This is a genomic window from Sphingobium sp. AntQ-1 (assembly GCF_028538045.1).
In the GTDB taxonomy this organism is placed as follows: domain Bacteria; phylum Pseudomonadota; class Alphaproteobacteria; order Sphingomonadales; family Sphingomonadaceae; genus Sphingobium; species Sphingobium cupriresistens.
In genome coordinates, this window is the sequence record NZ_CP117160.1 from 115,343 (window position 1) to 201,917 (window position 86,575).

Annotated in this window: 88 protein-coding genes and 3 pseudogenes; 44 read left to right on the top strand and 47 right to left on the bottom strand. The window is 61.8% G+C overall.

From position 1 onward, the window contains the following. Positions 1-176: 176 nt before the first annotated feature. From sphantq_RS22745 to sphantq_RS22765, 5 genes are all read right to left on the bottom strand, one after another. A complete protein-coding gene (locus sphantq_RS22745; RefSeq protein ID WP_272800589.1) occupies positions 177-1,139 on the bottom strand; it encodes a PDR/VanB family oxidoreductase in 963 nt (320 codons plus the stop codon). 4 nt (positions 1,140-1,143) lie between these two features. Continuing rightward, positions 1,144-1,686 (bottom strand): hypothetical protein, encoded by a 543-nt coding sequence (locus sphantq_RS22750; RefSeq protein ID WP_272800590.1) that lies wholly within the window; start codon positions 1,684-1,686, stop codon positions 1,144-1,146. A 3-nt stretch (positions 1,687-1,689) separates the two neighbouring features. After that, entirely contained in the window at positions 1,690-2,394 is a 705-nt protein-coding gene (locus tag sphantq_RS22755) for a hypothetical protein (protein ID WP_272800591.1), read from the bottom strand. 229 nt (positions 2,395-2,623) lie between these two features. Then, a complete protein-coding gene (locus tag sphantq_RS22760) occupies positions 2,624-3,616 on the bottom strand; it encodes a PhnD/SsuA/transferrin family substrate-binding protein (protein ID WP_272800592.1) in 993 nt (330 codons plus the stop codon). A 4-nt stretch (positions 3,617-3,620) separates the two neighbouring features. Then, positions 3,621-3,782, bottom strand: a complete 162-nt coding sequence (locus tag sphantq_RS22765) for a hypothetical protein (RefSeq protein WP_272800593.1) — start codon at positions 3,780-3,782, stop codon at positions 3,621-3,623. 527 nt (positions 3,783-4,309) lie between these two features. Between sphantq_RS22765 and nadC the strand changes: the two genes are divergently transcribed. Continuing rightward, the gene (gene nadC / locus sphantq_RS22770) at positions 4,310-5,176 is read left to right on the top strand and encodes a carboxylating nicotinate-nucleotide diphosphorylase (RefSeq protein WP_272800594.1); all 867 of its coding nucleotides are present in this window, start codon (positions 4,310-4,312) and stop codon (positions 5,174-5,176) included. Between the two features lie 84 nt (positions 5,177-5,260). Here the strand turns inward: nadC and sphantq_RS22775 are convergent. Further along, positions 5,261-6,624 (bottom strand): IS3 family transposase gene (locus sphantq_RS22775; protein WP_272800595.1). Its coding sequence is split into 2 segments (ribosomal slippage): positions 5,261-6,274 and positions 6,277-6,624, totalling 1,362 coding nucleotides; the frame shifts between segments, so codons are not numbered across the junction. 98 nt (positions 6,625-6,722) lie between these two features. Here sphantq_RS22775 and sphantq_RS22780 point away from each other — a divergent pair. The 6 genes from sphantq_RS22780 (at position 6,723) to istB (ending at position 11,258) form a co-directional block, all read left to right on the top strand. After that, positions 6,723-7,367, top strand: coding sequence for a hypothetical protein (locus sphantq_RS22780; protein ID WP_272800596.1), 645 nt, complete (start codon positions 6,723-6,725; stop codon positions 7,365-7,367). After that, positions 7,364-7,597, top strand: coding sequence for a helix-turn-helix domain-containing protein (locus sphantq_RS22785; protein WP_272800597.1), 234 nt, complete (start codon positions 7,364-7,366; stop codon positions 7,595-7,597). The genes sphantq_RS22780 and sphantq_RS22785 overlap by 4 nt, the downstream gene beginning before the upstream one ends. A gap of 327 nt (positions 7,598-7,924) precedes the next feature. Further along, positions 7,925-8,458: a helix-turn-helix domain-containing protein gene (locus sphantq_RS22790; RefSeq protein WP_272800598.1), complete on the top strand. Its 534-nt coding sequence runs from the start codon at positions 7,925-7,927 to the stop codon at positions 8,456-8,458. Beyond that, complete coding sequence (locus sphantq_RS24465; RefSeq protein ID WP_443021586.1) at positions 8,455-8,745, top strand: hypothetical protein; 291 nt, start codon at positions 8,455-8,457, stop codon at positions 8,743-8,745. Before sphantq_RS22790 ends, sphantq_RS24465 begins: the two co-directional genes overlap by 4 nt. 235 nt (positions 8,746-8,980) lie before the next feature. Next, complete coding sequence (gene istA / locus sphantq_RS22800) at positions 8,981-10,507, top strand: IS21 family transposase (RefSeq protein ID WP_272800599.1); 1,527 nt, start codon at positions 8,981-8,983, stop codon at positions 10,505-10,507. A gap of 10 nt (positions 10,508-10,517) precedes the next feature. After that, on the top strand, positions 10,518-11,258 hold the full coding sequence (gene istB, locus sphantq_RS22805) for an IS21-like element helper ATPase IstB (protein ID WP_272800600.1): 741 nt from the start codon (positions 10,518-10,520) through the stop codon (positions 11,256-11,258). A gap of 122 nt (positions 11,259-11,380) precedes the next feature. Here istB and sphantq_RS22810 read toward each other — a convergent pair. From sphantq_RS22810 to sphantq_RS22830, 4 genes and pseudogenes are all read right to left on the bottom strand, one after another. Then, a pseudogene (locus sphantq_RS22810) lies at positions 11,381-12,117 on the bottom strand (ISNCY family transposase); the annotation flags it as partial. A 268-nt stretch (positions 12,118-12,385) separates the two neighbouring features. Then, positions 12,386-13,804: an ISNCY family transposase gene (locus sphantq_RS22820; protein WP_272799142.1), complete on the bottom strand. Its 1,419-nt coding sequence runs from the start codon at positions 13,802-13,804 to the stop codon at positions 12,386-12,388. Positions 13,805-14,087: 283 nt separating this feature from the next. Then, positions 14,088-15,488 carry an ISNCY family transposase gene (locus sphantq_RS22825; protein ID WP_443021562.1) on the bottom strand — a complete coding sequence of 467 codons (1,401 nt, stop codon included), beginning with the start codon at positions 15,486-15,488 and terminating at the stop codon, positions 14,088-14,090. Between the two features lie 180 nt (positions 15,489-15,668). Next, positions 15,669-16,235, bottom strand: coding sequence for a hypothetical protein (locus sphantq_RS22830; protein WP_272800601.1), 567 nt, complete (start codon positions 16,233-16,235; stop codon positions 15,669-15,671). Positions 16,236-16,499: 264 nt separating this feature from the next. Between sphantq_RS22830 and sphantq_RS22835 the strand changes: the two genes are divergently transcribed. The 17 genes from sphantq_RS22835 to sphantq_RS22915 all read left to right on the top strand — a co-directional run bounded on the left by sphantq_RS22835 (position 16,500) and on the right by sphantq_RS22915 (position 32,547). After that, positions 16,500-17,258, top strand: coding sequence for an autoinducer binding domain-containing protein (locus sphantq_RS22835; protein WP_272800602.1), 759 nt, complete (start codon positions 16,500-16,502; stop codon positions 17,256-17,258). Between the two features lie 242 nt (positions 17,259-17,500). Then, complete coding sequence (locus sphantq_RS22840; protein ID WP_272800603.1) at positions 17,501-17,863, top strand: hypothetical protein; 363 nt, start codon at positions 17,501-17,503, stop codon at positions 17,861-17,863. Further along, positions 17,860-18,534: a lytic transglycosylase domain-containing protein gene (locus tag sphantq_RS22845; protein WP_272800604.1), complete on the top strand. Its 675-nt coding sequence runs from the start codon at positions 17,860-17,862 to the stop codon at positions 18,532-18,534. The genes sphantq_RS22840 and sphantq_RS22845 overlap by 4 nt, the downstream gene beginning before the upstream one ends. Next, entirely contained in the window at positions 18,531-18,872 is a 342-nt protein-coding gene (locus tag sphantq_RS22850) for a TrbC/VirB2 family protein (protein ID WP_272800605.1), read from the top strand. The genes sphantq_RS22845 and sphantq_RS22850 overlap by 4 nt, the downstream gene beginning before the upstream one ends. A 10-nt stretch (positions 18,873-18,882) precedes the next feature. Further along, positions 18,883-19,218, top strand: a complete 336-nt coding sequence (locus sphantq_RS22855) for a type IV secretion system protein VirB3 (protein ID WP_056769051.1) — start codon at positions 18,883-18,885, stop codon at positions 19,216-19,218. Continuing rightward, positions 19,211-21,628: a VirB4 family type IV secretion/conjugal transfer ATPase gene (locus sphantq_RS22860; RefSeq protein ID WP_272800606.1), complete on the top strand. Its 2,418-nt coding sequence runs from the start codon at positions 19,211-19,213 to the stop codon at positions 21,626-21,628. The genes sphantq_RS22855 and sphantq_RS22860 overlap by 8 nt, the downstream gene beginning before the upstream one ends. 4 nt (positions 21,629-21,632) lie before the next feature. Then, on the top strand, positions 21,633-22,343 hold the full coding sequence (locus tag sphantq_RS22865; RefSeq protein ID WP_183956184.1) for a type IV secretion system protein: 711 nt from the start codon (positions 21,633-21,635) through the stop codon (positions 22,341-22,343). Beyond that, positions 22,340-22,567 carry an EexN family lipoprotein gene (locus sphantq_RS22870; protein ID WP_150412001.1) on the top strand — a complete coding sequence of 76 codons (228 nt, stop codon included), beginning with the start codon at positions 22,340-22,342 and terminating at the stop codon, positions 22,565-22,567. Before sphantq_RS22865 ends, sphantq_RS22870 begins: the two co-directional genes overlap by 4 nt. 18 nt (positions 22,568-22,585) lie before the next feature. Beyond that, positions 22,586-23,530, top strand: coding sequence for a type IV secretion system protein (locus sphantq_RS22875; RefSeq protein ID WP_183956183.1), 945 nt, complete (start codon positions 22,586-22,588; stop codon positions 23,528-23,530). Positions 23,531-23,864: 334 nt separating this feature from the next. Then, positions 23,865-24,554 carry a virB8 family protein gene (locus sphantq_RS22880; protein WP_272800607.1) on the top strand — a complete coding sequence of 230 codons (690 nt, stop codon included), beginning with the start codon at positions 23,865-23,867 and terminating at the stop codon, positions 24,552-24,554. Further along, complete coding sequence (gene virB9 / locus sphantq_RS22885; protein ID WP_208634626.1) at positions 24,551-25,408, top strand: P-type conjugative transfer protein VirB9; 858 nt, start codon at positions 24,551-24,553, stop codon at positions 25,406-25,408. The genes sphantq_RS22880 and virB9 overlap by 4 nt, the downstream gene beginning before the upstream one ends. A 5-nt stretch (positions 25,409-25,413) precedes the next feature. After that, positions 25,414-26,631, top strand: coding sequence for a type IV secretion system protein VirB10 (gene virB10 / locus sphantq_RS22890; RefSeq protein ID WP_272800608.1), 1,218 nt, complete (start codon positions 25,414-25,416; stop codon positions 26,629-26,631). A 2-nt stretch (positions 26,632-26,633) separates the two neighbouring features. Beyond that, positions 26,634-27,638, top strand: a complete 1,005-nt coding sequence (virB11, locus tag sphantq_RS22895) for a P-type DNA transfer ATPase VirB11 (RefSeq protein WP_024020093.1) — start codon at positions 26,634-26,636, stop codon at positions 27,636-27,638. Positions 27,639-27,657: 19 nt separating this feature from the next. Then, positions 27,658-29,616: a type IV secretory system conjugative DNA transfer family protein gene (locus sphantq_RS22900; RefSeq protein ID WP_272800734.1), complete on the top strand. Its 1,959-nt coding sequence runs from the start codon at positions 27,658-27,660 to the stop codon at positions 29,614-29,616. Then, complete coding sequence (locus sphantq_RS22905; protein ID WP_272800609.1) at positions 29,603-30,559, top strand: LPD7 domain-containing protein; 957 nt, start codon at positions 29,603-29,605, stop codon at positions 30,557-30,559. Before sphantq_RS22900 ends, sphantq_RS22905 begins: the two co-directional genes overlap by 14 nt. Before the next feature lie 306 nt (positions 30,560-30,865). Next, complete coding sequence (locus sphantq_RS22910) at positions 30,866-31,648, top strand: type IV toxin-antitoxin system AbiEi family antitoxin domain-containing protein (protein ID WP_272800610.1); 783 nt, start codon at positions 30,866-30,868, stop codon at positions 31,646-31,648. After that, positions 31,648-32,547 carry a nucleotidyl transferase AbiEii/AbiGii toxin family protein gene (locus sphantq_RS22915; RefSeq protein WP_272800611.1) on the top strand — a complete coding sequence of 300 codons (900 nt, stop codon included), beginning with the start codon at positions 31,648-31,650 and terminating at the stop codon, positions 32,545-32,547. Before sphantq_RS22910 ends, sphantq_RS22915 begins: the two co-directional genes overlap by 1 nt. On the opposite strand, the gene sphantq_RS22920 is transcribed toward sphantq_RS22915, so the two are convergent. From sphantq_RS22920 to tnpA, 4 genes are all read right to left on the bottom strand, one after another. Next, positions 32,514-32,759 carry a hypothetical protein gene (locus sphantq_RS22920; protein ID WP_272799462.1) on the bottom strand — a complete coding sequence of 82 codons (246 nt, stop codon included), beginning with the start codon at positions 32,757-32,759 and terminating at the stop codon, positions 32,514-32,516. The two genes, sphantq_RS22915 and sphantq_RS22920, sit on opposite strands and share 34 nt — an antisense overlap. A 17-nt stretch (positions 32,760-32,776) precedes the next feature. Beyond that, positions 32,777-34,441: an IS66 family transposase gene (gene tnpC / locus sphantq_RS22925; RefSeq protein WP_272799463.1), complete on the bottom strand. Its 1,665-nt coding sequence runs from the start codon at positions 34,439-34,441 to the stop codon at positions 32,777-32,779. A gap of 71 nt (positions 34,442-34,512) precedes the next feature. After that, positions 34,513-34,854, bottom strand: a complete 342-nt coding sequence (gene tnpB, locus sphantq_RS22930) for an IS66 family insertion sequence element accessory protein TnpB (protein WP_031286377.1) — start codon at positions 34,852-34,854, stop codon at positions 34,513-34,515. Continuing rightward, positions 34,851-35,198 (bottom strand): IS66-like element accessory protein TnpA, encoded by a 348-nt coding sequence (tnpA, locus tag sphantq_RS22935; RefSeq protein ID WP_043151652.1) that lies wholly within the window; start codon positions 35,196-35,198, stop codon positions 34,851-34,853. The genes tnpB and tnpA overlap by 4 nt, the downstream gene beginning before the upstream one ends. Before the next feature lie 271 nt (positions 35,199-35,469). On the opposite strand from tnpA, the pseudogene sphantq_RS22940 reads away from it, so the two are divergent. Further along, positions 35,470-35,707: pseudogene (locus sphantq_RS22940) on the top strand (integrase); the annotation flags it as partial. A gap of 96 nt (positions 35,708-35,803) precedes the next feature. Here the strand turns inward: sphantq_RS22940 and sphantq_RS22945 are convergent. Further along, the gene (locus sphantq_RS22945) at positions 35,804-38,059 is read right to left on the bottom strand and encodes an AAA family ATPase (RefSeq protein ID WP_272800612.1); all 2,256 of its coding nucleotides are present in this window, start codon (positions 38,057-38,059) and stop codon (positions 35,804-35,806) included. A gap of 391 nt (positions 38,060-38,450) precedes the next feature. Here sphantq_RS22945 and sphantq_RS22950 point away from each other — a divergent pair. Beyond that, positions 38,451-39,563, top strand: a pseudogene (locus tag sphantq_RS22950) (restriction endonuclease); the annotation flags it as partial. A 196-nt stretch (positions 39,564-39,759) separates the two neighbouring features. Here sphantq_RS22950 and sphantq_RS22955 read toward each other — a convergent pair. The 5 genes from sphantq_RS22955 to sphantq_RS22975 form a co-directional block, all read right to left on the bottom strand. After that, complete coding sequence (locus sphantq_RS22955) at positions 39,760-40,512, bottom strand: cytochrome c oxidase assembly protein (protein WP_272800613.1); 753 nt, start codon at positions 40,510-40,512, stop codon at positions 39,760-39,762. Between the two features lie 33 nt (positions 40,513-40,545). After that, entirely contained in the window at positions 40,546-41,031 is a 486-nt protein-coding gene (locus sphantq_RS22960; RefSeq protein ID WP_069710261.1) for a DUF2243 domain-containing protein, read from the bottom strand. Between the two features lie 205 nt (positions 41,032-41,236). Then, positions 41,237-41,797 carry a DsrE family protein gene (locus sphantq_RS22965; protein ID WP_336314462.1) on the bottom strand — a complete coding sequence of 187 codons (561 nt, stop codon included), beginning with the start codon at positions 41,795-41,797 and terminating at the stop codon, positions 41,237-41,239. Between the two features lie 38 nt (positions 41,798-41,835). Next, positions 41,836-42,243 (bottom strand): ArsR/SmtB family transcription factor, encoded by a 408-nt coding sequence (locus sphantq_RS22970; RefSeq protein WP_272800614.1) that lies wholly within the window; start codon positions 42,241-42,243, stop codon positions 41,836-41,838. Beyond that, positions 42,240-42,902 carry a peroxiredoxin gene (locus sphantq_RS22975; protein WP_272800615.1) on the bottom strand — a complete coding sequence of 221 codons (663 nt, stop codon included), beginning with the start codon at positions 42,900-42,902 and terminating at the stop codon, positions 42,240-42,242. Before sphantq_RS22975 ends, sphantq_RS22970 begins: the two co-directional genes overlap by 4 nt. A 95-nt stretch (positions 42,903-42,997) precedes the next feature. Here sphantq_RS22975 and sphantq_RS22980 point away from each other — a divergent pair, with 95 nt between their 5' ends. The 13 genes from sphantq_RS22980 to sphantq_RS23040 all read left to right on the top strand — a co-directional run bounded on the left by sphantq_RS22980 (position 42,998) and on the right by sphantq_RS23040 (position 55,074). Further along, entirely contained in the window at positions 42,998-43,918 is a 921-nt protein-coding gene (locus sphantq_RS22980; RefSeq protein ID WP_272800616.1) for an MBL fold metallo-hydrolase, read from the top strand. Beyond that, positions 43,915-44,355 carry a YeeE/YedE family protein gene (locus sphantq_RS22985; protein WP_272800617.1) on the top strand — a complete coding sequence of 147 codons (441 nt, stop codon included), beginning with the start codon at positions 43,915-43,917 and terminating at the stop codon, positions 44,353-44,355. Before sphantq_RS22980 ends, sphantq_RS22985 begins: the two co-directional genes overlap by 4 nt. Then, entirely contained in the window at positions 44,352-44,792 is a 441-nt protein-coding gene (locus tag sphantq_RS22990) for a DUF6691 family protein (RefSeq protein WP_272800618.1), read from the top strand. Before sphantq_RS22985 ends, sphantq_RS22990 begins: the two co-directional genes overlap by 4 nt. Before the next feature lie 9 nt (positions 44,793-44,801). Beyond that, positions 44,802-46,475, top strand: coding sequence for a bifunctional protein tyrosine phosphatase family protein/NAD(P)/FAD-dependent oxidoreductase (locus sphantq_RS22995; protein ID WP_272800619.1), 1,674 nt, complete (start codon positions 44,802-44,804; stop codon positions 46,473-46,475). Next, positions 46,472-47,254, top strand: a complete 783-nt coding sequence (locus sphantq_RS23000) for a sulfite exporter TauE/SafE family protein (RefSeq protein ID WP_069710269.1) — start codon at positions 46,472-46,474, stop codon at positions 47,252-47,254. The genes sphantq_RS22995 and sphantq_RS23000 overlap by 4 nt, the downstream gene beginning before the upstream one ends. 1 nt (position 47,255) lies before the next feature. Further along, positions 47,256-48,068 carry a TlpA disulfide reductase family protein gene (locus tag sphantq_RS23005; protein WP_272800620.1) on the top strand — a complete coding sequence of 271 codons (813 nt, stop codon included), beginning with the start codon at positions 47,256-47,258 and terminating at the stop codon, positions 48,066-48,068. Next, positions 48,065-48,718: a DsbA family protein gene (locus sphantq_RS23010; RefSeq protein ID WP_272800621.1), complete on the top strand. Its 654-nt coding sequence runs from the start codon at positions 48,065-48,067 to the stop codon at positions 48,716-48,718. Before sphantq_RS23005 ends, sphantq_RS23010 begins: the two co-directional genes overlap by 4 nt. Positions 48,719-48,828: 110 nt before the next feature. Next, entirely contained in the window at positions 48,829-50,271 is a 1,443-nt protein-coding gene (locus tag sphantq_RS23015) for a bifunctional metallophosphatase/5'-nucleotidase (protein WP_272800622.1), read from the top strand. Between the two features lie 34 nt (positions 50,272-50,305). Then, positions 50,306-51,088 carry a substrate-binding domain-containing protein gene (locus sphantq_RS23020; protein WP_272800623.1) on the top strand — a complete coding sequence of 261 codons (783 nt, stop codon included), beginning with the start codon at positions 50,306-50,308 and terminating at the stop codon, positions 51,086-51,088. A 2-nt stretch (positions 51,089-51,090) separates the two neighbouring features. Then, positions 51,091-52,503, top strand: coding sequence for a cytochrome ubiquinol oxidase subunit I (locus sphantq_RS23025; RefSeq protein WP_272800624.1), 1,413 nt, complete (start codon positions 51,091-51,093; stop codon positions 52,501-52,503). Further along, on the top strand, positions 52,503-53,510 hold the full coding sequence (gene cydB, locus sphantq_RS23030; RefSeq protein ID WP_272800625.1) for a cytochrome d ubiquinol oxidase subunit II: 1,008 nt from the start codon (positions 52,503-52,505) through the stop codon (positions 53,508-53,510). Before sphantq_RS23025 ends, cydB begins: the two co-directional genes overlap by 1 nt. After that, positions 53,510-53,629, top strand: coding sequence for a DUF2474 family protein (locus sphantq_RS23035; RefSeq protein ID WP_272800626.1), 120 nt, complete (start codon positions 53,510-53,512; stop codon positions 53,627-53,629). Before cydB ends, sphantq_RS23035 begins: the two co-directional genes overlap by 1 nt. 77 nt (positions 53,630-53,706) lie before the next feature. Continuing rightward, positions 53,707-55,074, top strand: coding sequence for an MBL fold metallo-hydrolase (locus sphantq_RS23040; protein WP_272800627.1), 1,368 nt, complete (start codon positions 53,707-53,709; stop codon positions 55,072-55,074). 17 nt (positions 55,075-55,091) lie between these two features. Here sphantq_RS23040 and sphantq_RS23045 read toward each other — a convergent pair whose 3' ends face one another. From sphantq_RS23045 to sphantq_RS23075, 7 genes are all read right to left on the bottom strand, one after another. Next, a complete protein-coding gene (locus sphantq_RS23045) occupies positions 55,092-55,544 on the bottom strand; it encodes a DUF202 domain-containing protein (protein WP_272800628.1) in 453 nt (150 codons plus the stop codon). A 284-nt stretch (positions 55,545-55,828) separates the two neighbouring features. After that, positions 55,829-56,959, bottom strand: a complete 1,131-nt coding sequence (locus sphantq_RS23050; protein WP_272800629.1) for a relaxase/mobilization nuclease domain-containing protein — start codon at positions 56,957-56,959, stop codon at positions 55,829-55,831. Further along, entirely contained in the window at positions 56,952-57,488 is a 537-nt protein-coding gene (locus sphantq_RS23055) for a hypothetical protein (RefSeq protein WP_272800630.1), read from the bottom strand. Before sphantq_RS23055 ends, sphantq_RS23050 begins: the two co-directional genes overlap by 8 nt. A gap of 301 nt (positions 57,489-57,789) precedes the next feature. Then, entirely contained in the window at positions 57,790-58,725 is a 936-nt protein-coding gene (locus tag sphantq_RS23060; protein ID WP_272800736.1) for a ParB/RepB/Spo0J family partition protein, read from the bottom strand. After that, complete coding sequence (locus sphantq_RS23065) at positions 58,725-59,489, bottom strand: ParA family protein (protein ID WP_272800631.1); 765 nt, start codon at positions 59,487-59,489, stop codon at positions 58,725-58,727. The genes sphantq_RS23060 and sphantq_RS23065 overlap by 1 nt, the downstream gene beginning before the upstream one ends. A 13-nt stretch (positions 59,490-59,502) precedes the next feature. Continuing rightward, positions 59,503-59,682 (bottom strand): hypothetical protein, encoded by a 180-nt coding sequence (locus sphantq_RS23070; RefSeq protein WP_066532566.1) that lies wholly within the window; start codon positions 59,680-59,682, stop codon positions 59,503-59,505. Positions 59,683-60,008: 326 nt separating this feature from the next. Next, on the bottom strand, positions 60,009-60,404 hold the full coding sequence (locus tag sphantq_RS23075; RefSeq protein WP_272800632.1) for a DUF3768 domain-containing protein: 396 nt from the start codon (positions 60,402-60,404) through the stop codon (positions 60,009-60,011). A gap of 274 nt (positions 60,405-60,678) precedes the next feature. Here sphantq_RS23075 and sphantq_RS23080 point away from each other — a divergent pair, with 274 nt between their 5' ends. Then, a complete protein-coding gene (locus tag sphantq_RS23080) occupies positions 60,679-61,056 on the top strand; it encodes a hypothetical protein (RefSeq protein WP_272800633.1) in 378 nt (125 codons plus the stop codon). Between the two features lie 140 nt (positions 61,057-61,196). Here the strand turns inward: sphantq_RS23080 and sphantq_RS23085 are convergent, their stop codons facing one another. Both sphantq_RS23085 and sphantq_RS23090 read right to left on the bottom strand, forming a co-directional pair. Beyond that, positions 61,197-61,718: a hypothetical protein gene (locus sphantq_RS23085; RefSeq protein ID WP_272800634.1), complete on the bottom strand. Its 522-nt coding sequence runs from the start codon at positions 61,716-61,718 to the stop codon at positions 61,197-61,199. Between the two features lie 111 nt (positions 61,719-61,829). Beyond that, complete coding sequence (locus sphantq_RS23090) at positions 61,830-61,994, bottom strand: hypothetical protein (RefSeq protein ID WP_170271947.1); 165 nt, start codon at positions 61,992-61,994, stop codon at positions 61,830-61,832. 290 nt (positions 61,995-62,284) lie between these two features. Between sphantq_RS23090 and sphantq_RS23095 the strand changes: the two genes are divergently transcribed. From sphantq_RS23095 to sphantq_RS23105, 3 genes are all read left to right on the top strand, one after another. Next, positions 62,285-62,719, top strand: a complete 435-nt coding sequence (locus sphantq_RS23095; protein WP_272800635.1) for an antitoxin Xre-like helix-turn-helix domain-containing protein — start codon at positions 62,285-62,287, stop codon at positions 62,717-62,719. After that, a complete protein-coding gene (locus tag sphantq_RS23100) occupies positions 62,716-63,195 on the top strand; it encodes an RES family NAD+ phosphorylase (RefSeq protein WP_272800636.1) in 480 nt (159 codons plus the stop codon). The genes sphantq_RS23095 and sphantq_RS23100 overlap by 4 nt, the downstream gene beginning before the upstream one ends. Before the next feature lie 394 nt (positions 63,196-63,589). Further along, positions 63,590-64,018: a thermonuclease family protein gene (locus tag sphantq_RS23105; RefSeq protein WP_272800637.1), complete on the top strand. Its 429-nt coding sequence runs from the start codon at positions 63,590-63,592 to the stop codon at positions 64,016-64,018. 129 nt (positions 64,019-64,147) lie between these two features. On the opposite strand, the gene sphantq_RS23110 is transcribed toward sphantq_RS23105, so the two are convergent. From sphantq_RS23110 to sphantq_RS23195, 18 genes are all read right to left on the bottom strand, one after another. Further along, entirely contained in the window at positions 64,148-64,561 is a 414-nt protein-coding gene (locus tag sphantq_RS23110) for a single-stranded DNA-binding protein (RefSeq protein ID WP_056769078.1), read from the bottom strand. 481 nt (positions 64,562-65,042) lie between these two features. After that, positions 65,043-65,672 carry a hypothetical protein gene (locus sphantq_RS23115; protein ID WP_272800638.1) on the bottom strand — a complete coding sequence of 210 codons (630 nt, stop codon included), beginning with the start codon at positions 65,670-65,672 and terminating at the stop codon, positions 65,043-65,045. Positions 65,673-65,896: 224 nt separating this feature from the next. Further along, positions 65,897-66,844 carry a DUF2493 domain-containing protein gene (locus tag sphantq_RS23120; RefSeq protein ID WP_011950787.1) on the bottom strand — a complete coding sequence of 316 codons (948 nt, stop codon included), beginning with the start codon at positions 66,842-66,844 and terminating at the stop codon, positions 65,897-65,899. A 244-nt stretch (positions 66,845-67,088) separates the two neighbouring features. Further along, positions 67,089-67,535 (bottom strand): hypothetical protein, encoded by a 447-nt coding sequence (locus tag sphantq_RS23125; RefSeq protein ID WP_272800639.1) that lies wholly within the window; start codon positions 67,533-67,535, stop codon positions 67,089-67,091. 27 nt (positions 67,536-67,562) lie between these two features. After that, positions 67,563-67,961 carry a hypothetical protein gene (locus sphantq_RS23130; protein ID WP_272800640.1) on the bottom strand — a complete coding sequence of 133 codons (399 nt, stop codon included), beginning with the start codon at positions 67,959-67,961 and terminating at the stop codon, positions 67,563-67,565. Positions 67,962-68,283: 322 nt separating this feature from the next. Continuing rightward, a complete protein-coding gene (locus sphantq_RS23135) occupies positions 68,284-68,742 on the bottom strand; it encodes a hypothetical protein (RefSeq protein WP_272800641.1) in 459 nt (152 codons plus the stop codon). Next, on the bottom strand, positions 68,726-70,534 hold the full coding sequence (locus sphantq_RS23140; RefSeq protein WP_272800642.1) for an integrase: 1,809 nt from the start codon (positions 70,532-70,534) through the stop codon (positions 68,726-68,728). The genes sphantq_RS23135 and sphantq_RS23140 overlap by 17 nt, the downstream gene beginning before the upstream one ends. A gap of 4 nt (positions 70,535-70,538) precedes the next feature. After that, positions 70,539-72,221 (bottom strand): site-specific integrase, encoded by a 1,683-nt coding sequence (locus sphantq_RS23145; protein WP_272800643.1) that lies wholly within the window; start codon positions 72,219-72,221, stop codon positions 70,539-70,541. A 127-nt stretch (positions 72,222-72,348) separates the two neighbouring features. Further along, positions 72,349-73,491 carry a tyrosine-type recombinase/integrase gene (locus sphantq_RS23150; RefSeq protein WP_272800644.1) on the bottom strand — a complete coding sequence of 381 codons (1,143 nt, stop codon included), beginning with the start codon at positions 73,489-73,491 and terminating at the stop codon, positions 72,349-72,351. Between the two features lie 123 nt (positions 73,492-73,614). After that, entirely contained in the window at positions 73,615-73,812 is a 198-nt protein-coding gene (locus tag sphantq_RS23155) for a hypothetical protein (protein ID WP_272800645.1), read from the bottom strand. A 175-nt stretch (positions 73,813-73,987) separates the two neighbouring features. Beyond that, entirely contained in the window at positions 73,988-74,314 is a 327-nt protein-coding gene (locus sphantq_RS23160) for a hypothetical protein (protein WP_336314463.1), read from the bottom strand. Then, positions 74,307-74,918: a DUF6927 domain-containing protein gene (locus sphantq_RS23165; protein ID WP_272800646.1), complete on the bottom strand. Its 612-nt coding sequence runs from the start codon at positions 74,916-74,918 to the stop codon at positions 74,307-74,309. The genes sphantq_RS23160 and sphantq_RS23165 overlap by 8 nt, the downstream gene beginning before the upstream one ends. A 25-nt stretch (positions 74,919-74,943) precedes the next feature. Continuing rightward, complete coding sequence (locus tag sphantq_RS23170; RefSeq protein ID WP_272800647.1) at positions 74,944-75,579, bottom strand: hypothetical protein; 636 nt, start codon at positions 75,577-75,579, stop codon at positions 74,944-74,946. Positions 75,580-75,711: 132 nt separating this feature from the next. Continuing rightward, the gene (locus tag sphantq_RS23175) at positions 75,712-76,635 is read right to left on the bottom strand and encodes an ArdC family protein (RefSeq protein ID WP_208634660.1); all 924 of its coding nucleotides are present in this window, start codon (positions 76,633-76,635) and stop codon (positions 75,712-75,714) included. Positions 76,636-76,775: 140 nt separating this feature from the next. After that, positions 76,776-78,830 carry a ParB/RepB/Spo0J family partition protein gene (locus sphantq_RS23180; protein WP_088185001.1) on the bottom strand — a complete coding sequence of 685 codons (2,055 nt, stop codon included), beginning with the start codon at positions 78,828-78,830 and terminating at the stop codon, positions 76,776-76,778. Positions 78,831-78,953: 123 nt separating this feature from the next. Then, on the bottom strand, positions 78,954-83,171 hold the full coding sequence (locus sphantq_RS23185; protein ID WP_272800648.1) for a strawberry notch-like NTP hydrolase domain-containing protein: 4,218 nt from the start codon (positions 83,169-83,171) through the stop codon (positions 78,954-78,956). 69 nt (positions 83,172-83,240) lie between these two features. Further along, positions 83,241-84,140, bottom strand: a complete 900-nt coding sequence (locus tag sphantq_RS23190) for a DUF7146 domain-containing protein (RefSeq protein ID WP_272800649.1) — start codon at positions 84,138-84,140, stop codon at positions 83,241-83,243. An 81-nt stretch (positions 84,141-84,221) separates the two neighbouring features. Then, complete coding sequence (locus sphantq_RS23195) at positions 84,222-84,542, bottom strand: single-stranded DNA-binding protein (protein WP_021243468.1); 321 nt, start codon at positions 84,540-84,542, stop codon at positions 84,222-84,224. Positions 84,543-85,291: 749 nt separating this feature from the next. On the opposite strand from sphantq_RS23195, the gene sphantq_RS23200 reads away from it, so the two are divergent. Further along, the gene (locus sphantq_RS23200) at positions 85,292-86,386 is read left to right on the top strand and encodes a replication initiation protein (RefSeq protein WP_272800737.1); all 1,095 of its coding nucleotides are present in this window, start codon (positions 85,292-85,294) and stop codon (positions 86,384-86,386) included. Positions 86,387-86,575 lie beyond the last annotated feature (189 nt).

Below are 86,575 nucleotides of genomic sequence, written 5' to 3' on the forward strand. Positions count from 1 at the left end.
GCGCCAAGTCTGGAACACCTGTAAGTGAAGGCCAGACGAGCGGATACAAGGGGGGCGTCGTTTGATGATTGACGCGTTCCCGCCGATCGGCGAACCACCGACGCTGCTACGCAAGCTCGCGCCGCTTCGGACATAGGCCGGTCTATCGAATGTCCGGCCTGAACAACTAACCCTGCTTATAACTCGATAGTCAATGTCTCGGATAGAGCACGGGACACACATAATGCCACGCGCTTCCCGGATTTTTTATTATACTCGCTCAGGAAATGATCGCGATTGTCGGGCACGCCGTCCAGGACCTTGACGACGCAAGTACCACATGTGCCTTGTTCGCAGGAACTCGGGACCGGCACCCCGGCAGCCCGCAGAACTTCGAGCGCGGTCTTATCAGCCGGAACCGGCAGTTCCCGCCCGCTCGTTGCGAGGCGCAACAAAAATGGGCGGGACTCCCCTTGTTGGGCGAGTGCGTCGGCCGGAGGAGTGAAAAATTCCTTATGCAAGCGTTCCGCCGGCCAGGATTTCCTGGCTGCGACGTCGCTGACCATCGACATGAAGCCATCCGGCCCGCAAAAATATAAGCCCGCCTCAGCAGGCCTGTTGTCGAGCAATTCTTCTACGTCCGTGAGAGTAGTGGCGCGATCGCGGGTTAGATGCAGTGAGAAGCTTGCAGCGAAATTTCCCGATGTCATTTCATCGAGAAATACGGCTCGCTCCCTGCTTCGCACAAAATAATGCAGCTCGAATCCCCTGCCCGCCCTGCTCAACTCGGCGGCCATCGCGTAAATCGGGGTTATACCGATTCCGCCGGCAAGCAGCAAAATCGGAGCCTCGTCGCCATCGAGTTCAAAATGATTGCGGGGTGCGCTGATCTGCAATGTGTCCCCCAGATTGACTGCATCGCACATGGCGACCGAGCCTCCGCGCGACTTCGCGTCGCGCTGGACCGCTATCGTCAATCGGCTGACGTCTTCGGTGGAGCCGCATAAGGAATATTGCCGCGTCAGTCCGGCCGCGATTTCCACGTCTACATGCGCACCCGCGCTCCACTGCGAAAAATCCTGTTCGTCTTGGCGGCAAAAAGTGAACAGCATGGTGTCGATCGCAGCCTGGATCTTCCGCTCAACCACAACGGAGGTCATCGCGCTATTCACCTGCCGCACTCTCGGCCCAGCGTAGATCAGCCAGATCGACGGGCGGTAGAACTATGTCGCACGACTTGCAGCGCCTGCCGTCTTCATCGGCATTGAACGCCTCTATCGCAGTGGCATAAGCGCTCGACGGCAGTTCCGATCCTGTCCTCCAGACCTGCTGATGCACCGGTGAACCGCAGGAGTCGCAATACCACAAAAGGCCCTCGACACCCGCTTCACGAGCCTTGTAGCGATAATATAGCCCGGCCTCGCCGAGCATGATCCGGTGCGGCGTCCATGCCGGAACGTAGACGTGATCGCTTGGCCTCATATCGAACCAGTTGACGGATGAGTCACGGAAATTGACCTTTGCCGATCCCGACAACAGAACGATCACAGTGTCTTTTTCACAGACCAGATAATATGGCTGGTCCCGGTCCAGCAGACTGACATGAACCTGCGGGTCGATATTCTCCAGAAGTATCGGTACCTCTTCATGTGGACGAATTCTGCTACTCAAACTAGCAAGATCGTTAAAGGGTGCTCGTTCGATCACGGTTCAACCTTTCCTATCGGTAGCAAATGCGGCCTTCAGGAGTGCGGCAGCCTGCAAAGACGCGCGACTTTGCTCCAGATATCGCGGCCAGCCCCATTGTTCGAGCGGAAACGGGCCATTCAGATATCCGCACTCCTTACACTCGAAGTCGCCACTCTCATTATAGCCCAGGCCGAGCCGCGCGGTTTCGATAGGCGTCGCCAGCGGCTCGACTGCGCCGGTCTGCTCCACCAGCTCTTTTTCGGCGGCGGAAATTTCTGCCGTATAGCTATGCTTGTAGATAGGCTCCTGGCACTGTTCACAAACAACCGTCAGATACTCGGCCTGTGGTTCAGGCTTTTCCCACTGCCGTTGCGTCACTACCAAGAAGTTGAACTGGTTTTCGTCATTGTCGTCCTGAAGAGCGACATTGACGAAGTGGGTCCGTGCGCCGGCCATGATTTGCCCAGATTTTGCGTTGCCGCCCTGCGCGGCAAAGCACGTATACACTTCGTCGACGTCGTTATAATGCTGAAACATTCGCCACTGATGGCCCGGCCCGCCCACATTCACCACCGAGCAGGGAACGATGGCGCCCGGATGCAGATAGGGAAACATCGGGACCAGCGTGGCGTTAACCACTCGCCCAAATTCGAGCGCGTTAACGCGAAGCGGGGCGACGGCGGCATTTGCCTTTCCAAGTGAAATTGGCGTTGTATCTTCAGACATGGTCCATCTCCATCTCGACTATTTTATATAAACACAAACATCGCCGGAGCTGTCACCGGGCGAGTACGTCAATTTCAACTCTACCCCAGATAACCGGTCGCCTGCTCAAAAGCATTTGACGCCGATACGAGTTATCGAGCGATACGGAAAATCCGTTCCTACCGCCAATGACCCTTCGTTGAACAACATATAGTCGCCTGGCTGACATGTTGTCAACGATCGCCGTCCATCATATCCGAAACGCGCTGAACGTTTCGGGTGCGAAAAGCTCCTCAAGCTTGAGCTGGCGTGGGGAAAGACCTTGCTCGTGATGATAACGCGTGAATGTTTCGATGACGTTGCGATTGGCATCGACGCCATAGGGCCACCATTGTTGCCCCAATGTTGCAATGGTGTCCTCGACCGCCGCGATTTGCCACGGCAACATTGTCTTGAGCGAGGCGGATATCATCAGATCCTCATAGGCTTCACGCTGTGCCAAGCTAAACGCCTTGAACAGCGCCTGTGCGATCCAGCGGTTCTGTTCGTAGACCTCCCTGCGAATTGCAATGACGTGCATGATCGGGAAGATGCCCGTTTTCGAAAAATACGCCTTTTCCACCTCGACGAAATTCGGGAACAGCCGCCGCACCTTGTCAGGTTCGGAGTAAAAGGTTGAGGGTGCCCGGGCGGTGTAGAGGGCGTCAATCTCCCCATCAGCAAGCATCCGGGACAGTGTCTGCTCCGGCCCGATCGCTTCCAGGCGGAAGCGTTCAGGCAGGTCAAGCTTCAGCTTTTCCTCACGCCCAGGCTCCTCTTCACCGCCGGTGCGATAGACGACCGAGGCCGGATCGATGCCATATTCGTCCTGAAGAATGCCCCGTATCCACACTGGTGCGGTCATTTGATATTCCGGGACGCCGATGCGTTTGCCAACCAGATCGGCGGGCTCACGAATGCCGCTTTTTTCCGACACAAAGATGCAGGAGTGACGAAAGAAGCGCGACGGGAAGACCGGGATCGCGATGAATGGCGGGTTATCGCGACCGAGCGTTACGCAATAAGAAGAGAGCGACAGTTCTGCGACGTCGAACTCCTGGTTACGCAACATGCGAAAGAAAGTCTCTTCGACATCCATCGGCATGAAATTGAGGTCGATGCCATCCGGGCGTACCGTGCCATTAGCCAGGGCTTCGGTGCGGTCATACCGCCAACACGCGAGGGAAAGCTTCAGTCGGCTCATTATGTCATTGCTCCGTATAGATGTTCGGTTGATGGACCCAGCCGCTATCCAGCACGGGTCGATGAATGCCGAAGGTCGGATCGGCCAGATGATCCGCAATCGCGGCGCGCACGATGCGCGGTGCCGTAAGCGCATGATAAACGCCGCCAGCATCGAAAATCGACATATCAGCAGGCATTGGCAGGGCTCCGCGCGCTCATCGCGGCATAAGATGAAATCCAGATATTCACGGCGTACCGGCGAATATCTGCTCCCCCGCCCCGACCCAGAGGATATCGAGCCGCCATGAAGCGGCTCTCGCAGTGGCCGTAAACGCCATGCGCCATGCTCGCGGAATCTCGCCTTCCCAAAAAATCGGAGCCGAAAGGCAACATCGCCGCACTGACCCGCGTTCGCGCTGTCAGTAGGCCACGGCCTCTCGCTGACGGATCGACCGACAACGCGGCGGGGGACTTCGAACTGATGCTGCACCTCGTTAAAGACCATGTCCCGCAGCCCTGCGGAACGGCGACTTGAATTTGAATATGTATCGATATGGAAGTATTGTCAAGATGCCCTGAGCGGCGCAATCTGGCGGGAATTCGTGCGACCTTTAGGGGAAATGGGCTTGATCAAAATCATCGCCTCGGAGCCAGATTGCGGCTATCGGGCGAAGGATGTCGAGCAAGTCCAAGTAAAGAAAGTTGGAGCCTGATGATCAGTTGCGACCGTGCGGGGCTAGATGAGCGCGCCCTTGCATTATTTATCGAAAATGTGCTTGCCGAGGATCTTGGTACGCATGGCGATGTGACCAGCAGCGCCACCATCGACGGCGAAGCACGCCTGACCGCCGTGCTCGCGCCCCGGCATGATATCGTTGTTGCGGGACTGCCTTTAGCCGAGGCGTTTTTTAAGAAGCTCGACCAGGATGTTCGGATCGACTGCCTCGTGTCGGATGGAGCGCATGTTGCTGCGGGGCAGCCATTGTTGCGCCTTGACGGATTGGCTTTGCCTATGCTCGCGGCGGAACGCTCCGCGCTTAATACTCTCCAGCATCTAAGCGGCATCGCGACCATGACCCGCGAATATGTGGACAGGATCGCCGGCACGGGCTGTACGCTGCTCGATACGCGCAAGACCGTCCCCGGCTTGCGTGTCATCGAAAAATATGCGGCGCGCATGGGCGGTGCCCGCAATCATCGCATGCGGCTCGACGACGGCGTTTTGATCAAGGACAATCATATCGCCGTAACCGGCAGCATCGCTGCTTCCGTGACGCGGGCGAAATCAGCCATCAGCCATCTGCCGGTGCAAGTTGAAGTGGATCATCTTGATCAAATCGAGCCGGCGCTCGCCGCCGGGGCGGATAGCCTGTTATGCGACAACATGGCTCCGGCGATGCTGCGCAAGGCCGTGGCAATCGTGGCCGGGAGGGTTCCCATAGAGGCTTCCGGAGGCGTTCGGCTGGACACTATTCGCGAAATCGCGGAAACCGGGGTCACCTATGTGTCGGTGGGGCGGATCACCCAGAGCGCCCCAGCTGCCGATATTGGATTAGACTACCATCATCCAACGGCCTGACTTGCAGCATTGTCCGTCGTCAGAACATTTGGCACAGATCGCGGCGTAGATTAGCGGAGTGCGGGCCTCGTCTGGGGTTTGATGTTAGGCGGCGGTCTTGCGGTGCTGCAAGCGCCGATATTCGATGGTCTGTCGCTTGATCCTTTCGCGCTGTTTGATGATGGTCGGCGCCCTGCCGAAGTAGGCATCGGCGGGTGTCACGTTGGCCAGGCTCTCGTGGTAGCGCTGGTGGTTGTAGTGCTCGACGAAGGTCTCGATCTGGGCCTCAAGGTCGCCGGGCAGGAAGTAGTTTTCCAGCAGGATGCGGTTCTTCAAGGTCTGGTGCCAGCGCTCGATCTTGCCTTGGGTCTGCGGATGGCACGGGGCGCCGCGTACATGGCTCATCTTGTTGGCCTCGATGTATTCGGCCAGCTCGCCGGCGATGTAACTGGGGCCGTTGTCGCTGAGCAGCCGGGGCTTGTGCAGCACCGTGGCGCTGCCGCAGCCGGAAGCCGCCAGGGCGAGGTCCAGCGTGTCGGTGACGTCCTCAGCGCGCATGTTGGTGCACAGCTTCCAGGCGATGATGTAGCGCGAGAAGTCGTCGAGCACGGTCGACAGATACATCCAGCCCCAGCCGATGATCTTGAAGTAGGTGAAGTCGGTCTGCCACATCTCGTTCGGTCGGGTAGTCCTGGTGTGGAACGCATCGGCAGCCTTGATTACGACGAAGGCCGGGCTGGTGATCAGATCATGAGCTTTGAGCAGGCGGTAAACCGTGGCTTCCGATACGAAGTAGCGCTTTTCATCTGTGAAGCGCACGGCCAGTTCGCGGGGGCTGAGGTCGGTCGCCTCCAGCGCCATCTCGACGATCTGCTCCTGGATGTCCTCGCCGATGCGGTTCCACACGCGGCTCGGCGCCGATGGCCGATCCTCCAGCGCTTCCGGCCCGCCCTCGAGGTAGCGATCATACCAGCGGTAGAACGTCCGGCGAGGGATGCCGAGCTGGTCCAGCGTGCGCTTGGCGGGCAGGTGCGCCTGCTCGACGATCCTGATGATCTCGAGCTTCTCGGATGCGGGATACCTCATTCTTCGTCGCCCCCATCCGCGGTCATGCTTTTTTTGAGCAACCGGTTTTCCAGCGTCAGGTCGGCCACGCATTCCTTCAGGGCACGGGCTTCGCGGCGCAGGTCCTGCACTTCACCGGTGGTCGCGGCACGGGCGGTGTCGCCCGCCAGGCGGCGCTTGCCCGCTTCCATGAACTCCTTCGACCAGGTGTAATACAGGCTTTGGGCAATGCCCTCCTTGCGGCACAGTTCAGCGATGCTGTCGTCGCCGCGCAGACCTTCGAGCACGATGCGGATCTTGTCCTCGGCCGAGAAGTGGCGCCGCGTCTGCCGCCGGATGTCCTTCACCACCTGCTCCGCAGGGGCCTTCGCCGACGATTTTGAATAGGAGGATTTGGGCTTCATCTGCGTTCCTTCGTCACTACGACGAAGCCCAAATCCTCCTTAAATCACAACCTCAAATCTGTGCCATTGGCGCTGACGGCGGACAGGCTGACACTTGGTTGCCGCGGGTGATCCTTGCCGTCTGTCTGGCGCTCGGGAGCATTGCTTTTTGGAGTGGTCTGTCGCGCGGGCAGCCAGTTCTCGGTTCTCTTACAATAGCTCTCCTGGGCGGGACGTTTGTTGCGCGCGTCATCAACTGGCTTGTGGGCCGCTTCCTGATCGGGCCGATGCGGAAGGTCTGCTATACAAGCGTAGCCCATCGGTTGCGGTCCCGGGCCATATTTCATTCTGTCATGGATTGGCATGGCTGGGTTCAAGATACTCCCGGGATCGCGGCACTGGTGCAACGCGACCAATTGTTTTTGTGCGATCATTCCACCGGCTATGACGAACTGCTTTTGTCGAGCTGGCAGATCGCTGCGGCGAAGGTCGAGCGCGAGATTGTCCAGCGCAGGATTCCTCTATCGAGGGGACGCCTAAGACCGGCCACAGAGCGCGGGCGCTTCCGGAGCGGGCTTTTTGGTAGCCGAAGCCGGTCTGCGTCGCGGGTCGAAGAGAACGCCTTCCTCGAAATTCTTTATTTCAGGCAGCACGACAAGCCGGTGCGCTCCACCCGCATCCCGTTTGGTGCGGCGCACGAGCAAGCGGAGGGTTGGATGGCTGCGCTCGAGCTGTCCAAGCGCTATGTCGGAAGCGTTCAATGACCGCGACCGCGATGGGTTTCCATGAGACAAGGGAGGCGGAGGTCCTTGCGCGACATGTGCGTGAGCGCCGCAAGGGCCTTGGCATGACCCAGGAGCAGCTTGGGCACCTTACTGGTCTCGACCCTACTTATATTTGCGGCATCGAAGCGGCCGAGGCCAATCCAACCCTAATGGTCATCTGTCGTCTGGGCAGAATTCTCGGCCTTCCGGCATCGGATTTGCTCAGATGAGCGGGCCGGGCAGGGACGCGGGAAAGTGGTCGCGGTGGCTGGTGTCGGTCGACCCTTATTGCCCAACGAGTGATTGGGACAGCCCTACGCAGCCGCCGATAAAAGAGGCGCCTGGCGTGGTCAGGATCCTTGTGATCGTTGGCGGGTCGGCTCTGCTGTGGTGGACGCTGTTCAGACTGGCATTTGCGCTGGCCGCTTTGTTCTCGACGGGTAACGGCACAGGATTGGCCGAAGCCGACGGCCGGGCAGGGAACGTCTTGCGCTCAGACCAGGCTTTGCCGGCCGTTTCGACGGCCGCTTCCGTGGTCGCGTGGATGGGAGGCTAGCGTGATAACCTCCGCTCGAGGTCTCGGTCATTTGCTTGACGCAGAGGCCACGGTCTCTTTCGCGACCGTTGCCGACCTTTTGCGGCTGGCCACGCGCTGCCGCTCGAGAAAATTGATCGTGGATTGGTGCGAAGCGCTGGCCGACGAACTGGATTGGTTCGAAGAGAATGCACCCACGCAAAACATCTGCGCAAGGATGAGCCTTCAGCACAATCTCAACCTGCGTCGGCCCGCAGCAAGTCTTCTCCAAAAGCTCGCAAGTGCGCCTGATTGTCTGCACAGGCGAGAAGATTTAGTCGACGCTATCGATACGACGCCTGGGGCTCTCAAGGTGTACGTGTGGGAGATACGTAATAGCTTCGAGGCAGCGGGGCTCGACGATCCACTTGAGACAGTTTGGGGCGAGGGGTATATTCTCACCGCCGTGGGGGCCGCCTCTGTAAAGCGCGCATCGCGAAGAATTCTTAAGGCGGACCAAGCCAACAGCGTCGGTAATTCTTCCAAGACAGCCTTGTTGCAGGCGGTTGAGACATGATGCCGGCTACCCGCGAGCGGCCGACTGACTGCGGTCGTATCCAGGATAAACAGCGCCTTGTTGTAGTGCAGCGTCAGCGCCGCGGTCACCGTCCGCTGCTCGCGCCAGACCATCTCGGCGCGAAGATCGTCGTGCAGGGCGAGGGGACGGTGCAGGTCGCGCGGATCGAACGGCGGCTTGGCGAAGCGCTCGTTGTGGCGTGCCATATGCCCCGGCAGGAACGCGTTGGCCTCGGCGATCGTCGAGATTTCCTCGAGCCGCATCGCCTTGACCAGGCGGTCCTGTAACGTCCCATTCGCCCGCTCGGCCCGGCCCTTTGCGGATTCCGGGGTGATCGCGCGCACCATTCCGATTTGATGGCGCGCAGCAATCCGACATGATCGCGCGCAGGGTTCCGAGCATTACCCGCGCAGCATTCCGAGATGATCGCGCGCAGTTTGGGATGACGTGAGGCCTGATCGTTGGGACCAGTTCCCTGGCTGAGCAGCCAGGAGGATTGGAATGCCGACGAGGAGGGTTGTGATGCGCCACGTGCGCGAGATCTTGAGACTGAGCCTGGATGCGAGGCTCTCGACGCGTTCGGCCGCCGAGCTCGTGGGCACCAGCGCGACGACGGTGCGCGATACGGTGAAGCGGTTCCGGCAGTCAGGGCTTTCCTGGCCATTGCCGGCCGAGATCAGCGATACGGATCTGGAGGAGCGCCTCTATGGTGTGTGCGGGATCAAGCCGGGGCGGCGCAGGCTGGCCGAGCCGGATTGGTCGGTGGTGGCCCGCGAGCTGAAGCGCAAGCACGTGACGCTGCAGGTGCTCTGGGAGGAGTACAACGCGCAAGCTCCGGACGGGTATCGCTACAGCCGCTTTTGCGATCTGTTTCGCCGCTGGGAAGGACGCTTGCCGCTGGTGATGCGCCAGAGCCATGCTGGCGGCGAGCGGCTGTTTCTCGACTATGCCGGCGACACGGTGCCCGTCGTGATCAACCGGCGGACTGGCGAGGTGCGCGGCGCCCACATCTTCGTCGCCGTGATGGGCGGCTCCAGTTTGTCGTTCGCGCTGGCGACGTGGACCGAGCAGTTTTCCGACTGGGTCGAGGGCAACAATGCCGCTCTCGCTTTCTTCGGCGGCGTGCCGCAGCTGCTCGTACCTGACAATGCGAAAGTGGCGGTGATCAAGGCCTGCCACTTTGATCCTCAGATCAACCGCAGCTACACCGATATGGCGCGTCATTACGGCACGGCAGTGCTGCCGGCGCGGCCGCGCAAGCCGCGCGACAAGGCCAAGGTCGAAGCCTGCGTCGGGATCGTCGAGCGCTGGCTGCTGGGCAGGTTGCGCAACCAGATCTTCTACAGCCTTGCTGAGGTCAACGCCGCGATCGCCGAGTGCATGGCCGATCTCAACGACCGGCGAGTGCTGCGCCAGTTTGCCAAAACGCGTCGCCAGCTGTTCGAGGAGGTCGATGCTCCAAACCTGAAGCCGCTGCCGGCAGAGCCTTGGGTGCATGCTGAATGGCGCCGCTGCCGCGTCGGGCTCGATTATCATATCGCGATCGAGCGGCATCACTACTCGGTGCCGCATCGTTTCGCCCGCCGCGAGGTCGAAGCCCGGCTTACCGCTCGCACGGTGGAGATCTTCCTGAGAGGCGAGCGCATCGCTGTGCACATGCGCGGCAGCGGCAACGGCCGGCACACCACTATCCCCGAGCACATGCCCTCCAGCCATCGCCGCTATGGCGAGTGGACGCCGGCAAAGATCCGCAAGGAGGCGGAGCGGATCGGACCGATGCTCTCCCTGCTGGTCGAGAAGGTCATCGAGGCGCGGCCCCACCCTGAGCAGGGCTACCGCTCGTGCCTTGGCATCATCGGGCTCGAAAAGCGCTTCGGCACCCAGCGCCTCGAGGCAGCGGCGCTACGTGCCCTGGAGATCCAGGCGCGCAACTACCCCTCGATCAAGTCGATCCTCGAGAAGGGCCTTGATCAGGTGCCTGTCCCTCAATCCCCCGAGCAAGAGCCGATCATCCACTCCAACATCCGTGGCTCGAGCTATTACAACTGAAGGAGCATCAATGCTGAAGCACCCCACACTCGACCTGCTAGGCCAGCTCGGCCTGGACGGCATGGCAAAGGCCTTTGCCGACCTGGCAGCCAACGACGAGACCACCAGCCTCAGCCACGCCGAATGGCTGGCATTGCTCCTCGACCACGAGGCGACCTACCGAAACGATCGGCGACTGGCCTTGCGCCTGCGACACGCCAAACTGCGCCACCGTGCCGTCCCTGAGGACATCGATCATCGGGCTCCTCGTGGTCTTGACCGCCGGCTGCTCGACATGCTGCTCAAAGGTGACTGGATCGCCCGTCACGAAAACTGCGCCATCATCGGGCCAACCGGCATCGGCAAAAGCTGGCTCGCGTGCGCGATCGGTCACAAGGCTTGCCGCGACAATCGCTCGGTCCTCTACACCCGCCTGCCGCGGCTCATCGATGAGCTGACGGTAGCCAAAGGCGATGGACGTATTACCGCTCGGATGAAGAGCCTCGCCAGGGTCGAACTGCTCATCCTGGACGACTGGGGCCTGCAGCCGCTCGATGGCAACGCCCGGCACCATCTGCTCGAGATCCTGGAAGATCGCTACGGTCAACGCTCCACGCTCGTCACCAGTCAGCTCCCGGTGGCCCGCTGGCATCAGACGATCAACGATCCGACCTATGCCGACGCGATCCTCGACCGCCTCGTCCACAACGCTCACCGCCTCGAGCTCGAAGGCGAATCCATGCGCCGGCCCGCAACGCCAACTGCAGCTTGACCACATCACCGACATAGGTGACATCGACAGCCAACGATCAGCCGCTTCAACTGCGCGCGATCAGATCGGAACGCTGCGCGGCATCAGATTGGAATGCCTGCGCGCGATCGTCGGAATCTGCAGCCCTTGGCCTGCGGCGAGTGGGCGCAGATGATCTCGATGTTGAGCGCCTCGAGCGCGCGGCCGAAGTGCGTCATGCCATCGCCCTTGGCCGAGGCGGTGTTGTTGCGGAACACCGAGTGCTTGTCCGAGTAGAACGCGACCGGCTTACCATGCTGCTCGATGTACGCGCGCGTCGCCTCCATGTAGGCGAAGGTGTTCTCGCTCTCGACCATCCTCAGATGCATGAGCTCGCTGGTCGCATCGTCGATGAAGACGAGAAGTGTGCACTGCGGGCCGCAGTCCTCAAACCACCAGTGCTTCGAGCCATCGATCTGGATCAGCTCACCGCGACAATCCCGCCGGTAGCGAGGCTGATACGGCCGCGGCCGACGCGCGTCGCGATCCTTCCATAAACCAGCCTGGATCATCAGCTGGCGAAGCATCTCGCACGCGACTGTGACGCCATGGCGCTCGATCAGGTACTCACGCGCCAGGGTCGGACCGAAATCATGATAGCGATCGCGATGATCCGCTCGCGCAAGGCGTTGCTGTGCCGCCAGTTGCTTGGCCGGCCACGCTTGCGCGATACAACACCCGAGGCGCCTTCGGATCGCAATCGCTCCAGCAAGCGAAATACCTGGCGCCGCTTCAATCCGAGCAGCGCGGCGGCGTCCTCGACCCGAAGCTCGCCGCGCTCAATGCGCATCAACGTATCAAACCGCGATAGCTCGCCGTGGCTCATCGCCACCATCGTCATACTCTGGTCCTCCCGTGGGAAGACCATGAACACCGCCCAAGCTCAAGTGAGACATCTCTACTTTGCGCGACTGTGACATTTGAACGTTGCTGCTACAAAATTTGTTCCTGCCATGTAGAGAAGTCACAATCTCTGCCATTTAGAAATGTCACAGGGTAGGGACAGCAGGGGCTGCGTGGAGCCATCGAAACAGCGCAGCGCAGCCCCTGCTGATGCGCTGACATTTAAGTGGTGCGCTGTGGACCCGCTGCGTCAGCAGTGGGCCCGGTCATATCCTCTGCAGGAAGCTGAGCGTGCCGCGTTCGCGCAACGCCTCATCACTGAGCCTGGGACCACGCTTGAGCTTTGAGCCACCCAGTTTGCGGCGGTCGATCTTTGGTGGCGGGTCTGGCTCGGGAAACAGATGCATTGGTTGGTCACGGCGGGCAGGGGCATCGTTGTTGCGTTTACGATGATGCGGCATGATCGCCTGCATCTGCTTCGCCAACATCAGCGCCGCGTCCAGATGTTTGTTCCCGACAATGGCTGGCTGATTGACCTGCCGCATCTTGTCGAACTGGCGATAGGGCAGGACATGGCCTTCATGCTCGATCTCCAGTCGACCGTCGGGATACTCGCACACCGTCACCCGCTGACGCGCCAGCTTTTTGCTGGCATCGTTCGGCTCCAGGATGAACATCGCCTTGTTGTAGTGCAGCATCAGCGCCGCCGTCACCGTTCGCTGTTCTTGCCAGACCATGATCGAACGCAGATCATCATGCAGTGCGAGCGGCCGGTGCAGATCGCGGGCATCGAAAGCGGGCCGGGCGAACCGCGCATTGTGCCTAGTCATATAGCTGTCGAGGAAGGCGTTCGCCTCTTCGATCGATGAGATGCCCTCCAGGCGCATCGCCTTAACCAGTCGGTCCTGTAATGTGGCGTTGGCCCGTTCGACCCGGCCCTTGGCCTGCGGTGAGTTGGCGCAGATGATCTCAATGTTCAGCGCATCCAGCGCCCGGCCAAAATGCGTCATGCCGTCGCCCCGCGCCGCGCTGGCCTTGGCGTTACGGAAAACACTATGCTTGTCGGAATAGAAGGCCACCGGCTTGCCATGCCGTTCGATATACGCGCGGGTCGCCTCCATATAGGCGAAGGTGCTCTCGCTCTCGACCATCCCGAGGTGCATCAACTCGCTGGTCGCGTCGTCAATATAGACGAGAAGCGTGCATTGCGGGCCGCGGTCTTCAAACCACCAATGCTTCGAGCCGTCGATCTGGATCAGTTCACCCCGGCAATCCCGCCGATAACGTGGCTGATAAGGGCGAGGGCGACGAGCATCGCGATCTTTCCACAAACCAGCCTGAATCATCAACTGACGCAGTGTCTCGCAAGCGACCGTAATGCCATGGCGCTCAATCAGATACTTTCGCGCCAAAGTCGGGCCAAAGTCATGATAATGCTCACGAACGAGTCCAACAATCTGCTCGCGACGGGCTTCGCTGTGCCTCCGATTACTCGGCTGGCCACGCTTACACGAGATCAGGCCTTCGGGGCCTTGCGCATCTAGTCGAGCCAGTAGACGGCTAATCTGCCGTCGGGACACCCTAAGAAGTGCTGCCGCATCCTGAACCCGCAGTTCGCGTCGCCGCACTCGAAGCAGCGTATCGTATCGTGAAAGCTCGCCATGGCTCATCGCAACCACCGTCATAAGCGCATCCTCCGATCCAGAGGATGACCATGCCACCGAGATCCGCGAACGCCCATCAAGATGGGACATCTCTATCTAGCGGAGTGGGACATTTCTATTTAGCGCTTACACACTGTGTTCTCGCTAAATAGAGAAGTCACTATCTGTGCCATATAGAAATGTCCCACCTGTGAGTACAGCAGGGGCTGCGTGGAGCCATCGACACAGCGCAGCGCAGCCCCTGCTGATGCGCTGACCTGGGGGTAGTAGACCCATGGACCCACTGCGTTAGCAGTGGGCACGGTCATGTCCTCTGTACGAAGGCGAGCGTGCCGCGTTCGCGCAACGCCTCATCACTGAGCCGGGGACCACGCTTGAGCTTCGAGCCACCCAGTGTGCGCCGATCGATCTTTGGTGGCGGGTCTGGTTCGGGGAAAATATGCATAGGCTGGTCACGGCGGGCAGGGGCGTCGTTGTTGCGCTTGCGGTGATGCGGCATCATCGCCTGCATTTGTCTGGCCAGCAGCAAGGCTGCGTCCAGATGCTTGTTCTCTACAATCGCAGGTTGATTGACCTGCCGCATCTTGTCGAACTGGCGATAAGGCAGCACATGGCCCTCATGCTCGATCTCCAGTCGGCCGTCGGGATATTCGCAGACCGTGACCCGCTTGCGCGCCAGTTTTTGGCTGACATCGTTCGGCTCCAGAATGAACATCGCTTTGTTGTAATGCAGCGTCAGTGCCGCCGTCACCGTCCGCTGCTCACGCCAGACCATGATCGAACGCAGATCGTCATGCAGGGCGAGGGGGCGGTGCAGATCGCGAGCATCGAAGGCGGGGCGGGCGAACCGCTCGTTGTGCCGGGCCATATAGCTGTCGAGAAAGGCGTTGGCGTCCTCGATCGATGAAATGCCTTCCAGGCGCATCGCTTTGACCAGGCGATCCTGCAAGGTGGCGTTGGCCCGTTCGACCCGGCCCTTGGCCTGCGGCGAGTTGGCGCAGATGATCTCGATGTTCAACGCATCCAGCGCCCGCCCGAAATGGGTCATGCCATCGCCATTGGCTGTGGGCCTCGGATTGCGGAAGACAGTGTGTTTGTCGGAATAGAAGGCCACAGGCTTGCCGTGCTGTTCGATATACTCGCGCGTCGCTTCCATATAGGCGAAGGTGCTCTCGCTCTCGACCATCTTGAGATGCATCAGCTCGCTGGTCGCGTCATCGATATAGACGAGCAGGGTGCATTGCGGCCCGCGATCCTCAAACCACCAATGCTTCGAGCCGTCGATCTGGATCAGTTCACCCCGACAGTCCCGCCGATAACGCGGTTGATACGGGCGAGGGCGACGGGCATCGCGATCTTTCCAGAGCCCCGCTTTTATCATGAATTGGCGTAGCGTCTCGGAGGCTAGGTGGATATCGTGCCGCTCCGCCAGATACTCGCGGGCCAGGGTTGGCCCGAAATCATGATAATGCTCGCGCACGATCGCGACGACGCGCTCGCGGAAATTGTCATCATACCGTCGGTTGCTTGGCCGGCCACGCTTACACGAGACCAATCCTTCGGGACCAGCTGCATGTAATCGTGACAGCAGCCGAAATATCTGCCTTCGGCAAAGGCCCAATAGCGCTGACGCATCCTCAACACGCAGTTCGCCGCGCTCGACCCGCAGCAGCGTATCGTAACGGGAAAGCTCGCCGTGGCTCATGCCAATCACCATCATAAGCGCCAACTCCTGAATCAGGAGATGACCATGCCACCGATGAGCCGCGTGGTGACGTCGAGAGTGACATCTCTAACTAGCGGAGGGGTGACATTTCTATCTAGCGCTTACACACTGTAAGTCCGATAATATTAGTTATGTTAAATTTAGCCAATTTCGGGGCGATCAGAACGCGAGTTCTGCCTGTCTCGAAACGGCCCTCGGCTGCTCTTGTCTGCCGCCGATCAAGCCGCGCGCGCTACCAGCCAAGATATAGACGGCCTGGCGTTGCGCACCGCGATTATGATGATCGACACAATAGCCCTGATAGTGCCGCTTGAGCAAGCCAGCGCGCACAAGCTCCGACACCGCCCGGCTCACATTCGTCTTGCCCGAAGCCCGTACCTGCTCACGGATGGCGTCTTCGACCATAGCCGTGGCCTGACCCCCATCGATCGGCAACGCGCCGGACATTGCCAGCTCGCTGCGTATCCGCTCTTCCAGGGCCACGCGCCGAGGGTCGCGCTGCCCCATCGGCGTCAGTGCGTCACAAAGCCAGTCACGCAAAGGGACGAGGCCGCCGCCCTTGGCTACCAGCGGCCCGGCGCTGCCGTCGGAACGGGAAACTTGGGCAATCAGGTTGAGCACCATAAAGGCGTATCGCGGCCGAGACGACGACCGCGCAAGCATCTCCAACAAGGACGGCATATCCAGTTGCGGGCGGCCGTCGCCGATGATCGGAGCATGCAACATAACAGGTCTGAATCAAGCACATATAGGGGGTTAAGTGAATCCCCCTTCGCCGCCGATTTCATCATTTTGTCGGCTGTGACACTTTGCCTGGAGGTAAAGTGTCACGCGCGCCCTTTCATCATGACACTGGGCAACGCCCTATAGGGACGACACGTGCATTTGCTGCGGGGAGCTGCCTGCTGGAGGCAGCCGGTCTTGTTTTTCAATGGCTTCGCCGAACGGTGACTGGACGAAACCACAATCGAAATGCGACTCGTTCGCACTATGAGCAGTCTCGAAGATGCTGGCCGCTTAGGCGATATCACCGCGTTCGAAGCCGAATGCCGGCGGACGACGACGCTCGATCAGCTCAAGTCCTTGCTCGATGCGATCGTGCGCCAGTTCGGATTCCGCTGGTTCGCATTGGTGCACAATGTCGATTTGAAGCGGACCACCCGCAAAGCCCTGCTGATAACCACCTATCCGGTGCGCTGGATCGAGGAAATCATGGAGTCACGTCTCTATCTCGAGGATCCGGTTCACGCCGCCTCCGTCAAAACCGTCTCCGGTCTCGCCTGGGATCAGATCGGCGATTATATCTCGCCCAATGCTCGCCAGCTTTCGATCCTTGAACGGGGTCGCGCACATGGACTGGGATCTGGGTTCACCATGCCGATCAGAATGCGCGACGAGCCCGACGCGATGTTCACCGTGGCGCGTCAAGGCGACGCGAATATTTCAAACCCGGACCTTCTCTCCGCCCGATTGATTGGCACGGTTGCGTTCGACCAGGCTCGAACCCTTCTCGGTCCCGATGAACTGGCAAACGTACCGATAGCGCTCAGCCCGCGCCAGATCGACTGCATTGATCTGGTGGCACAGGGCAAGAGCGACTGGGAGATCGGACAGATTCTGGGTCTGAGCCGCGACACTGTCCATGAATATGTCGAATGTGCGCGCCGGCGGTATGGCGTGCGTCGCCGGACCCAGCTCGTGCTTCGCGCTGTCCGAGACGGACATCTCAACATCGACGCGCTCGTCTAGCAGCGTCGCCCCACACAATAGCGAATAGGCGCTTCAGGTCTATCCGACTTGAGGCTCGAGGGATGGCTAGCGATCGACGCTGGCCCTGCATTCCTGCCGTCTTGCACGACCTTGCACGTCCGCTCCCCCCTTGTGGGGGGATTGCCCGAAATTGCCGCACCGGGTTCAAAAGAGAGGTGATTTTCAACGGAGAGTGGTCGACGCATTTTTAATGCAGCGGCGCTGAAAAGCGGAGAAATCAGATGCAGCGCTTGCGCCTTGCCCTTGTCGTTCCGATCGTGGCGATGTCCGCCCAGGCGGCTCCTGCGTCTGCCAACGATCTGGGCTGCCAGGTTTTGCTTTGCCTCTCGAACCCGGGCGGTGCGACCCAGTACCCCGCCTGCGTGCCGCCTATGGTGAAGCTCTGGGAGCGTCTGGCATTGGGGGGTTCATTCCCGGGCTGTTCCGGTGGCGGCGTTGCGAAGACCAAGGTCTATGATCGCGATTCTGCTTCGCGACGCCGGGTCGTGATGTCGTTCACCGACGGGCGGCAGCAATCCTATTCGCTTGCGAATACTGAAAGCTTGCCAGTGTTTCCCAGCGAACCCGGGACCCCACCACAGTGATCCTCGAGCTCGCAACCGTAGTCGGACTGGCGCAGCAATGCGCACCATCGGTTGCGGTCGAAACGCTTGTGTCGGTCGTCCACACCGAGAGTCATTTCAATCCCTACGCCATCGGCGTGAATGCGAAGGGGGTGCCCGCACCCAATCCCAGCGATCGGGCGTCGGCTGTCGCAGCCGCGCGATCGCTCATTGCCCGCGGATACAACATCGATCTGGGTCTGGGGCAAATCAACAGCGCAAATCTGAGATGGCTTGGCCTGTCGGTCGAGGACGCCTTCGATCCCTGCCGCAATCTCGCCGCAGCCGCGCGCGTCCTGGCTTCGAACTATCTGAGCGTCGCACGCTCCAGCCCTTCTACAGAGGTGGCCATCGCGACCGCCATGTCGATGTACAACACGGGCAGTCGTTCGCGCGGGTTCGGAAACGGCTATGTCGGCCGTGTCTACGCGTCGTCGAATGTCGTGGTGCCAGCGATCAGGCGTGGAGCGGCCCCAGAACCCGCCGCATCGCCAGCGCGAATAGCGCCTGAACCCCAATTTACACAGACGCCAGCGGGCGTCCGCTCGCCGCGCGTCCAAAACAGGTGGGACACCACTGCGGGGGCGCAGACGGCATCGTTGATGGTCTTTGGGGGAGCATCCAACAGTTCACCGAAAGGACAAGCCGAATGACTGCCTTAGCGACCGAATCCAAGATATGGCTGACGCCGCGTCGGCGCTCCTTCGCGCAGTATCTGGCACTGTTTGTCGCGGTCGTAGCAGTGTCACTGCTGCTCACCGATCCGGCCCATGCCCAAGCGGCCGACGGCGTCACCTCGATGGCCGAGAACATCAAAACCTGGCTGACCGGCACTTTTGCGAAAACCATCGCGGTGATCGCGGTCGTTATCGTGGGTTTCATGTTCTTCACCGGACGGGCGAGCCTGGGCCTCCTGGTCACCGTCATCGTCGGCATCTTCATCGTGTTCAGCGCGCAATGGATCGTCGATACCATCACTGGCGGCGCGTGAGTGCGCTGGGATGGACGACGAAAAGCTTAGGGAAGAAACGCTCTTCCTGGCCGTGACCCGGCCGACGATGTGGTTGGGCGTTCCGATCGAAGCATCGCTGCCGATCGCGCTGGCGGCGTGCCTGACGCTCATCATCACCGGGAACCCGCTTTACGCCTTCGCCCTAGCCGGGGCCTTTCTGGCCATAGCCAGGCTGATCGTGCGGCACGATGCGAACGCTTTCCGCCTCCTGTGGCTCTGGACAATGACAAAAGCACGCTGCCGCAATCGGGGATGGTGGGGCGGAAGCTCCTACTCGCCCCTGCCGATCGATGGGGCGAAACGCCGGGGCTTTGCACATGGCTAGCCGGGCCAGTTCGTTGGGCGGCGCTGCCGCCCGGACGCCGTGGCGGATCCTCAAGAACGAGGCCGACCCCGCGCGCTATCTCCCCTATGCGCGTCATATCAACGACAGCGTCATTGCGCTCGACGGGCGCGACCTCATGATGATGTTCAAGCTCGACGGCCTCGCATTCGAGACGGCCGACCCAATCCATCTCAACGACTGGCACGAAAAGCTCAACGGCACGCTGCGGAATATCGCCGACGACCGCCTCGCGATCTGGACCCATATCGTCCGCCGGCCGATCACGGACTATCCCGAAGGCGAGTTTCGCTCAGCCTTTGCGGCCGATCTCGATGCAAAATACCGCGCGCGGGTGACCGCCAAGCGCATGTTCGTCAACGAACTCTACCTGACGCTCATCATGCGTCCATCGGTCGGATCGGCTGATCGTACCGGCGTGCTGCTTCGACGCCTGGCATCGGCGCGCAAAGAGGGGACCGAAGTCGACGAAGACGAGCTTGCGCGCTTTGAGGACAAGGCGCGTGACATTGAGAAGCTCCTCGCACGCTGCCGACCCCAACGCCTCCACTTGTACGAGCATAATGGCCTGATTTTCTCGCAGCCGCTTGAGGTGCTCGAATTGGTGATGATGGGCCGTGCTGGCAGGGTGCCCCTGGTCCGCGGTCATCTCGGCTCCGCCATCTATGGGGAACGCGTGATCTTCGGCCGTGAGACGGTCGAGGTACGGGCGCATGATACGAGCCGGTTCGTCGGCCTGTTCGGCATCCGCGAATATCCGGCCATGACCAGGCCAGGTCAGATGAACGCGCTCCTCAGCCAAGATTTCGCGTTCGTCGTGACGCAGTCCTTTGCGTTCATGGGCAAGGCTCGGGCCTCCGAGCGCTTGCGCCGTCGCCAGAACCAGATGGCCTCGACGGAGGATGCCGCTGCAAGCCAGGCGCTCGAACTGGCCGACGCGGCCGACGATCTGCAGAGCAATCGGTTCGTCCTGGGCGAGCATCATTTCTCGCTCGCGGTTTTCGGTGAAAATCAAAAGCGCCTGGCCGAAAATCTCTCGACCGCACGGGCCGCCCTTGCCGACGCGGGTCTGGTAGCCGCTCGGGAGGGGCCGGCGCTGGAGGCCGCCTTCTGGTCGCAGCTTCCTGGCAACTTCGCATGGCGTGCGCGGCCAGCGGCGATCACGTCACGCAATTTTGCCGCGCTTTCCCCGTTCCACACTTTCCCTGCCGGCAAGCCCGATGGCAATCACTGGGGCGCCGCGATCGCGTTGATGAAGACCGCGGCCCAGTCTCCCTTCTTTTTCAACTTCCATGTGAACGATCTTGGCCACACGCTGATCATCGGCCCGTCGGGCGGTGGCAAGACAGTCGTCCAGAACTTCCTGATGGCGCAGCTGGAAAAAACCGGCGCGCAGCAGATCTTCATCGACAAGGACCGAGGGGCCGAGATCTATGTGCGTTCGTCCGGTGGCACCTATCTGGCGCTGCGCAACGGCGTGCCGACCGGGTTCGCGCCACTCCGCGCGCTTGAGCAGACCCCGGGCAACATCGTCTTTCTCGGCCGGCTGATCCGTCATCTGGTGACCCCCTCGGGCACCCAGCTCGGAGTCACGCAAGAGCGGATGATCGACGAGGGCATCCTCTCGATCGGACGCCTTCCCCCGGAGGAGCGGTCCATCCTCGCGCTCCGTCAATTGCTCGGACAGCGCGATCCGGAAGGGATTGGCGCGCGGCTTGAGAAATGGTCGCGCGGCGGCGCACTTGGCTGGGTGTTCGACAATGACCGGGACGAGTTGACCCTCGAGGCCCGGTTCATCGGTTTCGACATGACGGATTTCCTCGACAATCCCGAGATCCGCACGCCGCTGATGATGTATATGTTCCACCGAATTGATGCACTGCTCGATGGCCGTCGCCTCGTGATCGACATCGACGAGTTCTGGAAGGCGCTGGGCGATGATGCCTTCCGCGCCTTCGCGCAGGACGGCCTGAAGACCTACCGGAAGCAGAATGCCTTTCTGGTGTTCGGGACGCAAAGCCCGGCTGACGCTCTGCGATCGGACATCTCGCATAGCATCATGGAGCAGGTCGCCACCAAGATCCTCTTGCCCAACCCTCACGGCCGCGAGGTCGATTATATCGATGGACTTGGCCTCACGCGTGCCGAGTTCAAGCTCATCAGAAACGATCTGATCCCCGAAAGTCGGCGATTTCTCGTCAAGCAGGGTCACGATTCCATCGTGGTGGAACTTGATCTCGGCGGCCTGTCCGACGAACTGGCCGTCCTCTCGGGCACCACCGAAACCGTCGGAATCCTCGATCAGGTTCGCCGCGAACATGGCGACGATCCCAGTCACTGGCTGCCCGTCTTTCACGAGCGCCGCCGTGCCACCACCAGAAGGAAAGGATAAGGTCATGAAAGCATTCCGAGCGCTCGCGATTGTTAGCGGATTGGCGATTTCCGTGCCGGCGTTCGCGCAGGGCATCCCGGTCTATGATTCCAGCACGTTTCTGCAGACCCTCTCGACGGTGAAGAACACCCTATCGATGATCGAACAGGGGAAGCAGCAAATTTCCCAAGCCACCGACATGTTCAACAGCGTCAACAAGCTGACGAACGTCAATCAGATTGCCTCTTCCCTGAACACCGACGCCGTTCGCCACCTCTTGCCGAGCGAGGCACGGGACATTCAGCGCCTCATGTCCTCTAACACGACGGGGCTCGGCAGCCTTGGCACGGCCGCAGACCGGATCCGCAGCAGCAACCGTGTCGAGCTTCCCGAGCTTCGCCCGGACGCCACCGCTTTCGAGCGCTCGAACCGCGATGCCATTTCTCGCAATGGCGACATGGCGGCGCGCGACGCGGCCATTGCCGAGGCAGCATATGGCGTCACCGCCCAGAGAACGACTGGTCTCGAGGAACTGCGTTCGTCGCTGGACACCGCGTCGGACGCGAAGGACGTGATGGATATCCAAGCCCGTGTCGGGGTGGAAAATGCCCATATCCAGAACGACGCGGTGCAACTCCAGGCTCTTACAATGAGGCAGCAGGCGGAGCAGCGCATTCGATCACAGCAGGAGAGCGAGCAAATCTTAGCAAGTAAGCTCGGGAGCCTCCATCAATGAAGGCAACCATCTTCAAGACAATCGCGCTTTTGGTCCCGGCGTTTCTGGTGGCGTGCCAACCCCCCGCCCGCGGAAAGGATTATCTCAAAGCTCACCCGCAAGAGCTCGCGGAAGTCCTGAAGGCGTGCGCCGATGGTACGCATCGCGACGCACAGGAATGCTCGAACGCAGAGAGTGTGAAGACGCTCGATCAAAAGCTGCGCTCGCTGTCGCCGGCCCATTGATCGTGATGGAAAGATGAGATGGCCGACGGACTCTTCACCACGCTTTACACGAACATCGACGGCAAACTCGACATGTTCCTCAACGAGCGCCTGAACAATGTCATCGAGGTTGTGCGCGGTCCACTCGCGCTTGGTTTGGTCATCTACATCGCGCTGTTCGGCTACATGGTGATGCGCGGCATCGTCAGCGAGCCATGGGGCGAGCTTGTCTACCGAATGGTGAAACTGTGTTTGCTCTACATTGCGGCAACGACGGTCGCCTACACGGAGTGGGTAACAAACCCCCTGTTCCACGGCATGCCTGATGCGATTTCGCAGGCGTTGGCGGGGCATACCGTCACGAGCGTCGGCAACGTGTTCGACGACTATTTCAGCCAGTGTGACGTTATCATCGCGAGGATCGAGACCGAGGCGGCAACGTACAGCGATATCAACCCCTATAAGCTCGTTTTGTACGTCCTGAGCCTCGGGCTGAAAGCGTTGGCCGGACTGTCTGCGGCGATCGGTTTCTCCATCACCGTTTTCGCGAAGGTCGCTCTCGCGATTATTATCGCGCTCGGACCCATCTTCATAGCCCTTTCACTCTTCGAGACCACGCGGAGGCTGTTTCACGGGTGGCTCGGGCAGGCCTTCAACTTCATTGTGTTGATGGCGGTGATCATAGCCATCACGGCCCTAATCACTGACCTTGGTGCGACCGCGATTACCGCATCCGAAGGTGTCGGAGACGCCGCCCTGGGTGCGGTGCTGTTCGCCGTTTATATTTTCTTGGGAACGATTTTCTTCTTTCAGGCCCCCTCCATCGCAACCGGCATTGCCGGGGGCGCATCGGCCGGCATCGGTGCCTTCGCCGGCTCTGCGTGGGGGGCCATGGCGGCACCGTTTCAGCAACGCCGCGTCGCGCGCAACAGTCGCAATCTCGAACGTGCCGCCCAGCGCGGCGGTTCGGTGAGCCGCGCATGAGGAAGGAAGACCCTTTGACCAGACCAACCACGATAGTCCGCGCGCTCCGGCGATCAGCCGTCGTCATCGCACTGATCCCGTCACTCGCCCAAGGGGCATCGGGGCCAAAGAAACTACCCGTCTGCAACGGCAAACATCTGCGCGAGGTGAACATCTACGGGAGCGTGCTGCCGGGTTCGCCGCTCCCGGCAATCGTCGCACCCCCTGCCCCGCCACCCGTGCCGCAGATCAAACAGCCAGTTGATGCCGGCACTCCGCCCCCGCCTGTTCCCGCCCCGCTTCCCGAGAAGACGTCCGCGCGCGCTACCCCCGGCACCTTTGGGAGTTGCTGATCATGCGGAACCAGACCGAAGGCGTGCCGGCAAAAGACGCCGAACTCTATTTCGGGCATGCCCGATCCTGGGATCAGGATCGTCAGCGCAAATCGTTACGATCCGAACGCATCGCCTGGGCCGTGGCCGGCCTGGGGCTGCTTGCCGCGACCGCGGAGGGCTTCGCACTCGCGGGCCTGGCCCCGCTGAAGACGGTCATGCCGTACATTATTCGCGTCAATCAGACGACGGGCGCGGTCGATGTGCAGACCACCCTCACCCAGAAGCCGATGCGCTATGACGAAGCGGTTACGAAATTCTTCCTCGCGCAATATGTCCGGACGCGGGAAAGCTGGTTGCCGGCGGCGGCCGAGGAGAATTTCCGGGCGGTCACCATCTTGTCCGAACCAGGCGAGCAGCAGCGCTGGGGCCGATTTTTCAGCTCGAACAACGCCGCGAGCCCACAGGTCGTCTGGGCCAAGGGTGCGGTCGTCCAAGCCCGCGTGCGCAATATCGCCTTCATCAACGATCGTGTTGCCAACGTCCGCTTCACGCGGACGGTGCAGACCGACACCGACACTCAGAGCAGCGACTGGATCGCGACCGTCACCTTCCGGTACACGAATGCGCCGATGGCGGAGGGCGACCGCTATCGCAACCCATTGGGGTTCCAGGTCGAGAATTACCGCGCGGACCCCGAGGTGGTGCGATGAACCGTCTTCTCTCCATAGCGAGTCTTCTCGCCGTTATAGCGACACCCGCCCTGGCGGAGGACACCCCGCGCGGTGGGCCGGCGGATCCGCGCGTGAAGTTCGTCGAATATCAAGAGACCCAGGTCTACCGCATCGTTGGCACATTTCGGACGGCGACCCAGGTGGTGCTCGGGGCCGATGAGACGATCGAACATGTTGCGCTCGGCGACACCGTCTCATGGGAAGTGGCGGTTGCCGGTCATATCCTGTTCCTGAAACCCCGCGAGCGGGCGGGACCGACCAACCTCATCGTCACGACCAATCGCGGGGGTGAGTTGCGCAACTACGCCTTCGAACTGACCGCGCGCCGCGGACCGATCGGCAGCGGGAGCCGTGACACATTCTTCCAGGTTCGGTTTCGCTACCCGCGCGATGAAGCCGATCGCGCAGCTCGCATGCGCGCCACGCAGGAGGCGCAGCGCGTCGCGGCGCTGCAGGCGAGTGCCGTTCGGGGCGCCCTTGACCACGGCGTCATCGATGGACCGCGCAATTTGAACTACAAGGTCCAGGGTGCGAGCGACCTTCAGCCGTCGGAAATCTCCGACAATGGCCAGTTCACGGTCCTGCGTTTCCCCGGCAACCATGAAATCCCGGCGATCTATCTCGTGCGACCGGACGGCTCGGAATCCTTGGTCCCCTTCGACGTCCGAGATGAGTTTGTGGTCGTCCACGCCGTGGCGGCTCAACTGCGCCTGCGCCGGAACCGGGAGGTGCTGTGCATCTATAACCTCGCGCCAACACCTTACGGCGTCGATCACGGCACCAACACCGCATCGCCGCATGTCGAGCGCACCATACAAGATCCGAAGGAGTGAGTGCGATGGACGAGATTGCGGCCGAGGCCCCTCGCCGCCCGCAGGGCGATCCAACACCCGAACGCGACGAAATCATCCGCGAACGCGGTATCGATCCGATCGGTGGGATGACGCCGGCAAAGCGGAATACCGCCCTGATTTTCGCCGGGACGGCGATGGTGCTCGGCATTTTGTGGGTGAACTCGGGACCGAGCAAGACCGGCTCGAGTTTGATGGGAAAGCCCGAGGCAATGGCCAAACGACCCGATCTCGCGGCGCGCGAAACGGTCGCATATGATGCTGTCGCAGCGAAACCCAAGCCGCTCGGCGCCGTGGGCGCTGACCCCAACGCGCCTGTTCTCAATCCTCCGCCGACCGTTGGCCCCGATGGACAGATCGTACCGGCGATACAGCCCGGAGCGCAGCCAGCGGCGGCACCGCAGAACACGCGCCAGAACCTGGCCGATCAGGCGCGTCGTTCAACTTTGATCGCCTATGGCGGCCGCGACGCGCTCCAAGCTCCAGCGGGTTCTAACGGGGCCGGCTCCGACACCGGCAATGCGGGCATAGCTGGCGACGGCTCGACCGATCCGGCCGCCCGTAGCGCGCCCAATGCGCTCGATGCGCTTCGTCAGAGTTCCGCCGTTGGCGAGGCACGCGCCTCGATGCTGCCCAATCGCAACTATCTCGTCACCGCCGGCACGCTGATTCCCTGCATTCTGCAGACCGCCATGAATTCGGCGCAGCCGGGTTACACGTCGTGCCTGATCCCGCGCGACGTCTATTCGGAGAATGGCCGCGTCGTGCTGATGGAGAAGGGTACCAAAGTCCTCGGCGAATATCATGGCGGCATCCAGCAAGGGCAGAACCGCCTGTTCGTGTTGTGGACGCGCGCCGTCACGCCGCAGGGCGTGCGCATCGACCTGGCTTCGCCGGGGTCGGACGCGCTTGGACGCGCGGGCATCGCTGGGTCCGTGGATACCTTCTTCTGGGCGCGGTTCGGCAGCGCGCTGCTGCTCTCGCTTGTCGATGACGCCGCCTATATCGCCGGGCAATCCGTTTCAGGTGGCAGCAACAATTTCAATAACACGACGCGGACCCCGAGCGAGGGGGCGAGCATCGCACTCCAGAACAGCATCAACATCCGTCCGGTCCTGAAGAAGAACCAGGGCGAGGAGGTCGGCATCTTCGTCGCCAAGGACTTCAACTTCGCCGACGTCTACAATCTCGAGTTGCGGCGCTGAGGATGAGCGATACCGCTGTCCTGCGCCATTATCTCGCGCCGATCCTGCCGCTGCTGGAGCCGGTCGAAGTGACGGAGCTTGTCATCAACAAGCCCGGCGAAGTCGGCATTGAGGACCATCTGGGCTGGCATTGGCACAATGTCGCCGAACTCGATAGCGAATGGCTCGCAACCCTCGCCGTCGCAGCGGCAAGCTTCACCCGGCAGGACGTCAACGCCGAGACCCCGATCTGCTCGACCATCTTGCCAGGGGGCGAGCGCTGTCAGATCGTCATTCCTTCGGTGACGCCAACGGGCGCGCCGTCCTTCACCGTCCGCAAGCCTTCGCGCGTAACCCTCGCGATTGACCAGCTCGCAGATTCGGGGCTGTTCACAAGCACCCGCGCCGCCGCGCAAGGCCTTGGCGAAGTCGATGCGCAGCTGATTGCGCAGCGCGATGTCGGCGATTGGCCGGCTTTCTTTCGAACGGCCGTTGCCGCCCGCAAGAATATCCTGGTGAGCGGCGCGACCGGCTCGGGCAAGACCACCTTCGCGAAGGCGCTGATCCAGTTGATCCCTCCGGATGAGCGGCTGCTCACGATCGAGGATACGCGCGAGCTTGTCGTCGAGCATCGCAATGTCGTGCACATGGTCTATTCGAGCGAGCGGCAGGGTTTGGCGAAGGTTGGCCCCAAGCAGCTGCTCGAAAGCGCGCTGCGCATGCGGCCCGATCGCATCCTCCTGCAGGAGCTGCGCGACGGCACCGCCTTCTTTTATCTGCGCAACGTGAATTCGGGTCATCCCGGATCGATCACGACCGTCCATGCCGGCTCGGCGATGGGCGCGTTCGAGCAGCTGACGTTGCTGGTCAAGGAATCCGAAGGCGGGCGCGATCTGGCCCGCGACGATATCCGTGGGCTCTTGCACATGCTCGTCGACGTCGTCGTCCAGACCCGCAAGCGCGCCGGAAAATTCGAAGTCGAGGAGGTGTATTTTGATCCGGCTGTCGGACGCACGACCGCTCACTAGGGTCGCCATCGTCGCGGGGATGCTCGCGGCAACCTTTTTGGCGTGCGCCCTGTGCGCGGTGCTGATCGCGCTGGTCGGCCTGAACCAGATCGGCCCGCGCATGCAGGTCTTGGCGATACCCGGATGGCTTTGGTACTATCGCGGCGACCCACTGCTACATCTATGGCTGGAGCGCGGTGCGTTGGCCAGCGGCGCGGTCGCTTTCGTCATCCTGCTCATCATCCTGAAGCGAGGGCGCACGCTCCATGGCGAGGCGCGGTTCGCGCGTGAAAGCGAAATCCGCCGCGAACATCTGCGCAGCAACGCCGGGATCATCGTCGGGCAGAAGGGCGGCCGCTATCTCGTTTTCGGCGGCACCGAACATGTCCTGCTCGAAGCACCCACGCGCGCCGGCAAGGGCGTCGGCGTGGTGATCCCCAATCTCCTGAGTTGGCCAGACTCCGTGGTGGTGCTCGACGTGAAGCGCGAGAATTGGGACATCACCGCTGGTTTTCGCGCACGGCATGGCCAGGCGGTCTATCTGTTCGACCCGCTCGATCCCGAAGGGCGAAGCGCCCGTTACAATCCCTTGAGCTTCATCGACCGGCTCGACGACACCGATGTGATCAATGAACTCCAGAAAATCGGCGGCATGCTGTTTCCGGCACCGGAAAAGGCCGATCCGTTCTGGGCCGAAGCCGCGCGGGCGGCCTTTGTCGGTGTCGGCGCGCTCGTCGCGGCCAACCCCGCCCTCCCCTTCACGATCGGCGAAATCTATCGGCGACTGACGACGGGCGACCCCAAGGTCGAACTGCCCAAGGTCGTCGAGGAGGCGCAGCGGCGCGGCCAGCGGCTGAGCCAGGCCTGTGTCTCGGCGCTGAGCGACTTCACCTCTGCGTCGGACAACACCTTTTCCGGCATCAAGCAGACCATCACGTCTAAGCTCAATCTGTGGCTCAACCCCTATGTCGATGCCGCGACGTCGGAGACCGATTTCGATCTGCGTCAGGTCCGGCGCGAGCGGATATCGATCTATCTTGGGGTCTCGCCCGACAATATCGACCGCATTGCTCCGGTGTATAATCTCTTCCTGCAGCAGCTGATCGATCTCAATACGCGGGAACTACCTGAGAATGGCGGACGCGTGCCGGTACTCATCCTGCTCGACGAATTCGCCCGCCTCGGCAAGGCGCCGGTTATCGCGTCAGCGTTTTCCTACGTGGCAGGTTACGGGCTTCGCCTGTTGCCGGTCATCCAGAGCCGATCGCAGCCCCGCGGTATCTATGGCGTTGACGTCACCGACGAGATCATCGCCAATTGCGGACTGGAGATCGTGTTCACGCCCAAGGAGTTGAAGGTCGCCAACGAACTCTCCGAGCGGCTTGGCTATTTCACGATGAACGTCAAATCGAAGAGCCGCACGATTCATGGCCTGCTCGCCAATCGCAGCATATCGGAATCAGACCAGCGCCGTGCGCTGATGATGCCGCAGGAACTGATGCAGATGCCCAAGGGCGACCTTCTGCTGATGCGCGGCGGCATTCCGCCCGTCAGGGGTCGCAAGATCGAGTATTTCCGCTCGAAGCGCTTCACGAGCCGGATCAGTGACCCGCCCAAGGTCGCGCCCCGTCCGATCGCAATCAACGCTGTGTCGTTAGCCGCTAAATTGGCAGGCGAGGCCAGCAGCAGTGATCCTTTGGCGCAGGCTCTTAGCGCGAAGAGAGCTGCTCTGTTGAACGACGGCCAAGCAACCGCGCCAGCAGAGCGGACGGAACCTGTCATGCGCGCGCTCACCGGTGACGAACTCTCGGGCTTTGCCGAAATCACCGATGACATGTTGGTGCTGGGCGACATGGTGGATCTACCACCGCCCGGCGACGAACAGGCCGCTATCGCCTTTGTCACGGCGATGACGGCCCGGGCCGTTCTCGAGCCCGTTGGCGCCGGCGCCCTGTCTCCAGAATTTGTGACCGAGAGGCATGACCATGGCAGAGAATGATTCCAAGCAACCCGGTACGGCGCGGACTAGTGCCAACAGCGTTGGCCTCGACGACGCCAAACGGCGCAGGGCGCAAGTGCCTGGGGATGCGCCAGAAAAGTCCTCCCCTGGGGGAGCGAAGGATGGCCCCACTGAAGCGCCTGTTCATGCCGGCGCTGTCGGTGCGTCACGAAGTGCGCCCAAGGTGCATTCGATCGAGGCGGGCGATGTGCCGGAGAGCGTGCGGAAGCGCTATTATGCCGACAAGGCGAAGTGGTCGGGCGAGCCTGCCTTTTTCACGACGGCGCAAGCAAAGGATCCCGCGTTTCGCGATCAGGGCCGGCGTCTGGTCACGGCGACGGAGAGCCAGGAGGTTGTCAAGGATCTGGTGACGATCGCACAACACCGCAATTGGGATCGGATTCACGTCACGGGATCGGAAGAATTTCGGCGATCGGTCTGGATCGAGGCCAGCCAAAAGGGGCTGGAGGTACGTGGCTACAAGCCCAACGATCGCGACCTCCAGGAACTCGACCGGCGGCGCGGGGAAACGAGCCGCAATACGATTGCGCCCATGGCAGCCAGCGACGTCGATGTCGTCCGTGGTTCAACTGGGATGGGCCGCGAGAGCGACGCCAGTGGTTTGGAGCGGCCGGGTGCGCGGCGCGGCGATCGTGGCACCACCCCGAATGATCGCGCGGCCGACAGCCAGATGCGCGTGATGGAAGCGGTGATCCGACGGACGTTGTTCGACAATCCCGAGGCGGTTGCGCGGGTGATGACAGTCGCCCGCACACAGCTCGATGCGCATATCGCGTCGGGAAGGAACATCCGACCGGCAATGGTCAAGGATGCCGCCCCCAGCGTCAGGCAGGATGCGGTCCGCGGCCGTGACCCAGCCACACCCCCCATCCCTCGTCCGGGTCGCGAGCCCAAGCCCCAAGAACGTAGCCGGTCTCGGTGATCGGGAATCGGGTCCTTTGGGCCGCAATCGCCACTGCGCAGATGGGTAAGCCGATCGCTCCTGGTTTAAGAACCGCCATCTTTGTTCGGCTTTGCCGAACAATTATCGTGATTGATAAACCACAAGCGATGCAACGCAACTCGAGCCTGCCTAATATATACTATGCGCGCGAACCGTCCCGCAAATCGCAACAGTCTTGCCATATAATATAATTACCGTTATATCGAACGCGCCGGACATCGCTCTCAGAGGCTCAAATTGCGCGAAGGATATAATCTCAAGACGCTTGGACCTCGGGCTGCCCAGTTGATCGTCGAACTCAACGAACGCCGTCAGCCGATCTTTTCGCTCGCGGACGTCACCGAGATCACCGGTCTGAGCCCGTCGTCGGCACGCAGCCTCGTTGCAAACACAGAAGCGCGCGGGATCGTCACCCGCCTCAAGCCTGGCCTATACAATCTGGTGCCTTTCGAGCGGGGCCGGGACACCCAGCATGTGAGCGATCCTTACCTCATCGCAAGAACGCTGGTTGGCGACGCGGACTACTTCATCTCCCACGGCAGCGCTCTCGAGCTGCATCGCATGGTCACCCAACCGCAATTGGCTATCGTCGTCTCCTGCGCCAAACGCCTGCGCCCGCAGCACATCCACGGGTATGAGTTCCGCTTCGTCGACGTCAAACCAAAGGATTTCTTCGGCCTGACCGAGATCTGGATCACACCCGAAGAGCAGGTCCGGATCAGCGATCCCGAGCGGACTATCATCGATGGTCTGGACCATCCGCAATATGTCGGTGGCGTCACGGAGGTCGCCAAGGGGCTCTGGATGAAGCGCGATACGCTGCGGGTCGAACTGATGATCGACTACGCGCTTCGCCTCGGCGTTGGCGCGGTAATCCGCCGCTTGGGTTATCTGCTGGAATTTTACGGGCTGGCCGATGCAGCCGCATTGGAGCCATTGCGCGCGCGGCTGACGCCGACCTATCAGCGCCTCGACCCCCTGTTTCCCAATGAGGGCCGGATGCTGGCCCGATGGCGCATCCGACTCAACGTCGAGTCCGACGAACTCGATATAATCCGGAGCAGTTGATGATTCCCCAGCGCGATCTCTCCCGTATCGCCAACGGCCTTCTCAAGCCTCGCGGCCGACGCGTGCCCGAGGCGGTGATCGAACGCGACTATTGCCTGGCCTGGTTCCTGACCGGTCTGGCCCAGCATCCTTTGCGTGAATTTCTCGCCTTCAAGGGCGGGACAGCACTGCGCCGCTGCTGGTTCGAGAATTACCGCTTTTCCGAGGATCTCGATTTTTCGCTGATCAAGCCCATCGAACTAGACGCGATCCTCTCCGGCCTGAACGAGATCTTTGCCATCGTCGAGGCGGCGTCGAGCGTCAACATGGCCTATGATCGACCCGACCGGCACGGTCATCAGAACACCCACACCTTCTATCTTAGCTATAAAGGCCCCCTGCCCGCGCGCAGCGACGTGAAAGTCGATATCACGATTAACGAGGTGTTCTGCTTCCCGATGGCCGAGCGCCCGATCCTGCGGACCTTCGAGGAGTTTGCCGACCTGCCCGAAGGCCCGACCGTTCTGGCCTATAGCCTGGCGGAGATTTTCGTCGAGAAGCTGGCGGCCCTGTCGGACAAGGCGCGCACCGAGCCGCGTGATCTCTACGACCTTTGGAATCTGCTCGGGGAACGGGACATCCGACCAGCGGAATATCTTGGCGAGTTCACCCAGAAGCTCACTCTGCGGGAGCGCGCACCCAATGGGGTGACCGCAGCGATCGCCGCCAAGGAGAAGCGACTGGGCACGCTATGGACTAAGCGCTTACAGCACCAGATGAGCGATTTGCCGCAGTTCGAAGGGGTGTTTCGGGAGGTTATGCGCGTTCTGCGTACGCATCCGGTGAGGACCGCAGCTACTGACGGTTCGCTGCAGGATTTGGCATCTTACTTGCCGAGGAAGGCCTCGACGCCTTCTTGAGCGAGCACATCGCGGAATGCAGCATCGGCATCGCGGTCGGTGGGGAATAGATTGTCCCAGACCGTCGAGGTGCCGTGCTCGTTGACGACCTCGAGGGACCAACCGCGTTCGGTGGCGATCCGCACGATGTTGATGGTCAGCCGTACGCCCACCTGTTCGATGGACCGGCAAAGAGAGGATTCAATGAGTTCGGGTTGCGGGCCAAATTCCATGCCGTGATGCTATGAGATCACGGCTCCAGCTTCAACGCTGTTGGTTTCCAATTCCATGGGAGTAGATCGCCAAGCCGATTAGCCGGATGACCGGCGATGCGGGCGAGGACGTCAGCGAGCCAAGTCTGGGGATCGACGTCGTTGAGGCGACAGCTCTGAATGAGTGAAAACATGATGGCGGCGCGCTGACCGCCGCGATCGGAGCCGCAAAATAGCCATGCTTTCCGCCCGAGTGGCACACAGCGCAGCGCCCGTTCCGCTGCGTTGTTCGTGAGGCATACCCTCCCATCGATGAGGAAGCGGGTGAAGGCGTCCCAGCGCCGGAGCATATAGTTGATGGCCTTGGCGAGATCATGGTTACGCGACAGCTTGGCGAGTTGGGCGTTCAACCAGTCGTGCAGTTCGGCGATCAGCGGCGCGCTCAACTCCTGACGGGCGGCAAGCCGCTCCGCTGGTGTCTTGCTGTTGATACCGCGCTCAACGTCGAACAGGGCGTCCAGCTTCTGCACCGCCTCCAGCGCAATCGGATAGATGGGGCCAGTCCGCTCGCCGCGGCTCTTCTTGCGCGCTGCGCCCTCGACGTCGGCGAGTTCGAAGAACTTCCTGCGTGCATGGGCAAAGCATCCTGCCTCCAGGATGAGACCAGGCTGGCGGTCGGGAGCGTACAGCTCGAAATAGCCCGCATAAGCATCTGCCTGCAGAATCCCGGACCAGGACGCGAGATGCGCCTGGGGATGTTCGCCGCGCCGGTCGCGCGAATAATAGAAAACGACCGCTGGCGGATCGGCGCCGCCAAACGGGCGGTCGTCCCGGACATAATCCCATAATCGACCGGTATCAGTCTTGCCCTTGGCCATGACCGGCACGGTAGTGTCGTCGCCATGTACGCGTTCGGCGGCAAAGACATGGGCCTCAATCAGCCGGAAGATCGGCATCAAGGCGAAGGAAGCCGCGCCGACCTGGTCAGCGAGCGTGGAAACGCTCAGCGGCACGCCTTCACGGGTGAAACGCTCGGCCTGGCGGTTGAGAGGCTGGTGCTGCCCATACTTCTCGAACAGCAGCATGGCGAGGAAGCTTGGGCCCGCCCAGCCACGCGGCACGACATGGAATGGCGCGGGCGGCTGCGTGATCTTCTCGCAATCTCGGCAGGAGAACTTCTCGCGCACGGTCTGGATGACCTTCCAGGCGCGCGGGATCACCTCTAGCGTCTCGGTCACATCCTCGCCCAGCTTCGACAGGCGCATGCCGCCACAGGCCGGACAGGAACAGGGCGCCGGAACGACGACGCGGTCGCGGGGCAAATGGTTGGGGAACGGCTTTCTGACCGGCCTCTTGCGCTCGAAGGCGGTGACGTTCGTGGCCTTTGTCGCGGCGGTCTCGGCGGCCAGATCGTCTTCGGCGGCGTCGGCCTCCAAATCTTCGAGCTCAAACTCCATCTGCGCAAGAAGCCGGCGGGTGCGTTCGGCGCTGGGGCCGTATTGCTCGCGCCTGAGCTTGGCGATCTGCAACTTGTAGTGCGAGATCAATGCCTCGGTGGCGCTCTCCCGGGCACGGGCATTGGCCAGTTCGGCCTCGGCGGTGGTAGCGCGCTGTTCGGCCGCATCGGCGCGTTGCGTGCTGAGCCGGACCAGCGCCTTGAGCACTTCAATGTCGTCAGGCAGGGGCGAAACGGCGGCGTCCACAACCAGGATGGAATCACAGAAAACCGCCTGGTTAAAGCGGAAAATGCGGCCTCGACGAAGAAAATCCGCGCCTATCCCGCGCTCTGCGGGCGCCAGCTATATTGCGGGTTCCGCCAGTCCACGCCGTCGAGCAAACAGGCCAGCTGTGAGCTCGTCAGCGAGACTACGCCGTCCTTCGCGGAGGGCCAAATAAACTTCCCCCGTTCCAACCGCTTCGAATAAAGCGACATCCCGAGACCGTCGTGCCAGATTATCTTCACCAGCGACCCGTTACGCCCGCGAAAGACCCAAAGATCGCCGGCAAATGGGTCTCGCGAAAAACTCTGCTGTACCATCGCCGCGAGGCTCTGCATGCCGCGACGCATATCGGTATGGCCCATTGCGATCCACACCCGTGCGCCTGCTGGGATCATCGCAAGGCCTTCAGCGCCGCCGACACCAATGCAGGTGATGCCGCAGCTGATACGTTCACGCGTCCCTTGGCGCCGAGATCGATGATGATCACCGGCATCCCGGCCTGTTGCCCGCCTTGCTGGGTGCCATCGTCTACCACCGCCTCGGCGAACTCGGTCAGGGCGGGCGGTTGTCGCAGCTTGCTGCGCCATGTGTAGATCCGCGCCGTGGAAATGTCGTGCCGTCGCGCCACGGCCGAAACGCTGGATCCCGGCGCAAAGGCTTCCGCCAAAATCTGCAGCCGTTCCTCGTCGCTCCAACGCCGCCGCCGTTCCGGCCCGGTCATTACCGTTATGTGCCCCATGAACCGCTCCTAAGCCTACTCTCGAGAGCATTCTTAAGAGCAGTCCACTACCTCACGACAAGGCGGGCGCCGCCGGATGGATACCGTTCTGCGCGAAGCCGATCTTCCAGAATAGGATTGAGAGTCCCGCTACCTGGCCCCGCCATGCCGCCCCTCGAGATTATGCACTGGCGATTATGGATATTGGCGTGTGCCTAACGGCAACGGACCGATGATGGGACATTTGAGACAGTCGGCTTCGGGAGCGTCCGATGGCGAACCCTGCCGTTCCTACACGATGTGGGAGGGCGCTATCCATCCCCTTTCGGTTGGTCTTGATTATCAGGCGGTGATCCAGCGAGCAGCTGATCGCGGCGCGCTTGCTCGAGGGGATCAGCGCGCATTCCACGCGAATGGGGTTCAACCAGGATTTGTTTACGAGCGGTGAGGATCCTGTCGGCATCATGGATGCGTTGCGCTGAAAGAGTCCGCGGATGCCGCTCGCGTACAACCTTAACCTTGCTGCCTAACATGGTGCTGCAGGGCGCATTATGGCAAAGATTGGTTAGTTTGGAGCCGACGTCCCCAGACGGCGAAACGGACCTAATTGGCGACCACGGTGCCGACTAGGAGGTGGCGAGCTTCTCAAGTCCCTCGTAATGAAGCGGTTCGAGGGTTTTGATCATCTCGAGCAGAAAAGTAACGTTCTTCTGTGTCTCGGCGACCAAGGCCGGATCGAAGCCCTTGCCGGTCGGATGAGAGAGGTCGTTGGAGAATTTATAGATAGCGGTCTTTTTATGCGGATCGAATGTGGTGCTTTCCAGCTTGGCATAGACGCTATTCTCGAAAGGTCTGTGAAATTCGAGGAACGTCTCCAGCACTTTCCGCGCCACGTTCGGAATATGATAGGCTGCGAGAATGGTCCCGTCGGACTTGAAGTCATGCAGCAGCTTAAACAGAAAATTATATTCGCTCGGATGATCGAGTAGCAGTTTGTCGAGCGGCTGCAGGCACGCCTCGCGACTGGTCTCCGACTCGCTGCAGACGATCATGTAATAGGATTTCGTGCCAACCGATCTGGGAACGCTTTTCAGCCAGTTGAGCAGCAGTTTAAGAAAGTCGAAATTGTGGGTCAGCAGGAAAATCTGCTTGGCATCCTTCACCGCGTTCTTGAGAAACGCGAAGGCCTGGTAGATTGACGCGGCATCCATGCTAGAAATCGGATCGTCGATTACTACGATGCCCTCGACGAGATCGAAATCCTGATCGCCGAGCTGTACGATGAAATAGAGAAAGGCGATCGCGGTCTTTTCACCCTCGGACAGGCGTTTGGCAGCCTTGCCCCGCCGCAGCACGCGATATCCCTCGTTGCTGGATTCGAAGCGCAGATCGGTGCGTCCCAGAAAATCGCGGAGCCGCTCAGTCATCTGCGCGCCGCCAGCATGTTCGCTCGAGACCTGCGCCTGCTTGGTTTCGTAGGAGACTCTGATCGCCGCAAGGCTGCGCGTGTCCGGCAGGTCGGAAGCGCCATCGGTCAGGTTCGAGACGATCGCCTTTTGGGCTGCGATCCGCTGATCCAGATCACGCACCTGTACATCGATCGTCGACAGATAATGACGTTGGATTTGCGCGCGGGCGTCGGCTTTCGCGGCATCGAACTCTGCCGACTTGCGATTGTGCCGCTCGACGAGCGCTGCGAGCGTGGCGATTGCCGCTACCAATAAAGACAGGTCGATCAGGATCGTTGCCGAGCTCGCCGTGGACCGATTGAGCAGCTTGTCCTTGAGAAGCGCCGCGACGGCGTCCAGTTGGCCGACAACCTCGTCACGACGCCGCGTGATAACTTGGCACGCCGTCTCATATTCATCGCGAAGTTCAGCATAGAGCGCCGTTCTGGCAGGAAGCTCAAGCACCCCGAGCGCATCCCGGAGCGCATGCACGACATTCAGCGCCGCCAGGATATCGGATTTCAGGTGCTGATCCTCGACACCGAAATGCTCAGCAAGTGCGGCCATCCGGGCCGGCGGCAGTTGCTGATCGCAGAATTCGCAATGTGCAGAGCCGTGGTCCCGGTGGAGGGCGACGCCCTGTTCGACCCAAACCGCGATCCCGGGTTCCTCGACCAAGCGGCGCAGCACGCCCGCTTGGGCGGTGCGGGCGAGTAGGGCCGAGACCAATCCGGGCAGAGCTGCAGCGATGTCGACGAATGGGCCCGCCGGAAGGACCGGCCCGCCGCCGTAGCTGGCAAGCGTCGGGGACGTGATCACATCGAGCTGCTCCTGATGGACCGTCGCGCGATGCACTTCGAGCAGAGCATCGCTCAGAGGCGCCAGACCCCGCTCATTGGCGTAGGCGGCCTCGGCGTCGGGTTTGCGATAGCTGCGCAAGGTGCTGCCGCTCGTTGCCTCGCCAATGGTCTTGGCAATCGCCGAGAAGACCTTACCTTTGTCGCTATCGAGCTTGGTGATCGCTTTCTGCGCGACATCAATCGCGGCGCTCCGCTCGCCATGCAGTTTCTTCTCGGCGACGACGTCGTCCGCCAGCGCCTTGTTGTCTTCGCCGATGATGAGGATGTGACGAAGCGGAGCGTGGAATTGGCCGATATTCGCCTCGACATAGTCCGAGTTGAATACGCGGACCTTGCGCGCGTATCGCTGTCCCTTCGCGAGCACCCCGGACTGGCTATCGATCGAGAATTGGAGGTCGGCATATTCGGCATGTTCGCCAGTTTCCAGGCAGCCGAACAGACGGGAAAGCGTAGTCTTTCCTGATCCGTTCTCGCCGTAGACGATGTTATATCGGCCAAATTCGGGCAGCTCAGCCGTCGGTGTGAAGTCGCCAAATACACCCAGCCCCTGGATGCGCTTTATCGCGGTTAGCATATTGCATCAGCGTCGTTTAGCCCGACCGGAACGCTGACGTCAGGAGATGACCCAAGGCAAAGCGACTGTGACGGCGCGAACCGGCGGGAGCAACCCGCGATGACCTCGGAAATATGCATTCGTTCCCCCCACGCGACTAGGTCTGTCTACCAGACAGGCATCGTTTGGGTTGCACGGTATTCTGGAAGGCGGTGCAAGCAAAGCCCAGGGGGGTCCAAGTGTCTCCCGTCGCGGGCACCGGTGGATCTGCGTCGCCATCTGGTCGGTGACCGTGACCGGCCCTTCGGGCGTCTGCAATTGCTTGCCCGCAAAGTACGCTTGGCTGGCCTTGCGGGGCCGTGCCGAGAGACTTTCGGCAATCTCCTTCTGCAACCCGCCAACGAAGTCGGTATATCTGATCAAGAACGACTACATCGACGATTCCGACCAGATCACCGATGTTTATTACACGGCCAAGGCCAATGGAACTTTGGCCGCGTTGCATGAAGATTTGGAGTGCCATCAGGCTGAGGTCTTTGGCCTGATCGACAGCGTTTACAGCGATGCAGCGCTTCCCAAGTTCGAAGATGGGCGTAAGCCTAAGCGGAACCCGCTCAATGACAATTTCCACAAGGGGGCTTTTCAGGAGCTTTGGAGCAGGATCAACCGCAAGGCGGTCTATCGCGTCGAGTTCGACACGGCTGAGCTCACTCAGAAATGCATTGGCGCGTTGAACCGCGAACTGCGCGTGACCAAGCTGCAGTATTCCGTCCAGACCGGGATTCAATCGGACCAGGTAACCGATGAGCAGCTCAGGGACGGCACTGGTTTCAGTGTCACGCGTAATGAAACTGTCAAAGCGGTGTCGGCCCGTTCGTCGGTGAAGTATGACCTGCTGGGCAAAGTCTCAGAAGCAACCGATCTCTTGCGGCAAACGGTGGCTGAAATTCTGTCTGGCATCGAACCATCAATCTTCGAACAGTATCGCGCAAACCCTGAGCACTTCATCTCTGAGGCAGCGCGGCTGATCAAGGAGCAGAAGGCAGGTCACCTTATCGAGCAGTTGGTCTATGATCCGATCGACGAGCGCTATGAGGCCGATATTTTTACCGCCGCCGAGATTGGTCAGGATTTTTCCCGAGCAACCGAGCGTCTCAAGAACCACGTCTTCGACTATTGCATCACAGATTCTGGTGTCGAACGCGACTTCGTTGGGGAGCTGGATACCAGCGCAGAGGTCGAGGTCTATGCGAAGCTGCCGAGGGGCTTCCTGATCCCAACTCCAGTTGGCGACTACAATCCCGACTGGGCCATCGTATTTCGAGCGGGCGCAGTGAAGCACATCTATTTCGTCGCCGAAACCAAGGGTTCGATGTCGTCGCTTGCCCTACGAGATCTTGAACGCGCAAAGATTGATTGCGCTAAGAAGTTTTTCGCCAAGCTGGCAGAAACGAACCCGGCGCCCAACGTGCGGTATGGGTTAGCGGACAGCTATACCAAATTGATGGAGCTTGTGACAGCATGAACGGTGCCCATGAACGACTGACTCTGGTAGACATCGGTAGGCGGCAGCTGGGACAATCCTGCCGTTCTCAGTTCTCTCTTGAAGCGACGGCTTATGGCTAGTGACCGGACGTTCCCTGATCGCAAGGCGCATACCGCGAACGACAACCTGCGCACCGACAAGATTCTTCTGGGTCCTGGATGGAGGATACGGTGCGCTATCTTGCCTGTGGCTGTAGCTGTCCCTTCCCCGGGGTCTTTCCTCGGCTAGGCCGCCAGGTACTCACCATCGCAAATGCGAGCAGAATCTCCGTGATGTCCCCCCCATAGTACATGAGTTCCGCGGCCTGCTGCAGCTGGTCAGTTGGGACCGGGATGGAAACCAGCACCCGCGCATACAACATCTGAGCCATGACGGAATGAAGGACAACGGCGATACCCAGCACAACGAGCCGCGATGGAACGGAAGGACGATCTGGGGCCGGATCGGGACCGGCGATCACCCAAGCATAAAGGCAACCGGCCACGACAAAATGGAAGTGGACCAGATAGTGCAGGGCTGGGTTCGTCATCATCCACACAAACAGCGACGTGAAATAGAGAGCCGCCATCCCACCAAGGTTGAACACGAGGGCGGTGACTGGGTTAGCCCATAGCTTCAGCGTGCGGGTTTGCAGAATACGGATCACGATCCGACTTTGTCCGACGGGCAGAGCTCGTAGCAGCAGCGTAATAGGTGCCGCCATGACGAGACCGATCGGTGCCAGCATTCCCAGCATCAAATGCTGGAGCATGTGTTGCCGGAAATCTCCCGGCGAAAACGGAAGGAATTGGGGCAGTAATCCCCATGCCAGTATCCCGGCACCGCTCATCCACGATGCGGTGCGCCAGATGCTCCATTTTCGCTCTTTGAATGCTGCGGTCAGATAGACTGCTGTCAGCAACAGCAAGAACCCCAATGGCACCGCCATAGACGGTCCATAAGGCGTGCCGCAGATCATGGGTTAAGCGTACGAAAGATCGATTGGGGTCGACTTGCGGGCGATCATCCAACCCAGACCGATGAAAATGACGCCCGAGGCAAGGAAGCCCATGTCCCAGAGGAACTGGTTTGGACCTGAAAGGACATGGTGGATGCCGAGCAATTGGTGATCGACCAGCCCCTCAATGAGATTGAACCAACCCCAACCGTTGAGCATCCATGCCCACAATACCGGGGAACTCCAAACCTTCCGGCGGCCTTGGGTTACCCGGGAATATAGCAGCCACAGCCCGAACAGGACCGACAGCCAGGTCACCGTATGAAAGACGCCGTCTCCCAGCGTGTTCATCTTCAGGCCGTCCACGGTATCTACCGTGATCTTGCTACTGAACATGTGATGCCACTGGAAAACCTGATGCAGGAAGATACCATCGCAAAATCCGCCCAGGCCAATCCCAAGGATAATCCCCGGTGCCTTGACCGAGAGCGTATCGCCACTGGCAGCCATTCCAAGTCCTCCTGATCGATCCCTACGAGTGTGCCGCGCCATTGCAGGCGGCAACACGTTCGCTGAGCCGACATCAGCCGACTATCCTCCACAATGACTGGGGGAGAGTTGTAGTTCCTGTCGGTGGATGTTTGGCGGACGAATTACCCTCGCCGCCGCCGTAGCAGGGCACGTTGCCTTCGAACGGGATCGGCCCTTCATGAAATCAGTCAGGGATCAACGCAAAGCCGCGCAGTTGAAGGTTTGCCATTGTGACGAGGGCGGCGTCGTCAATTTCCACGCCGGGCAAAAGCTGATCGCTCGAGACCTCGTTCCCCACCATTGCCTGGCTGCAGACCCTGACGGAAACACCTGCAGCCTCTAGCGCGGCGATGAGCGCCGCGTTCGGATTTGAAGTCGTCTTTGCATGAGAGGCGTAGACCGCGTCGGTCGTGACGATCGGCGTCGCAGGCCCGTGGATGACGACGACGACGTTCCCGCGCTGTGGTCGGACGCTGTCAGCCGCGAGCAAATTCAGAAATCGGGCAACTTTTTCGAGGCTGGGATTGATCTTGTCGGGCGTCATGGCCGCCTTCGTGACGCTGAACACCACGCGGTACGTCAATTTCGGATCAGGTCGTTCCTGGGCGCCCTGGACAGGATGGACAGCACCGAAAGTCTGGACGAGCGGATGGATGGCGGGTTCCGGTGCCGCCAGCGCAGCGCTCGACGCTGCCAATGCGCAGCTGGTTGCCACCATGAAAAGCTTCTTGAGTCTAGAGGCCACAATCACACTCCTTGTTCGATCCCGGTGGTCGCCGGCAGCTATCCTATCCGCGCAAATACGGCAGCGGCGGTGGGCCGAGCGAGCATAGACGGGGTTGCTGACTTTCCTTCGCCCGCAACGACCCGTTCAAGTGCCCGCGCCTTATCCTCTCCGGTACCGAAGATGGCTTCTATCGAGCGCACGCACAGCGTTACGTCATCGTTGGCGAGGCTGTAGTGTACTTGCTTCGAGGCGCGGCGCATCGTGACGACGCCTGCGCGGCGCAGCTCGGCGAGTTGCTGGCTAAGGGCAGGCTGGATGATGCCCGTCAGTCGCTCGATCTCGCTGACGATGTGCTCGCCATTGAGGAGGAGCGACAGGATCATCAATCGCTGTGGCTGCGCGTAGATCTTGAGCTTTTCGGCTGCCGCCTCGGCCTGGGTCCGCGCCTGGTAGATCGCGCTCATTGGTCGCTCTGCGTGAGGTGGAACCAGTTGGCTGGTGCAGCCCGGTTCAGTGCATCAGCGGCGGCCTGCGAGGGCGGGAGCAGGACATCCTCACCCGGCTGCCACCCGGCGGGCGTCAGCACTGTTCCATTCTGGGTTCGCTGAAGGGCAGCGAGCATCCGGGTCATTTCGTCGACCGAACGGCCGACCGTCATCGGATACCACGTCATGGCGCGGATGATGCCTTCCGGATCAATGAAATAGGTTGCCCGGACCGCCGAGGCGTCTGACGCGTTTTCATCGATCATGCCGTAGGCCCGGCCTACCGCCATCGAGGGATCTTCGACCACAGGGAATGCCACTTCCACGTCGAACAGCTCCCGGATCGCTCGAAGCCAGGCAATGTGAGAATAAAGGCTGTCGACGGAGAGGCCGAGCAGGACTGCGTCCATTGCGTCGAACTCCGGCATCGCCTTGGCCAGAGCGACGAACTCGCTGGTGCAGACCGGCGTAAAGTCCGCTGGATGCGAGAAAAATACGACCCAGCGCCCGCGATATTGGTCAAGACTAACCTCACCCTGCGTCGTGCGGGCGTGAAAATTCGGCGCGGTATCGCCGATGCGCAGCGGCCGCTGCAGTTGGCGGGGTCGATCAGCGGTGATGTCAGTCTCATTGGCCATATGGCCGATTGCCCCTTTGTAAGATTTGACGCAACCATCTTACAGGATTACATGTTCTATGAAAGTCTGAAATTACGAGAGTCGTGGAGGTACCAATGTCCGATACCCATGTGACGGACGCGATCGTCCAGGTTTGCGCAGCACAGCTCGCGCCCACATTGAACGTGAAGAGCTTCTTCGACGATGCCAGCAGCACGGCCAGCTACGTCGTTCACGATCCAGCGACCAAAATGGCAGCAATCATCGATAGCGTTCTCGACTTCGATGCGGCCGCAGGGCGGACGGATACGGCGTCTGCTGATGCCATTATTGAATATGTCCGCGACGAGGGGCTGAACATCGAATGGCTGCTCGAAACCCATGCCCATGCGGATCATCTTTCAGCGGCACCCTATCTTCAGACGCGGCTAGGCGGCACGCTCGCGATCGGCCGCGATATTATTCGCGTGCAGGAGGTATTCGGCAAACTCTTCAATGCCGGCACCGAGTTTGTGCGCGACGGCAGCGATTTCGATCGCTTGTTCGATGATGGCGACCATTTTTTGATCGGCAGCATCCCGGCGATAGCCCTGCACGTCCCGGGGCATACGCCTGCGGACATGGCTTACGTGATCGGTGACGCAGTCTTCACCGGCGATACGCTTTTCATGCCCGATTACGGGTCGGCACGCGCCGACTTCCCTGGCGGCGATGCCCGCCAACTCTACCATTCCATCAGGCGCCTCCTCAAGCTGCCGCCTGAAACCCGCCTGTTCCTTTGTCACGATTACAAGGCGGCAGGGCGCGATACGTACGTCTGGGAGACTACGGTCGGCGCACAGCGTTCCGGCAACGTCCATGTTCATGAGGGGGTCGGCGAAGAAGAGTTCGTGGCGATGCGCACTGCTCGAGACGCTACCCTGTCCATGCCGGCGCTCATCATGCCGGCTGTCCAGGTCAATATGCGAGGCGGGCACCTGCCGGCACCAGAGGCGAACGGCACCCGTTACCTCAAGATCCCGCTGGATGCGTTGTGATCGCCGCCTTTCCCTCTGCGATCCCCCTCCAGGGGCTGATTGGCGGTGTGATGATCGGCCTGTCAGCGGCCATCCTCTTGCTCGGCATCGGCCGCATAGCCGGGGTGAGCGGTCTTTTTGCCAGAGCAACCGGCGCTTCAGACAGCGGCGCACCGCGAATGATCGCCTTGGCCTTTACAGTGGGCCTTCCGATCGGGGCGTTTGTCGCGGCGAGTGTCATTCTTACGCCGATGCGTATGACTGCATCCTGGCCACTGATCATCGTTGGAGGTTTGCTCGTCGGTTTTGGAACCCGGCTAGGTTCGGGTTGCACGAGCGGGCACGGCGTTTGCGGCATGTCGCGGCATTCGCCGCGCTCGCTTGCCGCAACAGCGACATTCATGGCGGCGGGCATTGCCACCGTGACGGCGATGCGGCTGATTGGTTTCGGGTCATGAACCGTCAGGTCATCATCGCGCTCGGCTGCGGTGTCCTGTTCGGCATGGGCCTCACGGTGTCGGGGATGACGGACCCAGCCCGGGTACGTGCATTCCTTGACGTATTCGGAAGCTGGGACCCCACTCTTGCCTTCGTCATGGTTGGCGCGATGATGCCCATGGCGGTGGCCTGGCGCATTGCCAAGCCACGCCGGGCACCGTTGGCCGCGGATGAATTCCACCTTCCCGCAACGCATCCGATCGATGCGAAGCTCCTCTTGGGCGCGACATTGTTCGGCGTGGGTTGGGGGCTGGTAGGTCTCTGCCCGGGACCAGCGATTGCCGCTCTCGCGCTTCGCCCGGGTCCCGCGGTTCTGTTCGTGCTGGCCATGTTCGCCGGCGCCACCATCCATCGCTTCTTATTTTCCCGACCCTCCGCCGGCACGGCGGCTACGTAGGAGTTTCCCATGGCCATCAAGCCACTGAGTCCGACCTTTGCCGTTTCGCCGCAGCTCAGCCCTGCCGACGTGAAGCTGGCCGCCGAAATGGGCTATCGCGCGATCGTCTCCAATCGGCCTGATGGTGAGGATGCGGGCCAACCTACGGCAGCAGAGATGGCAGCCCTTGCAGCCCAATATGGGCTGGGCTTCGCGCACGTGCCCGCCACGTCCGGCGCAGTGACAGCGGCCGATGCCGATCGCATGCGAGACGCCCTTGCACAGCTGGATTCACCTGTTCTTGGCTTTTGCCGCAGCGGCATGCGGTCGGCGACTTTATGGGCCATGCTCGAGGCGCGATCGTCGAGAGCGGAAACAGCTCTGCAAGTGACTGGCGCCGCTGGCTATGATCTGTCGCCCCTCCGGGCGACCCTTGGCAGCATGGAGGGCAACAGCCTCGCCGGAGGAAAAACCTATGATGTCGTGATCGTCGGTGGCGGCGCCGCAGGGATTGCGACGGCCGCGAGTCTTCTGAAGCGCAACGGGAACCTCGTCATCGCGGTTGTCGATCCTGCCGAATATCATTTCTATCAGCCGGGCTGGACGATGGTCGGCGCCGGCGTCTTCACGCCTGAACAGACCCGCCATACGGAGGCGGAGGTCATGCCCGACAAGGTTGATTGGCTCCGCGTCGCAGCCACGGCGTTCACTCCGGACCAGAACAGCGTGGAGCTGGCTGACGGCCGATTGCTCACTTATCGGGTCCTTGTGGCCGCGCCGGGGATCAAGCTCGCCTGGGATGCCATTCCGGGCCTGAGCGAGGCGCTAGGCAAGAATGGCGTTACATCAAACTACCGCTACGATCTGGCGCCCTACACGCGCGATCTTGTCAAGCAACTGAAAGGCGGCCGTGCGCTGTTCTCGCAGCCCCCTATGCCGATCAAATGTGCCGGTGCGCCGCAAAAGGCGATGTACCTGTCATGCGATATCTGGCGCGAGGCGGGTGTGCTGAGCGACATCGATGTCGAATTCCACAATGCCGGTGCCGTCTTGTTCGGCGTGGCGACGTACGTACCGGCACTGATGGACTATATTCGCAAATACGGCATCGATCTTCAGCTCGAATCCACACTGGTCGCTGTCGATGGGCCCAACCAAGTGGCGACTTTTGAGCGCAAGGCGATGGACGGCTCAATCGAGCGGATCGAGCGCCCGTTTGATATCCTTCATGCCGTGCCGCCGCAGGTGGCACCGGATTTCGTCGCCAAAAGCGCGCTTGCAGCCGATTCCGGCTTTATTGATGTCGATCCTGCGACCCTGCGTCATGTCCGCTATCCCAACGTCTTCGCACTTGGCGATGCTGCCAACACCAGCAATGCCAAGACGGCCGCCGCTGCGCGCAAGCAGGCGCCGGTCGTGGCCGTGAACGTGTTGGCGGCGTTGGAAGGAAAGGAGCCAGTCGCTGATTACGACGGATATGGCTCCTGTCCGCTCACTGTCGAGCGCGGGAAAATTGTCCTTGCCGAGTTTGGCTATGGCGGCAAGCTCCTGCCCAGCTTCCCGAGCTGGCTGCTCGACGGGACGAAGCCCTCGCGAGCGGCGTGGTTCCTCAAGGAGCGCATGCTTCCACCGATCTATTGGCAAGCGATGCTCAAGGGGCGTGAGTGGATGGTGCATCCGCATATGATCGGTAAAGCGGCATGACGCTGGAACCGATCCAGTATGTGCTGGGCGTCTTATCTGGCGGTCTCGTCGGGTTCACGCTGGGCCTGGTGGGCGGCGGTGGTTCAATCCTGGCGGTTCCGCTGATGGTCTATCTGGTGCGCGTGCCCAACGCGCATGTCGCCATCGGTACCAGTGCCCTTGCCGTGGCCGCCAATGCCGCAACAGGTCTTATCGGGCATGCACGCGCGCATACGGTGAAGTGGCGCTGCGGCGGCATGTATGCCAGCGCCGGGATCGTCGGTGCCCTGATAGGTTCGACCGCCGGCAAGGCGGTCGACGGGCAAAAGCTTCTTTTCCTGTTCGCGCTTGTGATGGTGATCGTTGGCATCGCGATGCTGAGGGGGCGTGGCAATCTCGGAAACCCCGGGGCTGAATGCAACCGTGAGAAAGCCCCCAAGGTTGTGGGCTATGGCCTGGGTACTGGGCTGTTCTCGGGCTTCTTCGGCATTGGTGGTGGTTTCCTGATTGTCCCGGGGCTGATCGGTTCCACCGGTATGCCGATCCTCAATGCGGTGGGAACGTCGCTCATTGCCGTGGCGGCCTTCGGCCTGACCACTGCCGTCAACTATGCATTCTCCGGTCTCGTCGACTGGCCTCTGGCTTTCGTGTTCATCTTCGGCGGCATCCTTGGCGGACTGCTCGGGACGCAAGTTGCCAAGCGCCTTGCGGGCACCCAAGGCACCCTGACCACGGTCTTTGCCGTGCTTATTTTCGTGGTCGCGGGCTACATGCTTTGGAAAAGCGCTTTGGCGCTCTGACATGACAGGTGTGCTCGCGATAGGACCGTTCATGGTCCCTGTGGACCGCCTTGCGGCCGTGCTGGCTGTGGTCGTCTTCCTGGCGCTGTATGGTATCGGTACGCGGCGAACCGGATCGACTGCGGCGAACGTCGCTTCACTGGCTGTGATCGTCGGCATCGTGGCGGCGCGAGCCGCATATGTCGCGGCCCATTTCAGCAGCTTTCGGGCGGATATTTCCGCAATTTTCGCGATCTGGCAGGGCGGCTTCGCTCCCTGGGCCGGTATCATTGCGGCGGCTGTCACCTTGATGCTGTTACTTAGGCGGACGCCGAGCCTTGTGCCGGCGCTGACCTCACTCGCGATCGCTGCGGCACTTTGGGCAGGTACGGCGCATTTTATCACGAACGTTAAGCCGACGCCTCTGCCGACAGGTCTCGTGGCCCACGACCTCGCCGGCAAAGCGGTTCGACTGGATAGCTTGCGCGGCAAACCCTTCGTCATCAATCTCTGGGCGACCTGGTGCGGGCCATGCCAAAGGGAAATGCCGATGCTCGTGCAAGCTGCAAAGGAACGGCCCGACGTGCCTGTCCTTTTCCTCGACCAAGGCGAGGACACGCGCACGATACAGGCGTTTCTGGCGGACAAGATGCTGAAGCCAGCCAATGTCCTGCTCGACCCTAAAATGGACAGCGGCCGAGCGCTTGGTGCTGCAGCGCTACCTACAACTATTTTCGTCGCCAGCGATGGCACCATTCGAACCCGTCATCTGGGAGAAATCTCTCGTGCCGCCCTGGACGCAGGCATGGATGACCTTCGGGAGTTCACTCGATGAAACGCTTCATTCCCCTCGCTTTGCTTGCCGCCGTTTTGGGCATCGTCGGCTTCGCGGCCTTGCGCCCCGGCTCCGTAACGACGCAGGCCTCCGCGCAGACATTCACGAGAGAGGCGATTACAGACGATCCCATCGCGCCCAAATTCGCGCCCAAAGGCTATGACGTCACGATCGTCGAGTTTGCGGACTACAACTGCCCCTATTGCCGGCGCATGCACCCGACCATTGCCGCGCTCCTTGCATCGGATCCCAAGATCAGGATCGTTTATCGCGACTGGCCGATTTTTGGCGGTGCCTCCGTTGAAGCGGCACGAGCGGCCATCGCAAGCCAGTGGCAAGGCAAGCATGAAGCCTTCAACGCCGCTCTCTACGAGGGCGGGGGCCGGATCGATTCCGCCGCTATCTGTGCCGCTGCAAAAAGGGCCGGCGTCGACTGGACAAGGCTTCAGAAGGATCTTGTGACGCACAAGGCGGATATTGACGGCCTGCTCGCCCGTACGAACGTCCAGGCACCAGCGTTGGGGCTACAGGGCACGCCGGCATTTCTTGTTGGGCCATATCTTCTGCCCGGCGCGTTCGATCTTCCCAACCTGCGCAAGGCGGTCGCGAAGGCGCGGGCCCACCCCAACGGTCCGCCCAAGGCACCGTGACGTATGGCGGCCGACCAACAAAACATGCGGAGCGGCGCTCCCGATAGAACCAATGCGCGTTATCTCGCGCAAGGTGATGACGATCGCGCAAAGCCTCGCTGGAGACAGTCATGACGCAACTTACCTTTCTGCAGATCAATGATCTCCACGGCTACGCGTTGCCCCATCACGAGATGGTCCGTGACGAAGGCGGTGCCTGGACCTTTGCCGAGCTTGGCGGGATTGCGAGAATTGCAGGGCTGTTCGCATCCGTCAGGGACGAGCGGCCCGGCGGGGTTATCGCTCTGGACAATGGCGATACGTTTCATGGCACGCATCTGGCCGTCGCCAGCAGGGGCCGCGCGTTGGTTCCGGCGATGAATGCTCTCGCGCTCGACGCCATGGCCGTTCACTGGGAGTTTGCCTACGGCCCGGGGGGTGTCTGCGATCTTGCCAAGCTGCTCGATTACCCGGTGCTGGCCATCAATTGCCATCTTCAGGCAGATGATCAGCTGCTCTTCCCACCCTATCGGATCGTCGAGCGATCAGGCCTGCGCGTAGCGATCATCGGCCTTGCCTGTCCGATCGTCGACAAGACGATGCCGGCCTCGTTCAGCGCGGGGGTCTATTTTACGATCGGCAACCGCGAACTGCCGCGCTGGATCGCGCATGTGCGACAGGAGGAAAAAGCAGATCTCGTCGTCGTCCTGTCGCATTTGGGGTTTCCCCAGGATGTGAAGCTGGCCGGCGAGGTCGATGGTGTGGACGTGCTCGTAAGCGGCCACACCCATAATCGCATGGACGAGGCAATCGTCGTCAACGGCACCGTCATATTCCAGTCGGGTTGCCACGGGTCTTTCGTTGGGCGCCTCGACGTTGAAATCAAGGAGGGCAAGGTTGCGAGCCATCGCCACCAGCTGATCCCGGTTGATGCGAGCTTGGCCGAGCAGCCAGAGGTCGTAGCCCTCATCGATAGCGCGATCCGGAATGAACCAACGGATTTGAGCCAGACAGTCGGCCAGATAACCGCCGCCCTGCACCGCTACGCGATGCTGAGCTCAACCATGGATGACGTGCTGCTTGAGGCAATTGCGGAAGCCGCAGGCACCCGGATCGCCTTCTCGAATGGTTGGCGCTACGGCGCTCCCATTCCTCCAGGGCCGGTCACGGTCAATGATTTGTGGAACATCATTCCGACAAACCCGCCCGTCTCGGTCGTCGAACTCACCGGTGCGGAGATCGTCGAAATGCTCGAAGCCAATCTCGAGCGAACCTTTGCCGCCGATCCGTATGAACAGATGGGCGGCTACGTGAAGCGGATGCGCGGCGTCAAAATGTACTTCAAGGCTGAAAATCCCCCAGGGCATCGGATCGATCGTCTGTTCGTGGAGGGCGAACGTGTCGATCCTTTGAAATCCTATGTGGCGGCCTTCGTGACAGCACAGGGCGTGCCTGCGAAATTTGGCCATAACCGGCGCAATTTGGAGATCCGCGCGGTCGACGCGCTGCGTGGCCTTTTCGAACGCCGCGGCACGGTGACGCCGGACCCCACACCAACGGTATTTGAGATCTGATGCCAGACGCTCTCACACCTGAAAGGACGAGAACATGCGCGTGATTTTAATCACCTTATTCGGCGCATTGAGCCTCGCCAGCACCGCTAACGCCGAACCGGTTCACGTCTTCGGCCCCGGCGGCCCCGCACCTGCGATGAAGGAAGCGGCTGCGGTGTACTCCCGTCAGCAGGGGGTGGAAGTCGATGTTGTCGCAGGCCCCACGCCTCAATGGATCGATCAGGCCCGCAGCAATGCAGACATCATTTTCAGCGGCTCCGAAACCATGATGACCGACCTGCAGAATGCGATGGGTGGTCAGATCGATCCCGGAACCATCACCCCGCTCTATCTTCGCGTTTCGAGCATTCTGGTTCGGCCAGGAAATCCCCGGCACATCGGCGGTCTTTCCGACCTGTTCAAGCCCGGTCATCGCATCGTTGTGGTCAACGGGGCCGGTCAGAATGGCCTTTGGGAAGATATGGCAGGCAGGACGGGCGACCTTCGCAAAGTCGCCGGCCTGCGCGGCAATATCGTACGCTATGCCAAGACCAGCGCTGAAGCGAAATCGGCATGGACCGAAGACCCCTCGCTCGACGCCTGGATCATCTGGGGCATCTGGCAGCGCGCGAACCCTACGCTTGCCGACGCGATAGCTGTCGAGCCGGAATATCGCATTTACCGGGATATGGGCGCCGGCCTCACGCGCAAAGGTATCGCAAACAAGGACGCACAGGGCTTCGTTCGGTGGCTATCGACGCCAGATGCCGGGAAGATATTTGTCAAATGGGGCTGGGTTGATCCTGCTGGCCCGAAGCCAGCGACGGGAGGCCGTTGATTATGTTCGACGGGCTGGACCCGGTGATCCTGGCCCGCGCGCAATTTGCGTTCACGGTCAGTTTCCACTTCATTTTTCCGAGCTTCTCGATCGGCCTCGCCAGCTATCTGGCGGTCCTGGAGGGCCTGTGGCTGCGTACCGGCAAACAGGTCTATCTCGACCTCTTCCAATACTGGCTCAAAATCTTCGCGATCGCGTTTGGCATGGGCGTCGTGTCAGGTATCGTAATGTCCTACGAGTTCGGCACGAACTGGTCGGTGTTCTCGACGAAGGCCGGGCCGGTGATTGGCCCGCTCATGGCCTATGAGGTTCTTACGGCGTTCTTCCTTGAAGCTGGATTCCTTGGCGTGATGCTCTTCGGACGCTCCAAGGTCGGCCCCCGCCTGCATTATGTCGCGACATGCATGGTGGCGCTTGGCACGCTGATCTCCGCGACCTGGATCATCAGCGTCAACAGCTGGATGCAAACGCCCACCGGGTTCGCGATAAATGCCAAGGGTCAGTTTGTCCCGGCAGGATCGTGGCTGACAATCATCTTCAATCCCAGCTTCCCCTTCCGGCTCGTCCATACCGTGATTGCGTCCTATTTGACGACCTCGCTTGTCGTAGGGGCAGTGGGCGCCTGGCATTTGCTGCGCAAACGTGAAGATCTCCACGCCCGAAAGATGTTCTCGATGGCGATGTGGATGGCCGCCATCGTCGCGCCGATCCAAATTTTCGCCGGAGATATGCATGGGCTCAATACGCTCGAGCACCAGACCCCGAAGGTTCTGGCGATGGAGGGGCATTATGAAGCCAGCCCGAAAGGGGCGCCGCTCATTCTGTTCGGCTTTCCCAGCAATGCCGAGGGCCGCGTGAATTACAAGGTGGAGGTCCCCAAGCTCAGCTCCCTCATCCTTCGTCACGATCTAAACGCGCCGCTGCCGGGCCTGAAGGACTATCCCCGTGATCGCTGGCCACCGGTACCCATCGTTTTCTGGTCGTTCCGGATCATGGTCGGTTTGGGTTTCGCCATGCTTGGCCTTGGCTTGGTCAGCCTTTTGGCAAGGGTTCGCAAACGTCTCTACGAGTGGACCTTGCTGCATCGGTTTGCCATCGTAATGGGACCTACGGGGTTCGTCGCGGTCATCGCCGGTTGGGTCACGACCGAAGTCGGCCGTCAACCTTACACCGTTTATGGCCATTTGCTGACCGCTCAATCGCACTCACCGCTTGCGGCACCCGCAGTGGCTGCCTCACTTCTCGCGTTCGTCCTGGTCTATTTTTTCGTATTTGGCGCGGGGGTATTTTACATTTTCAGGCTGATGGCCCGCACCCCGGTAGTGGGCGAGAGCGAGCCTACCCACGACCCGGCGCGCGCGGCCGGCATTACGCCAGCCCCGGCGATCGATGCTGAAAGCGGAGGTAGAGGCTGATGTGGTTCGATCCCGATCTTACAATCATCTGGGCCGCGATCATTGCCTTTGCGATCTTCGCTTATGTCGTGATGGATGGCTTCGACCTCGGCATCGGCATTCTTTTCCCTTTCTTCGATGTTGGCGAAGAGCGGGATCAGGCGATGAACTCGATCGCGCCGGTCTGGGATGGCAACGAAACCTGGCTGGTATTGGGAGGGGGCGGCCTTCTGGCGGCCTTTCCCATCGCATATGGCATCATCTTGCCTGCCACCTATCCGCTGATGATCGCCATGCTTCTCGGGCTCGTATTCCGCGGGGTCGCATTCGAGTTCCGCTGGCGCGATCCGAGCCATCGCCCATTGTGGGACGCGGCATTCACAATGGGCTCGCTGGTAGCGACGTTAGCGCAAGGCATCACCCTGGGCGCGCTGCTGCAGGGGATCGAGGTTTCTAACGACGCGTATGCAGGGGGCTGGTTGGACTGGCTTTCGCCATTCAGTCTTCTGACCGGCGTGTCGCTCATCATCGGCTACGCTTTGCTTGGTGCAACATGGCTTATCTGGAAGACCGAAGGCCGCGCGCAGGAGCATGCGTTTCGGCTATCCTTCAGGTTTGGGATCGCCATGCTGGTGGCCGTCGCGGCGGTAAGTGCCGCAACACCCTTTCTGCACTATCAATATTGGCGCAGTTGGTTCGCTCTGCCTGGCGTCTTCCTGACAGCCCAAGTGCCGCTCCTGGTCCTGATTAGCGCGTTTCTTTTCTTCCGCTGCCTGCGGCGACGCGCTGAGCGTGCGCCATTTCTGTTGGCGCTAATGCTCTTCCTGCTGGGCTTCGCGGGGCTTGCGATTAGCATGTATCCCTATGTCGTTCCTGACCAGATCACGATCTGGGACGCCGCTGCGCCGCACGACAGCCAGCTCTTCATGCTTGTGGGAACCGCTGTGATCATCCCAGTGATCATCGCCTACACTGTCTGGGCATATTGGGTGTTCCGCGGAAAAGTCGGCACGCATGGATACCATTGATGAAGAAGCAATCGACGCTCCTGTCGCGCTTGGTCTGGATGGGCGGGATCTGGGCTGCGAGCGTAGCAGCACTTGGCGTGGTCGCGTGGCTTTTGCGAGCTTGGATCTTGGGCCTGTGAGGCCGCGTTCATCTCGATACGGCGATCGCCCACCGCAGGCCGTGGATTTCCCAAGATCAGCAAAGTGAGGTGTGCTTATGATCATTCGCCCCATCAAGTCCGAGGGACTTGCCCATCTCTCCTACCTCATTGGTGACGGCAGCAAGGCGGCGGTGATCGATCCAAGGCGCGATTGCAGCTGTTATCTGGAGATGGCCCGTGCTGCGGGCATGGAGATCACGCACATCTTCGAGACGCATCGCAACGAGGATTTGATATCGGGCGCCCCCATTCTCGCCGGCCTGACCGGAGCCAGGGTTCTGCACGGACCTAACCCCGCTCGGCCCGTTCAATATGCGCAGACCGCGCGTGACGGGGACTGCTTTGCGATCGGCGGCGACCTGACGATCACGGCCATGGAAACGCCCGGGCATACCGATGACCATCTGGCCTATGTCATCCACGACAAGGGCTATCCTGATGGAGCCGTCGGCGTTTTCACCGGCGACGCGCTCTTTGTCGGCGACGTGGGGCGGACCGATTTCTATCCCGAAAGGGCTGAGGAAGTTGCAGGATTGCTATTCGACAGCCTCGGCAAATTGCTGGCGCTGGGCGACCAGGCCATCGTCTACCCGGCCCACGGCGCAGGATCAGTCTGCGGGTCGGGGATGGCGTCCCGCGAATTTTCGACGATCGGCCATGAACGACGCAACAGCCCGAAGCTAAAAATCACAGACCGCGATGCCTTCATCGCGGCAAAGCTGGCAGAGACGCATTACATCCCGCCCTATTTTGCCACCATGGAACGGCTCAACGTCGAAGGGGCCGATGCCATGCCCCGAGTTACGGCCCCCGGAGTCCTGAACCTCGCTGATCTCGATCAGCTTGCGCCCGACTGGATGATCGATATCCGGTCAGTAACGGCTTTCGCCGGTGCGCATCTTCCCAATGCCCTCGCCATACCGGTTTCGATGATCCCAGCTTTTGCGGGCTGGTTTCTCGATGAAGACAGCCGGTTGATCTTGATCGCCGATGACATGGCGCAGGCACAGGAGGCCGCTGTCCATCTCGGCCGCATAGGCTTCGATCAGATTCTGGGTACGGTGACCAATATGGTGGGTCTGGCTGCCAAGGGCCGTTCCTTCCAATCGCTGCCTCTCGTCGATGCTAAGACCGTTTCTCAGCGGCTCGATCAACGTCCAGAGGAGTGGGTGTTGCTCGATGTCCGTGCACAAGATGAAGTGGAGGCAGAACCAATGGATGGTGCGGAGCACATTTATATCGGGCATCTGCGCGAGCGTTTCCGGTCGCTGGACGTGACGCGACACTACACGCTTATGTGCGCGAGCGGCGCGCGGGCGACAGTCGCGGCAGGTTGGCTCCAGGCGCATGGTTTCACGAAGCTGGATATTTTCCTTGGGTCGATGGGAGCGTGGAAGGCATTTGTGGCGGGGTCGGCGTCCTGAGGCGCTGCACAGGCGGTTCAGCTCAGCCAGATTCCAACCAGGGCGGCGAGTGAGACGACGACGAGAAATCCGTTGATCCCGATGAGCAGCCAGGCGGGCAGCCGCCGGGTTTCTGGCAATGGGCGAATGGCGGGAGCAACTTCGCGCCACACGGCAGCGATGAAACAGAAGCCGCTGAACAGAATAAGCAGCGAGCCTGTCGCCATCGTCAATGGCGCAGCGACGACGTTTTCCAACAGCGTCCGCGCGCCGACACCTGCCGCTAGTGCAGCAAGTCCGGTCCTGACCCAGGCGGCATAGGTTCGTTCAGCGGCCAGCACCGTGCGGTCAGCAGCGAGGACAGTGCGCCTGTCGGCGCTACTCTCCTGAACGGCGGCGCTATCGGTAAGCTGCTCCGCGCTGGCCGCTAGCTTCGCTTGCGCCTTCGCCGTGCGATGCAGGTCGTCATGCCCTGGCGGGATAATTTCCATAAGGCGCTAACGCACAACGACGCTTCAAGTGGCATCATCTGAATGACCTCAGCCAGCACCACGTGAGACACCCAATGCGCACGCAAGTTTAAAAGATGTGAATGGCCGAAGCTGTCTGGTCGTCAGCGAATGGCCGCTTCGACCAAAACCAGAAATTCACGCCTACCATTTCAAATGGCCTGAGTTGGTCGACAACTGCCCCGCAATAGGTCTGTCGCCCGCGCAATTATTGTCCGGTCAGAACTTGCTGCCTTCGCCTCGCCATCTGTTCGCCACGCCACTTGCTAACGCTCGCGATCCCGTGGCTTACGGGCACCTGGGTCAATGTCGGGTCGTTGCACGGCCTCGCCCTTCTTTTCTCGACTGCGAAGATCCGCTGCTTTCCGATCGGCGATCATGATCTGCCGCGCCCGCTCCAATCGCCGCGACACCGCCGCCGGCATATCGGCCACGAACCCTGCTATATCCTCGGCCAACGCGCGATCCTCGGCCTTCCCGGTCGCCGCCAACGCGGCCGCGGCATCTGCGTAAGCCCCCCGGATCTGCTTCTGTCGGCCCAGCGCCAGCACATCCTCCACCCGACGCTCCGGGTTCTGTGACCGTGCAAACTCCTGCGCGCGCTCCTCAATCAGCCGGTTGAGATCCAGCTCCCTCCCCTGCCCCGCTGTTCGCGCCTCCAGATGGTGCGCCGACGACCGCACCCGCTTCTGGACATGGCCGCGCGCGCGGCGCGGGGTCGCTTCGGCGGCGATGCCGCGCTGGCGCAATTCATGGGCGAAGCTCTCGCGCCAATGATGAAGGTCGGCCTTGCGCGGATTGAACCGCGTCCCGTCCTGGCCCTGCGTCGCGACGGTCAAGTGGACATGGGGGTGGGCGGTGTCGGTGTGCAGAGCCACCATATAGCTGAACTGCCCTTCGAACTCGACGCGCGCGAACGCCTGGACGGCATCATGGATAGTCGCGGCATCGGTCGTACCGCCGGGCATCGACAACACCATCGACATCGAGGTCGGACGATCCTTCCCATGCGCGTTCATCGCCTGATCGAGCATGTCCCAGTCGGCAGCAATCGCCTTCAGGCGCTTTTCCTCGGTGATGATCTCGCCTTCGCTGCTGCGGATTTCGAGCTTACCGTGACGCGAGATGTAACCGAAATGCTCGGCAAGATGCCTGGCGCCACGCTGCTTGCCCGAGATCTTGACCATGACCTCGGGCGCCTTGCGCACGATCCGCTCGAGCTTGGCCCGCGCTTGCGCCGCCGTCAGTGGCGGCGAAGCATTGGTCCCGCGCCTTCCCATCCCGCCCGAGCGGATCCGCAGCGTCCCCCCGCGCAGGCTGCGCTTGCCGCCAGTCGGCGGTCGCCAGGCTTCCATCAAACTGGGGAGCGGCAGAACGCCGTCGTCATCCTCATTCATCGGCCGTATCCCAATAAGCCATGTCACCCTTGAGCGCGCGGCCAAGCACGCGCAGCTGATCGGCCACCTCATCCCGGAAGGAAGCGACCCGCGCGGCCTCGCGCGCAAGGTCGAGACGGGAATCCACCATGGTCGCGGCATGTAGCGCATGGACCGCCTGGTTGAGATTGATGCCGATCCGGTTGAGCTCTCGCCAGGACTGCGCGATCAGCACCCGGTCGGCGCGCGGCGGCGGCGAAGTCGCATGCAACCGTCGGCGCAACAGCATCACCAGCCATTCGGTCCGTTTGAGGCCGCGCGCATCGGCTGCCGCATCGAGCTGGATGATATCCTCGCGCATGAGCCGAAGCTGCAGCCGGTCAGTCGTGCGGGTCCGAGGTACAGCCGTCTCGCAGGATGTGTCCCCAGCCTCGTGCAGCGCACGATCAATCAGTTTGCGCAGGAGCGCCGAACGACCGCCAACGGACCTTGCCATGGCATCGAAGCGTGCCGCGAGATCATCGGGCAGACGGACGTTGAAGACGGCCATGTCCGCAAGACTATTGTCATACATTGACGGCGCCAAGCCTATCCGGCCCTCACCTAAAACCACTCATCTTATAGTCTGCTCAAACAGACTCCCCCCTCTTCAAGCAACGCATCCAACTCGACCTGGCCTCGATGGGAAAAGAGAGTATCTCCGAGCGAACCAATTCCCTCCGCCTGCAAAAATGAAGACAGCCGCGCCCCTGAAGAAAGGGGCACGGCTGTCAAAATTGTCTGAAAAGCTCGATCGTTTCGACGCGGAGTGAGGGGTGATTGGATGCGCCCCGACCTGCCCCGCCGATGGTTTACTCCATGGCGATCTCGGCAACAGGCGCTTCGACCTCCTCGCCGTCGTCGAACGCCACCCGAACGCGCTCGGGCAGGATCAAACGTCCTGTCCGCCCACCCACCGTCACCCGAACCGCATCGAGCGGCCGAGGCTGCGGCGGCACCTCCGTTTCGAACATCGACCGCAAACCGGCACCGGCACGAACCGGCCGGCTCGGTGCGGCGCGCACTGTGCCCTGCCCTTCCGAGAGCGCGCGCACATCGCGCAGACGGGCATCCGGCAGATCCTCGGATGCCTTGAGTCCCGCGATAAACCGGCCGCCTTCGGCCAGGGTCACGCTCTCATCGCCGAGCCGCTCAACATAGGCGCGCACCGCGTCACCATGAGTACGGGCAGCCCGGTGGAGGTCGTAGAGCAACCGGATCGGCATCTGGTCGATCGCGGCCCGCAGCCAGGGCGCCATGTCGGCACAGGCGGCATAGAGCGACACGAACTGCTTCGATCGGCCGAGCGCGCGGGCGATCTCCGCCTGTGTGACGCCGGCACCCAGCATGCGTTCTATCCCGGTCGCCAGATCATGGGGGGTGAGGCCTGCGCGCTGATCATTCTCGACAATCTGATCGGCGAGCGTGTCGGCGCGATTCACCACCGCCATCACGATCGCCGGGATGGTCTCGCGCCCGGCAAGGCGCGATGCCCGAAAGCGCCGCTCGCCGACACGGATGACGTGAAGGCCGTCGCCGTTTTTCGGGGCGACGATGATCGGCTGCAGGACGCCGCGCGCGGCAATCGAGGCAGCGAGATCCTTGAGCTCCGTCTCGTCGAACACGCGCCGCGGATTTTCCGGATCGGCCATGATCCAGTCGAGCGGCAGATCCTCGACGCGCCGCGCGCTATCATGGAGACCGACGAGCAGTCCGAACTCTTCGGCGCGCTGATCGAACTTGCCCATCACGCCGCACTCTGGCGGCGGTCGTCCATCCGGCGAACGATCTCGGCCAGGATCGGCCGGATTTCGTCAGCCGCCGCCTTGGCGCCGCTGCCGGTTTCGCGCCAGACGGGATGATGCTGTTCGGCCGAATGCTTGTAGGTCGGCCGCGCTTTGATGAAGGCGGGGAACATCAGCTTCTCACCAACGGCGCGGGCGAGCTTGACCGCATTGTCCATTTCGCGTCGGTCGAAAGGATTGACCATCGAGGGCAACAGCCCGAGAAAATCGACCTTGCGCCCGCCTCTCGCCCCTTCCGCCTTTTTGAGCGCGGTGAGCAGCATCTTGGCGCATTCGATCGAATCCTCGGCGACCTGGACCGGCGCGATCACTGCGTCGGCCACTGCCATCGCACTCAAGGTCAGCTCATCCCATTTGGGACCGGTGTCGATGACAATATGATCGAAATGGGCACCAAGCGCAGGGAACCGGCCGAGGAAATCGCGGACATCCGCAGCCGCCTTGACCATCTGCAGACGCTGATCGGCGGCGAAGACCGTGATGCCGGGCGCATCGGTAAGCTCGAGCCGCGCCTCGGGATCGAACAGGTCCGCGGCGAACCACCCGGTCCGCTCGCTGGCGAGCCGCCGCGTGGAACTGCCCTGCGGATCAAGGTCGAGAAAGGCGACGCGATTGCCGCCTTGCTCGGCCAGATACCAGGCGAGGTGCGTGGCGAGGAAGGTCTTGCCGACCCCGCCCTTCAGCAGGCTGACGACGATCGTCTTCATGATCGCCGGACCCTCACGATTCATAGTCGTGGGGACCATCGCGCAGGTTGCGCTCATAATGGTCGCGCGACGACCAGTCGCCGCCCCCGCCGATACCCGGTCCGACATAGCGAAACAGGTAAACGGTGATCGCGAAGCAGACGAACGCGAATACGAACGCATGGTCTGGATGACGGGAAAAATAATCGGCCACAACGGGTCTCCTTAACGTGTTCCAGAGACACCGATCGGTCCCCTCACCGCGCAGCAAAACGCGGACGCTCTCGCCGCGCAGCCTCCCCTCTCGTGCCGGGGAACAAGGTCCAATGGACGTCAGGCGGCACCGCCGACAGTCTGCTCAAGCAGACTTTTCGGCTATCCCCCCGGTCAGGGGGATGGCCGGGTTCACTCGCCAGAGATGGGAAATCTGGACAGGCCGACCCCGGGCGCAACCGGGTGGCGCAAGGCGATCCGCGCTCGCGGCACCGGCGAATCCTTTCCGTAAAAAGGTGGCCCCGACAGAGTCGGGGCCATGATGGCTCAATATTCGTGGGTGAGAAGCAGCGTCAGCACGCGGATGGTGACATCGGGATCTGTCGGGTCAGGGGATCCATATGTCAGCGCGCGATCATAATAATCGACCTTCCAGTACAGGGCCTCGCCCGCGAACTCGAAGCGACCGAAATCACGCTCGCCATGCGGATCGACGTCGGGACCAAAGGCGTCATAGTCGCGCACCGTGCGCAGCAGTTCGGCGCGGCGCTGGAACCCGCGGAACAGGCTGGTATCGCCGATCAGTTCGGCGACCCCGGCGGTCATGACCACCTGGTTGACGCCCGGGTTATGGATGGACTGGCGCAGAGCATCATTGAGCCGCGCGATGGTCGCGATGCGCTGGTCTGCGGATAGGACTTTGTCATTCTGGGGGTCGGCCATGACGTTCGACTTTCCAAGCTGTGTCAGACCCCGCCGATCGGGGCCTTCCGACAGGCGACCGGACCGCCGGGGCTAGCGCGCCCGCGCACCCGACAGGGTCGCAACGGATGTGGAGAAGCCCGGCACCGGGCTTGCGCTGGCAAGTGCCGCGGCGAGGACGCCAAGCCAGGAAGGGAACGTCGATGCGGCGGTCAGAGGGAATAAGGAACGGCATGGCCGACTTTTCAGACGTGCTGCTGGACGCGCGAGCGAGGGCTTCGCTATCCTTCCGATCATGACAGACACCGCCCGGATCATTGCCCTTTGGCCGCACTGGACATCGAGCGTCGGCGCGATGCAGCACCTGCAGATTCTGGTTCGTACCCAGTGCCGCCGCTGCGGCGCCCTGATGCGCGCCGACCTGGACGAACTGGTCGCCCGTTATGGCGGGAGTGCGTCGTTGATCGATCGCCAGGAGCGATGCCGCATGGTCGCGTGCGATGGCGCGACCTTCTACCTGGCCGCCCGGCGCTATGGTGGACCGTGGCGGATCCTGGTCGACGATGCAGCGCTGCGCGACGGGCTGAGCCTATGCCCGCCAGCTCATCTTGCGCTTGGTCGACCAGCCCCTTGCAGCGACGACGCAGCGCTGCTCGTTACCGAGTGCCGCTGACTGCGCGACCACGGCAGGGATCGTGACCCCCATGGGCCGAGACCCGCACGGGGCTCGGGGCGCAAGCCTAGAGCCTGGTCCGGCGAAGCCGGAGCCGCCAGCGTCCTCGCTTCATGTCCAATATGCGATGCGTGCTACGCCTATTTCACCAACTGGTGGCGCAGGTTTGCCAGAATTGAGCAGAGCTGTTGGCTTTTCCGCCGTATATCAGCGAGCATCTCAAGGCCTTCCGCTTCCTCGACCAGAAGCATGGTGCGTTCGGGCTGCCGCGCACGGATAGAGACCTGACGGTAAACCACGATCCACTTGTCCGTGCGCTCAACCGCAATCTTTGCCACTCGATGCGCCAGAAATGTTCGAAGGCGCTCATGGACACGAAAAGCGTCAATCGCTTTGAACGCCGCTTTCCCCTCAGCGGCAAAGGCCCCTTCCGTACCAAGTACCGCCGCGATATCGTCGAACCGCTGCCCGGTCAGATGACGCAGACGGACGGCCGCACCTTTCTCCGGCACCGTACTCAAAGATAGCAAGGTTTCGGTCACGCCAGCCTCGGCCGCGGAGAAACACTGCAGACAGGCCCCGCGCCATGCGTTCACATCATGGACCACCCGGCTCCACAATGCGTCATCACTTTGGGGTAGAATCTTTGTTTCGGCATTCATCCCAACTTTGTATCGCGCGCATGTTGATAATCGGTTGCTCGAGAGCGCAAACAGCGCGCGATGCCCGTTGATGTTGGACAGAGCCGGGAGCCCTGGGGCTCCCGGCAAGTGTCACGCGAACGGATCATATTCGTTGATGACGACCAGGTCGCCGTCAAAGTCGTCGGCGGTGATGACGGCGAACTGGTTGCCGATCCCGATGACCATCGTCGCGATCATGAGGGTCTTGGAGAGGCCGAGCGCATTGAGGCGGGCGATCTTGATGTCGGTGAACATGTCGAGGCTCCTTGAAAGCCGGCGGGTTCATCCCCGCTCGACTGGCGCCCGAAGTGTTCGGAGGGTGGCCGGGATCACTTTTTGCCGCAGGCCAAAAGCCGTAGCGAAGCGACCGGACCCTTTACGGGTTGATCGCATTAGGCCGCCCGCCGGACCAAGGATTGCGCCTCAAAGAGCGGGGTGAAGCTGTTGGCCCGAAGAGGTCATGGCCCACCGGAGGGATATCACCGGTTGCTTGTGTTTGCCTCACATGAGACATATATCGGTATCAGATGAGACAGGAGCAGCAGATGGCGAGCCAGCCCGTGACGATCGAGACCCTGCTTGGGGTTGCGCCCCGCAAGGGCGACACGCGCCTGGGGCTGAGCTATTCGATTCTCGAAGGCCTGCCGGTCGGCGCGCTCGACCATCTCGCAGACACGGTCGCGCCCAATGACAGCCGCTTCAAGTTCCGCCTGATTCCCAAGGCGACGCTTGATCGCCGCAAGAAATCCGCGTCCAAGCGCCTGACCAGCGAGGAAGGCGACAAGCTGGCGCGGATCGCCAAGGTGTTCAGCTTCGCGCTCGATATCTATAAGGATCCCGCCAAGGTCCGCGACTTTCTCGGCCGCGCGCACCCTATGCTCGACAACAAGCCACCGCTCGACGTGGCGCTGGCGACGGGTCCGGGAGCCGATGTCGTCATCAACCTGCTGGGACGGGCGGCTTACGGCGGCGGGGCGTGAGCGCCCAGATCACCGACCGCGTGCTGACCTGTTTTCGGATCGGCGATCCCGATGGCGCGCATCCCATCTATGACAGCGAAGGCGCTCGGCTCTATCCGGGACGGTGGAACACCGCGGCCAGCCCGATCATCTACACGTCAGAACATTATTCGACGGCGATGCTCGAAAAGCTCGTCCACGCGAACACGGTGATGCCGCCCAACCAGCATTATATCCGCATCACGATCCCCAACGGCGTAAGCTATGAAGTCTTCCCGACCGCCAAATTCTCCGGGTGGGACGGCAAGCGCGAAGACATCTGCAAGGCGTTTGGCGAGGCGTGGTTCGCGGCAGGGCGCTCGGCGCTGTTGCTGGTGCCTTCGATCCCGGCGCGGGTGGAACGCAACATCCTAATCAATCCAGCACATCCCGACGCGCAAACAATCAGCTTCGAGCTCCCCGAACCAATCTGGTGGGATGACCGGCTCTACGGCTGATCGCGAAGGGCTTGGCGATCAGCACGCTGTTGGGGACGCTGGGCGATGTCCAGTCATGCCTGGCGTCACCCAAGCAATAATGGATGGCTCGCTGGATCTCGACACTTGATAAGTGTTCTTTCTTTGTTCTATTCTGCAGCCATGCTCCGAGTCGATGAAGACAGTCTGGCCCTCCACCTCGAGGTGTCGCTCGCCACGGCCGAACCGGCCCTCGTCACCGATATTGGGTGTGGCGATACCGTTGCACGACGCCGTGCAACGGCGGAGTTGGCGCGACACCTGGCAATGCGGTTGCGCTGCTACGATATCCTCGCCGACGAGCCCGCCACGAGGTCGGATACATTGCCGCTCTTCCCTGAAGCATGACTTACACCCCTGTCCGGGTTGAGCGCTGATGCTCGCTGTATTTCTGCTTGCCGTCGCGGTCGTGCAGGGCGGCCAGTCGTTCACCTGCACACCGATCAGGGTTTGGGACGGCGATGGCCCGATCTGGTGTCGCGAGGGACCACGGATCCGGCTCGCTGGGATAGCGGCGCGGGAGATCGATGGCTCGTGCCGCACGGGACACCCCTGCCCGCGCGCCAGCGGGATTGTCGCGCGCGACACGCTGGTGCGGTTGCTGGGCGGCGCGAAGGGGCGCAGCGCCACAGGCCATATCCTTGTCACAGGTCCAAGACTCCAATGCCGATCGACTGGCAATGCAAAAGGGGATCGCACCGGTGCCTGGTGCGCCGCGCCAGCGATCGGCGATATCAGCTGCGCCATGATTGCGAGCGGCACAGTGCTGCGATGGAGCCGATATGCGGCGGGCCACTGCCGCTGAGAGGACGCGGAGGGCAATATCCTAGTCGCGCTCGTTCAGATCCATTTCCCGAACTTTCCTCGATCCCGAACCGTGCTGCGGAAAACAGCAAAAAGGCCCGGCGGCGTGAGCCGCCGGGCTTCGCCGGTCTCAGAAGGGAATTTCGTCGTCATCCACCGAGCTGTCATTGCCGCCTTGGTCGCCACTGGCGGGCTTGGCGCGGGTGAGGAAGGTCACCTCGTCGGCGATGATCTCGACGCCGTACCGCTCGATATTCTCGTTGTCGGTCCAGCGGGTGTAGTGGATGCGACCGCGCACCATCACCTTCATCCCCTTGTCGACATATTGCTCGACGGTCTTGCCGACGCCGTTGAAGCAGGTGATCCGGTGCCATTCGGTATCTTCGATCCGGCGGCCATTGTCGTCCTTGACGACCTTGCCGTTGCTGTCTCGCTTGGGCCGCGAAGTCGCGAGGCTGAAGTGGGTGATCTTGGTGCCGCCCTGGGTGGTGCGGGCTTCCGGCGTGGCGCCGACATTGCCGGCGAGGATGACGAGGTTCTGCATGTCGAGGTTCCTTTTTGGGTGCCAAAGGGACCGTCCCTTCGACTGACCCCCGAAAAAGGCGGGCATGGGCGGTGCTTCCACCGGAGCGCGCAAGCGGCGTAGGGGAACCCCGACACAAGGGGTGGTGCGGGCAGCCGTGGAACACGGCAACTCGGCCCGAAGGGGAGCGGGTTGGAAGCACCGAACGACCGACTTAGGGATCAGGTCAAAAAGAAGGGAAGGTGGCTTTGGTTCTATGAACCCAGGAACCACTGCAGAAGCAGCGCCCTATCACCGCAGCGATCTACGCCCGATAGCCCGACCAACGTTGGTCAGCCCATTTTCCAGTTCGACTTGTCGTTCGCAGCGAAGCACCGGCGGCCCCTACGACAAGAAGACATGATGGCCGTCCGGCGGGTTTAGTCGGAAAACCGTCTCTGGCTTCAATCGGTTGGCAAATCCCTTTCGAGTGGTGCGCGCACGGATGATGTTGCGGGGCCTGTTACACGATCTGCACCCGGATCACGGCAAGGAGACGGTCGACGCAGAGACAGGCGTCGGCCACATCGAAGGGTGACGCCCCGACCCGGAACAACGCGTCGATCTCGTGGTGACTATAGGCCGGCGAAAGGATCGCTGTGAGATCCGGCAATTCCACAGGCAGGCCGGACAGGCCTGCTTCCGTCGCAAGCGCCAGAGCCTTTTCGAGGTCATGCCGAATATGGACACGGTTCCAGTCGTCGGCATAGCCCGCCTTCATCAGAAAGGCTTTGAGGCTGAGTTCGATCGCGATGGCCAGCGAATGTGCAGCACTCGCCGGAGCGATCCCGACGCTTGCCGACGCGCCGCGGGCAAAGCCCGTGGCATTCTCCATGAAAATGTCGATCAGCACCGGATCGATATTTCCGGCGAAACGCCGCGCAGCGTCATCGAGCGTGGCGGCCGATAGCCCGATCAGCCAGCGCGGTCCTCCGATATTGCGCAGATGGCGCAAATGCGCCGAACCGGGTTCATCGGCGTCGGTGCCGGCCGACCAGCGCAACAGCAACGCGGCCTTCCAGCAGCGCCCATGGCGCTGTCGGAATGCAAGCAGAGCGCGCAGTTCCTCATCATGCAAATCGCGCATCATCATCTCTCTCTCATTTGTGGCAAGGCGACGGCCGGCGCGGCGTGAGCAACGCGGATGGCTGGTGGACACTGAAATGGATCCACGCTGCGGACACGGCCGACGGATTCCGGCGCTATTCAGCCAAACCAACACGCCTAGGCACCCTCCCCTATCGCTGGCGGGAATTCCGATGGGACAACCGTAAGCAGAGCCAAAAAGGGCCGCCGGCAAACCGGCGGCCCGCGGCTTCAGCCCGCACCGCGACGAGCAGCTGAAGGAGGGCTTCCCAATGGGCCGCGACGATCAACGACCCGGAGTCCCCGAGCCTTGGCTTCGATGACAAGCCGCTCCGTCACGCCATTGCCCTGGAAGGCGATCACGAATCTCGGCTTGAGCGAGAGCATCTGCTCGTTGCGACGGAAGCCGGCGCGATCTCCGAGCTTGCGATCGAGACCGAACCGCACCTGCTGGATGCCATTCTGCTCGGCCCAGGACGCTGCAAGCCGTTCGATACCCTTCATATCGCCGCCGTGTACGAGATACATGTCGCCGACATGGGCGCGAACCTTGTTGAGGGTGGCCAGCAGGTTGTCGGCGAACGTCTTCATATCCAAGTCGTTGGCGAAGGTGAGGCGGCCACCGGCGAACACAACGGGCGTACCCTGCGCGGTGTTGGCGTTCAAAGCCCGCTCGCGGCGCGCCCGCAGGAAGGCGTGGCCGTCGACGATCCCGGCGGTGACACCGAGCGAAATGCGGTTGCCGGACGATGGCACCCACGATCTCCCGGTTTCCCGGATATAGTGCGCGGCGGCGACATCGCGCATGATTTCGAAGGCACCCGCGGATTCCTCGACCTTCTTGGCGAGATCGATCTTTTCCTCCAGATTGGCCGTGCTGATTTCCGAGCCGTCCTGTTCGGCGAGGAGCAAGCGAATGTCGTCGGTCAACCGATCGACCAGCCCGTGTTTCTTGGCGGCGGCGCGGTGGAAGAGGTTCACCAGTCCCCAGCCCAAATCTTCGATGTCACGCTCGATCGATGTGTTGCTCATCGTTGTGAAGAGATCGCTCCAGATTGCGGTAACGGTCTGCTCCAGCGCCTCGGTTGGTGGCGGCGCCATGCCACTCAGGTCTTCAGCGCGGGGTTCGAGGTGCCCTAGCTCTAGTGCCGCGAGTGCGGCTGCAAGCGATGTGGACATGATAGCGAGCCTTTCTGTCTGTGCCGGCGGTCTCTCCGCCGGATGCGCATCCTCCGGGCGCTCGCAAAAGAGGGGCTGGCACCGAGGCACAGCCGAGGGAAACTCGCGAACAAGGGGTGGTGCGGGCAGCCGTGGCACACGGCAACTCGGCCCGCCGTTCGCGGGTTGCCAGCGCCTCGCGGGCGCCCATATGCAGCATCCTCTGGCGGGGAGGTGTCGTCACAGACCGGTTTTCGCTTTGTCCTCAGCCTGCGCCGTCGATCCGGAACGGGGGTATCTCCAATTCCGCCGCCGCGAGATGCGAGAGCACCGCCGCGTAGCTGCCGAGACAGCGCACCGTTTCCGCCGAGATCAGGATCTCGTCATCGTCCGAGGCGCTGAAACTCCGAACGGTCGTGCCGTCAAAGACCACCCGCTCCGGGCCAAACGCCCCAGAAGCGCCGCCCGCCCAGCGGGCGAAGACAAGGGCATGATCGACACAGAAAGTCTCGATCGCTTCGAACCGGCCCCAGGCAACCTCATGGTCGGCCAAGTACAGGGGAACGCTCGGATCGAGATCGTCCGGGTCAAACGCGGTGCCCTCCCAATCCGTGAAGGCGCCGTCGCTCTCGACGGCAGCACAGAAGCCGGGAACGAGGTCAGGGGACAGCGATCCGCCAATGCGGATCGCGACAGAAGCGCGATCGGCCATGAGAGTCTCCGTAGCTAGTGAGGGGGGTCAGCCTGCGGACTGACCACGGTGGAATGCGTCGAGCCAGCGCGCCATCGACATGCGCTGCTCGACGGGCTTGCAGGCTTGCGCCGCCTGGAACGCGATCAGCGCGAGCGGTGCATCCGCAACGATCCGATCAACTTCGCTCGGCGAGAGAAGGCCGTGCTGACGGATATAGGCGGTGATATTGCCCGGTCTCGGTGTCGCCCCGCCTCGCCCGACAACGGGCTTGCGCCAAAGGCCATCGATCGTGCGCAAGCGAGGTTTTGCGCGAGCCTCCATCAGAACGATGGTGCGCAGTTCATCCTTAGAGAGCGCATCCACTTCGTGCGGCCGCATCGCGGGACAGAAGAAACAGGAGGATTTGGGCGGTACAGGCAGGCCCGCACGCTCAATGCGTGCCATGCAATCCGCCCGGGTCCAGCCCAATTCGCGAAGGGGATAACGATAGTCATAGCGTGGGTCGGCATATCCCTCGGCATGCGCGTAGCGACGCTGATCGGCACTGGAACAGTCATAGCCGATCAGTTTGACGACACGTCCGCCTTCTCCCCAGCACCGTATCGCGGGTGCCCATTGCGCCGTCCATTTGTCCTGCGGCGCCACCTTCCATTTGAGCGAGCATTAGGTCTGGACCGATCTGTATCCTTTGCCTTGCCAAGCCCGCATTTCCACCATTTCTCCTCCCTCTCCCCTTTCGAGACGCCCGATTAGGGCGTGACCGACGTCAGGCAGCGGACGGATCGTGCGCTTCAGCGCTGGGGCGGATCGGGACCGGCCTGCGGATCCGATCAAGTTCCTGCACGAGTTGGGCGTTGCGGCGTTCAAGGCGCTCAGCACGTTGCTCAGCCTCAACGGCGCGCTTCAGCAGGCTGGCATTATGTGTCGCCAGGGCGAAGTTCCTGGCCTCGGCATCCCGAAGAGCCGAACGTGCGCGATCAGCCTCTCCGGTGGCCATCTCGTTGGCGCCGGCACGCTTTGACTGAAGCTCGCGCAGGGCGTCGAGAACACCGGCATGATGGGTATAGATGACGTTACGGCCGACCCCGCCCGCCCGCGCGAGCGCGGCTACAGTGGCCGCAGCGGTTGGGTTGCCGGCGAGGCCAGCTAGGGCTTCGCGCAGGCGCGCGTCGGTCTTCGCCCGGCGGCGCGCTTGCGGGCTGGACGGATCAGTCTCGGACGCCATCAGCATTTCCTTCGTCGAGCTGGTCCAGGATTCGGCGGGATTCCTGGATGCGGGCTTCGGCAAGCGCTCGGCTCTCAACATCGAGGTCATCGCGTCGGAGCAATGCGGTGTTGCGATCAAGGCGCGCTTCCCAGACCGGCTTATGCTTGTCGGTCACGGCGAAGTTGGCGCATGTCGAACAGGTGCTCTGCGTGCGAAGCACCGGGTTCGGCTCACGCTCGCCGCCGAGGCAGGCAGAAGTTTCCCGGCGATAGAGGCAGTAGCCCCAGTCGCAGACACCGAGGCGCATATCCGTTTCGGCGAGGATCTCAGTGATGTAGGTCCCGACATCCCCGGGGCGCGTGCGGCCGCGGAACGGCGAACGCTCAGAGAGCATGATGCCGGCCTTTCCGGCAACATGCGGAGCCAGCAGCAGGTCTTCCAGCGCCTTGCGGGTTTCTTCCGCAGTCTGATCGTCGATCAGCTCGGCAAGCTCGAAGTCGGTGCCGACATAGGCGCGGTCGGTCATCGCGCGATGGACATGGCCGAGGTGGCGTTGCAACGCCGTCAGGCCGGTGCGATCACGCCGACCGATGAACCGCGAGAACGTCTTGCGCCCTTGATAAGTAGTCAGGTGCCAGGTGCCGCCTTGGTGGTCCGGTAAGGCGAGGAACGACGCAAGCCGCTCGTTCAAGCGAACATTGACCATGGGTGACCGCAATCGCGCGATGGGCATCGTCGTCGGAAGTGGCGATCGTCCCCTGCCGAGCTGGTGGAGCCAGAGCTTCTTCTCGCCGCTAAGTTCGCGAAGCGGAGCAGAGAGACGTTCGAGGATATGGATCGCCCGCTGAACCGGCTCAGGCGCGAGCCAGCGGTGGATGTCGCCATGCTCCGTCAGCGACGTCTTCGTGATCGTGCCGACCAGATAGACGTGTTCCTCTCCGTCGCGATCGCCGGCGCGACGCTCGAGACAGCCCTCTTCAAGCCTGAGGATCTCGGAGGCTCTTGCGCCAACGAGATAGGCGATGACGATGAAGCAGGCATCGCCGAGCCGGTCGAGCATGAACGCCAGGCGGCGCAGTGGCCAGTCCGGATTGGGATACCGGTCCGCGCAGGGACAGGGCTCAGCCAGCATGGCGCGTCTGATGTGCCAGTGGAGGGTGCGTCCTTGGTGCCGCAGTCGGAACTGGTCATAGAGATCTTCGAGACGGTCACGCAGCGCGAGTATCCGGTCGGCTGGCTCGCCGAGCAGTTCGATAGCCCCACTGACCAGCGGCACGACGATCTCGTCGGGGGTGTAGGGATGGCCGCCATAAGGCTTCCAGTGCCGTCTCCCGACCGAGGCGGCGCGAGGCGGCGGCGCCGGCGGTGCGTCGTCTAGCTTGTCGCACTGCATATGGAAGGTGCGGATCGTGCCGAGATGGCCTTCGGCGGTGCTGATCGAGAGCAATGCGCCATTCCTGCCGGGGCGAGCGCGGAGCATGGCCACGAACCGATCGACGGCGTCCCGGTCGAGATCCTTGAAGCGTCGGATGTTCTCGGTCCCCATCCATCGTACAAGGAAGCGGATATGACTGAAGTGGCCGCGGATCGTTTCCTTTCGGAGCGGCATTCGGCCTTCGGGCGGATCGTCCCGCAGCGAGAGCAGGAAGAGTTCCGCCGCGTACCGGAGCGGCGTCCACTGGTCGTCGCAGAACCGGCTCCCGTCCGGCATTTCGAAGCCCCAGTTGAACGTCATGGCGGCAGGCACGCCATCGTTCTCGAGCAATGGCGCCGGACGCTGGGTGAGCGTGGATGTCGGAACAGAAGCCATCGGGTTATTCCAGGTCCGGTAGCGGCGGCAGAGCGAGCATGAGCCGTTCCGCGTCCGGCATCATCTCGAGCGGGAACGCCGGGAGCAGGTCTTGCGTCAGCACCCGAAGGCTGGGTGCGTAGAAAAGGCCGAACCGCACCGAGTCGATCCGCTCCTGCGCTGCTTCAAGATGCCGGATGGCCTGGACGATCCGCGCGAGATGATCCGGGTCTATCGGGACAATCAGGCCCGGACAGGCAAGGCAGCCACCCAGTTTCGGGCAGACACGGCCAGGACGCGTTTGCCCATTGTCGGTCGGGCGAAGGCAGTCGTGGCCGAACAGCGCAGTCACCGGCGCGCCGGTATCCGGTGCTTGATGTCGCGGGAGATCCGGGTTTGTCTCGCCTCGGACCCATGTGATCATCAGCGACTGGAGCCGGGCGATCGTATCGCGTTCGAGGCGCCGAACGGCCTCACCGTCGACATAGATGTCGGTGGTGACAACACTCGCATGATTGAGGACCGCTTTGGCCACCATGATATCGCCCTGCGACGCGGTATAATGGGCGCTCGCCATGCTGCTGCGGAACAGCTTGGGCGAGAAGTCGGGAAGCAGCGGCCGGGGCTTGCCGGGATGCGTTTTGTTCCATGAGGCGATCGCGGCGTTCTGGAGCTCGTAGAAGCGAAGCATTGCCGATCGCAACGTGGCTTGCACGATATGACCGGCGTGATGCTCACGTTCGAGACGGCCAGTCGTCATGAGGAAGCGGTGCAGGAACAGCCGATCTTGCTTGGACGGTTCCACATGCGGCAGCAGAGGCGCCGTCATCGCGAGAAGTTTCTCTATCAGGCGAGGCGCCGCATAGGGACGGCGATTGTCGAACGATCGCCGCTGCATGCGCTTCACCTTGCCGCCGGCGCGAGGTTTGATCCATTCGACCATGACGCGATGCCGGTCGAGCGGATGGGGCACCAGGCAGTCGCGCTTGATCTGGCGCATCGGACCGGCATTTGCCGCCGTCTGGATCAGCAGCACGATATAGAACGCAACCAGCGTGTCGGTCGTGAGATGGAGATAGCCTTCCAGCTCCCGGAACCCGCCGGCCTCGGCAATCCGCTGCCGATCAGCCTTTCCCAAGTCCGAGCCCCGGGCAGCTGGCATGATCCCTTTGCCGAGCCGATGCAGTTTCCATATCCAGCGATCCCGTTCAGCGGTCCGGCCACCATGGAGCGGCAAGTTCGGAAGAGCGACGATGATTTGACCGTGCTGGAACTTGTCCCAGGCAGTGTCGATCTCGGCATAACAGACGGCCAGCAGCGCGCGCATCGCGGCGGTCGTCAGCCTGTCCTGCGGTAGCCGCTGAACGCCGGCGAGCGGGATCGCATTGTTGGGCACGGCGAAGCCGGAGGCAAACAAGCCGGGATTGTCCGTGATCGCGCGCTTGAGGACCGGTCGGACCATACCGAGCTGACCGGATTGCGATTGGACTCCGCGCTGGCGCCCGTCGGCGGGCTTCGCCAGCCAGGTGATGAACCGGCGGATCGTCGCCATATCGAGATCGGTGGCGCGCCTGACGCGCGCGTCTTCACGCAGGAACCTGCCGAACACGCGTAGCGCGAACCAGCGTGCGGTGCGGGTGGCGGCGCTGGATGCTACATCATGATCGCGGAAGGCCCGGGCAATAGCTGCGCTGATGTCGTCCGGCATTCCGAACAGCGCGGGGTCGAAGCGTTGAACGATCTTGCCCCATTCGTCGCGGAACTGGATTTCGGCGATCTCCGCCGGATGGTCCGCCGACGTCGGTTCGAGCCGAAGCGTCCGATCAAGGCGGCTCCTAGTCATCGGCCGGGATCAGCTCGCCATAGAGATAGGCGAGGCTTTCGCTCAGGTCGCGCTCGTGCAGTTCGACGCAGCGCAGATAGATCGCCGTCGTCATGATCGAAGCGTGGCCGAGCAGTACCTGAACGACCTTGAGCGGATTGAGATCGGGATTGGTGCGGGCCTGCACCTGAAGCCGGGCGAGCATCGCCATCGCGAAGGTATGTCGCAGCCAGTGCAGCGTGCCGTGGAGACCTGCGGCCGCGAACGCTTCCGCGAGCTGCCCCGTCAGGAGCTTGCGCGTCATGGCGCGGCCATGCTCGTTCAGGAGGAGATTGGACGGTGTACGGTAGCGCTGGTCGGAGCGGCGGGCACGGCGGACGATCCGGGCGCGCTCCTCGCCGATATACCAATGCGTATGATCCAGCAGCCGAAGCGGCGGATAGACCGTCCTTGGACGGTCGCCCTTGGTGATATGCAGCGGCACGCCGACCAACGGGTCGCTGTCGAGCCCAAGCGGCCAGCTATCAGGGATCTGATCGACGGGGAGCGCGCAAAGCTCCTTGCGGCGCAGACCTGCCCCGAGCGCCCATTGCGCGGCTAGTCGCGCAGTGGGCCTGAGATGCGCGAACAGCCGCGCCAGTTCGTCCACGCGCAATGGCCGCGGCAGCTTTTCGGGGCGCGACACGATCATCGCGTTGACCTGCCGCCGCTGTAAGCCCGGACGATGAGCGCCATCGAGCATCAGCGTCATCTTCTCGGTCAACCGGAACGGACAATGGTCGATCAGCCCCCGGTCGAGCGCCCAGCTATAGAAGCGGCAGACAGTGGAGACGCGCGCATTAATCGTGGTCCGGGCATAGGGTCGTCCGGTGTGCGTGCTGGGGTTCTGCAGCATCCGATTGCGATATGCGGCGATGACACGCTCGTCGGCCTCGCGCCATTCGATCCCGGATTGTTCGAGGGAGTCGAACCAGTCGTGGAGATGCTCGCCATAGGTCCGCACGGTTTCCGACGCCTGGGCGCGGCCGCTCAGTTCGGCATGCTCCATGAGCCAGACGAAGGCCGGCTCGATGATTGCCATGTCGGCGTAAAACAGGATCGGGAAGCCAGCGGGGACATTGCGTTCTCCCGCACCGGCTCGAATGATCGATACCACCGGCCGTCTCACTGATCGATAAGCTGAGACCGATAGACTATCACAATATTGCCGCCTTGGGAGTCTGGGACATGCTGGACGCTATGAAGGCCAGAAGGACGAGGGGATCGATCCGAGCGTCCACTACAATTCGTCCCGGCTGAACCCGTGATGCTCGATCAAGGAATGGCACACCGCATCCCACACCAGTTCTTTGAAGGCAGCGCGGTTTCCGAGATCGGTGTCGTAAGCGTAGGTGTCGGCCAGCTTCTTTGCGGACTCTCCCAGATCGTGAAAGAACCTACTGCGCATCGTGTAGGTTTCGGCGAATGTGTTGGCCATACTTGCCTCCATAAGTAGCTATCGACCCAGGTGTGGCGGGTCACGGCGAAGCTTTCGGCTTCCCGATAAGCGCGGTGCGGAAGTGAAGAAGGATCAGGCCGGCCGCCGCCAGCTATTTGGGTTAGCGCGTCGTCCGGCCTGACCCTTCTTCACGGCGAGGTAACAAGACACTCGCTCAGGCTGGACCTAACGAGCAAGACCCCCGCCCAAATGCCTTGGACGGCAGGGTGGCGTTGGTCAGCATGTTGGTGCCCAAGCTATCATAGGGCGGCCAATGCTTGAAATTTCGTGGTTGGTAGCGGACGACATCGGACGCGACATCGTGACGATCCATCCAACGACGAAAGACCGGGAGGAAGGCGTAGGTATCGGTCTTCTCGGAATCGGTATCGGCGAACAACACCATATCGATCGGCTCGCCTCGTTCGACGAGCTCGATGATCATGGCGGTAGAATCGACGCCCGCGCCCCAGGCCGCGATCACCGGCGCGCGCTCAACCATCGGTCGTGTCCTTCGGGACAATGGCCGGGTTGATAAGCCGGTATGCGCGCGTCCTGAACTTTGCAATCCGGCACACGGCGCCGGTTATGGGATCGCGAAATAGCGGGGCCTTGCCCTTCGGATTGGCAATGACCGTGAAGCGGTTGCGATCCTCGCCGTCATTGAAACGAATGGGTTCGTCGAAGACGATGGTCTGTCCCGGCTTCGGGACCGGCTTCGCGCGTTCGAGCTTGCGGCGAAAAAGGTTGGCACGGCAGCGTGCGCGCCATTCGGAGGCGTAGGTGCTGTCGGTCTCGGTCAATTCATCGAGAATGGCAGCAGGGCAGTCACTTTCGCACGGACCCATCGTTTCCGTCATGTCTTTGTAGCCGAACGTGCAGCCGTCGCGCGCGCCGGTGCTTTGCCGGGTCAGGCACACGACGGCGAAGACGGCCCGACCGCCGGACGCCTCGATCCGTTCGCACGCCGCGTAATAGGTAGATCCGACCATCGAAGACGCGAGAACCGTGAGACGATGGTCCGCGTGCGCATAGGTGAACTGGTTGTCGAGATAGGAGCGCGGAGTGGCGTAGCCACCCATATCGCGCATGAAGAGCCAACCCATGAGATATCTCCTGCGATTGCGGGGTTCAGGCGGCAGCCGCGAAACGCGCCGCGCCGATGTCGCCGGGGATGCCGGCAAGTCGGTGCTGGAACGCGGCCACGTCGAGTAATTCGGTAATCGGCGCGCGGTGGGGCCTGCCGATCTCCTGCCCGTCGCGACAGCGGCTGATCGAGACCTCGCTGTCCGGAAGAAAGCCGCGCGGGACCACGCGAAGGGCGAGATCCGCGTGGCGCAACTCCGTTGTGCCGTCTTCGTGATCGGCACCCATCACGGTGTTGATACGAGCGTCGTCCGCGTCGAGGCCGATTGCTGTCGCTAGACGTGTAAGCGCGCGGCGCGCCTGATAGTGGAAGGTCCGTTTGGCGTGGTAGTTTCCGCCGACGCTCTTTCCGGCAATGTCGAGTAGCGCTGGTGCGGCGTCGACCGCTAGGCGATCTGCTTCGCAACGAAGGCGAAGGGCGGCCGCGCTGGGCGCATCGCGTTCGGCAACGTCTGCCAGATGGCGGATGAGGAGAAGGGTTGCCGCGTCGCTGGCAACAGGCTTGCCAGCACGCTGACAGTCGTCGACGGCGGCGTTGAGGGCGTGGAGTGCCGCCGGCAGATGGTCCAGACCGGCGGGGGAAAGGGCCTGATTGTGGCGGTAGAGCGTATCGTAGAACATGGGAGCCTCCTTCTGAGCGCTCTGGCGCGCTCAAAAGGCCGAAGGCGTCCTCTCCTCCCCCCTCCTTGCGGCGGCGGAGCGCTACGGCGAACCGGCGGGAGGCGCCGGGGTCGAGGCAGGCGACCGCCGCGATCATGCTGCTTCACGGATCTGTTCCTGGACTTCGTCCGACGTGGCGAGGCCAGTTGCGCGGAGCAGAAAGACGGTCGCTGCTTCGGCTTTTGCCGCAGCCGTCATGATGGCGCGGGAATCCTTGCGCAGCACCGCGAGCCACGAGCCGATATACGCTGCATGATCGTCGATATGGGCGGTCGGGAGGCCAAGATCCGCGCCGAGCAGGGCGGATGTCATCTCGGCGCAAAGCTCTTCGAACGCATAGGCGTTGTCGCCGAATTTCCTGCCGAACTCTCGATTGAGCCGGTCAGGATGGCCGGTCCAATGACCTGCCTCATGCGCCAAAGTCGACGCGAAATACGCGCGGGTGGAAAACAACGCGACGGGCGGCATCGTGATGCTGTCGGCAACGCGGTCGTAGTAGGCGCGATCGCCGCGCTGGTGAACCCTCGCCGGAAGGGCATCGAGGAAGCGCTGCGCGCGATCCGGTAGCGCGTCGTCGGGGGCGACGACGCTGACGGGGCGTGGATAAAACTTCTCGGGCAGCCCATCAATCTGATCGGCATTGAAGACAGCGTAGGATCGCAGCACGCGGCGCATTTCGTCCGTAGCATCGCCAGTAACGGGCGACTCGACGGTCTTGCTGTAGGATTTGTAGAAGATGGCGATTTGCGACCGCTCGCCTTCGCGGACCTGGCCGCCCAGCGCCTGCGACTGCTTGTAGGTCATCCAGGTGCGCGAACGATAGCCGGCGCTTTCGGCGCAGAGCCACAGCCAGAAGCAATTGATGCCCTTATACGGGTCGCCGGTCGCGCGAAGGGGGCGGCCGCCAAGGCCAGGCCGCCACGGCTTCACCCAAGGGCGTACGCCGGATTCGAGTTTGTCGATAATCGCGTTTGTGATGGTGTCGGCGGGCGACGGTTTATCGGCGGTCTTTGCCACGGCAAGTTCTCCTGATCTGGAAGAGGCGAGCCCGGACCAGCATCCTCTCCTCAGAAAGGCTGCCGTCGGGGCACAAAAGGAGGGGCGACACTCCGCGAAGAGTGCCGCCCCCAAGTCGCCTCGAACCGTGCAAGCAGGCGTCAGGCCGCCTCGCTCAAATCCTCCTGACCGTCGTGCGTCGCGTCATCAGGGTCGGACTCGTCGTCACCATCGTCGCCGGGATCGACATCGTCGGCCTCGTCGATAAAGGTCGAGCGCAGCGCGATGGTCTCGGGCTTTTCGATGGCGTCGAAGCGCATGGCATCCGGCAGCCAGGCCGCCGCCTTTTCGCGGACTTCGGCCTCGACGATCCCCTGTCCGTTGCAGAGCGAGGCGCAGGTTGCGGCAAGGTCGCCCTTCTTGGCGTCCTTGTATCGCCCGCGCAGGATCGGCCCGCCGATGGCCTCGAGCGCGTCGAGCATGACGTCTTTTTTGACGCGGCCGAAGAAGTTTTCAGCCGTGGGGCGCCACCAATGCTCGACCTGAATGTCGAGCGCGCGACCAAGATGGTCATGGAACCCATTGGACCGTCCGCCCTCGGGAACGTTCAGGCTCGGCTCCAGCGTGCGTGCGATCGAGAAGGCCACCCAACTGCCGCGGGCCTCGTCGTCGAGCGCACGAAAGGCATCGAAACGTTCGGACATGGTCTTATGACCGGCCCAGCTCGTATCGAGACGCTGGCGCTGATCCTCAATGGCCTGCGACGCCATCGATCCTTCGTCGCGGAAGCCGAAGATCGGGAATTGGGCGCCGCTGGACTTGAGCGTCGAGTGGTTGCGGACGTAGTTCTGCTCGAAGACGACATTCTGCGCCATCAGGAAGATGGTGAGGTCCAGCGCCATCGCCGGATCACTGGCGATGTGAGCGACGAGGATCTGCCGGCGCTGGGTCGCCAGCTCGTCAATCAGCGTAGCGCTGAGTTTGGGTCCATGATCGATGTCGTCGGCGCCGTCGTCACCATTGGCACCGCCCATCACCTTGGGCGGAGCATTCGGATCGACAACCGGCTTCTCACTGAACATGCGGGTGTGAACGCGGGCTTCGCCATCGCCACCGATATAAACGAACGTCCCGATCTGCGCTCGGACCGCCGGATCGATCTCGCGACGGGATTCCTCGATGCTTTCAAGTTCCCGTTCGATTTCGTCGAGACGATCGTTCGCGACCTCGGCTTCCGCCGTCCCATCGGTCAGTTCGCCTTCAAGCTGCTCGACGAGTTGGTCATTCTCGGCAGAAAGCGCTTCGACGCGCGCGCTTTCCGCTTCGCTAAGCGGCCGCGCGGGCGCGTGAAACTCATGAAGCTGACGCTCGAGATCGTAGGGAACGTGGGTGGCCGCAATCGGCGTCACGAATGCGAGGCCCTCGGCCTGCGCGAGTTCGGCGGCGGCCGCCTCCAGCTTTTTGCCGGCAAGATCTTCAAGAAGATCGACGTCGATCCAGTTCTCGTCCCCCTCGGCGGCAAAGAGATCACCCTCGATGCGGCCGCCTGCGGCGACATAGGCATCGCGACCGATGAACCGCGCCTTGGCATCGTTCGCCTTGATCGTCCCGTTGAGGATCGCACGCCGGATGTTGTCGGGCTGATCGCCATAATAGGAGGTACTCATCTGTGCGAACACGCGAGCCTGACGATCGATGTCGCTCGTCACGGCATAGGCCTGAGCGACCCCCAGGGTGATTTCGCCGGCGGCGAGAGCCTGGAACACGCTTGGTGCAAGCTCGGCAAGCCGGACCCGCTGCTCGACGAAGCGGGTGGTGACGCCCTGTCGCTTGGCAACGTCCTCGGCGGTCATCCCCTTCTGGATGAGGAAGTTGAACGCGGTGCTTTCATCCGCCGGGTTCATCGGAACGCGCTGAAAATTCTCGGTGAGGCTCGCCTCGACCGAGTTGTCGTCGTCGGTCAGGACGAGGACGGGCACGACATGGTCGACGGGCAGAGTGCCCTGTTCGATCAGGCTCTGGAGTGCGCGCAGCCGGCGCCCGCCCGCCTTGACGGTGAAATGGCCCGCTTTCTTGAGCGGGGTAACGATGAGATTCTGCAACAAGCCTTGCGTTGCGATGCTGGCGGCTAGGGCTTCGATACCAGCCTCCCGGCTCGATTTACGGACATTGTCTTTCGACAGCGAGAGGTTCTTGACCTTCACGGACTGGATCATCTTTTGTCTCCATCTGGAACTGGCGCGCCGCCTCGACGGTCACGCGAGCCTGCTCATCAGGCCCACAAAGCCGAAGGCCCCCTCCCCTCTCCTGCGCTGGGCGCGGAGAGAGGACCTCGATCGTCAGGCGGCGATGCGCTCGATGACGGCAGCGGCATTCGCGACGGGAACGAACATCCGCGTCCTGTGCTGGATGATGTCGGTAAAACAGCCGGCCGCCTTGAGTTCGGCAAGCCGCGTGTGCGGCCAATCGAGCAGTTCGAGGCGCTGCTGGCCGGCGACCAAGCTGCGCTTGAGCCGGTAGGCTCCGACGGACGATATCTCGCCGCTGGTCATCACATGCTTTGCGGTATCTTCGCCTGACACGGTGATGGCGGCGTTGATCCCGAAGGCGTCCGCGAGCTTCGACACCAGCGGTGCAGGAACGATCCGGCCGAGGAAGGACTGGCCGTCATCGGTGTTCAGGCGCCAAACCTGAACATGATCATCGGGCAAGCGATCCCAGACCGGCAGGAGCAGGCCCGCGACCAGATAGAGCGTGCTGGTGCGGGTCTTGTCCCGCATCTCCTCTACCTCGGCCTGCCATAGCGCCGAAAATTCCTCCTCGCTGGTCTCTTCCCACATCGTTTCGAGCAGCAAATCCTGCCGCATCCGCTCGGAACGGGTCGGCCGAAGCAGCTCGTAGCGGCGAACGATCTCACCATCGTCATCGGTGAGCGAATAGGTGCTGCACCGGATCGCGGCCCTGCCGGACTTGCGATTGACGATCGGGCGCGCGTCATCGCCAAGGATACGCAACGCACGGTCGAGCGGGATCGGCTTGTAGCGCTCTTCCGTTTCGAGGCGCAGAATCTCCGTTTCTGCGCCGCTGGTCTGGTCGCGCCGGATTACCGTGCGATCGAGGATCGTGATGCGTTCGGCATTGATGCTCTCGACGCCAAGATCGAGCGTGCCAGCTTCGCGCGCCGCTTCGATCCTGGCCTCAATCAGGCCGAGATATTCATCGAAGATCGCATTCTGCAGCGCGATGCGCAGCGCGAGAATGCGATTAAGCCAGCGCTGGATGGGCGGCAGCTCCTCCTTCAGCCCGCCGCCTTCGCCCTCGAGCTCAAGTCCGGTCAACTTCTGGAATTCGCCAAGCGTGGTCGAGCGCAGCTTACCGTCGGCAAGCAGGCGGAACCATGTTTCGAGGGATTCCTTGGCATAGTCGCTTTCGAGATTGTCACGCGGGTCGAACAGACCTTGGCCGCCTGTCTGACGCTGGCCCCGTGTCAGGGCACCAAGGCTGTCGAGGCGGCGGGCAATCGTCGAGATGAAGCGCCGCTCGCCGCGGCAGTCGGTCGATACCGGACGGAACAGCGGCGCAGTTGCCTGATGCGTGCGATGGGTGCGGCCGAGACCCTGGATGGCCGCGTCAGCGCGCCAACCGGGCTCGAGCAGATAGTGGTTGCGGCGCGACTGGTTCTCGGCGGTAAGGCTGGCGTGATAGCTGCGTCCGGTGCCGCCTGCATCGGAGAAGATCAGTATCTTCTTCTGGTTCCGCATGAAGGCGTCGGTCTCGGCAAGGTTTGTTCGCGGCGAACGGCTCTCGATGCGCTGGCGACCGTGCGCGTCGATGACGATGCGCCGGCTGCGTCCCGTCACCTCGGCGACGGCATCGGTCCCGAAATGCCCTATGATATGATCCAGGGCGGACCCCACGATCGGCAGGGAGCAGAACCGCTCGACGAGATTGTCACGCATTTCGAGCGCTTCCTGGCTGAAGATGGGACGCCCGTCCTCGTCGGACATCGGCTCGGACCGCGTCTTGCCGGTGTCATCGACGAAGGTCTTCATCTGACGGACGGGGAAGGCGGCCGTGAGATAGGACATGACGAACTCTTTGGGTGAAAGCTCGATGTCGAGATTCGCCCGGTCCTCGGCGTTCAGCGCGGCCAGTGCCCGGTTGAGCATCGCCTCGGACGTCGAGACGAGCTGGATCACGACGCTCTCGCCCCGGGCCAGATCCGCTCTGATCGCCGGGATCAGCGAGGGCAGCTTCATGCCGATCAGGATCTGGCCGAAGAACCGCTGCTTGGTGGATTCGAAGATCGACAGCGCAGCGGCCTTCGCGCCGCTGTTGTAGGTGTCATTGGAGAAACTGTCCGTCACCCGGGTGGCATCGAGCGCGGTGCGCAAATTGGCGTGGATGATCGCCCACGCATCAGCATAGGCGTCATAGACCTCGACCTGATCGGGCGTCAGGCGATGTTCGAGGATGTCATATTCGACACCAGCGAAACTGAGCGCCCTGGCGACATAGAGGCCCTGCATTTTCAGGTCGCGGGCGATCAATTCCATCGCCGCGATCCCGCCACGTCGCAGACTGTCGACGAATGCGCGGCGATCGGCGAAGGCGGTGGTCGGACCCCACAGGCCAAGCCGGGTGGCATAAGCGAGATTGTTGACGTCCGACGCGCCGGTTGCCGACACGTATAGGACGCGGGCACGGGGCAGCAGGTTTTGCAGGCGCACGCCGGCGATGCCTTGATCGGATCCGTCCTTGGTGCCGAAACGGCCTTCGCCGCCGGCGACACCCGCCATTTCGTGCGCCTCGTCGAACACCATCATGCCGTCGAAATCGTCACCGACCCAGTCGAGGATCTGCTGAAGGCGAGTGCCCTTGTCCCCCCGGTTGGAGCGGAGCGTCGCATAGGTGAGGAAGAGCACACCCTCGGCCGCGCCGATCGGCGTACCCAGCTTCCACTGGTTGTGATGCTGGATGTCGAGCGCAAGACCGCCGACCGCGGTCCAGTCGCGACGTGCATCCTCCAGCAGTGTCTCGGTCTTGGATATCCAGATGTGCTTGCGGCGCCCGCGCAGCCACTGGTCGAGGATGATGGCGGCAACCTGACGGCCCTTGCCGGCACCCGTGCCGTCGCCAAGGAAGAATCCGGTCCGGTAAGGGCGACCGTCCTTGTCCGGCGTGAGCGACAATCCTTCCTCGGCCGCCTTGAACAGACCGGAGATGTCGCGCTCGAAAGCGTCCCCGGCGTAGATCAGCGTTTCGAGCTGAGCGTCGGACAGCACCCGGTTGTCTACTACACCGGCCGGCAGCTTCGGAACGTAAGACGGCCGCGGTGCCGTAATCGAGCCCATGGCGATCGATTCCACCAGAGCGGTCGGATGCGGGGATGCACAGGGAATGGCGATGCGGCTTGGCCGATACGGCAGGTACACCCCCACCGCCTCACCGGTCGGTACGGGTTCAGCAAAGACGGTGTAGCCGATATCAAGCGCGCTGAGAGACTGGGCGGCCTTGCCGATCGGGGCCGAAAGCCGGGGTCTGCTCGAGAGACCGCCGAGCAGGGATGCGCGCGCACGGGTGGGTGCAAGGCGCGCTGGGGAGAGTCTCGGGGTTTCCGTAACGCTGGCGGCGGAAGCGATGATCGTCGCGAGCGCTTCGCCGAGCGAGTTGCACTGAACAATGGCGACGTCATCCCGGAAACCTTTTTCCAGAACGATGAGCTTTACGATCTGGCTGGTGCCGTGTTTGGCATAGGCATCGGCGGGTAGTTCGACGTGGAGCGTGATCGCACAGCCGTCGGTCGCCTTCGCCCAGGCGCGGCTCGATGTATCCACGCGATCGGGAAGGATAGCGGCGCAGCGCCCCCCGGCATCGAGCCGTTTCAGGGCGGCGCGCAAGTGGCGGAGCGCGGCAAGCGGGTCGGCATGTCGACCGATGCTGCGAGAAAAGGGCGGGTTGATGAGCACGGCGGTCGGGCGGATCGACAGCGGCAGCAGATCGTCGATGAGTTCGCCATCATGGCGACTGACCGGTACAGTTGGGAATGCTGCCTGGAGCATGTCAGCGCGCCCTGGATCGATCTCGTTGAGGACAAGCTTGGCGCCAGCGCGCGAGGCGAAAACGGCGAGGAGCCCGGTGCCGGCGGAGGGCTCCAGGACTGTATCCGCGGCGGTGATGCGAGCGGCGAGCGCAGCAAGGTAGCCAATCGCGGCCGGTGTCGAAAATTGCTGGAGCGCGATCTGTTCTTCGCTGCGCACAGTATGCGTCGGGAGGGATGCGGTGAGCGCGGTCAGGGCCGCAAGGCACTCGGCGGGCTCTTGCGACAGGTCAAGCGTGGCGAGGTGCAAAACCTGGGCCAGCTCCAGAACATCATAGGCATCGCGGAGTGACCAATGCCCGTCAGCAGCAGTTGAACCATAGGCGGTTTCCATCGCCCGAAGCAGGCCAGGCCGGTCCACGCTGTCGCCTTTGCGCAGCTCGGCATAGACCGCGTTTGCGGCGGTAATGGATGGTTCGGTGAAATCGAGTTCGAGAGCAGCAGCTGAGGTGTGCATCGAAAGCCTCCATCGTATCGTCCGGTGCCCATCACCGGATCAACAAGCCGAAGGCCTCCTCTCCTCTCTTCAGTGGGGGTGTGTCTGGATCACGGTGCGAGGAACGGCGTTGCGGGCAAGCCGATCACGCAGAGCATCGTTCCAATCGTCATGCTCGGACGGGAGCCACTCCTCAACCCTTCGCCCGTTGGCGCTGAGGTGCTCCCCTGCCCTCTTCAGGCAGATCTTCGCCGCCGTGTTCCGCTGGCCAAACACGATGATGCGCTTCACATGGGACGGTATGCCGACATGGGCGTAGCGCTCGGCACCAAGCACGGCCCAAACCGGCAATTGGAACCAGTCGATGGCGGACAGGGCATCTTCGATCCCCTCGGCAATGCCCAGAACGTCATCCGGCTCACCAAACCGTACGCTGCCCGAACCAAGCAGACCCAGCGCGAGCTTGGGCTTGCGGAAGGGGCGCCGCAAAATGTCGGTGGGATCAAGAAAAGTCCGGTGGACCGCGACCAGGCCCAGCTCATTTCTCACTGCGGCGATCATTGCGGGAAGGCTGCGCCGATCCTTCCCCTTTCCTATGATCGTTTGCGGATTGAAGCGAAGGTCGGGCGTTGCAGCATAAAGACCCCGAGCATGAAGATAGGCTTCAGCCGGTGTGCCGGCGATGGGGATGCTGTGCTGCCATAATGACTTGGCCAAACCGCTCAGATCGCGTGAGGGCGCGCGCGGTTCGACATGGACCGGCTCTCGATCGTGCAAACCCTGACGATCGAGAGCCTTGAGGATATCGGTCGACGTGCATCCCGCAAAGCATTTGAACAGGATCGCCTTGGTGCCGAGGCGGACCGAAAGACTGGGGGAATGATCGTCATGGGCGGGGCAACGGCACTCTCCGCGCGATCCAGACCAGCGTCCGCCCAGGCTCTCGACGATCTGCTTGGCGCGAACCGCCGCGTCGATGGTGGCTGGCATAAGCGAAACTCCTATCGAAAATTTAGGTTCGCTCGCGCATGCCCCCTCCCCTCTTGCCCGATCGGCGCTGCATCCTACGGCCTATGCTGCCTTCGCCGCGAGCACACCGAACTCTTCGACGATCCGGTCGGTCGTGTAGTGGGTGGTGCCGTCGCGCTCGTAGGATGTGTCTCGGAGCCGTCCGGCGATCCGCACTAGATCGCCAACCTGGGCCTTCTCATCGATATATTTGCGCTGGCCGTCGCTGAAAATGACGACGCGGTTCCAGTAGCTGTCCTCGATCCACTGGTCGCCCTCTCCGCGGCGGCGATAGTTCGCGCATACCGAGATGTTCGTGACCTTAGGCTTGGCGTCGATCTCACCGATCCGTCCGATGATCTCGAATTTGGCAAAATTGATCATGCGAGCTCCTCACTGCGTCTGCCCAGCGGCGACGAGCGGTGGTTCAGCTGCTGTCGGATCGCCGAGATCTCGTCGCTGGGCGGACCTGCCAAGGATCGAGACCGGGATGCTATCGTGGAACACCGGTCAGGCGGTATCCCCCCAGCAAGGGGGAATCGGTTATGCTGTCCGATCTAAAGGGTCCGCGAATCACCCGCGTGTTCTTTTAGAATCAATCTAAAACAACGCCGCTGCTCGCAGCGGAAGGATTCATGATTCTAAGTGATTCAGATTCGGTACCGAAAAGACATGCAATTTCAATGATCTGCCGCGTTTGTCCTGACCGCGCGGGGGATTTTGCCTGACCTGGCGGGGGCGTCATCCTGACCGGTCGGGGGTAGATAGCTGACCTATTGGGGCTATCCTGACCGATTGGGGGCAATGGCTTTTGGCGGCCCCGCGCTCGAGAATAATGTCATTTTGCCGCGTTTATCGAGCGTCAGCGAGCCGAAAACGGGCGGAACGCGAATCGTACTGCGACTCGGCAGAATCCGAGGCCTTTTGTGGGAGTGTCACCCGGTTCTAACCTGACCGGATGGGGGCAACGGAAAGTGTTTCTGCCTGTCCTGCCTTGACGAGAGAGGACAGGTCAGGCAGCAATTAGGCGAATCTGCCAATACGCGTTCGGCCTATATGACATGGAACATGCGGAAAATCTAAGCGCCGATGTAGCGCAAGAGGCGCAAGCCGATTCGGCGCCGGGCCGTGCCATGCGAGTCGCGGCGGCTTTGCAAGCGAAGGGTGGCGAGGAGTTCGCCAAACCCGGCAGCATCGTTGAGATCAAATTCGTGAAAGGCCAGTCGCTCAGCCTGACGGCGTCGCGATTGCTCGCATTGATGATTCTGACCGCAGGCGGGGATGCCTGGCAAGATCGGCCGCATCGGATGCGCAAGGCCGATATTCGCCGCGGTCATAAGGGTAATGAACGTATCTCCGACATGCTGGAGGAACTTCACCGGACCTTGTTTGCGATCGACGACCGGTCTTGGCGCGGCAAGAAAGCGACGCTGCGTTTTTCGCTGATCTCGTCGTCTCGCGAAGAGGCGGAAGATACAGACGGCGCGGATGCGGGTTGGATCGAATGGGAGTTTACGCCTGATGCGCGCAAGCTCATCCAGGAATCCGAGAGCTATGCCGTTCTTAATCGGCAGGCGGTGCTGGGCTTCCGATCGAGCTATGCGCTCAAACTCTATGAGATTGGATCGCTGCGGCTCCATCGTCGCCAGTCGACGTGGAAGGGCGATATGGCAGCGCTGCGTGCAGCGCTGGGCATATCGCCTGAGGTGTATAAGGATTTCGCGCAACTTCGTCGCAAGGTGCTCGAAAAGGCAAAGGCCGAGATCGACCAACTGGCTCACTTCCGAGTCGAGTGGAAGGAGATACGACAGGGGCGGACGGTGACCGAGATCGAGTTCCGTTTTGAACCGAAGGATGCGCCAGCGCAGATCGCGACCGTCGATGAGATTGAGCGGCACTCGACGGGGCGCAAGGCGCGCCGGGAAGGGGCAGTAGAGACGGTCGCCGAGACGGTGGAAGTTGGATCGCTCGTGAAGGCCGCCATCAGCGCGCTCGTCGCGCCAGAGAAGAGTTCGGAGATTGTCTTTCCGCAAGGAACGATCCGGTTCAACGCGGAAGGCTTGGCCGCGATTGCCCGGTCGCATGGGGGCGGATGGGATATTGATCTCATCGCCGACGCTTATCGCCAGCAGATGGGCGACCGCCTGGCGAAGCTCAAGGGCGCGAAGCTGACGAGTTCTTGGACGGGTTTTTGCGAGAGTTTCGTTGCTCGAAGGGGCCGCCCATAAGCGAAATTGCACCGGTGCAATTTCGTCGTGCCCCCACCGAGTCAGGATGTCCTGCCCGAAAGGCGATCGTCAGCCATTTTAGCCGCCATTGCCATCGACAGCATAGCTCCACTTTCGAAATAGCGCTTCTGTTTGACGAAAAAGCGCAAGTAGCGCTACTATGCCCCGAGTTTCGCAAAGGGGCGCCCT

What these genes read in the sequence shown, in the direction of transcription:
- sphantq_RS22980 (WP_272800616.1), top strand. Translation starts at nt 42,998, where the DNA reads ATGTCCGATACCCATGTGACGGACGCGATCGTCCAGGTTTGCGCAGCA.
- sphantq_RS23130 (WP_272800640.1), bottom strand. Translation starts at nt 67,961, where the DNA reads ATGGCACGCATTGAGCGTGCGGGCCTGCCTGTACCGCCCAAATCCTCC.
- sphantq_RS22825 (WP_443021562.1), bottom strand. Translation starts at nt 15,488, where the DNA reads ATGAGCCACGGCGAGCTTTCCCGTTACGATACGCTGCTGCGGGTCGAG.
- sphantq_RS23110 (WP_056769078.1), bottom strand. Translation starts at nt 64,561, where the DNA reads ATGCAGAACCTCGTCATCCTCGCCGGCAATGTCGGCGCCACGCCGGAA.
- sphantq_RS23005 (WP_272800620.1), top strand. Translation starts at nt 47,256, where the DNA reads ATGACAGGTGTGCTCGCGATAGGACCGTTCATGGTCCCTGTGGACCGC.
- sphantq_RS22835 (WP_272800602.1), top strand. Translation starts at nt 16,500, where the DNA reads ATGAGCAGTCTCGAAGATGCTGGCCGCTTAGGCGATATCACCGCGTTC.
- sphantq_RS22970 (WP_272800614.1), bottom strand. Translation starts at nt 42,243, where the DNA reads ATGAGCGCGATCTACCAGGCGCGGACCCAGGCCGAGGCGGCAGCCGAA.
- sphantq_RS22960 (WP_069710261.1), bottom strand. Translation starts at nt 41,031, where the DNA reads ATGGCTGCCAGTGGCGATACGCTCTCGGTCAAGGCACCGGGGATTATC.
- sphantq_RS22875 (WP_183956183.1), top strand. Translation starts at nt 22,586, where the DNA reads ATGGCCGACGGACTCTTCACCACGCTTTACACGAACATCGACGGCAAA.
- sphantq_RS22945 (WP_272800612.1), bottom strand. Translation starts at nt 38,059, where the DNA reads ATGCTAACCGCGATAAAGCGCATCCAGGGGCTGGGTGTATTTGGCGAC.
- sphantq_RS22870 (WP_150412001.1), top strand. Translation starts at nt 22,340, where the DNA reads ATGAAGGCAACCATCTTCAAGACAATCGCGCTTTTGGTCCCGGCGTTT.
- nadC (WP_272800594.1), top strand. Translation starts at nt 4,310, where the DNA reads ATGATCAGTTGCGACCGTGCGGGGCTAGATGAGCGCGCCCTTGCATTA.
- sphantq_RS22860 (WP_272800606.1), top strand. Translation starts at nt 19,211, where the DNA reads ATGGCTAGCCGGGCCAGTTCGTTGGGCGGCGCTGCCGCCCGGACGCCG.
- tnpA (WP_043151652.1), bottom strand. Translation starts at nt 35,198, where the DNA reads ATGGGGCACATAACGGTAATGACCGGGCCGGAACGGCGGCGGCGTTGG.
- sphantq_RS23095 (WP_272800635.1), top strand. Translation starts at nt 62,285, where the DNA reads ATGGCGAGCCAGCCCGTGACGATCGAGACCCTGCTTGGGGTTGCGCCC.
- sphantq_RS23010 (WP_272800621.1), top strand. Translation starts at nt 48,065, where the DNA reads ATGAAACGCTTCATTCCCCTCGCTTTGCTTGCCGCCGTTTTGGGCATC.
- istB (WP_272800600.1), top strand. Translation starts at nt 10,518, where the DNA reads ATGCTGAAGCACCCCACACTCGACCTGCTAGGCCAGCTCGGCCTGGAC.
- sphantq_RS23120 (WP_011950787.1), bottom strand. Translation starts at nt 66,844, where the DNA reads ATGTCCACATCGCTTGCAGCCGCACTCGCGGCACTAGAGCTAGGGCAC.
- sphantq_RS22840 (WP_272800603.1), top strand. Translation starts at nt 17,501, where the DNA reads ATGCAGCGCTTGCGCCTTGCCCTTGTCGTTCCGATCGTGGCGATGTCC.
- sphantq_RS22855 (WP_056769051.1), top strand. Translation starts at nt 18,883, where the DNA reads ATGGACGACGAAAAGCTTAGGGAAGAAACGCTCTTCCTGGCCGTGACC.
- sphantq_RS22900 (WP_272800734.1), top strand. Translation starts at nt 27,658, where the DNA reads ATGCTCGCGGCAACCTTTTTGGCGTGCGCCCTGTGCGCGGTGCTGATC.
- sphantq_RS23140 (WP_272800642.1), bottom strand. Translation starts at nt 70,534, where the DNA reads ATGGCTTCTGTTCCGACATCCACGCTCACCCAGCGTCCGGCGCCATTG.
- sphantq_RS23185 (WP_272800648.1), bottom strand. Translation starts at nt 83,171, where the DNA reads ATGCACACCTCAGCTGCTGCTCTCGAACTCGATTTCACCGAACCATCC.
- sphantq_RS23045 (WP_272800628.1), bottom strand. Translation starts at nt 55,544, where the DNA reads ATGGAAATTATCCCGCCAGGGCATGACGACCTGCATCGCACGGCGAAG.
- sphantq_RS22975 (WP_272800615.1), bottom strand. Translation starts at nt 42,902, where the DNA reads ATGGCCAATGAGACTGACATCACCGCTGATCGACCCCGCCAACTGCAG.
- sphantq_RS22755 (WP_272800591.1), bottom strand. Translation starts at nt 2,394, where the DNA reads ATGTCTGAAGATACAACGCCAATTTCACTTGGAAAGGCAAATGCCGCC.
- sphantq_RS23125 (WP_272800639.1), bottom strand. Translation starts at nt 67,535, where the DNA reads ATGGCCGATCGCGCTTCTGTCGCGATCCGCATTGGCGGATCGCTGTCC.
- sphantq_RS23090 (WP_170271947.1), bottom strand. Translation starts at nt 61,994, where the DNA reads ATGTTCACCGACATCAAGATCGCCCGCCTCAATGCGCTCGGCCTCTCC.
- sphantq_RS23035 (WP_272800626.1), top strand. Translation starts at nt 53,510, where the DNA reads ATGAAGAAGCAATCGACGCTCCTGTCGCGCTTGGTCTGGATGGGCGGG.
- sphantq_RS23195 (WP_021243468.1), bottom strand. Translation starts at nt 84,542, where the DNA reads ATGATCAATTTTGCCAAATTCGAGATCATCGGACGGATCGGTGAGATC.
- sphantq_RS23190 (WP_272800649.1), bottom strand. Translation starts at nt 84,140, where the DNA reads ATGCCAGCCACCATCGACGCGGCGGTTCGCGCCAAGCAGATCGTCGAG.
- sphantq_RS22765 (WP_272800593.1), bottom strand. Translation starts at nt 3,782, where the DNA reads ATGTCGATTTTCGATGCTGGCGGCGTTTATCATGCGCTTACGGCACCG.
- sphantq_RS22745 (WP_272800589.1), bottom strand. Translation starts at nt 1,139, where the DNA reads ATGACCTCCGTTGTGGTTGAGCGGAAGATCCAGGCTGCGATCGACACC.
- sphantq_RS23115 (WP_272800638.1), bottom strand. Translation starts at nt 65,672, where the DNA reads ATGATGATGCGCGATTTGCATGATGAGGAACTGCGCGCTCTGCTTGCA.
- sphantq_RS23145 (WP_272800643.1), bottom strand. Translation starts at nt 72,221, where the DNA reads ATGCCGGACGACATCAGCGCAGCTATTGCCCGGGCCTTCCGCGATCAT.
- sphantq_RS22915 (WP_272800611.1), top strand. Translation starts at nt 31,648, where the DNA reads ATGATTCCCCAGCGCGATCTCTCCCGTATCGCCAACGGCCTTCTCAAG.
- sphantq_RS23050 (WP_272800629.1), bottom strand. Translation starts at nt 56,959, where the DNA reads ATGAATGAGGATGACGACGGCGTTCTGCCGCTCCCCAGTTTGATGGAA.
- istA (WP_272800599.1), top strand. Translation starts at nt 8,981, where the DNA reads ATGCGCCACGTGCGCGAGATCTTGAGACTGAGCCTGGATGCGAGGCTC.
- virB10 (WP_272800608.1), top strand. Translation starts at nt 25,414, where the DNA reads ATGGACGAGATTGCGGCCGAGGCCCCTCGCCGCCCGCAGGGCGATCCA.
- sphantq_RS22905 (WP_272800609.1), top strand. Translation starts at nt 29,603, where the DNA reads ATGGCAGAGAATGATTCCAAGCAACCCGGTACGGCGCGGACTAGTGCC.
- sphantq_RS23155 (WP_272800645.1), bottom strand. Translation starts at nt 73,812, where the DNA reads ATGGCCAACACATTCGCCGAAACCTACACGATGCGCAGTAGGTTCTTT.
- sphantq_RS23165 (WP_272800646.1), bottom strand. Translation starts at nt 74,918, where the DNA reads ATGGGTTGGCTCTTCATGCGCGATATGGGTGGCTACGCCACTCCGCGC.
- sphantq_RS23020 (WP_272800623.1), top strand. Translation starts at nt 50,306, where the DNA reads ATGCGCGTGATTTTAATCACCTTATTCGGCGCATTGAGCCTCGCCAGC.
- sphantq_RS24465 (WP_443021586.1), top strand. Translation starts at nt 8,455, where the DNA reads ATGATGCCGGCTACCCGCGAGCGGCCGACTGACTGCGGTCGTATCCAG.
- sphantq_RS23170 (WP_272800647.1), bottom strand. Translation starts at nt 75,579, where the DNA reads ATGTTCTACGATACGCTCTACCGCCACAATCAGGCCCTTTCCCCCGCC.
- sphantq_RS22785 (WP_272800597.1), top strand. Translation starts at nt 7,364, where the DNA reads ATGACCGCGACCGCGATGGGTTTCCATGAGACAAGGGAGGCGGAGGTC.
- virB11 (WP_024020093.1), top strand. Translation starts at nt 26,634, where the DNA reads ATGAGCGATACCGCTGTCCTGCGCCATTATCTCGCGCCGATCCTGCCG.
- sphantq_RS23065 (WP_272800631.1), bottom strand. Translation starts at nt 59,489, where the DNA reads ATGAAGACGATCGTCGTCAGCCTGCTGAAGGGCGGGGTCGGCAAGACC.
- sphantq_RS22850 (WP_272800605.1), top strand. Translation starts at nt 18,531, where the DNA reads ATGACTGCCTTAGCGACCGAATCCAAGATATGGCTGACGCCGCGTCGG.
- sphantq_RS23025 (WP_272800624.1), top strand. Translation starts at nt 51,091, where the DNA reads ATGTTCGACGGGCTGGACCCGGTGATCCTGGCCCGCGCGCAATTTGCG.
- sphantq_RS23200 (WP_272800737.1), top strand. Translation starts at nt 85,292, where the DNA reads ATGCGAGTCGCGGCGGCTTTGCAAGCGAAGGGTGGCGAGGAGTTCGCC.
- cydB (WP_272800625.1), top strand. Translation starts at nt 52,503, where the DNA reads ATGTGGTTCGATCCCGATCTTACAATCATCTGGGCCGCGATCATTGCC.
- sphantq_RS23060 (WP_272800736.1), bottom strand. Translation starts at nt 58,725, where the DNA reads ATGGGCAAGTTCGATCAGCGCGCCGAAGAGTTCGGACTGCTCGTCGGT.
- sphantq_RS23135 (WP_272800641.1), bottom strand. Translation starts at nt 68,742, where the DNA reads ATGGCGTCCGAGACTGATCCGTCCAGCCCGCAAGCGCGCCGCCGGGCG.
- sphantq_RS22880 (WP_272800607.1), top strand. Translation starts at nt 23,865, where the DNA reads ATGCGGAACCAGACCGAAGGCGTGCCGGCAAAAGACGCCGAACTCTAT.
- sphantq_RS23000 (WP_069710269.1), top strand. Translation starts at nt 46,472, where the DNA reads ATGACGCTGGAACCGATCCAGTATGTGCTGGGCGTCTTATCTGGCGGT.
- sphantq_RS22760 (WP_272800592.1), bottom strand. Translation starts at nt 3,616, where the DNA reads ATGAGCCGACTGAAGCTTTCCCTCGCGTGTTGGCGGTATGACCGCACC.
- sphantq_RS23040 (WP_272800627.1), top strand. Translation starts at nt 53,707, where the DNA reads ATGATCATTCGCCCCATCAAGTCCGAGGGACTTGCCCATCTCTCCTAC.
- sphantq_RS22830 (WP_272800601.1), bottom strand. Translation starts at nt 16,235, where the DNA reads ATGTTGCATGCTCCGATCATCGGCGACGGCCGCCCGCAACTGGATATG.
- sphantq_RS22920 (WP_272799462.1), bottom strand. Translation starts at nt 32,759, where the DNA reads ATGGAATTTGGCCCGCAACCCGAACTCATTGAATCCTCTCTTTGCCGG.
- sphantq_RS22865 (WP_183956184.1), top strand. Translation starts at nt 21,633, where the DNA reads ATGAAAGCATTCCGAGCGCTCGCGATTGTTAGCGGATTGGCGATTTCC.
- sphantq_RS23075 (WP_272800632.1), bottom strand. Translation starts at nt 60,404, where the DNA reads ATGGCCGACCCCCAGAATGACAAAGTCCTATCCGCAGACCAGCGCATC.
- sphantq_RS23055 (WP_272800630.1), bottom strand. Translation starts at nt 57,488, where the DNA reads ATGGCCGTCTTCAACGTCCGTCTGCCCGATGATCTCGCGGCACGCTTC.
- sphantq_RS23105 (WP_272800637.1), top strand. Translation starts at nt 63,590, where the DNA reads ATGCTCGCTGTATTTCTGCTTGCCGTCGCGGTCGTGCAGGGCGGCCAG.
- sphantq_RS23160 (WP_336314463.1), bottom strand. Translation starts at nt 74,314, where the DNA reads ATGGTTGAGCGCGCGCCGGTGATCGCGGCCTGGGGCGCGGGCGTCGAT.
- sphantq_RS23080 (WP_272800633.1), top strand. Translation starts at nt 60,679, where the DNA reads ATGACAGACACCGCCCGGATCATTGCCCTTTGGCCGCACTGGACATCG.
- sphantq_RS23015 (WP_272800622.1), top strand. Translation starts at nt 48,829, where the DNA reads ATGACGCAACTTACCTTTCTGCAGATCAATGATCTCCACGGCTACGCG.
- tnpB (WP_031286377.1), bottom strand. Translation starts at nt 34,854, where the DNA reads ATGATCCCAGCAGGCGCACGGGTGTGGATCGCAATGGGCCATACCGAT.
- virB9 (WP_208634626.1), top strand. Translation starts at nt 24,551, where the DNA reads ATGAACCGTCTTCTCTCCATAGCGAGTCTTCTCGCCGTTATAGCGACA.
- sphantq_RS23180 (WP_088185001.1), bottom strand. Translation starts at nt 78,830, where the DNA reads ATGATCCAGTCCGTGAAGGTCAAGAACCTCTCGCTGTCGAAAGACAAT.
- sphantq_RS22990 (WP_272800618.1), top strand. Translation starts at nt 44,352, where the DNA reads ATGAACCGTCAGGTCATCATCGCGCTCGGCTGCGGTGTCCTGTTCGGC.
- sphantq_RS22955 (WP_272800613.1), bottom strand. Translation starts at nt 40,512, where the DNA reads ATGGCGGTGCCATTGGGGTTCTTGCTGTTGCTGACAGCAGTCTATCTG.
- sphantq_RS22995 (WP_272800619.1), top strand. Translation starts at nt 44,802, where the DNA reads ATGGCCATCAAGCCACTGAGTCCGACCTTTGCCGTTTCGCCGCAGCTC.
- sphantq_RS22820 (WP_272799142.1), bottom strand. Translation starts at nt 13,804, where the DNA reads ATGACGGTGGTTGCGATGAGCCATGGCGAGCTTTCACGATACGATACG.
- sphantq_RS23085 (WP_272800634.1), bottom strand. Translation starts at nt 61,718, where the DNA reads ATGAATGCCGAAACAAAGATTCTACCCCAAAGTGATGACGCATTGTGG.